At 42.0% G+C, this 114463-nt stretch carries 118 protein-coding genes, 1 riboswitch and 1 other annotated feature (2 of these 120 only partly in view); of the genes, 77 read left to right on the top strand and 41 right to left on the bottom strand.

From position 1 onward, the window contains the following. Both LCM11_RS06070 and LCM11_RS06065 read right to left on the bottom strand, forming a co-directional pair. Nucleotides 1–947: the 5' portion of an HAAS signaling domain-containing protein gene (locus LCM11_RS06070; RefSeq protein WP_224893349.1), read on the bottom strand. The gene continues 79 nt to the left of window position 1, outside the view; 947 of the gene's 1026 nt are visible here — the first part of the coding sequence; it begins with the start codon at nucleotides 945–947; its stop codon lies off the left edge, out of view. Then, nucleotides 934–1281 (bottom strand): PadR family transcriptional regulator, encoded by a 348-nt coding sequence (locus LCM11_RS06065; protein ID WP_224893348.1) that lies wholly within the window; start codon nucleotides 1279–1281, stop codon nucleotides 934–936. Before LCM11_RS06065 ends, LCM11_RS06070 begins: the two co-directional genes overlap by 14 nt. A 191-nt stretch (nucleotides 1282–1472) precedes the next feature. Between LCM11_RS06065 and LCM11_RS06060 the strand changes: the two genes are divergently transcribed. Then, a complete protein-coding gene (locus LCM11_RS06060) occupies nucleotides 1473–2954 on the top strand; it encodes a Na+/H+ antiporter NhaC family protein (RefSeq protein WP_224893347.1) in 1482 nt (493 codons plus the stop codon). 43 nt (nucleotides 2955–2997) lie between these two features. On the opposite strand, the gene LCM11_RS06055 is transcribed toward LCM11_RS06060, so the two are convergent. After that, nucleotides 2998–3483 (bottom strand): DinB family protein, encoded by a 486-nt coding sequence (locus LCM11_RS06055; protein ID WP_224893346.1) that lies wholly within the window; start codon nucleotides 3481–3483, stop codon nucleotides 2998–3000. 176 nt (nucleotides 3484–3659) lie between these two features. Here LCM11_RS06055 and LCM11_RS06050 point away from each other — a divergent pair, with 176 nt between their 5' ends. The 7 genes from LCM11_RS06050 (at nucleotide 3660) to LCM11_RS06020 (ending at nucleotide 10861) form a co-directional block, all read left to right on the top strand. Beyond that, nucleotides 3660–5273: a gamma-glutamyltransferase family protein gene (locus LCM11_RS06050; protein WP_224893345.1), complete on the top strand. Its 1614-nt coding sequence runs from the start codon at nucleotides 3660–3662 to the stop codon at nucleotides 5271–5273. Between the two features lie 38 nt (nucleotides 5274–5311). Continuing rightward, on the top strand, nucleotides 5312–5887 hold the full coding sequence (locus LCM11_RS06045) for a chromate transporter (RefSeq protein ID WP_224893344.1): 576 nt from the start codon (nucleotides 5312–5314) through the stop codon (nucleotides 5885–5887). After that, nucleotides 5884–6414, top strand: a complete 531-nt coding sequence (locus LCM11_RS06040; protein ID WP_224893343.1) for a chromate transporter — start codon at nucleotides 5884–5886, stop codon at nucleotides 6412–6414. The genes LCM11_RS06045 and LCM11_RS06040 overlap by 4 nt, the downstream gene beginning before the upstream one ends. A gap of 905 nt (nucleotides 6415–7319) precedes the next feature. Then, entirely contained in the window at nucleotides 7320–8018 is a 699-nt protein-coding gene (locus tag LCM11_RS06035) for an AIM24 family protein (protein WP_224893342.1), read from the top strand. 177 nt (nucleotides 8019–8195) lie between these two features. Continuing rightward, nucleotides 8196–8315, top strand: a riboswitch (SAM riboswitch). Nucleotides 8316–8434: 119 nt separating this feature from the next. After that, nucleotides 8435–8908: a peptide-methionine (S)-S-oxide reductase MsrA gene (msrA, locus tag LCM11_RS06030; RefSeq protein ID WP_224893341.1), complete on the top strand. Its 474-nt coding sequence runs from the start codon at nucleotides 8435–8437 to the stop codon at nucleotides 8906–8908. A gap of 147 nt (nucleotides 8909–9055) precedes the next feature. Then, the gene (eutH, locus tag LCM11_RS06025; protein ID WP_224893340.1) at nucleotides 9056–10156 is read left to right on the top strand and encodes an ethanolamine utilization protein EutH; all 1101 of its coding nucleotides are present in this window, start codon (nucleotides 9056–9058) and stop codon (nucleotides 10154–10156) included. A gap of 51 nt (nucleotides 10157–10207) precedes the next feature. After that, the gene (locus tag LCM11_RS06020; RefSeq protein WP_224893339.1) at nucleotides 10208–10861 is read left to right on the top strand and encodes a peroxiredoxin-like family protein; all 654 of its coding nucleotides are present in this window, start codon (nucleotides 10208–10210) and stop codon (nucleotides 10859–10861) included. A gap of 40 nt (nucleotides 10862–10901) precedes the next feature. Here LCM11_RS06020 and LCM11_RS06015 read toward each other — a convergent pair whose 3' ends face one another. The 6 genes from LCM11_RS06015 to argS form a co-directional block, all read right to left on the bottom strand. After that, nucleotides 10902–11426, bottom strand: coding sequence for a ribonuclease H-like YkuK family protein (locus tag LCM11_RS06015; RefSeq protein WP_224893338.1), 525 nt, complete (start codon nucleotides 11424–11426; stop codon nucleotides 10902–10904). Nucleotides 11427–11649: 223 nt separating this feature from the next. Next, a complete protein-coding gene (locus LCM11_RS06010) occupies nucleotides 11650–12357 on the bottom strand; it encodes a hypothetical protein (RefSeq protein WP_224893337.1) in 708 nt (235 codons plus the stop codon). Between the two features lie 139 nt (nucleotides 12358–12496). Then, nucleotides 12497–13255, bottom strand: coding sequence for a poly-gamma-glutamate hydrolase family protein (locus tag LCM11_RS06005; protein WP_224893336.1), 759 nt, complete (start codon nucleotides 13253–13255; stop codon nucleotides 12497–12499). A gap of 121 nt (nucleotides 13256–13376) precedes the next feature. Further along, nucleotides 13377–13604, bottom strand: a complete 228-nt coding sequence (locus LCM11_RS06000) for a hypothetical protein (protein ID WP_224893335.1) — start codon at nucleotides 13602–13604, stop codon at nucleotides 13377–13379. Nucleotides 13605–13892: 288 nt separating this feature from the next. Then, nucleotides 13893–15317: an MDR family MFS transporter gene (locus LCM11_RS05995; protein ID WP_263622368.1), complete on the bottom strand. Its 1425-nt coding sequence runs from the start codon at nucleotides 15315–15317 to the stop codon at nucleotides 13893–13895. A gap of 144 nt (nucleotides 15318–15461) precedes the next feature. Beyond that, nucleotides 15462–17144 (bottom strand): arginine--tRNA ligase, encoded by a 1683-nt coding sequence (gene argS, locus LCM11_RS05990; protein ID WP_224893333.1) that lies wholly within the window; start codon nucleotides 17142–17144, stop codon nucleotides 15462–15464. 38 nt (nucleotides 17145–17182) lie between these two features. Further along, nucleotides 17183–17389, bottom strand: a binding site (T-box leader). 103 nt (nucleotides 17390–17492) lie between these two features. Between argS and LCM11_RS05985 the strand changes: the two genes are divergently transcribed. The 5 genes from LCM11_RS05985 (at nucleotide 17493) to LCM11_RS05965 (ending at nucleotide 22521) form a co-directional block, all read left to right on the top strand. Continuing rightward, nucleotides 17493–18104, top strand: coding sequence for a DUF421 domain-containing protein (locus LCM11_RS05985; protein ID WP_224893332.1), 612 nt, complete (start codon nucleotides 17493–17495; stop codon nucleotides 18102–18104). An 87-nt stretch (nucleotides 18105–18191) separates the two neighbouring features. After that, entirely contained in the window at nucleotides 18192–18521 is a 330-nt protein-coding gene (locus LCM11_RS05980; protein WP_224893331.1) for a thioredoxin family protein, read from the top strand. A 710-nt stretch (nucleotides 18522–19231) separates the two neighbouring features. Then, nucleotides 19232–20074, top strand: a complete 843-nt coding sequence (gene proC / locus LCM11_RS05975; protein WP_224893330.1) for a pyrroline-5-carboxylate reductase — start codon at nucleotides 19232–19234, stop codon at nucleotides 20072–20074. Between the two features lie 36 nt (nucleotides 20075–20110). Next, nucleotides 20111–21238, top strand: coding sequence for a glutamate 5-kinase (gene proB / locus LCM11_RS05970; RefSeq protein ID WP_224893329.1), 1128 nt, complete (start codon nucleotides 20111–20113; stop codon nucleotides 21236–21238). A gap of 20 nt (nucleotides 21239–21258) precedes the next feature. Beyond that, a complete protein-coding gene (locus LCM11_RS05965; protein WP_224893328.1) occupies nucleotides 21259–22521 on the top strand; it encodes a glutamate-5-semialdehyde dehydrogenase in 1263 nt (420 codons plus the stop codon). Nucleotides 22522–22666: 145 nt separating this feature from the next. Here the strand turns inward: LCM11_RS05965 and LCM11_RS05960 are convergent, their stop codons facing one another. Continuing rightward, nucleotides 22667–23527, bottom strand: a complete 861-nt coding sequence (locus tag LCM11_RS05960; protein ID WP_224893327.1) for an STAS domain-containing protein — start codon at nucleotides 23525–23527, stop codon at nucleotides 22667–22669. Nucleotides 23528–23730: 203 nt separating this feature from the next. Here LCM11_RS05960 and LCM11_RS05955 point away from each other — a divergent pair, with 203 nt between their 5' ends. Further along, nucleotides 23731–24195 (top strand): DinB family protein, encoded by a 465-nt coding sequence (locus LCM11_RS05955; RefSeq protein ID WP_224893326.1) that lies wholly within the window; start codon nucleotides 23731–23733, stop codon nucleotides 24193–24195. A gap of 104 nt (nucleotides 24196–24299) precedes the next feature. Here the strand turns inward: LCM11_RS05955 and LCM11_RS05950 are convergent, their stop codons facing one another. Further along, nucleotides 24300–24824 (bottom strand): CotY/CotZ family spore coat protein, encoded by a 525-nt coding sequence (locus tag LCM11_RS05950; RefSeq protein ID WP_224893325.1) that lies wholly within the window; start codon nucleotides 24822–24824, stop codon nucleotides 24300–24302. 404 nt (nucleotides 24825–25228) lie between these two features. Beyond that, nucleotides 25229–25534 carry a hypothetical protein gene (locus LCM11_RS05945; protein ID WP_224893324.1) on the bottom strand — a complete coding sequence of 102 codons (306 nt, stop codon included), beginning with the start codon at nucleotides 25532–25534 and terminating at the stop codon, nucleotides 25229–25231. 172 nt (nucleotides 25535–25706) lie between these two features. On the opposite strand from LCM11_RS05945, the gene LCM11_RS05940 reads away from it, so the two are divergent. From LCM11_RS05940 to LCM11_RS05875, 14 genes are all read left to right on the top strand, one after another. Next, on the top strand, nucleotides 25707–26918 hold the full coding sequence (locus tag LCM11_RS05940; RefSeq protein WP_224893323.1) for an acyl-CoA dehydrogenase: 1212 nt from the start codon (nucleotides 25707–25709) through the stop codon (nucleotides 26916–26918). A gap of 4 nt (nucleotides 26919–26922) precedes the next feature. Further along, nucleotides 26923–27702 carry an SDR family oxidoreductase gene (locus LCM11_RS05935; RefSeq protein WP_224893322.1) on the top strand — a complete coding sequence of 260 codons (780 nt, stop codon included), beginning with the start codon at nucleotides 26923–26925 and terminating at the stop codon, nucleotides 27700–27702. A gap of 37 nt (nucleotides 27703–27739) precedes the next feature. Continuing rightward, nucleotides 27740–28612: a 3-hydroxyacyl-CoA dehydrogenase family protein gene (locus tag LCM11_RS05930; RefSeq protein WP_224893321.1), complete on the top strand. Its 873-nt coding sequence runs from the start codon at nucleotides 27740–27742 to the stop codon at nucleotides 28610–28612. Between the two features lie 13 nt (nucleotides 28613–28625). Continuing rightward, the gene (locus tag LCM11_RS05925) at nucleotides 28626–29024 is read left to right on the top strand and encodes an acyl-CoA thioesterase (RefSeq protein WP_224893320.1); all 399 of its coding nucleotides are present in this window, start codon (nucleotides 28626–28628) and stop codon (nucleotides 29022–29024) included. Nucleotides 29025–29038: 14 nt separating this feature from the next. Next, nucleotides 29039–30097 (top strand): phosphotransferase family protein, encoded by a 1059-nt coding sequence (locus LCM11_RS05920; RefSeq protein WP_224893319.1) that lies wholly within the window; start codon nucleotides 29039–29041, stop codon nucleotides 30095–30097. 2 nt (nucleotides 30098–30099) lie between these two features. Then, nucleotides 30100–30846 carry a 2-phosphosulfolactate phosphatase gene (locus LCM11_RS05915; RefSeq protein WP_224893318.1) on the top strand — a complete coding sequence of 249 codons (747 nt, stop codon included), beginning with the start codon at nucleotides 30100–30102 and terminating at the stop codon, nucleotides 30844–30846. Next, nucleotides 30827–32599 carry an acyl-CoA dehydrogenase family protein gene (locus LCM11_RS05910; RefSeq protein WP_224893317.1) on the top strand — a complete coding sequence of 591 codons (1773 nt, stop codon included), beginning with the start codon at nucleotides 30827–30829 and terminating at the stop codon, nucleotides 32597–32599. Before LCM11_RS05915 ends, LCM11_RS05910 begins: the two co-directional genes overlap by 20 nt. A gap of 15 nt (nucleotides 32600–32614) precedes the next feature. Continuing rightward, on the top strand, nucleotides 32615–33400 hold the full coding sequence (locus tag LCM11_RS05905; RefSeq protein WP_224893316.1) for an enoyl-CoA hydratase/isomerase family protein: 786 nt from the start codon (nucleotides 32615–32617) through the stop codon (nucleotides 33398–33400). 12 nt (nucleotides 33401–33412) lie between these two features. After that, complete coding sequence (locus LCM11_RS05900) at nucleotides 33413–34384, top strand: quinone oxidoreductase family protein (protein ID WP_224893315.1); 972 nt, start codon at nucleotides 33413–33415, stop codon at nucleotides 34382–34384. A 214-nt stretch (nucleotides 34385–34598) separates the two neighbouring features. Next, on the top strand, nucleotides 34599–35150 hold the full coding sequence (locus LCM11_RS05895) for a GNAT family N-acetyltransferase (protein WP_224893314.1): 552 nt from the start codon (nucleotides 34599–34601) through the stop codon (nucleotides 35148–35150). 26 nt (nucleotides 35151–35176) lie between these two features. Then, a complete protein-coding gene (locus tag LCM11_RS05890; RefSeq protein ID WP_224893313.1) occupies nucleotides 35177–35557 on the top strand; it encodes a hypothetical protein in 381 nt (126 codons plus the stop codon). A gap of 2 nt (nucleotides 35558–35559) precedes the next feature. Beyond that, entirely contained in the window at nucleotides 35560–36012 is a 453-nt protein-coding gene (locus LCM11_RS05885; RefSeq protein ID WP_224893312.1) for a hypothetical protein, read from the top strand. Between the two features lie 48 nt (nucleotides 36013–36060). After that, nucleotides 36061–36870 carry an alpha/beta fold hydrolase gene (locus LCM11_RS05880; protein WP_224893311.1) on the top strand — a complete coding sequence of 270 codons (810 nt, stop codon included), beginning with the start codon at nucleotides 36061–36063 and terminating at the stop codon, nucleotides 36868–36870. A gap of 75 nt (nucleotides 36871–36945) precedes the next feature. After that, nucleotides 36946–37851 (top strand): branched-chain amino acid transaminase, encoded by a 906-nt coding sequence (locus tag LCM11_RS05875; RefSeq protein WP_224893310.1) that lies wholly within the window; start codon nucleotides 36946–36948, stop codon nucleotides 37849–37851. Between the two features lie 56 nt (nucleotides 37852–37907). On the opposite strand, the gene LCM11_RS05870 is transcribed toward LCM11_RS05875, so the two are convergent. From LCM11_RS05870 to pxpB, 4 genes are all read right to left on the bottom strand, one after another. Next, complete coding sequence (locus LCM11_RS05870; RefSeq protein WP_224893309.1) at nucleotides 37908–38576, bottom strand: O-methyltransferase; 669 nt, start codon at nucleotides 38574–38576, stop codon at nucleotides 37908–37910. A 900-nt stretch (nucleotides 38577–39476) separates the two neighbouring features. Continuing rightward, a complete protein-coding gene (locus LCM11_RS05865) occupies nucleotides 39477–40244 on the bottom strand; it encodes a LamB/YcsF family protein (RefSeq protein WP_224893308.1) in 768 nt (255 codons plus the stop codon). Between the two features lie 11 nt (nucleotides 40245–40255). Beyond that, nucleotides 40256–41257, bottom strand: coding sequence for a biotin-dependent carboxyltransferase family protein (locus LCM11_RS05860; protein WP_318246140.1), 1002 nt, complete (start codon nucleotides 41255–41257; stop codon nucleotides 40256–40258). Further along, entirely contained in the window at nucleotides 41257–41970 is a 714-nt protein-coding gene (gene pxpB, locus LCM11_RS05855) for a 5-oxoprolinase subunit PxpB (protein ID WP_224893307.1), read from the bottom strand. The genes LCM11_RS05860 and pxpB overlap by 1 nt, the downstream gene beginning before the upstream one ends. A 168-nt stretch (nucleotides 41971–42138) precedes the next feature. On the opposite strand from pxpB, the gene LCM11_RS05850 reads away from it, so the two are divergent. The 3 genes from LCM11_RS05850 to LCM11_RS05840 all read left to right on the top strand — a co-directional run bounded on the left by LCM11_RS05850 (nucleotide 42139) and on the right by LCM11_RS05840 (nucleotide 43163). Further along, a complete protein-coding gene (locus tag LCM11_RS05850; RefSeq protein ID WP_224893306.1) occupies nucleotides 42139–42594 on the top strand; it encodes a DUF2188 domain-containing protein in 456 nt (151 codons plus the stop codon). A 66-nt stretch (nucleotides 42595–42660) separates the two neighbouring features. Then, a complete protein-coding gene (locus LCM11_RS05845) occupies nucleotides 42661–42873 on the top strand; it encodes a DUF2188 domain-containing protein (protein WP_089754506.1) in 213 nt (70 codons plus the stop codon). A gap of 95 nt (nucleotides 42874–42968) precedes the next feature. Next, a complete protein-coding gene (locus LCM11_RS05840) occupies nucleotides 42969–43163 on the top strand; it encodes a YwbE family protein (protein ID WP_014642086.1) in 195 nt (64 codons plus the stop codon). A gap of 58 nt (nucleotides 43164–43221) precedes the next feature. Here the strand turns inward: LCM11_RS05840 and LCM11_RS05835 are convergent, their stop codons facing one another. The 5 genes from LCM11_RS05835 to LCM11_RS05815 all read right to left on the bottom strand — a co-directional run bounded on the left by LCM11_RS05835 (nucleotide 43222) and on the right by LCM11_RS05815 (nucleotide 48334). Continuing rightward, on the bottom strand, nucleotides 43222–43617 hold the full coding sequence (locus LCM11_RS05835) for a hypothetical protein (RefSeq protein WP_224893305.1): 396 nt from the start codon (nucleotides 43615–43617) through the stop codon (nucleotides 43222–43224). A gap of 429 nt (nucleotides 43618–44046) precedes the next feature. Next, complete coding sequence (locus LCM11_RS05830) at nucleotides 44047–45048, bottom strand: NADPH:quinone oxidoreductase family protein (protein ID WP_224893304.1); 1002 nt, start codon at nucleotides 45046–45048, stop codon at nucleotides 44047–44049. Between the two features lie 13 nt (nucleotides 45049–45061). After that, nucleotides 45062–45265: a hypothetical protein gene (locus LCM11_RS05825; protein ID WP_224893303.1), complete on the bottom strand. Its 204-nt coding sequence runs from the start codon at nucleotides 45263–45265 to the stop codon at nucleotides 45062–45064. A 141-nt stretch (nucleotides 45266–45406) separates the two neighbouring features. Further along, nucleotides 45407–46045, bottom strand: coding sequence for a hypothetical protein (locus tag LCM11_RS05820; RefSeq protein WP_224893302.1), 639 nt, complete (start codon nucleotides 46043–46045; stop codon nucleotides 45407–45409). Between the two features lie 273 nt (nucleotides 46046–46318). Next, the gene (locus LCM11_RS05815) at nucleotides 46319–48334 is read right to left on the bottom strand and encodes a sigma-54 interaction domain-containing protein (protein WP_224893301.1); all 2016 of its coding nucleotides are present in this window, start codon (nucleotides 48332–48334) and stop codon (nucleotides 46319–46321) included. A gap of 162 nt (nucleotides 48335–48496) precedes the next feature. Between LCM11_RS05815 and yfcC the strand changes: the two genes are divergently transcribed. From yfcC to LCM11_RS05800, 3 genes are all read left to right on the top strand, one after another. Further along, on the top strand, nucleotides 48497–49987 hold the full coding sequence (gene yfcC / locus LCM11_RS05810; protein WP_224893300.1) for a putative basic amino acid antiporter YfcC: 1491 nt from the start codon (nucleotides 48497–48499) through the stop codon (nucleotides 49985–49987). A gap of 29 nt (nucleotides 49988–50016) precedes the next feature. Beyond that, a complete protein-coding gene (iadA, locus tag LCM11_RS05805) occupies nucleotides 50017–51189 on the top strand; it encodes a beta-aspartyl-peptidase (protein WP_224893299.1) in 1173 nt (390 codons plus the stop codon). 103 nt (nucleotides 51190–51292) lie between these two features. Then, nucleotides 51293–51868 carry a M15 family metallopeptidase gene (locus LCM11_RS05800; RefSeq protein ID WP_318246139.1) on the top strand — a complete coding sequence of 192 codons (576 nt, stop codon included), beginning with the start codon at nucleotides 51293–51295 and terminating at the stop codon, nucleotides 51866–51868. Between the two features lie 720 nt (nucleotides 51869–52588). Here the strand turns inward: LCM11_RS05800 and LCM11_RS05795 are convergent. The 4 genes from LCM11_RS05795 to mreBH all read right to left on the bottom strand — a co-directional run bounded on the left by LCM11_RS05795 (nucleotide 52589) and on the right by mreBH (nucleotide 55622). After that, complete coding sequence (locus tag LCM11_RS05795; RefSeq protein ID WP_224893298.1) at nucleotides 52589–53509, bottom strand: ketopantoate reductase family protein; 921 nt, start codon at nucleotides 53507–53509, stop codon at nucleotides 52589–52591. Nucleotides 53510–53606: 97 nt separating this feature from the next. Beyond that, nucleotides 53607–53966 (bottom strand): DUF1428 family protein, encoded by a 360-nt coding sequence (locus LCM11_RS05790; protein WP_224893297.1) that lies wholly within the window; start codon nucleotides 53964–53966, stop codon nucleotides 53607–53609. Nucleotides 53967–54032: 66 nt separating this feature from the next. Then, nucleotides 54033–54350, bottom strand: coding sequence for a hypothetical protein (locus LCM11_RS05785; protein WP_224893296.1), 318 nt, complete (start codon nucleotides 54348–54350; stop codon nucleotides 54033–54035). 261 nt (nucleotides 54351–54611) lie between these two features. After that, complete coding sequence (gene mreBH, locus LCM11_RS05780; RefSeq protein ID WP_224893295.1) at nucleotides 54612–55622, bottom strand: rod-share determining protein MreBH; 1011 nt, start codon at nucleotides 55620–55622, stop codon at nucleotides 54612–54614. Nucleotides 55623–55784: 162 nt separating this feature from the next. Here mreBH and LCM11_RS05775 point away from each other — a divergent pair, with 162 nt between their 5' ends. From LCM11_RS05775 to LCM11_RS05740, 8 genes are all read left to right on the top strand, one after another. Then, nucleotides 55785–56531, top strand: coding sequence for a YkgJ family cysteine cluster protein (locus LCM11_RS05775; RefSeq protein ID WP_224893294.1), 747 nt, complete (start codon nucleotides 55785–55787; stop codon nucleotides 56529–56531). Then, nucleotides 56521–57177, top strand: a complete 657-nt coding sequence (locus LCM11_RS05770; protein ID WP_224893293.1) for an MOSC domain-containing protein — start codon at nucleotides 56521–56523, stop codon at nucleotides 57175–57177. Before LCM11_RS05775 ends, LCM11_RS05770 begins: the two co-directional genes overlap by 11 nt. Nucleotides 57178–57179: 2 nt before the next feature. Continuing rightward, complete coding sequence (locus LCM11_RS05765; RefSeq protein WP_224893292.1) at nucleotides 57180–57644, top strand: nucleoside deaminase; 465 nt, start codon at nucleotides 57180–57182, stop codon at nucleotides 57642–57644. A 14-nt stretch (nucleotides 57645–57658) separates the two neighbouring features. Next, nucleotides 57659–58030, top strand: coding sequence for a DUF1992 domain-containing protein (locus LCM11_RS05760; protein WP_224893291.1), 372 nt, complete (start codon nucleotides 57659–57661; stop codon nucleotides 58028–58030). A 126-nt stretch (nucleotides 58031–58156) separates the two neighbouring features. After that, the gene (locus LCM11_RS05755; RefSeq protein ID WP_224893290.1) at nucleotides 58157–58879 is read left to right on the top strand and encodes an ABC transporter ATP-binding protein; all 723 of its coding nucleotides are present in this window, start codon (nucleotides 58157–58159) and stop codon (nucleotides 58877–58879) included. Next, the gene (locus tag LCM11_RS05750; RefSeq protein ID WP_224893289.1) at nucleotides 58876–59889 is read left to right on the top strand and encodes an ABC transporter permease; all 1014 of its coding nucleotides are present in this window, start codon (nucleotides 58876–58878) and stop codon (nucleotides 59887–59889) included. The genes LCM11_RS05755 and LCM11_RS05750 overlap by 4 nt, the downstream gene beginning before the upstream one ends. Before the next feature lie 54 nt (nucleotides 59890–59943). Beyond that, complete coding sequence (locus LCM11_RS05745; protein WP_224893489.1) at nucleotides 59944–60582, top strand: TetR/AcrR family transcriptional regulator; 639 nt, start codon at nucleotides 59944–59946, stop codon at nucleotides 60580–60582. A gap of 123 nt (nucleotides 60583–60705) precedes the next feature. Beyond that, nucleotides 60706–61371, top strand: coding sequence for an SOS response-associated peptidase (locus LCM11_RS05740; RefSeq protein ID WP_224893288.1), 666 nt, complete (start codon nucleotides 60706–60708; stop codon nucleotides 61369–61371). 377 nt (nucleotides 61372–61748) lie between these two features. Here LCM11_RS05740 and LCM11_RS05735 read toward each other — a convergent pair whose 3' ends face one another. After that, nucleotides 61749–63137, bottom strand: a complete 1389-nt coding sequence (locus LCM11_RS05735) for an alanine/glycine:cation symporter family protein (RefSeq protein ID WP_224893287.1) — start codon at nucleotides 63135–63137, stop codon at nucleotides 61749–61751. Between the two features lie 221 nt (nucleotides 63138–63358). Here LCM11_RS05735 and LCM11_RS05730 point away from each other — a divergent pair, with 221 nt between their 5' ends. From LCM11_RS05730 to LCM11_RS05720, 3 genes are read left to right on the top strand one after another with little or no spacing between them, the layout of a single operon-like run. Beyond that, nucleotides 63359–63823 (top strand): low molecular weight protein-tyrosine-phosphatase, encoded by a 465-nt coding sequence (locus LCM11_RS05730; RefSeq protein WP_224893286.1) that lies wholly within the window; start codon nucleotides 63359–63361, stop codon nucleotides 63821–63823. Between the two features lie 12 nt (nucleotides 63824–63835). Continuing rightward, nucleotides 63836–64165: a YtxH domain-containing protein gene (locus tag LCM11_RS05725; RefSeq protein WP_224893285.1), complete on the top strand. Its 330-nt coding sequence runs from the start codon at nucleotides 63836–63838 to the stop codon at nucleotides 64163–64165. Nucleotides 64166–64184: 19 nt separating this feature from the next. Further along, nucleotides 64185–65021 carry a YihY/virulence factor BrkB family protein gene (locus tag LCM11_RS05720; RefSeq protein WP_224893284.1) on the top strand — a complete coding sequence of 279 codons (837 nt, stop codon included), beginning with the start codon at nucleotides 64185–64187 and terminating at the stop codon, nucleotides 65019–65021. 48 nt (nucleotides 65022–65069) lie between these two features. Here the strand turns inward: LCM11_RS05720 and LCM11_RS05715 are convergent, their stop codons facing one another. Then, nucleotides 65070–66983 (bottom strand): heavy metal translocating P-type ATPase, encoded by a 1914-nt coding sequence (locus tag LCM11_RS05715; RefSeq protein ID WP_224893283.1) that lies wholly within the window; start codon nucleotides 66981–66983, stop codon nucleotides 65070–65072. A gap of 275 nt (nucleotides 66984–67258) precedes the next feature. Between LCM11_RS05715 and LCM11_RS05710 the strand changes: the two genes are divergently transcribed. The 6 genes from LCM11_RS05710 (at nucleotide 67259) to LCM11_RS05685 (ending at nucleotide 72469) form a co-directional block, all read left to right on the top strand. Beyond that, the gene (locus tag LCM11_RS05710) at nucleotides 67259–68146 is read left to right on the top strand and encodes a transporter substrate-binding domain-containing protein (protein ID WP_224893282.1); all 888 of its coding nucleotides are present in this window, start codon (nucleotides 67259–67261) and stop codon (nucleotides 68144–68146) included. A 9-nt stretch (nucleotides 68147–68155) separates the two neighbouring features. Next, on the top strand, nucleotides 68156–68848 hold the full coding sequence (locus LCM11_RS05705; RefSeq protein WP_224893281.1) for an amino acid ABC transporter permease: 693 nt from the start codon (nucleotides 68156–68158) through the stop codon (nucleotides 68846–68848). A gap of 415 nt (nucleotides 68849–69263) precedes the next feature. Next, the gene (locus tag LCM11_RS05700) at nucleotides 69264–70046 is read left to right on the top strand and encodes a metal ABC transporter ATP-binding protein (RefSeq protein WP_224893280.1); all 783 of its coding nucleotides are present in this window, start codon (nucleotides 69264–69266) and stop codon (nucleotides 70044–70046) included. Continuing rightward, the gene (locus LCM11_RS05695; protein ID WP_014642119.1) at nucleotides 70043–70897 is read left to right on the top strand and encodes a metal ABC transporter permease; all 855 of its coding nucleotides are present in this window, start codon (nucleotides 70043–70045) and stop codon (nucleotides 70895–70897) included. Before LCM11_RS05700 ends, LCM11_RS05695 begins: the two co-directional genes overlap by 4 nt. Continuing rightward, nucleotides 70897–71307, top strand: coding sequence for a Fur family transcriptional regulator (locus LCM11_RS05690; RefSeq protein WP_224893279.1), 411 nt, complete (start codon nucleotides 70897–70899; stop codon nucleotides 71305–71307). The genes LCM11_RS05695 and LCM11_RS05690 overlap by 1 nt, the downstream gene beginning before the upstream one ends. A gap of 118 nt (nucleotides 71308–71425) precedes the next feature. After that, nucleotides 71426–72469: a metal ABC transporter solute-binding protein, Zn/Mn family gene (locus LCM11_RS05685; protein WP_263622344.1), complete on the top strand. Its 1044-nt coding sequence runs from the start codon at nucleotides 71426–71428 to the stop codon at nucleotides 72467–72469. Nucleotides 72470–72483: 14 nt separating this feature from the next. Here the strand turns inward: LCM11_RS05685 and LCM11_RS05680 are convergent, their stop codons facing one another. Next, the gene (locus tag LCM11_RS05680) at nucleotides 72484–73656 is read right to left on the bottom strand and encodes an MFS transporter (RefSeq protein WP_224893277.1); all 1173 of its coding nucleotides are present in this window, start codon (nucleotides 73654–73656) and stop codon (nucleotides 72484–72486) included. 152 nt (nucleotides 73657–73808) lie between these two features. Here LCM11_RS05680 and LCM11_RS05675 point away from each other — a divergent pair, with 152 nt between their 5' ends. The 3 genes from LCM11_RS05675 to LCM11_RS05665 all read left to right on the top strand — a co-directional run bounded on the left by LCM11_RS05675 (nucleotide 73809) and on the right by LCM11_RS05665 (nucleotide 75940). Further along, nucleotides 73809–74198 carry an OsmC family protein gene (locus LCM11_RS05675; protein ID WP_224893276.1) on the top strand — a complete coding sequence of 130 codons (390 nt, stop codon included), beginning with the start codon at nucleotides 73809–73811 and terminating at the stop codon, nucleotides 74196–74198. Nucleotides 74199–74395: 197 nt separating this feature from the next. Then, nucleotides 74396–75079, top strand: a complete 684-nt coding sequence (locus LCM11_RS05670) for a YczE/YyaS/YitT family protein (RefSeq protein ID WP_224893275.1) — start codon at nucleotides 74396–74398, stop codon at nucleotides 75077–75079. Between the two features lie 63 nt (nucleotides 75080–75142). After that, entirely contained in the window at nucleotides 75143–75940 is a 798-nt protein-coding gene (locus LCM11_RS05665) for a YfkD famly protein (RefSeq protein ID WP_224893274.1), read from the top strand. A 5-nt stretch (nucleotides 75941–75945) separates the two neighbouring features. Here the strand turns inward: LCM11_RS05665 and LCM11_RS05660 are convergent, their stop codons facing one another. Beyond that, on the bottom strand, nucleotides 75946–76809 hold the full coding sequence (locus LCM11_RS05660) for a mechanosensitive ion channel family protein (protein ID WP_224893273.1): 864 nt from the start codon (nucleotides 76807–76809) through the stop codon (nucleotides 75946–75948). 382 nt (nucleotides 76810–77191) lie between these two features. On the opposite strand from LCM11_RS05660, the gene LCM11_RS05655 reads away from it, so the two are divergent. The 9 genes from LCM11_RS05655 (at nucleotide 77192) to LCM11_RS05615 (ending at nucleotide 86701) form a co-directional block, all read left to right on the top strand. Then, nucleotides 77192–77344 (top strand): SE1561 family protein, encoded by a 153-nt coding sequence (locus tag LCM11_RS05655; protein WP_224893272.1) that lies wholly within the window; start codon nucleotides 77192–77194, stop codon nucleotides 77342–77344. Nucleotides 77345–77366: 22 nt separating this feature from the next. Beyond that, nucleotides 77367–77543 (top strand): hypothetical protein, encoded by a 177-nt coding sequence (locus tag LCM11_RS05650; RefSeq protein ID WP_224893271.1) that lies wholly within the window; start codon nucleotides 77367–77369, stop codon nucleotides 77541–77543. 97 nt (nucleotides 77544–77640) lie between these two features. Next, complete coding sequence (locus LCM11_RS05645) at nucleotides 77641–78945, top strand: Na+/H+ antiporter family protein (protein ID WP_224893270.1); 1305 nt, start codon at nucleotides 77641–77643, stop codon at nucleotides 78943–78945. A gap of 87 nt (nucleotides 78946–79032) precedes the next feature. Beyond that, nucleotides 79033–79812, top strand: a complete 780-nt coding sequence (gene pdaA / locus LCM11_RS05640) for a delta-lactam-biosynthetic de-N-acetylase (protein WP_224893269.1) — start codon at nucleotides 79033–79035, stop codon at nucleotides 79810–79812. Between the two features lie 240 nt (nucleotides 79813–80052). Further along, nucleotides 80053–80919 carry a DNA-3-methyladenine glycosylase family protein gene (locus LCM11_RS05635; protein WP_224893268.1) on the top strand — a complete coding sequence of 289 codons (867 nt, stop codon included), beginning with the start codon at nucleotides 80053–80055 and terminating at the stop codon, nucleotides 80917–80919. Between the two features lie 177 nt (nucleotides 80920–81096). Next, on the top strand, nucleotides 81097–82968 hold the full coding sequence (locus tag LCM11_RS05630) for an ATP-binding protein (protein ID WP_224893488.1): 1872 nt from the start codon (nucleotides 81097–81099) through the stop codon (nucleotides 82966–82968). Nucleotides 82969–83294: 326 nt separating this feature from the next. Then, nucleotides 83295–84143 (top strand): YitT family protein, encoded by an 849-nt coding sequence (locus tag LCM11_RS05625; protein ID WP_224893267.1) that lies wholly within the window; start codon nucleotides 83295–83297, stop codon nucleotides 84141–84143. Nucleotides 84144–84589: 446 nt separating this feature from the next. Continuing rightward, on the top strand, nucleotides 84590–86164 hold the full coding sequence (mbcS, locus tag LCM11_RS05620) for an acyl-CoA synthetase MbcS (RefSeq protein WP_224893266.1): 1575 nt from the start codon (nucleotides 84590–84592) through the stop codon (nucleotides 86162–86164). 111 nt (nucleotides 86165–86275) lie between these two features. After that, complete coding sequence (locus tag LCM11_RS05615) at nucleotides 86276–86701, top strand: GNAT family N-acetyltransferase (RefSeq protein WP_224893265.1); 426 nt, start codon at nucleotides 86276–86278, stop codon at nucleotides 86699–86701. A 51-nt stretch (nucleotides 86702–86752) separates the two neighbouring features. Here the strand turns inward: LCM11_RS05615 and LCM11_RS05610 are convergent, their stop codons facing one another. Next, on the bottom strand, nucleotides 86753–87256 hold the full coding sequence (locus LCM11_RS05610; protein WP_224893264.1) for a cupin domain-containing protein: 504 nt from the start codon (nucleotides 87254–87256) through the stop codon (nucleotides 86753–86755). Between the two features lie 236 nt (nucleotides 87257–87492). On the opposite strand from LCM11_RS05610, the gene LCM11_RS05605 reads away from it, so the two are divergent. Together LCM11_RS05605 and LCM11_RS05600 are read left to right on the top strand one after the other, a co-directional pair. Further along, nucleotides 87493–87915, top strand: coding sequence for a hypothetical protein (locus LCM11_RS05605; RefSeq protein ID WP_224893263.1), 423 nt, complete (start codon nucleotides 87493–87495; stop codon nucleotides 87913–87915). A gap of 322 nt (nucleotides 87916–88237) precedes the next feature. After that, a complete protein-coding gene (locus LCM11_RS05600) occupies nucleotides 88238–88492 on the top strand; it encodes a hypothetical protein (protein ID WP_224893262.1) in 255 nt (84 codons plus the stop codon). Between the two features lie 7 nt (nucleotides 88493–88499). On the opposite strand, the gene LCM11_RS05595 is transcribed toward LCM11_RS05600, so the two are convergent. After that, the gene (locus LCM11_RS05595) at nucleotides 88500–88772 is read right to left on the bottom strand and encodes a hypothetical protein (RefSeq protein ID WP_224893261.1); all 273 of its coding nucleotides are present in this window, start codon (nucleotides 88770–88772) and stop codon (nucleotides 88500–88502) included. Nucleotides 88773–89253: 481 nt separating this feature from the next. Beyond that, nucleotides 89254–90000 carry a hypothetical protein gene (locus LCM11_RS05590; RefSeq protein ID WP_224893260.1) on the bottom strand — a complete coding sequence of 249 codons (747 nt, stop codon included), beginning with the start codon at nucleotides 89998–90000 and terminating at the stop codon, nucleotides 89254–89256. A gap of 896 nt (nucleotides 90001–90896) precedes the next feature. On the opposite strand from LCM11_RS05590, the gene LCM11_RS05585 reads away from it, so the two are divergent. Together LCM11_RS05585 and LCM11_RS05580 are read left to right on the top strand one after the other, a co-directional pair. Then, nucleotides 90897–92531, top strand: a complete 1635-nt coding sequence (locus LCM11_RS05585; RefSeq protein ID WP_224893259.1) for a BCCT family transporter — start codon at nucleotides 90897–90899, stop codon at nucleotides 92529–92531. 67 nt (nucleotides 92532–92598) lie between these two features. Next, nucleotides 92599–92820, top strand: coding sequence for a DUF3951 domain-containing protein (locus tag LCM11_RS05580; RefSeq protein WP_224893258.1), 222 nt, complete (start codon nucleotides 92599–92601; stop codon nucleotides 92818–92820). A 67-nt stretch (nucleotides 92821–92887) separates the two neighbouring features. On the opposite strand, the gene LCM11_RS05575 is transcribed toward LCM11_RS05580, so the two are convergent. Both LCM11_RS05575 and LCM11_RS05570 read right to left on the bottom strand, forming a co-directional pair. Then, nucleotides 92888–93589: a DUF5694 domain-containing protein gene (locus LCM11_RS05575; protein WP_224893257.1), complete on the bottom strand. Its 702-nt coding sequence runs from the start codon at nucleotides 93587–93589 to the stop codon at nucleotides 92888–92890. Between the two features lie 86 nt (nucleotides 93590–93675). Further along, nucleotides 93676–94602: a TIGR03571 family LLM class oxidoreductase gene (locus LCM11_RS05570; protein WP_224893487.1), complete on the bottom strand. Its 927-nt coding sequence runs from the start codon at nucleotides 94600–94602 to the stop codon at nucleotides 93676–93678. A 358-nt stretch (nucleotides 94603–94960) separates the two neighbouring features. Here LCM11_RS05570 and LCM11_RS05565 point away from each other — a divergent pair, with 358 nt between their 5' ends. The 4 genes from LCM11_RS05565 (at nucleotide 94961) to LCM11_RS05550 (ending at nucleotide 100539) form a co-directional block, all read left to right on the top strand. Then, nucleotides 94961–96760, top strand: a complete 1800-nt coding sequence (locus LCM11_RS05565) for a PTS mannitol-specific transporter subunit IIBC (RefSeq protein WP_224893256.1) — start codon at nucleotides 94961–94963, stop codon at nucleotides 96758–96760. Nucleotides 96761–96850: 90 nt separating this feature from the next. Continuing rightward, nucleotides 96851–98944, top strand: a complete 2094-nt coding sequence (locus LCM11_RS05560) for a BglG family transcription antiterminator (protein ID WP_224893255.1) — start codon at nucleotides 96851–96853, stop codon at nucleotides 98942–98944. An 18-nt stretch (nucleotides 98945–98962) separates the two neighbouring features. Beyond that, a complete protein-coding gene (locus LCM11_RS05555; RefSeq protein WP_014642153.1) occupies nucleotides 98963–99400 on the top strand; it encodes a PTS sugar transporter subunit IIA in 438 nt (145 codons plus the stop codon). 2 nt (nucleotides 99401–99402) lie between these two features. Next, nucleotides 99403–100539: a mannitol-1-phosphate 5-dehydrogenase gene (locus LCM11_RS05550; protein ID WP_224893254.1), complete on the top strand. Its 1137-nt coding sequence runs from the start codon at nucleotides 99403–99405 to the stop codon at nucleotides 100537–100539. 25 nt (nucleotides 100540–100564) lie between these two features. On the opposite strand, the gene LCM11_RS05545 is transcribed toward LCM11_RS05550, so the two are convergent. Next, entirely contained in the window at nucleotides 100565–100936 is a 372-nt protein-coding gene (locus tag LCM11_RS05545; protein ID WP_224893253.1) for a PilZ domain-containing protein, read from the bottom strand. Nucleotides 100937–101097: 161 nt separating this feature from the next. Here LCM11_RS05545 and LCM11_RS05540 point away from each other — a divergent pair, with 161 nt between their 5' ends. The 3 genes from LCM11_RS05540 (at nucleotide 101098) to LCM11_RS05530 (ending at nucleotide 104529) form a co-directional block, all read left to right on the top strand. Next, on the top strand, nucleotides 101098–102876 hold the full coding sequence (locus tag LCM11_RS05540; RefSeq protein ID WP_224893252.1) for a M3 family oligoendopeptidase: 1779 nt from the start codon (nucleotides 101098–101100) through the stop codon (nucleotides 102874–102876). Nucleotides 102877–102904: 28 nt separating this feature from the next. Next, nucleotides 102905–103204, top strand: coding sequence for a 4a-hydroxytetrahydrobiopterin dehydratase (locus LCM11_RS05535; protein ID WP_224893251.1), 300 nt, complete (start codon nucleotides 102905–102907; stop codon nucleotides 103202–103204). A gap of 845 nt (nucleotides 103205–104049) precedes the next feature. Then, on the top strand, nucleotides 104050–104529 hold the full coding sequence (locus LCM11_RS05530; protein ID WP_224893250.1) for an SRPBCC family protein: 480 nt from the start codon (nucleotides 104050–104052) through the stop codon (nucleotides 104527–104529). 223 nt (nucleotides 104530–104752) lie between these two features. On the opposite strand, the gene LCM11_RS05525 is transcribed toward LCM11_RS05530, so the two are convergent. Next, the gene (locus LCM11_RS05525; protein ID WP_224893249.1) at nucleotides 104753–105682 is read right to left on the bottom strand and encodes an RluA family pseudouridine synthase; all 930 of its coding nucleotides are present in this window, start codon (nucleotides 105680–105682) and stop codon (nucleotides 104753–104755) included. Nucleotides 105683–105920: 238 nt separating this feature from the next. On the opposite strand from LCM11_RS05525, the gene typA reads away from it, so the two are divergent. Continuing rightward, nucleotides 105921–107762: a translational GTPase TypA gene (gene typA, locus LCM11_RS05520; protein WP_224893248.1), complete on the top strand. Its 1842-nt coding sequence runs from the start codon at nucleotides 105921–105923 to the stop codon at nucleotides 107760–107762. A 43-nt stretch (nucleotides 107763–107805) separates the two neighbouring features. Here the strand turns inward: typA and LCM11_RS05515 are convergent, their stop codons facing one another. From LCM11_RS05515 to LCM11_RS05500, 4 genes are all read right to left on the bottom strand, one after another. Next, nucleotides 107806–108600, bottom strand: coding sequence for a FixH family protein (locus tag LCM11_RS05515; RefSeq protein ID WP_224893247.1), 795 nt, complete (start codon nucleotides 108598–108600; stop codon nucleotides 107806–107808). A gap of 167 nt (nucleotides 108601–108767) precedes the next feature. Beyond that, nucleotides 108768–109457 (bottom strand): bacillithiol biosynthesis deacetylase BshB2, encoded by a 690-nt coding sequence (gene bshB2, locus LCM11_RS05510; RefSeq protein WP_224893246.1) that lies wholly within the window; start codon nucleotides 109455–109457, stop codon nucleotides 108768–108770. A gap of 127 nt (nucleotides 109458–109584) precedes the next feature. Then, nucleotides 109585–110358 (bottom strand): N-acetylmuramoyl-L-alanine amidase, encoded by a 774-nt coding sequence (locus tag LCM11_RS05505; protein ID WP_224893245.1) that lies wholly within the window; start codon nucleotides 110356–110358, stop codon nucleotides 109585–109587. Between the two features lie 244 nt (nucleotides 110359–110602). Next, nucleotides 110603–111241 (bottom strand): YczE/YyaS/YitT family protein, encoded by a 639-nt coding sequence (locus tag LCM11_RS05500; RefSeq protein WP_224893244.1) that lies wholly within the window; start codon nucleotides 111239–111241, stop codon nucleotides 110603–110605. Between the two features lie 284 nt (nucleotides 111242–111525). Between LCM11_RS05500 and LCM11_RS05495 the strand changes: the two genes are divergently transcribed. After that, a complete protein-coding gene (locus LCM11_RS05495) occupies nucleotides 111526–112734 on the top strand; it encodes a Bcr/CflA family efflux MFS transporter (RefSeq protein WP_224893243.1) in 1209 nt (402 codons plus the stop codon). Nucleotides 112735–112876: 142 nt separating this feature from the next. Next, nucleotides 112877–113338 (top strand): lipocalin-like domain-containing protein, encoded by a 462-nt coding sequence (locus tag LCM11_RS05490; protein WP_224893242.1) that lies wholly within the window; start codon nucleotides 112877–112879, stop codon nucleotides 113336–113338. Between the two features lie 309 nt (nucleotides 113339–113647). Here the strand turns inward: LCM11_RS05490 and LCM11_RS05485 are convergent, their stop codons facing one another. Then, nucleotides 113648–114463: the 3' portion of an acyl-CoA dehydrogenase family protein gene (locus tag LCM11_RS05485; RefSeq protein ID WP_224893241.1), read on the bottom strand. It continues 378 nt past the right edge of the window; the window shows 816 of its 1194 coding nt (coding positions 379–1194); the start codon falls outside the window, past its right edge; its stop codon occupies nucleotides 113648–113650.

The raw sequence follows: 114463 nt of genomic DNA, 5'->3' as shown, positions 1-114463 counted from the left end.
CCAGAAAAAACGACAGCGGTTATTATAGCCGTTAGCCTGACCCACTGAGTTAAATTCGATAAATCGGACTGGAGAGCTCCTTCAAGCTCTGTGACGGCGGCTGGATTAAACAAATCAGGATGGCTGATCATAATGCTTAAAAGAATAACCCAAAGCACGTTATACAGCGTATTCATTACAGCCAGTTTTATTGTCCATTGCTTTAAGATCCATTTATAAATAATTAAAGTAAGAGAGCTTCCTGCTAGTAGGGCAATGTAAGGCCAGAAGGAAGCCAGAATTTCTAAGTTAAATATTGTGGCGGCCTTATTTAAACCTTCACCATTTTCCTGCTCGTATATAGCAAACAGACTGGAAGCATTCAGATAAAGCGTTACGCCAACGGCAGTCCAGAGAAGTCCTCCTGCCAGTTCCCAGTTCGATATCAATCGTTTCTTTGGGATGGCTGGTTTATTCTTCAACTGATCTGGTGTCCAGGCTTTTCCGAAAGGTTCCTCCTCTGATTTCGTGGACCGTTCAACAATAACAAAAATAACTGTAATCCAGAACACAGATTGAATTCCGGCAGAGGCTGCAGCAAACGTAGCTTGAATGAAGATAGATAGAATAATGGAAAGCAGGCTTGTTTCACCAGTAAAAGAAAGAATTTTTTCAGCCACTACGGAAATGACAACTATGATCATAATAATAGGAAGAACGAGCTTTAAAACATTCAAATATTGATCATATAAGGCAGGACCAATTAAATAGGAAGGACGATCACTATAGCGTCTGGCAAGTACAGCTGGGTCTCCCAGTTTTGTTAACACTGCTCTTACATCTTTTTCTGATGGATGCTCAGGAAGCATATCCTCGATAGTGGATTGGAGTTCAAGAGCAACATCATCCTGCATCTTATCCGGGAGTCTTCGAGTGACCTCGTAAACATACGGTTTAATTAAGTCCATCCTTTTCCTCTCCTTGTAATAAATTATGAAGTTGTAAAGAAGTCCTTTCCCATTCTGCTTTCAGCTCATTAAAAATTTCCTTACCATAATCACTCAGCACGTAATATTTTCTAGGCCGGCTTTCCGATGTATCCCAGGTGCTGGTTACTAATTCCTGCTTTTCCAGTCGTCTGAGCAAAGGGTAAAGAGTACTTTGATCAATAACAATACCTGAAGATTCCAAACGCTGGACGAGTGAGTATCCATACTGAGGAGATTTTAACTGACTGAGCACAGCAAGTGTCAAAGAGCCTCTTCTCATCTCAGTAATTAAGGAAGTTAACAATTTACTCAATGAGCCACCTCGCTCTCTCTTTATAGTGTATATCATACACCATTGTATGACATATAACAATAAAATATTTACAGCGTCCTGACAGGTAAAACCCTTTCGCTTTAAAGTGGCAAAATTTTTTAGTTTCTAACAAGAGCTATTCAATGATAAAGTAGATAAGAAGTTTCAGATTGAAGTAAGGAGGGAGTCTAGTGGCTGACCAGGAAAGTAACGAAGTCATAGATGAAGCATTAGGAGAGAAAGACATTCGACGGTTAGAATTTCGTGGTGGAGTATTTGCTGCAACGATTCCTTTGGTGTTTTTCATTATTTGGGCAATTGCTTTAAGTGTAACGGAATTGGTAACCGAGCAATCGCTTGTACTTGGGATGGTTATCGGAATAGCCATTGGTTTGTTTTTCTGTAAATCCCAGTGGGCAGATTATGCTCAAAGTTTATTCTCAGGTATGGCTCAGCCCGTAGGTGTGATTGCCGTTATCGCCTGGTTTTGGGCAGGTATGTTTGCGAAGTTACTATCGGCCGGAGGACTCGTAGATGGCCTGATCTGGTTTGGATTTCAGACAGGATTGGAAGGCGGCGCTTTTGTAGCTATTACTTTCTTACTGTCGGCGCTGTTCGCCACGGCCGTAGGTACAGGTTATGGAACAGTTGCTACGTTCGGCGTGCTGATGTATCCTGCTGGTGTTATTTTAGGGGCGGATCCCGTAATATTACTTGCTGCTATCTTAAGTGGGGCGGTGTTTGGAGACAATCTGGCACCCGTATCTGATACCACTATCGTATCTGCAACTACGCAAGAAGCAGATGTGCCTGGAGTGGTACGCTCAAGGTTCAAATATTCTATTACAGCTGCTATTCCGGCTCTTATTCTATTTATTATCTTTGGCGGCGGCGGAGAACAGGGAAGTACAGAAGTTATCAACCAGCTGCAGACGCAAGTGGCTCCTAACGGGTTGATTATGCTCCTGCCATTCATTCTCGTTCTCTATCTGGCACTGAGCGGGCATCACTTGCTTACCTCATTGACGTGGGGAATCGTCACTTCCATCGGACTGATTGCTGTCTCAGGTGTGTCCTTAACAAAAGTTCTCCACATTTATAAAAATGATTCCGGAGATGCTGTTGTAGAGGGAGCCTTGATGAATGGGATTGGTGGTTATTTCAATATGGCCATTCTGATTCTATTAATTTTGGCTGCCGCCCATTTACTTGAGGTCGCAGGCACAATGGAAGTTATTAAAAATTTCTTCCTTGGAATCATTAATAACGTGGTGCGCCGAGCGGAACTTTCGATATTCGGAATTGTAGCTTTTTTAAACGTATTTATTACAATTAACACGGCTGCAGAAATTGCTGCTGCACCATTTGTCAGAAAACTTGGCATAGAGATGAATATCCATCCATATCGCAGGGCCAACTTCCTCGATACGGTGACTTCATCATTAGGCTACATTTTTCCTTGGAGTGGCGGAGTGCTTCTTGCATGGGCTACGGTTCAGGGAGCTGCGGAAGAGTATGACTTCCTTCCAGTTGTTGGCCCGACAGAAGTCTTCCCATATGTGTTCCAGGGCTGGGGGCTGCTCATCGTTATGTTTGTTGCAGCAATGACCGGCTGGGGACTACGTTATAGTGGAAAAAATGGGGAAGAAGTTAAACCGGCAAAACATTCGTAAAACAAGAATCCTCCCTGAGCGGTTAGCCGCAGGGAGGATTTTTTTATTGAATATGAGCTTTTGCTTCTTTCATCTGATCCAAATGACGAAGTTCGTGCCAGCCAATAAATTCGACCCACTGTTCAAGATTCAGGTCACCGAAAGAGGGATGAGGAAAAGCGCGATTTTGAAGCGTTTCCTTATCCTTATTATGAACTAGAAAATAAGTGGCCTCACGCGTATGTTCCAAACCTTTTTTCGCCTCTTCCACCGTATTGAATTCTCCTTTTGGTTTCAGAGTTTCCGGTGCTTCCACTTTATAGTCACGGTTGGTAGTCTTATGCAAAGGCTTTTCACTTACCTGCTGGTCATCACCCTGTTTGATAGCCTGATTCATCTGATGGACAATCATTTGCTCCATTAAGTATAAGTGTTCTAAGACTTCTAAAATCGACCAGGAATTTTCATCTGGTTTCGTGCGCGCTTCTTCGTCAGATACCTCTTCAACAAAAGCTAGTAATTCGTTTCTTTTTTCTTCTATTCCGTACATCTAGTAACCATCCTTTCCAAGTATAGGATATTTCGAGTCTACCATATGTAGCCGCTTATTTTCCTCTATTAAATATGTAAACGGTTTTTCTTTTAATAGAAGACATAGTAAAATGATGGGAAGATTGAAAAAAATTACTTTTCTACTTTTCTTACAAGTGAAAGGAGCACGATTAAATGCAGCACTTAGATTACCTCTATCATCCTTATGAAACCGCAAGAAATACTACCATTGCAAAAAACGGAATGGTTGCAACCTCTCAGCCGCTTGCGTCTCAAGCCGGGCTGTCCATACTGCAAAAAGGAGGAAATGCGATAGACGCAGCCATAGCAACCGCCGCCGCTCTAACGGTTGTTGAACCTACTTCCAACGGAATTGGTTCAGACGCCTTTGCTCTCGTATGGACAGAAAATAAACTTTATGGACTGAATGGAAGCGGCCATTCACCTTCTTCTATTTCTTCTGAAGAAATTAGAAAGCGAGGGTACGAAGAGATTCCGAAGTTTGGCTTTGAGCCTGTTACTGTTCCTGGAGCACCCGGGGCATGGGCAGAACTATCTCACCGTTTTGGTAAGCTTCCATTTAAAGAATTGTTCGCTCCCGCTATTCAGTATGCAAAAGAGGGATACCCAATTTCTCCGGTGTTGGGAAAATTTTGGGGGATGGCTGCGAAGAAGTTTCGCGAAACGTTAAAAGGAGAGGAGTTCACTCACTGGTTCGATACCTTTGCCCCTAATGGGATAGCTCCTGGAATTGGTGAAGTTTGGAAATCGGAAGGTCATGCCCATACATTGAGAAAGATAGCAGAAACCCATGCGGATGACTTTTATAATGGAGAAACAGCCGATCGAATCGATGCTTTTTCTAAACAGTACGGCGGTTTTATTTCTAAAGAAGATTTAGCCAGCTATCAACCGGAATGGGTTGATCCAATTTCCGTGAATTACCGTGGTTATAATGTCTGGGAAATCCCTCCGAACGGCCAGGGTCTTGTGGCTCTTTCCGCTTTGAACATGCTGAAAGGGTTTGACATACTTGAAAAAGAAAGTGATTCTACATATCATAAGCAAATAGAAGCTATGAAACTCGCTTTTGCAGACGGAGAAAAATACATTGCCGATGCCTCCTCTATGAAAGTAGGCATCGATGATTTATTAAATGATGATTATTCAGCTGAACGTAGATCTTCTATTACAGAAGAAGCTGGCGAACCGGAAGCGGGCGTACCTCCGAAAGGCGGAACCGTATATTTGGCTGCCGCGGACGGCGATGGGAACATGGTATCGTTTATTCAAAGCAATTACATGGGATTCGGTTCTGGCTTAGTAGTGCCTGGAACTGGCGTTGCTCTTCAGAACCGTGGTCACAACTTCACCATGGAACAAGGGCACGCAAACTCTCTGGAAGGGAATAAGAGATCATATCATACCATTATCCCTGGCTTTTTAACGAAAGGGGATCAGCCAGTTGGACCATTTGGGGTCATGGGCGGATTTATGCAGCCACAGGGTCACGTCCAGGTCGTTATGAACACGGTTGACTTTCTTTTAAATCCTCAGTCCGCGCTGGATGCCCCACGCTGGCAGTGGATGAAAGATAAAACGGTATGGGTAGAGCCGAATTTCCCTAAGCATGTCGCGGAAGCTCTCGCACGACGCGGCCACGAAATCAGCGTTCAGCTGGAAACAGGTGCTTTCGGTAGAGGCCAGATTATATGGCGTGATCCGGAAACAGGGGTTTTATATGGCGGCACGGAATCGAGAACAGATGGTACGATCTCCGCTTACTGAATGAAGAGGAGATCCGGATTGGAAGGAGAGGAGAAGGAATGCAGCAATGGAATCTCTTTATAGCCTTTTTTCGTGTGGGAATGCTAGGTTATGGAGGAGGACCTTCTTCCATTCCACTGGTCCACAAGGAAGTGGTGGAAAAGTACGAATGGCTTACGGATGATGAATTTGGCGATGTCCTGGCTTTAGGAAACTCCCTGCCAGGCCCTATTGCTACAAAAATGGCGGGATACATAGGTTATCGGGTTTCAGGGATGATAGGCATGCTTAACGCTGTATTAGCAACTATTCTACCCACAATTGTCATCATGATTGTGCTGATTACCTCCTTAAACAGTTTTCGTGATCAGTCCTGGGTCAATGGCATGACACAAGCGGTGGTTCCGGTGGTAGGTGTTATGCTTGCCAAGCTGACTTATGATTTTCTAAAAAAAGCTCAAGGGAATCTGGGTTGGATGGTCTCGCTATCTCTTGCGGTGGTCTCTCTCTTACTGATTGAGTGGATCGGCTTACACCCTGGTCTCCTTATCTTTGCGCTGTTACTATATGCCTTACTTAAACCTGTAAAAGCTAAAGATAAACCAACTCATAAAAGTCAGGAGCAGTCATCATGATTTTTTGGAAACTATTTGTTGCCTTTTTTATACCTGGAATTATCGGTTATGGTGGCGGTCCTGCTTCAATCCCTTTAGTAGAAAATGAGGTCGTGGGCCGATTTGGATGGATGAGTGTGACGGAATTCAGTGAAATGCTTGCTATGGCAAACGCACTGCCCGGACCGATTGCTACAAAAATGGCCGGATTTATCGGTTATCAGCAGGCTGGGGTCCTGGGAGCGGTCGTCGGTGTGTTTGCAACCGTAGCTCCATCGCTTATTTTAATGATTGTCCTGCTTAGTGTTCTATATAAATTCAAGGATTCGCCAAGGGTCAGACGGATGACGAATTTAATCCGTCCGGCGATTGCTGTGCTTCTTGGAATTATGGCGTACCAGTTTTTCTGGAACTCATATGAAGACACTGGGTTCCTGCAAACAGCAATTCTCATCGCTGCCAGTTTCTTGTTACTTGAAAAAGTAAAACTGCACCCCGCCTTTGTAATCCTAGGATCGCTCATCTACGGAGCCTTATTCTTAGGTTGAGCAAAGCAGTATATTAAACAAACGGGCCAGTTACTGTAAGACTCGATTTCGAGATAAATAGGGTCCGTTACGATATTTGGAGGAGGGCTGGCGGGGAAATAGCTCGTCTTGTTCTATCACCCAGACACTCGAGACATAAGCCGTTCATCAACGGACGGCAAGACCACCGTCCTTTTGATGCTCGGCTTATGCTGGTCGTGTCTTTCGGGGTGATGCCACATTTGAACACTTTCCTATGGGGGAACGGTGAGCTTCCTCGCTCGTTTCACTCGCTGCGGGATCTCACCTAGTCCCTTCTCCCATGGGAGTCTCTCCATTTCCCCACCAGCCCAATTTTATAAAAAAAACGGACCCTTCGGAAAGAGAGGATACTTCCCTTCTTAAACGGCCTGAAATGCTTATATAACAGGGTATCCTACATATCTCAGCCTGTGAAAATGTCCATAAGCCCATGTTTTTTATCTCCTCAAGCGTGTAAGAGATAAAGTTGTTTCGAGTCTCAGATCTAGCCAGGTCCGGAGGGGGACGATGTAGACTCCCTGCGGGATGAACATGATCGGTAAGATCCCGGAAGGCGGAGCCTGAGGAAGCTTACCACATATAGGAAGTTCGACGAAGACCGCCACGTCCTGTGGCAACGTCGAACGACCCTGCGTCGTGCAGGGCCGGAAAGCGAAATCATCCTCCGCAGACCTTCCGCTCAACAAATGTCTCGAAACTGAGTCTTCAAGTAACGGGAGCTTATCTTTAATGAAGAGATTTAGGGTAGTACAAGAGCTGGGTAGTTATTAGTATTTCTTACCTTATCAGTCTAGTAAATTTCCCTGTGTGAAGAAGGAGTACCATAGGAATAGAGCGAATATCCTAGTTAGGAACCAACTTTGCGATAAAAAGGGGAGAGAAGAATGAGCAAATATTCTATTGAACAATTTATTAGAGAAACAAAGCAGGACGACGCAGAAAATGAATACTTCGAGTTGGAAACCCCAAGGATCCTGGAAGTGAACTTGACCGATCAAGTGTGGGCTAAAGCAGGATCCATGATCTCGTACAACGGGCAGATTAAATTTGAAAGAGAGGGATTCCTCGAGCACGGCGTAGGTCGTTTCGTGAAAAAAGCCATGAGCGGAGAAGGAAGCTCTCTAATGAAAGCTACCGGACGCGGCAGCCTTTACTTAGCCGATCAAGGTAAAAAAATTACGATTCTGGAACTGAATAACGAAGAAATTACAGTGAACGGCAATGATCTTCTCGCCTTCGAACCAGGTGTAGATTGGGATATTCAACTGATGAAAAAAGTTGCCGGAATGATGTCTGGCGGTCTGTTCAACGTCAAACTGCAGGGAAGAGGAAAAGTGGCGATCACGTCTCATTATGAACCGCTTACCATTATGGTGCGTCCGGGTCAGCCAGTAATTACCGATCCAAATGCTACGGTCGCCTGGTCGGGTCATTTGCAGCCTGAATTTCGTACAGATATCAGCTTTAAAACTCTCATAGGACGGGGAAGTGGAGAATCGATCCAAATGGAATTCAATGGCGACGGCTTTGTCATCGTCCAGCCATTTGAAGAGATTAATACTTCAGGCGAGCGCGGCAAATAAAGATTTGTCGAATGATGGAGAATTCAATATAGACTGGCATTTTCTCATGGCAATCTGAATAAAGTAAAAGACCGAGAGCTGAATATGTTTTTTTCAAAAAAAATTCAAGCTTCATCCTTTACTTCACTGCTAAAACGTTGTAAGATATGAGATAACTTAAAAATAAATAACGGAAACTTCTTATCCAGAGAGGCGGAGGGACTGGCCCTTTGATGCCCGGCAACCATCGAATCAATCCAAGGATTGACGAGAACGGTGCCAATTCCTGTAGGATGGTGACATCCTAAGAGATGAGAGGATCGTACGGACTATAATACGACCCCTTTTCTTGGATAAGAAAAGGGGTCTTTTCGTTGTCATATACCCGTGAAGGCTCTCGATAGAAGTTGCGTTAAAAAGGAAAGGAAAGATGAGACATGGCGAAGGCAATTTTTGGAGCAGGGTGTTTCTGGGGAGTAGAAGCATTCTTTGAAAAATTTGAAGGCATTACATCTACACGAGTCGGATATATTGGCGGTAATCTGGAAAACCCTTCTTATGAACAGGTGAAAACAGGTGAAACAGGTCACGCAGAAGCTGTGAAAGTAGAGTATGACCCGACTGTTATTACTTATTCTGAACTTGTAAATATCTTTTTTGAAACGCATGATCCAACATCAAAAAATCGTCAAGGTGCTGATATTGGCCACCAATACCGCTCAGCGATTTTTTACAATGATGCCAGTCAAAAATATATTGCTGAAGAGAAAATTAAAGAATGGGATGAGAAAGGCACTTTCAAGCGCCCGATTGTAACAGAAGTTGTTAAGACCACCACTTTCTATGAAGCGGAAGAGCATCATCAGAAGTATTTGCAGAAGAACGGATCAGTAGCATGTGGAATCGGCTAACACTGCTAATCCTTGAAAGGCACTCCGAGTATTTACTCGGAGTGCTTTTTTTAGGTCTGCGAAGTTACGCACCAAACCAGGAAGGGAAAACCTTTGACCAGAGCGAAATGAGTGAGAGACAGATTTCGTGAAAAGGGGGGAGCGGAATTGTTATGGATCAATGAATCAATATTAATTATCATGTGTTTGTTTATGGTGGCAGGGGCACTGGATTACTATGTTCTTAATCAACGTTTATCTTTAGGAAAGCATTTCTATGATGCTTTTATGATGATGGGTCCGCTCGCCTTATCCATGGTAGGAATTATCTCACTTGCTCCCGTCTTGTCAGAGATCGCTGCGCCGGTTATTGGTCCTGTCTTTAAAGGAGTGGGTGCCGATCCCTCTATGTTTGCTTCTATGATTTTAGCGATTGATATGGGAGCATATTCCCTGGCCGAAGCTTTAGCCTTAACGGATGAAGCAGCTGTATTTTCATGGGCATTTTTAGGGACAATGATGGGCCCAACGCTCGTCTTTACTATACCGGTCGCCCTTACTGTTATTCAAAAAGAAGATCGTCCTTATTTCGCCAAAGGGATCCTCATCGGAATAGTGACAATTCCGATTGGCTGTCTGGCAGGCGGAGCAATCGCAGGATATGAATGGTTATGGATGATGCAGAACTTATTGCCAGCGCTTCTTCTTTCTGTTCTCATCGGTATGGGCTTATGGTTGTTTACGAATGGGGCTATACGGGTGTTTGCCTGGTTTGGAAAAGGAGTCGAAATCCTTATTATTACTGGACTTGCAGCCATTACGATTGAAACGCTCACGGATTTTACCATCATTTCAGGCATGGCCCCGCTTTCTGAAGGGGTCTCTATTGTAGGCAGGATTACTGTTACCCTTGCAGGAGCTTATCCTTTAATCGCTTTTTTGAATCAAAAAGGGGAAAAGATATGGAATCGCTTGAGCCAGAAGATTGGTTTAAATGCTTCTGCTATGACCGGCCTCCTCGCTTCACTTGCCCATCATTTACCCATGCTTGCCATGATGAAGCACATGGATAGCAGGGGGAAAATCGTGAATTCGGCTTTTGCGGTAAGTGGAGCTTTTGTACTGGGCAGTCACTTTGCTTTTGTAGCAGGGATTGAGAAAGATATGATTGTTCCTGTTATGGTGGGCAAGCTGATCGCTGGAGGACTCGCTGTAGGTATTGCCTTGCTTTTAACAAGAAGGTATGAGCAGATGACTTTAACCAAGTAATTAACTAGGCTATAATCAACGTGAATCTAACCAAAAAGGAGTTTTTTTACTGTGAAGACAGAAATGAAAGAGCGCTACAGCGAATATATTGAAAAATTCAAAGCGACGGCTCCTGGTGATGTGCAAGAGAAAATGAAGCAGGCCATTCAAGAACTGGAGCAATCTTCTGATGGAAAAGGTCTATCCGAAGGTGAAAAAGCTCCCAATTTCAACCTTCCTGATGCGAAGGGGAATACAATAGAATTATACAAACAGCTGGAAGAAGGACCTGTCATATTGACGTTTTATCGTGGAGGCTGGTGTCCTTATTGTAATATGGAACTCCGGGCTTACCAGGAAATTCTCGATGACATTCACGATAGTGGGGGCGAACTTATTGCGATCAGTCCAGAACAGCCTGATCACTCTCTATCCACTGCTGAGAAAAATGATCTGCAGTTTCATGTGGTAAGTGATGTTGGAAATGAAACGGCCAACCAGTATAATCTCATTTATCAGCTGCCAGATTATCTGATTGAGGTGTACAAAGAAAAAGGGCTGCGAGTAGACGAGCATAATGGCGATGAAGCGTGGACCCTTCCGGTTTCCGCAACTTATGTAATTGACCAGGATGGAACCATCGTTTATGAATATACCAAAGAGGATTACAAAGATCGTGCAGAGCCTTCAGAAGTACTGGAGCAATTAAAAAAAGTACGAGTATAAAAAAGGAAGCACAACTCCATTTATACTGGGGTTGTGCTTTTTATTTCGTGTATTTGTTAGCATAGCTGCTTGCGGCAATCGAATCTGGCTTAATTTTCGGCTCGATCCCAAGCGATTCAATTCGGGCTACCATTTCATTTACATACAGTCTTGTCCGGTTCCGCTCTCCTGAACCAATGTCAATATGCCCCTCCATTGTAAAAGTAGCACCTTTGTAAATATGAGGCAGAATGATATCGATCATTTCATTTTTCTTTTCTTCGGTGAATAAAGAAGCAATATGTTCGGTCAGTGATGTCTCATAAGAGATGCGTTCATGAAGTGTAGTCATTTTTCTTGAGATAAGTTTCTTGCAGAAACAGGCCCACGCGCCTTTTCCAACACGCTGGATAACGATTCCTGTAATAAAAATGGTGTGAGAAGGGTGGATTTGAGAATCAGTGCCAAGCATTAAACGGTAATTTCCGAGCGGGTCCTTCTTCATAAAGGTCAGGATATGGTCGAATACTTGATCAAAGTCCATCTTTTTGTGGGTTATGTTTTGGAACTTGAGGTCCTTTTCCATCTCAGTCACCCCTTTGTTTGTTAAGAAAGGACATTATATGCTGCCTTCCTTACTATAGGATATTCATTAAGTCCTACTGGAATGCGGATTCAGATGAGGTGCAGGAGTAATTTAACTTTATCATGTATATAACGGGAGTATCCCTCCTTTATTATAAAATTATGTAAGAATTTAATGAAGAATTAGTAATTGGGGGACAAAGAAAGTTAAATAGTCATCTACTTTAAGAAACACGATTCTTCTGGAACCAGTTGAAGAAAATAATAAATAAGAGAATGACGACAAAAGCACCTGTAATAAATGTGATTAGTGTGTTTTCCTGATAAGCAAAGATAGCTCCGTATCCCCATATGAAAACGAGAGGAAACCACGTATCTTTCTGAATAAAATAAAAGGCAAGAGCAATAAGACCTCCCGCTACAAGAATAAAAGCGGACCATCCCAGTTCTCCAATGGCAAATAGTTCTTGTACTCCATTTGCTTTCAAAACGACAAAGGTATCCACGATAGTAGCTATAGAGGTCCAGGCGAGGTAAATGGAAAAGGGGGTTCTGTATTTATGCGTAGAGAGGTGAAGTCTTTGAATGCTCGTGTACACCACAGAGAGAGTAAGCAACGATAAAGTAATGAATAGTAGCGAAGGAGTGGTTCCAACGATAACGGTAGTCCCGGATAGGAACATACTTAAAGGAAACCACAGCCCGATATGCTCAACGACACGATTAAGCTCTTCATTTGCAAAGAAAGATTTCATTAGAAAGACGAGAAGAAGGAAGTAAATAACAAACCAAATCGAAAAGGCAAAAGGGGCCGGCATAACATATACATTAGCGGTAGATGGATTCATGAAATCTTGTGATAAGAAGAAGGAAGCGGTGAGCAGATACATAAAGCTGGCTAAATTAATTAACTTCAGACCAAGTAGTTTCATGTGATGATCTCCTTTACTCTGTGATGTTAATTTCACTGCTGTTCCATCGTCCAGGGGCGGGACAGCCTGGAGCTAGTACAGTTTATGTGCCAATTTGGATTAAATGACAGGAAGATGTAATCGCCGCAACATTGCGAAATTAAAGATTTCGCTCTTCATACTCTATTAATGCCGCACGGATGGCGGCTGTGTATTGCTTGAAAACTTCCGTTTGGTTAGAAGCATCATTTCTTGAGCTGTAGTTAATCGTTCCATTTTCAAAAAAAGCTTTTCTTTGCGCTCGGGTTAATTCTAGTTGAACGCCCTGTCCGGTTTTGGTTTGATTCACAATATTATTGGGATGGTCGCCGTCTAAATGCTTGGGGGCTTCCTTAACACGGAAGCCGTTTGCTTCTAAATGATCAGAAATTAAGCCTCTTAAATCCTCATTTAATCCACCTAGTAGCGTTTTTTTCTTGTCCCCCTCAGCCCCATGGATAGAAATATGGATTGAAGCTTCTTTCGCCATTGAAAGAGCCTGAGGTTCATCAAAATTAACAGAATTTATATGTAAGTTATTAAAATTCCCTCTACTAAGCTTTCCCTTAAAGGTGTATAAGCTGTATTTTTTGCCGGCGATAGCGTCTGCCACCTGTGAAGTTACCTGCTCAATTCCTCCTCCGTGAATGGCACTTACGAGTACACGGTTATTTGACGATTCACGTTTTTGGATTTCCCAATCCTCACTTTCTTCGAAGACCTCACTTAACTCTGCAAAAGTGCAGAATCGATCCCCCTCTGCTGGACACTCCACGGAAGAAACGCTTCTGCTAAAGCTGTTATTCTGAAGCGTCAGGGTGATGACAGCCGCAGAAGCTGCCAGCGTAAACGCTCCAATAATTAATTTAGTCTTAAACATAGGAATCACTCTCTCTAAAATGTTCAATTTGTTAACAATGGTTGAATCGTTCCTCCAAAGTTAAATAACTTCCATAAAAACAGGAACCTTCCTGAGGGGGAAGAGTTCCTTATCTTTTGTGCTATAAGATAAAAATCCAAATGAGAATAATAGAGATGACAAAAGTAATGGAATAAATAACCGTAAGCATAGGAATGCTCGAGTTTTTAGTTTCATTTTTCAGACTATCGGTTTCATTTTTAGAGGAGCTTTTCTTCTCCTGTTTTGTCATTTCTTTAGCAAACATGATGGTACTGACAAGGGCTATGATGGAAACGATGATCACCACTGCATAATAAATCGGGTACATAGATATCCGCTCCTATCACTCATACTTACTACTATTATAAATTATGCTGAGGTTTGCTGCGAAACATACACGCTCTCCAGTATGCTTTCATAATGCATCCTTACAAGAAGGAGGGGGTATCTTCATCTTTCAGGATGCTAGAATCATTCCCGTGAACCTCTCCGTTAAATCTAAAGGGGAAGTTTTGCGCTAGTACGTATTCTGAATAGAATGGTCTTCCGATAGGTTCAACCCGTTTATATAACGAACCCCATCCGTCTTTACGGATGGGGGAGATCGTTTAAGTCCTTAATGTTCTACAGCTGCCCCCTGTTCTTCGGACGTTTCGTGTTCTGTCTGTTTCGCTCGTTTAACGAAAAGGGAAACGATAAATCCAATGGCAGCTAAAGTAAAGGCAATAAAGTAAACCAATTCAACACCGGCGACAAGCGCTTGACTCATGACCGTTTCAGATTCAGGATTTTGTGCATTGTTTAAATAGCTTTCCTCTCTCGTAGTCATCAAACTAATGAACACAGCGACCCCTACAGCACCGGATACCGGTTGTAAAGTATTCATAATTGCCGTGCCGTGGGGATAGAGTCGTTTAGGGAGCTGATTCAAACCGTTCGTCTGAGCCGGCATCATAACTGCTGATATCGAGAGCATAAGCAATAGATAGCTGAGTACAATCCGCCAAATCGGTGTATCCATACTTACCTGGCTTAAGGAGAACAAGGTTCCCATCAGAATAGCTGTCGCTGGAATGATCAGCAGCCGCGGACCAAACTTATCAAAGAGTTTTCCCATCACTGGAGACATGAGCCCATTCAATAAAGCCCCGGGAAGCAGAATCAGCCCAGCTGTTGCAGCAGGTATGGCGAGTGGTCCCTGCATGTACATGGGTAAAATGATTTCGGATGAAAACATTGAAACCATTACTATAATAAATAACACAAGACCGATGGTAAACATCGGATATTGGAATACGCGTATGTCGAGAAGCGGTTCTTCAAGCCTTAGCTGGCGAATTGAAAAGAAGATGAGGGACACCGCCCCTGCAATGATCATGGCAAGTACCTGGAAATCAAGAAAACTTGCTTCACCTTCTCCTGCCGAACTAAACCCAAGTACTATTCCGCCAAATCCTACAGTGGATAGTACAATAGAAAGAATATCAACTTTTGGTTTCGTTACTTCTCCTACGTTTTTCAAAAACTTATAGGCGAACGCAATTGAAAATAAAGCAAATGGAACAACGGTAATAAACAAATATCTCCATCCTAAATACTCAACGATAATCCCTGATAACGTGGGACCAATCGCCGGTGCAAACATGATGACAAGTCCAATCATGCCCATAATGGCCCCTCGGCGTTCGGGTGGAAATAAAAGTAGGAATGTATTAAAGATTATCGGAATTAATAATCCTGTTCCAACCGCCTGCAGTAGTCTTCCCACAAGCAGAACACCAAACGAAGGAGCAGCCGCACAGATGATTGTTCCCATCGTAAATATGGTCATCGTGCCAAGGAACATTTGTCTTGTTGTAAATGTTTGAAGCAGCAAAGCGGAAACAGGAATCAGGATTCCCATCACCAGCATAAATCCTGTAACCATCCATTGCACTACAGGAGCTGTAATATTAAATTGTTCCATTAATGTAGTCAAAGCAATATTTAAAAGCGTTTCATTTAAAATGGCAAAGAACGCTCCAATAATCAGTGAAATCATAACAGGTTTTACATTAAAGTCAGGATCGTCGGCTAAAAATTCATATTTGGTTTTATCGTCCACAAGTAAGCCTCCTTATTTAGCAGTCACAACCTAATATTATAAAGGAAGAAAAGAGGAAGCGATAGTAAAAAACCTTTATCCTTACATATGTTCAGGAGTCTCAATTCCAAGCAAACTCAGACCGTCTTTCAATACAATGGTAAAGACGTAAATAAGGGTTAAGCGCGCATTCTGTTGCTCACCTTGTAGAATTTTCGTTTCCGCATAATACTTATTAAAAGCCTTGGTTAGCTCGAGTAAGTATTTAGCGACGTGTGAAGGATCATGGTCCGTTTTAGCTTTTAAAATCGTTTCTGGATATTGACGGATCCATTTCACAAGTTGCCAGGAAGATTCTTCGATAAGTGAAGCGTCTGCTTCTTCTATATGAAATGCTCCTTTTTCAAGTAGGGAGCGTCCTCTGACGTAAGCATACTGTAAGTACGGAGCGGTGTTCCCTTCAAAAGTCAGCATATCTTCAAGTGAGAACTCTACATCACTGCGGCGATCATGCTTTAGGTCGTGGAAGATCACGGCTCCAACACCCACTTGTTTCGCAATTTCCTCTTTGTTTTGTAATCCGGGGTTTTTCGCTTCAATATTGGAGACTGCTTGTTGTATAGATTCGTCCAGTACCTCCTCAAGCAGGATCGTTTTCCCCTGGCGTGTGGACATTTTCTTTCCATTTGTAAGCATCATACCAAAAGAAATATGCTTGAGCTGATCAGCCCAGTCAAAATCAAGTTTGCGTAACACATGCTTCACCTGTTCAAAATGTAACGATTGTTCATGTCCCACAACATAAAGAGCTTCTTCAGTTTCATAAGTCTGATAACGGTCAATAGCAGCTGTTAAGTCTCTTGTTGCATAAATAGATGTTCCATTGCTTTTCTGGATGAGGCAGGGAGGCAGCCCTTCATTATCAAGACGAACCACTTGGGCACCTTCCGATTCTTCAAGCAGCTGGTTTTCCTTCAGCAGCTTCACTGTTTTGTCCATTTTGTCATTGTAGTAAGCTTCTCCTCGAGTGAGATCGAACTCAATACCGAGCAGTTTATAAACCTTATCGAATTCTTCCAGGGATACATCTTTAAACCATTTCCAGAGCTTCAGCGCTTCTTCGTCCTGCTGCTCTAGTTTCTTAAACCATTCCCGTCCCTCTTCAATTAAGGAGGGATCGTCTTTTGAGGCTTGATGAAACTGGACATATATTTTCGTAAGTTCCTTTAAGGGATTTTCTCGTACCTTCTCCTCATTGCCCCAGTGCTGGTAAGCAGCAAGAAGCTTTCCGAACTGTGTGCCATAATCTCCTATGTAGTTAATCTTCACAGTAGTATAGCCACATTTTCCCGCCAAATTCGAAAGAGCATTTCCAATAACGGTGGAGCGGAGGTGCCCCATAGAAAAAGGTTTTGCGATATTTGGTGCAGACATATCCAGTACGACCGTTTTACCTTTGCCGAAATCGTGATTCCCATAATGAGATGGATCCGTAAGCACTTGCTTAATGGTTTGCTCCGTTACAAAAGCTTGATTTAGAAAAATGTTAATATATCCTCCTGCTGTCTGTACTTCATTGAAGATATCATGTTTGAGTTGGGATGAAAGCTCAGAAGCGATCTCTTTGGGATTTCTTTTGAAGAAAGAAGCCAATGAAAAACAGGGAAAAGCTAAATCACCTAAATGCGGCTGCTTGGGAATTTCAATTTTGTCTAGTACCCATTCTCTTGAAAACTGTTCACCTAAAATATGGGATAGCTGTAGAGCCAGAATGTGCTTTTCCATTTATAATTCCTCCTTCAAATAAAAAAACCTCGTCTCTTGAAAGAGACGAGGTTAAACTCGCGGTACCACTCTTATAGCTGTATAGCCACTCGGTATTGTTAACGGGGGTGGCCCCGGCCAATCCCTACTTGTTTCAGGCAGGCTTCTCAAAAGTCCGGTTCACTTACGGGTATTGGTTCAGGCTCTCACCGTCCCTGAATCGCTTGGCCTCACACATAAGTTACTCTCTTTTTCATGGAATTTAATTAATTTTAGAAAAGTATAGCGGATGGAGGCCGGATTTGCAACATGATTATGGAATAACAATGGATAGGCTGGGAAAAATATCAGGGAAATGAGGTGAGAGTTATGGACTGGATATGGAAAGCGATACTGATAATCATCGTGGGCACGATCATCCTTAGAATTGCAGGACGTAAATCGATATCTCAAATGACGCTTTCTCAGACCGTCATTATGATTGCGATCGGCTCCCTTTTAATTCAGCCGGTGGCCGGGAAAAATGTCTGGGTTACCTTTGGTGTAGGCGGAGTGCTTGTTTTAACCTTAATTGCAATGGAATTCATGCAAGTGAAATTTGATTTTATGGAAAACTTTTTAACTGGGAAATCTAAGCCAGTGATCGTAAATGGTCAATTAAATGATCAGAACTTAAAGAAAATGAGGCTGACCGTTGACCAGTTGGAAATGAAATTGAGACAGCAGAGCGTTACCTCCATTCAGGACGTAAAGTCTGCGACCCTCGAACCGAATGGTCAGATTGGTGTAGAACTTAAGGAAAATTATAAACCAGCTACTAAACAGGATGTAGAAGAAGTACGAAAAGAATTAATTGCTTTAAAGAACCTGTTAGGGTCGAATACCGCTTACCAGGCGCCACCGACACCACAATCGGTAAACATTTTTCAAGAAGTGGAAACGAAAAAAAACCAGCAGGATATTCCAGACCGCCTTCAATAATGGTGTTTTTTTACACATAGGCAGAATGAAAGAAACCCTGGTTAAATCTTGGTACAATAGAAACAAGATTAATTAGAGGTGAGTTATTTGAATTCATTACAATCATTAGAATCTATTCAATCGTTTATTAACCGTGAACGGTTGTCACTTGTTTATATATCACAACCGAATTGCTCCGTCTGCCACTCGTTAAAACCTCAGGTTGAGGAGCTGCTTGAAGATTACCCTGGCATATCCTCTATCCATGTGGACGCAAGCGAAGTACCTGAAGCAGCCGGGCAGTTCTCTGTATTTTCTGTTCCCGCGGTCCTTGTTTTCTCAGAAGGTAAGGAACTGTTCAGAAAGGCGCGCTTCGTACCTCTAGGAGAACTGAATCAGCAGCTGGTGAAGTATAATCATTTTATTAACGAATCTTAAGCGGAAACTTACGGGCCCCACAAGCCCGTAAGTTTTTTTGTGCGATCTTATTGATTCCACTAAAGCGCCGGTTACTGTAAGACTCAGGTTCGAGATATCTTAGTCCGTTGCTGATATAGAGATGGGCTGACTACGGAAACAACTCGTCTTGTTCCATCACCCAGACACTCGAGACATAAGCCGCTCATCAACGGATTGAAAAACTGCAATCCTTTTGAAGGTCGGCTTATGCTGGTCGTGTCTTTCAGGGTGATTCCACATTTGAACACTTTCCTGCGGCCCTGCGTCGTGCAGGGCCGGAAAGCGAAATCATCCCCCGAAGGACTGTCCTCTCAACCTAAATATCTTGAAACATAGTGTTAAAGAAAAGGGAACTTCTCTTTAACACTATGTTGTAGGTATCCCAGAGGTTTTGAAATGCTATAACCCTTGCTGTGATAAGTTTTTTGAATATTTACTGAATTCATATTATTGGGTTTTATATGGAAATTCGTAAAAAATCAGTCCGCAAATACAGCCATGAGAAGCCATTAATTGCGATGAGAAGCGATGAGATGAAAATATCTCGCTGTGAAACCGTTTACACTAACTAATTGGCTTTTATAGACATCATTTGGTAAATACCCCTTGATTCAATTTTTGCCAGTGTTATGATGAAAAACGTCATAAAGAAAGCGAACAAAAAATACGAACGGGAGAGATTAACTCAAATGATCAAACAAACGATTGCTTTTCTAGGTGCAGGCTCTATGGCTGAAGCTATGATTTCAGGTATGGTTGAATCCGGGAACATTTCAGCAGATCAGATCATTGTAACCAATCGAAGTAATCAAGATCGATTAAATGAGATTAATGATAAATATGGTGTACGTACGGTATTAAAAGATGATTTAGACTTTTCACAAGTGGATCAACTTATTCTGGCTATGAAGCCAAAAGATATTGATGCTGTACTTGAAGACTTACGTTATAAATTAACTCCGAATCAAGTACTTGTCTCCGTCCTTGCTGGAATTTCTACTTCATATATGGAAGATCGTCTGAATGATGGTCAAGAAGTCATTCGAGTGATGCCGAACACATCCAGCGCGCTTCGTGAATCAGCAACCGCGATGTGTCCAGGGCATTATACAGATATGGAAAATGTTCTAGTAGCTAAAGCTCTTCTACAGTCTATTGGAGAAGTTTTCATTATTCCAGAGGATAAAATGGATGTCTTTACCGGAATTGCCGGAAGCGGTCCTGCTTATTTTTACTATCTAATGGAGCATATTGAGGAAACTGGCCGTGCCGAGGGTATGGATTCCAAAACTCTTAGAGAAATTGGAGCACAAACTTTACTCGGTGCAGCCAAAATGATGCTTGAGGGCGAAGAAAGCCCAGCAGAACTTCGTAAAAAAGTTACCTCTCCAAACGGAACGACAGCGGCTGGCCTTGATGCACTGGAAGAAAGCGGCGGTGGAGACGCGATCTCAGCAGCTGTTAAAGGTGCTGCCGGACGCTCAAAAGAGCTCAGTAAAGAAATAGAAGGCCTGTTAGTAGGAAGTAAATAATAAACTCGACGCAATACGTTAAATAGGAGTGATATGTTGACTCAAGATAAAAAAAGAGTAGTTATAAAAATAGGAAGCAGTTCTTTAACCAGTTTGCACGGCGAGATTAGCCGTCGGAAACTCGAAAAACTAGTAGATGAAGTCGTCCGATTAAAGGACGATGGCCACGAAGTATTACTCGTATCTTCGGGTGCAGTAGCGGCTGGCTATCGTAAGCTCGGATGCCTGGAGCGTCCAAGCACTTTACCTGAAAAACAAGCCGCCGCCTCAATTGGTCAGGGATTACTAATGGAATCGTATTCTGATCTATTCCTGTCTAATGGTTATATTGGATCCCAGATATTAATCACGCGCAGTGATTTTTCTGATGAAGATCGTTATAACAACGCTCGTAATACTATTAACGTATTGCTTGAACGCGGAATTATCCCCATTGTAAATGAAAATGACACCATTACCATCGACCGGTTGAAATTCGGTGACAACGATACATTGTCCGCTAAAGTAGCTGGCCTTGTCGATGCAGACCAATTAGTGATCTTATCCGATATTGATGGTTTATATAATGCAGATCCTAGAAAAAATGAGGATGCTGAACTTCTCAATAAAGTCCACGAAATCACCCCAGAGATTGAAGCAGCAGCTGGCGACCCAGGAAGCGCCGTCGGTACAGGAGGCATGAAATCCAAAATAGACGCCTTCAAGATCTCTATGGCGTCTGGTATATCTTCTTTCTTAGGAAAAGCAGGTACCGACAACATTGTTTATGATGCTGTCTACCACAACGCAAGAGGAACCTATTTCGAAACCGCACCGGAAACGGAGAATCTCGATCAGAAGAAACAATGGATCGCTTTTAACTCCGGACCTGAAGGCGAAGTTATTATTGACCATCGCGCTAAAGAATCTATTGTAGAAATGAAGAGAAGTTTGCTTCCTACGAATGTGCACCATGTAAAAGGACGTTTCAAAGAAGGTGCCGTTGTGCGTATTCATGATTTAGAAGGCGAAGAAATCGGCCTTGGAGTCGTAAATTATTCTTCAGAGCAAATGAAGGAAATGATTACTCTTACAGAACCTGAACTTGAATCTTATGAAAAAGCGGCGATTGAACGAAAAGATTTTGTCTGTCATTTAGATGTAGCTCTACCCGTAGGCGTTTAAAAATATCAAGGAGGTCTTTGATGACACTAACAAAAGATAATGTGAATGTTGAAGCACAAGCGATTGAAGCAAAGAAAGCTTCTAAGAGCTTAATGATTCTTTCAGATAAGGAAAAAAATGATGCTCTTCACCATATCGCGGATGTTCTGGAACGCGATTTCGAAACAATTCTTGCTGCAAATGAGAAGGATTTACGAAATGGAAGAGAACAAGGCTTTACAGAAGCATTTATGGATCGTCTTTCTTTGTCACAAGAGCGAATTCGTGACTTTGCACAAGGACTACGTGACGTTGCCGAACTTGAAGATCCTACTGGCAAAAAGCTCTCAGACTGGACACTTGAAAACGGACTTCAAGTTGAAAAAGTTACCGTGCCTCTTGGCGTAATTGGTATGATCTATGAAGCTCGTCCAAACGTAACGGTAGATGCAACAGGCCTGGCACTTAAATCCGGCAACGCAATCGTGCTAAAAGGCGGATCTTCAGCTATTAATTCTAACCAGGCTATCGTAGAAGTTATCCACAAAGCACTTGCGGAAACAAAAATACCTCAAGAAGCCGTGCAGTTTATTGCGTCCACAGACCGTGCCGCAACGAACCAGCTTTTCACTATGAAAGAACACGTCGATGTACTCATTCCACGCGGTGGAGGAAAACTGATTCAGGCAGTAGTGGAAAACGCAACTGTCCCTGTGCTTGAAACAGGGGTAGGAAACTGCCACATCTATATTGATAAAGATGCCGATGTGGAAAAAGCCATCAGCATACTTGTAAATGCTAAGACAGACCGTCCTGCTGTCTGTAATGCAGCAGAAACACTAATTGTTCACAAAGAATGGCTTGCGCAATACAGTGATGAGTTAATTGCTGCCTTGAAAAAGGAAAATATCAATGTCCATGGAGATGAGTATATCGTTGATCTTATTCCAGACGCTGTGCCAGCCGGTGAAGATGACTGGAAAAACGAATATCTAAGCACAGACATCGCTGTAAAAGCGGTCGATGATGTAGTAGATGCTATCTCGCACATTGAAACTTACGGTACGAAGCACTCCGAAGCGATCGTTACAGAAAATCAGGAGGCAGCTGATAAATTCTTAGCTATTGTAGACGCAGCAGCGATCTATCACAATGCATCGACTCGTTTTACGGATGGAGGCGCTCTCGGTTTCGGCGCAGAAATCGGTATTTCCACACAAAAATTACATGCCCGTGGTCCAATGGGGCTTCCCGCACTTACGACTGTGAAGTTCCTTATGAAAGGTTCGGGTCAAATCAGGTAAAATAAAGTATGACATGAAAAGGGACTCCTAATGAGGAGTTCCTTTTTATATTTAGACTGGGATGGAGCTACTATTCACAATCGCTTTATGTACTTCGGTAAATTGTATTTTCATATATACATATGCGGTTTATTAAAAAAACCCTCTATTTCGTAGAGGGTTTAGAAGTATATATAGGATCACGATCAATAGCCTGAGCAAGAGTAGGGGTTATTGATATTTGACCAAAGTCGATGCCCAGCTGGACAGCAGTATGAGCAATTTCCGGGCGAATACCTGAAAGGGTTGTAGAAACTCCGATCAGCTGCAGGCCGCTGATCAATTGAAAAATTTGGTGAGCTACCATTGTATCGACTAAGTACACACCTGACAGATCAATAAAAAGCTGGTCAATGCCTTTATCAGTGCACCCTTTTAAGGTGTTATCCATAATTGCACTGGCCCGTGAAGAGTCAATATCTCCAACAAGGGGGAGCAAAGCTCGTCCATTTGAAAGGTCAATAAGAGGGGAGCTAAGTTGATTAATTGTTTTTTGCTGTTTGTCTATCCGTGTGTCAAGCTGGTTGGATTTTTCTTCAACAACTCGCATCGTTACGATATCAAATGCTTTGATAAGTACTTCTTTCCATCGATCGATCTGTTCTTGAGTATAATCATTATCGGACACAGCAATAAACTCTTTGATAAAATACAAATATTGATCACGCACTCGCAAGAATTCTCTCATAATAAGATAGGTAGGCGTACTCAGATGTTCCGGATCACTGGCTATTTTCATAACCCAATCGTCAAACTCTTCAAGAAACTGATCCATTGGTTGAATAAAGACCTTACATAAGTGCTGATGAAATTCAAAGTTTTGTCCTTTTAACGTTTCAATGACTTTAGGATCTTTGGAAGCGTAAACCCCTCTAGGATCACTTTTATCCAAGGATTCGTACCATTGCTCAGTTAAATCTTCTGCTTTGTGGAGCAAAAAGTCATGCAGTTCTCTATTTCTTTGCATTCTATATCACCTCTCCTGTCGCTAAGCTGTTATCATTTCTCGTGTGTGGAAAAACAAGGAAACCTTATGGAGTAATTATAATACATTTAAAAAGTGAATGCAGAACAATCGGTAAATTTAATAGCAATTCATGAAAAAACTAAAAGGATTTATAAAAGATCTGTCGAATATAATATTAATTTAATATTTGGAGGCGAAATAGCATGACAATAAGAGACGTTTTATTAGAACAACTAGCCGCCATTTATGACGAAAACAACTGGTTTGTCTGTTATGAAATATCTATTCAGGATTTAGAAGATTATCAGGTTCATGAAAGACCAGATGACCATCAAACCCACTCTATTGCAGAACTCCTCAATCATCTCTACTTCTACAACTATCGCTATTTATGTCGCTTCAGGGGGGAAGAAGTAGATGAACTTCCCAGATACTACGACACGTTCCACAGTCATGGCAGCCTGTCATGGAGACAGGTAGCTGTGAATAACAGTGTTGTCTTTGCCGAATTTCGTAAAGAAATTAAACGGTGCAGTGACGAAAAGCTTGAGAAATGGGCTGCTACTCTGTCACACCTTTTTATTCATAATGCCTATCATATTGGACAGGTCGTTCATATCCGCAAACAATTCGGCACATGGAGTCTTTCTCCTGTGGTTAGGGGTTAAAAAATTTGCAATATAAGTCTGTTGTTCTTTTAGCGACCGTGCATAAACAGGTTGTCCATTTAAAATACAAAAATAATCCAGGGCTTTAGCCTGGATTATTTTTATTAACCTTCGTGAACATGCCCATGAGTAAAGTCTGCTTCTGATACAGGGACAGGTGTAGTGGTATCAAGACATGTGATTCCGCAGATACAGTCAAGGTCGAACGTCATACAGATTCCTGTAGATTTAAATTCAGTTATACCGTTTACTAAGTCGCATACGTCTTTTTTACTGCAGTGCTTACTCCAGGAAGCGTGGTTATTGTCTGGTTTAAGCAGCTCAAGTTTGATGCAGTTTCTCTTGTCATCTGTAAATTTAATAGCCTTGAAGATTGGTGTCTCTACGCAGTAGAAGGTTCCGTTAATCTTTTTAATACCACTAGCAAAGAAAGGTTTACAATCTTCACAGTAAAGAATGAAAGGAATGGTTGTATCCCCGTTTCCTCCTGTAGCAGGACCTACTAGATCACGAATAGACCGCTCACAGCTGACATCACATTCGTCAGCCAAAGCCACTTCTTCTTGAGCAGCTAGAATTTTTTCTAGAATATCACGAACACAGTTTCCTTTTCTTGAATGACATGACATTAAATATCTCTCCTTTTATTATTGATCATTCCTTATCATTCTATGTAGGATAAAGGTATGCGCCTGTACATCTGTCTATTTTCTATAAGATCAATAAGGTTTAAAAGTTTCTATATTATATAGGGCATCCACCAATACAAAAGGGAAAAGACAACATATAATAGGGTATCTATAATTAAAAGTTATAGATGCATGGTTTACCACACCGTGACATTTTCCCTACGTTTGGACGCAAGTCGTACACTTGCGTCTTTTTTTGTGTTCCTGGAAAGATACATAAGCATTGCATGGAAACTTAATAGTTTATTAAACAATAGGGCGGAATTGTGTAAGACTCAGTTTCGAGATTTTCTGGGTAAAGTAAAAGAGCTGTCAGTCTAACTGACAGCTCTTTTTGTATGGTCCTATTTTTTTCGGTTCACGGTTTTATCTTTTATAGTCTTCCAGGCTTTAGAAGAGGTATCGGAAGTTTTATCAATAGCTTCATTGCCTTTATCAGCTACTTTTTTAATAATATTTCCGGATGAATCAATCGTTTTACCGAGAAGGCCTCCTTCACCTGTGATCGATTTTATTATTTTACCTGAAGTATCCACTGTGTTGTGAACAACCTGATTGGCTTCTTTACTCACGTTCTTAATCAAGCTTTCTTTCTGCTCATTTGAGGACTTTCTATCATTCGCGGAGTTTTCATTCTGATGGTTACGCATGTTTGCATCCCTCCTGTAAAGTGTCCTACATCTCATACATATGGGTAAAGCAGAATAATATGACAGATAAAAATGAATACTCACTCATTTCTGTTGAATTTTCAGAATTATCGGTATAAAATGGATATTATATACTAACCGGACAGTATGCTTCCGGGGAAGGGGCAAATCGTTGAATTTTGATTACTCGGAGAATGTAAAAAGATATCAGCAGCAGATCCGAAGCTTTATGGAAGATGAAGTATATCCAAATGAGCGCTTGTATGAAGAGCAGTTAAACCAGCAGGAAACACGCTGGTCTTCTGTACCGCCCATAATGGAGGAATTAAAATCCAAAGCAAAAGAAGCGGGACTGTGGAATTTATTTTTACCGGATTCTACATATGGAGCAGGACTTTCAAACCTGGAGTACGCTCCTCTTTGTGAAATGATGGGACGTTCTCTTATAGGTCCGGAGGTATTTAACTGTAACGCACCGGATACAGGTAACATGGAAGTGCTTGCTCGTTACGGAAGTGAAGAACAAAAGAAAGAATGGCTGGAGCCTCTATTAAATGGAGAGATAAGGTCTTGTTTTTCTATGACAGAACCGGATGTGGCGTCTTCAGATGCTGCGAACATTGAAGCGCGGATTGAGCGTGAGGGGGACGAATACGTCATAAACGGTAGAAAGTGGTGGTCTTCCGGAGCCGGTGATCCTCGTTGTGAGATTGCTATATTTATGGGGAAAACCGATCCAGATGCTCCAAAATATGATCAACAATCTATGATTCTAGTTCCTTTGGAGTCAGAAGGGGTCAAAATTGAGCGTATGCTTCCCGTATTTGGTTATGATCATGCACCTCATGGACATGCCGAAATCACTTTTGAAAATGTGCGTGTCCCGGCTAGCAATATGATCTGGGGAGAAGGAAAAGGTTTCGCAATTGCGCAGGGACGCCTGGGGCCGGGGAGAATTCACCACTGTATGAGACTGATTGGTGCCGCTGAGCGCGCGCTTGAAGAATTATGTAAGCGTGTTCAGAATAGAACAGCCTTTCATAGACCGCTTGCAGAGCAGGGAGTGGTACGAGAGTGGATTGCAGATTCCAGAATTGAGCTGGAACAGGCTCGGCTTCTTACATTAAAAGCTGCTCATATGATGGATACCGTTGGGAACAAACAAGCCAAAACGGAAATTGCCATGATTAAAGTTGTGGCCCCGAACATGGCGCTTCGAGTCATTGACAGAGCTATCCAGGCTCACGGAGCGGCGGGGGTAAGTGAGGACTTTACACTGGCTGCCCAGTGGGCAGGAGCCCGAACCCTGAGGCTTGCTGACGGACCAGATGAAGTGCACCGCAGACAAATCGCTAAGCTGGAATTATCCAAATACGAGGAGTGAGAAAATGCATGTAAATGAATTGTTTAATTTGACCGGTAAAACGGCCATCGTAACAGGAGGCGGAAGAGGTTTAGGCGCACAAATTGCGGAAGGATTAGCCGAAGCAGGAGCTAACATTGTTTTATGCTCAAGAAAAGTAGAAGCCTGCGAGCAGATGGCTTCCAAATTGGAAAGTGAACTTGGCGTAGACACACTGGCTTTAGAATGTGATGTTACTAATCCTTCTCATATTGAGAATGTTGTCGGTCAGACGCTGGAGCGCTTTGGCCAAATTGATATCCTCGTAAACAATAGCGGAGCTACGTGGGGGGCCCCGACTTTGGAAATGCCGCTTGAGGCTTTTCAGAAGGTTATGAATGTGAATGTTACCGGCACTTTTTTAATGGCGCAAAAAGTGGGAGAGGTCATGGTTAAGCAGCAGTCCGGAAAAATTATTAACATTGCATCAGTTGCTGGACTTGGCGGAGCAGACCCCCGGTTTATGGACACTGTCGGTTATAACGCAAGTAAAGGAGCCGTTATTACCTTTACAAAAGATTTGGCCGTAAAATGGGGAAGCCATAATATTCAGGTTAACGCTCTTGCTCCAGGGTTTTTCCCTACCAAAATGTCTCAAGGCTTACTCGATCAGGGAGGCGATCTTATCCTCGACCGTACCCCTATGGGAAGGTTTGGAACAGATGAAGATTTAAAAGGGGCTGCCCTATTTCTAGCCTCCAAAGCATCTAACTATGTCACCGGGGACGTTCTAGTGGTGGACGGCGGGATGCATGCGTCTTGCTAAATGGACATCACGAAACAATTAATAAGGAGGAATCAATATGCAGGTGGAACAGATAGCTGTTATTGGAGCAGGATCCATGGGTCATCAAATCGCTATGCTGGGAGCATTAGCAGGGTTTCGTACAAGTTTACAGGACATTAGTAACGATTCGTTAACCCAGGCAAAAGATAAACTGGCTGACATTATGGACAAATGGGTGGCGAAAGAAAAAATTACAGAAGCTGATCGAAATGAAGCGTTCAGCCGTCTTACTTTTACGACTGACTTAAGAGATGCTGCGAGCGAGGCGGATCTTGTGATTGAAGCAGTAGTGGAGAAACTGGCAGTAAAACGGGAAGTCTTCAGCAAACTGGATGAGATTGTGCCATCTCATGCGATCCTGGCAACAAATTCTTCAACTATCGTAAGTTCGCTGATAGCAGACGCAACATCACGACCAGGAAACGTGTGCAATATGCATTTTTTCTTTCCACCTCTGGTTATGGATTGTGTGGAAGTCGTGAAGGGCGAGCATACAACTGAAGAAACAGCAGCTGTCGCTATGGAGGTTTGTGAACGGATGAACCGTACGGCTGTGCTGCTGCAGAAGGAAATTTCAGGTTTTATCGCAAACCGGATTCTCTTTGCTATTCAGAAAGAAGCGATGAGTCTGTATGAAGGTGGGTACGCAGACTTTAAGGATATCGATAAGATCACTAAAAAAGCGCTTCACCATCCCATCGGTCCTTTTGAACTGATGGATCTATCTGGCATTGATGTCGGTTATTACGTTATGCAGCAGCAGTATGAAGAAACCAAAGATCCGAACGATAAGCCATCTAAAACCTTGACCGAAAAAGTAGAAGCAGGGGAGCTTGGCAGAAAGACCGGAAAAGGATTTTACACGTACGACAACAAAGTCAGGAACTAGAGGGGGAAAGAATATGCATGAGCATGAAATCACCGTACGGTTTTGTGAAACAGATTTGTTAGGGCATGTAAACAACAATAATTTCTTTGTATATATGGAAGATTCACGTATCCGGTTTTTCGAGGATCTGGGGCTTGTGGGAGATGATTGGAATTTCATTCTTGCTTCGATCAAATGCGATTTCTTGAAGCAGGTCTATTTTAATCAAACGCTCACGATAAAAACGAGCGTTACGAAAATAGGAAATTCGAGTTTTCACTTAGAGCAGGATCTATATGAGAAGGAAAGTGGTGAAGTGACAGCCAGAGGTTACTCGGTAATTGTTCAATTTGATTTCAAAAACCATAAGAGCTCTCCATTGACTGAGGAGATGAAAGCTAAGCTTTCCTCATATCAGTTAACAGCAAAATAGAAAGGAGCCTCAGCATGCAGGAAACGAATGATACAAGAACCGTTCGCGCGGGAGAAGAGATCGATGTTTATGCAATTGAGCAATTCTTGCGGAATAATCTCTCTATTCCAGATGGCGAGTTACAGGTTCGTCAGTTTGGCGCCGGCCATTCTAATTTAACTTATGAACTTGCCGTAAATAATTGGCGCGCCGTACTTCGCAGGCCGCCGCTTGGCCCTGTCGCTCCTAAAGCTCATGATATGGAACGTGAATATAAAATTTTAGAAGCTTTGCACCCAGTATTTCCATTGGCACCGAAGCCATATTTGTTTGATTCCGGAGATGTATTAGGAGCCCCTTTTTTCATCATGGAACGGAGAGACGGACTGGTGTTCGATAAAGAATTTCCAGAGGGGATAGAACCAAGTCGGGATCTGGGAAGAAGGATCTCTGAATCCATGGTAGACCGTCTCGTGGAACTTCATTCCATTGATTATAAGGAGACTGCGCTTAAGGAGATGGTAAAGCCGGAGGGATTTATGGAGCGGCAGATCCATGGGTGGATCAAGCGATATGAAAAAGCTGAAACGGATGACGTGGTCAGCGGAGAGCGATTGAAAAAGTGGCTTATAGCGCATGTCCCATATTCTGAGGAAGCCGCCGTCATTCACTACGACTATAAGTTAAACAATGCTATGTTTGATCCGGATGATCCGGCGAAAATGGTAGGACTTTTTGATTGGGAGATGACCACAGTTGGAGATCCCTTGGCCGATGTGGGGGCTGCTCTCAGTTACTGGATTGAAGCAGACGATCCTGAACTATTGAAAACAGGGTTGGGTAAACCGCCAGTCACCGTTACGGAAGGTTTTTATACAAGGAAAGAATTTATTGAAAGATACGCTGAAAAAAGTGGTCGAAGTGTAGAGGATATTCACGTGTATCTCACGTTTGCCTACTTTAAGCTGGCTGGAATTATTCAGCAGATTTATTACAGGTACAAACAGGGGCAGACGAATGATCCTAGATTTGCGAACATGAATGTTTTTGTAAACAACCTGATTAAACATGCTGAAGAGACGGCCGGTATTTAAGCATGGGAGATATTCACGTTATTTTCAAAAAAGAAGATATTAAAGAGGAACTGATGGTGGGGAAAGTAGCGGTTGTGTTTGATGTTTTATTCGCTACTACGACGATAACAGCAGCCCTTGCGGATGGCGCCTCATCCGTCATCCCGGTCTATGATGCAGCTCACGCTGAAGAAAGAGCTAAAAATTTCTCGGAACCTTACATTTTAGCTGGAGAAGATCAGGGACAGGTCATCGAAGGGTTCCATCATCCTTTACGTACTCACTTACAGCCGGTAGTCAAAGGAAAACACGTTATATTAAGCACTACTAATGGAACGGTCGCGTTACAGCGTTCCAGTCAGGCGGATCGTTTGTACGCATCCTCCTTACTTAACAATCCGGCTATGGCTGCTTTTCTATCTGAGCGACACGAGAACGATACGATTATGCTCGTATGTTCAGGTTCAAGCGGCCATTATACACTAGAAGATTTCTATGGAGCTGGAAGTCTCATTCATTACTTACAGGAAGAGGGGAATTGGAATTTATCAGATGCAGCTTTAACCGCATGGCTGTTTTATAAAGGAAACCATCTGTCCGAAGCTGATCTGTTATGTGAATCCAGAATCGGCCGCATTCTCCTTAAAGCAGGACTGAATCGTAAAGAAATTGAGTTTGCTGCAAGCGAAGGATTATTTCATACCATACCAACCTATGACCCGATATCAGGGCAACTAAAGGAGGGGGATTATGAATCCCGTAAAACATGATGTCCGTGGTGGGGAATTTTTAATTACGGAGAGCAGTCCAGAAACCGTATTCACCCCTGAGGACCGCAGTGAGGAACATAAAATGATAGCTTCCACGGCTCGACAATTTATTTCCCGGGAAATACATCCGAACAGAAATGAGCTGGAAGCAGAGAATTATGAATTCGTTTCAGAGAAGATGAAGATTGCAGGGGATTTGGGGCTCCTGAGTCACAGTATTCCAGAAAAATATGGAGGACTAGGACTCGATAAAATCAGTAAAGGGATCGTAGGAGAGGCTCTGGGAAGCGGGGGTGGATATAGTGTAGCTCACTCCAATCATACGTGTATCGCGACGCTGCCCATAACCTATTTTGGCACAGAAGAACAGAAGAATAAGTATTTGCCCAAACTGGCCTCTGGCGAGTATATAGGAGCTTATTGTCTCACGGAGCCTGACGCTGGCTCGGACGCTCTTTCAGCCAAGACAACTGCTGTTATGAATGAAGAAGGCACCCACTACTTGTTGAATGGAACCAAGATCTATATCACGAATGCATCTTTTTCACATACCTTTATTGTTTATGCAAAAGTAGACGGGAAGGATTTTACAGCTTTTATTGTAGAGAAAGACTTTGAAGGGCTGTCGATCGGACCTGAAGAAAATAAGATGGGGATCAAAGGTTCTTCCACGTGTTCCGTCATTATGGAAGATTGCAAGGTTCCGGTAGAGAACAGACTTGGAGATGTAGGCAAGGGGCATTTAATTGCATTGAATGTATTAAATCTAGGCCGCTTCAATCTGGGTTTTGCCACGAATGGAGCAGCTAAACATTGTTTCAAGTTGGCCTTGGAACATACAACAGAAAGAAAACAGTTTGGCCGTTCCATTGCTGATTTCAGTGCTACTAAAGAAAAAGTAGCTCGTATGGCTGCGCGTATTTATGAAACGGAATCCCTCCTTTACAGAACGGCGGGTCATATAGAATCAGTTCTTGGTAATTATTACGATAGTGATAATCCAAAAGCAGTTGCCAAGGCGATGAATGAGCATGCATTGGAATCTGCTATATGTAAGATTAAAGGTTCAGAGACATTAGACGAAATCGCAGATGAATCTCTGCAGCTTCACGGCGGAGCCGGTTTCATTAAAGAATACGCAATTGAACAAGCTTACCGGGATTCACGTATCAATCGTATCTTCGAAGGGACCAATGAAATTAATCGCTTGCTGATTCCGGGCGTCTTTTTCAAAAAGCTGGGCAAAGGAGAATTTGATGCCCGTACAGTTTTGGAAAAGGCCGAGCATTCTCTGAAAAACAATTTGTTCAAACAAGTGGAAGGTCCTTTAGATAAACTTCAGGAAGCTGTAGCTTTGTTTCGAAATTTATACATTGTAGCAGCAGGCACAGCACTTAAAGTCCACGGTGAGACCATTCAGCACGAACAGGAAATTATGATGAAGCTTGCTAATATAGCGATCGCGTTATATTCAAGCGAATCAGCTGTGCTGAGAACGCTTAAAGCAATTCAAAGCTCCGATCAGGAAGCGGAACTTAAAACGAAACTCGCTTACACCGTGGTAGAGCAATCAGCTCAAGAAATACAACGGGCTTCTTCCTTTCTATTCTCTAACTTGATGACAGGAGAAGAACGAATAAGGATTATGAGAAATGTGTCCGTTCTTTTAAGTAACTATCAATGGGAAGATTCGATAGAACGCAACCGTACGATTGCTGAAGTGATGATGGAAGAAAAACAATATATTTCTTAGAAGGAGATGGATCGTATGAAACTAGGTAATGATCATTTGAGTGTGGAGCTTAACGGACCGGTACTTTCATGTGTATTAAATCGTCCTGATGCATTAAATGCATTTTCAGACGATATGATATCCGGATTAAAGGGAGCGATTAAAGAAGCTGAACAGAATGATGACATTAAAGTTGTTGTATTATCAGGAGCGGGGAGAGCTTTCTCAGCGGGCGGTGATGTGAAAGGTATGGGGTCTGGTTCTTCCCAGGAAGTTTACGACCATATCGGCAAGCTCAACGAGTTGATTCTTATGATAAAAGACCTTGCTAAGCCAGTGATTGCCGTTGTACACGGTTACGCAGCAGGGGCCGGTTTCAATTTAGTTCTTGCTTGCGACCAAATTTTAGCTGGAGAAGAAAGCAAATTCGTTCTTAGTTTCGCCCAGGTCGGTTTAGTCTCAGATGGAGGGGGGCACTACTTCTTAGCGAAAATCTTAGGACCATATCGTACGAAGGAGCTGTTATTCCGTGCAGAACCAATTCCTGTGGAAACAGCTGCAGAATGGGGACTTGTCAATCGCGTTTATCCTTTATCAGAATTAGAGGAGTCGGCAATGGAGTATGCTCTTCGTCTTGCTAAAGGCCCGGGACGTGCTATGGGTATGATGAAGAAAATGGTGGATCAGGCTGAGAATCAGGATCTGGCTGCTGTTCTTGAACAGGAACGCATTACACAGACGATGATGGTGACAACCGAGGATCATAAAGAAGGAGTACAGGCATTTAAAGATAAACGCAAGCCAGCCTTTACTGGCCGATAGGAGGAAACAGTGATGAAAGCTATTCAGTTTAAAGAGTACGGCGGACCAGAAGTATTAGAATCTGTCCAAGTGGATGACCCTGCATTAGGGGAAGGCGAAGTGAAAATAAAAGTCACGGCTATTGGCGTTAATTATGCAGATACAGCTCGACGAGAAGGGGCTTATGTAGTTCCAACGCCTTTACCTTTTATTCCCGGGGCTGAAGTAGCCGGGGTGGTGGAACAAACCGGCAAAGGTGCGGACCAATTCAAAAAAGGAGACCGTGTCGTCACTTTAGTTGGTTCAGGGGGATACGCGGAATATGTAGTAACGAAAGAGAGCAATCTTATCCCCGTGCCGGAAGAACTCGATGATGAGAATGCGGTAGCGATCCCTCTTCAGGGGCTGACGGCTTATCATCTGCTGACAACAATGGGGCGTTTGGAAAAAGGGGAAACCGTTCTTGTTCACGCTGCAGCCGGAGGAGTCGGCTCGCTCGCCGTACAGCTGGCGAAGCACTATGGGGCTGAGGTCATTGCAACAGCCAGTTCAGAAGAAAAGCTGAACCTCGCTAAAGAATTAGGAGCCGACCATACTGTGAATTATACCAATCCGAATTGGCGGGATGAAGTCATGGAAGCAACAGATGGAAGGGGAGTTGATATCGCTCTCGAGATGGCTGGCGGAGACATATTTCATGAAACCGTTAAGTGCATGAGATCGTTCGGGCGCTTAGTAGTCTATGGCGTAGCCAGTGGAAATCCGCCACAAATGTATCCATCTGGATTAATGAACAGAAATCTTTCTGTTATTGGTTTCTTTCTTCCTCAGATTATGAAGAAGCCTGTTTTATTTGAAAAAAGCCTGAAAGATTTATTAAAGCTTGTGAACACAGGGGAATTGAAGCTCACGGTTGGAGGAGTTTACAACCTTGATGAAGCCGCTCATGTCCACGAAATTCTCCAGGCTAGAAAAACGAAAGGAAAACTCGTTTTAAAACCTTAAGTTTATAATGGATTGGAATCCCGCAGGAGTACACCTCTTGCGGGATTTTATAATCTCTGGCGATTCTTATGCAATTCGACCCGCTGCTCAAGTGAATTTTAAGACAGTAGAAGATTATGAAGGATATTTGTAGGTAAAGATCGAAATGAAAACATCAGTCCAATTAGGAACCTTACTTGTTTAATGATATGACGATCGTTTAGGAGATGTTTGAATGTTTACATATAAAATTGATGAAGAAGTCTCATTAAAATTAATAGAACACAAAGATGCCGATGAGCTTTTTACGTTATCAAATCTTTCCAGAGAGCATCTTCGGGTGTGGCTGCCCTGGATTGACTTTACGCATTCAGCCGAAGATACAAAAAAGTTCATCCAGGCAAGTCTTGAAAGGCATGCTCGTAATGACGGGTTAACAGTATGTATTCTCTCAAAAGGGAATATCGCTGGAGTGGTAGATTTTCATGAAATACATTGGAATCATAAAAGAACCAGTATCGGTTACTGGGTGGGGGCGGAATACACGGGCCGCGGATTGCTGACCAGGGCCTGCCGCCACTTGTTCACGTATGCATTTGAAGATCTCGGACTGAACCGGATTGAAATAAGAGCAGCTGAGGAAAATTTGAAAAGCCGTGCAATACCTGAACGATTAGGGTTTGTTCAGGAAGGAACCATCAGGGATGCCGCAAATATGTACGGCAGCTATGTGAATCACGTGGTTTATGGAATGCTTGCCAAAGACTGGCTGTCTGACAAAAGCTAATAAATCCCTTAGTTGAGGTGAAATAAATGGGAGAGCGTAAGCTGAAAGTAGAGACGGTAAATGACACAAGCCCTGACAAAAAAGAGAGTGAAGATGCTTGGGTTATCAACCATGAGGCAGGTATTTACGGAGTCCTGGACGGAGCAACTCCTTTAGATGATTTTCAAGATGAGCAAGGTCACAATGGGGCTTTTTTAGCAGCTCGAATTTTCAAAGAACATTTTGAAAGTCTTGCTTCTAATGTAGATCTTACCCAAGAAGTTAGAGAGGCTAATTCAAAGTTGTATCACCAAATGCTTGCGTATGGGATCGATCTTTCTGAAGGCTACAAACGCTGGTCGACATGTGTGGCCCTTGTCCAGGTAGAAGAAACGCACGTCAATTACGCGCACTTGGTGATTCCATGATTGTGGCTGGGTACACACACAAGTCAGCCAAGCTGCTCACTAAGGATACCGTTAAAGGAATTAGTTCAAGAGCAAAATTAAAACGTGCATCCGACCGTACTAATGGAATCGATGTATACAACGAAAATTATTATGAAAATAAATTGAATCAATTACGTTATAATCGTTCGTTGGCCAATCAGCCAGATGGATACACAGTGGCAAACGGAATGAAAGATGCAAATCGATATCTTCAAACGGGCAGGATCTCCACTGAAGATCTAACTGATATACTGCTTGTTACAGATGGTTTATTCCACCCTGACTATGACCTTATGGATTCTTTTCAGCAGATAAAAACTATAGGTTTAACCCCTTATATTAACGAACTGACCAAAACTCTTGAGAAGCGCGTCCTGCCGATCGACGACAGGACGGCAGTTCGTATTACTTTTAACTCGTTTTATTCTGAATGATACTTTGCCACATAAACTGAAATAGAAAAATAGATGGGAGGAGAATAAATGCCTTTTTTGCAGCTTAAAGACGGAACCGAGTTGTATTATCAAGATCAGGGGTCTGGCAAGCCATTACTAATGATTCATGGGGTTTGGATGAGCAGCCGCTTCTTTAAAGAACAGGTTTCTTTTTTTCAACAAAAATACAGAGTGATAAATCTGGATCTTCGAGGCCATGGGAAATCGTCGAAAACGGAAGCTGGTCATACGGTAGCCCAATATGCGAGAGACGTAGCTGAGGTAATTGACATGCTTAAGCTTGAGGATGTTACTTTACTAGGCTGGTCGATGGGAGCCTTCGTTATTTGGGAATATATCCATCAATTTGGTGAGGAAAAGGTGAAAGCTACCGTTATTGTCGATGAGCTCGCTTCTGATTTTAAATGGGAAGATTTTGAGATCGGAGCTTTTGACCTTCCTGCTTTGACAGGAATGATGCGTGAGATCCAAACGGACCAAGTAGGTCTCCTGAGAGGATTTCTCCCATTAATGTTCAAGGAAGAAGTTGGGGAGGAAGACTTAGACTGGATGATAGAAGAGACAACCAAAGTTCCAGCTTCAATAGCCAGTGCTATTCTATTTGATCAATCCATTATTGACTGCCGTCCTTATCTTTCTTCGATAACTGTTCCAACTTTATTGTGCTTTGGCCGAGAGGAAAAATTGATTCCATTAGCTGCAGGAGAACATTTAAAAAACGAAATCCCCAATTCAAAGCTGGAGGTATTTGAATCGAGCTGCCACTGTCCATTTCTAGAAGAATCAGAACGGTTTAACAAGGTTGTCGATTCGTTCATTGCCTCGTCTCATAAATAATGAACGTTAGGGAGGGCGCTCCCTCCCTAAAGATGCTAAGTAGGTTTTATTTGTAAACGTGAAAGGTGGGGCATGATGAGGTATCTGTTTGACGTGAACCGATTTGTAGATGAGCGTGTGTTGACGGTAAGTATAAAAAATAAAGGACTTAATTACGGTTTGGGCTGCTTTGAAGGAATCAGAGGGTTTTGGAATGAAGAACAGCAGCAGTTATTTGTTTTCCGTTTGGAAGATCACTTAAAAAGATTCCATCAATCAGGAAAAAGTTTATTTATTCCGATCCCTTATTCAGTCCCCGATTTAAAACAAATCATTCTCAGACTCCTAGTATTGAATCAAGAAATGGCTGATGTCTATATACGCCCCGTGTGCTTTAAAGGTTCAGATACTCTTCGCCCTAATTTGAGTGATCCATATAATCATCTGGGCATTTTCACTACAGACTTAGACTATAAACCTAAGGAAGCTTTAAAAACATGCATATCCTCTTGGACGAGAATAGGGAGTAATATGATTCCTCCTCAAGTAAAACCAACGGGTGGATACTTGAACTCTGCTCTCGCGATCAACGAAGCCGAGCTAAATGGGTTTGATGAAGCCATTTTTTTAACGAAGGAAGGAAATATTAGCGAAGGCGCTACAGAAAACATTTTTATCGTACGTGATAAACAAGTGCTTACGCCACCTGTTTCTGATGATATCCTTCCGGGCATCACGAGGGACACGGTATGTACAATTCTAAAGAATGAATTTGGGATTATTGTTCAAGAGAAAAGCTTCACAAGGGTAGAAGTGTATGAAGCCGACGAAGTGTTTTTTACAGGGACAGCAATAGGCATAAAACCGGTAATTGAGGTGGATCGGCGGATGATTAGGAATGGCCGTGTGGGATCACTCACGAAACAGCTTCAGGCTATTTATGATCAAATAGTAAGAGGAAAGGTGAAAGGTTATCTGGATTACAATTTCCCAGTTTACTAATGTATAGGACATTAAGGAATAGACCTTTACCGGCTATAAGTCTATTCCTGATTGAGTTACTTTACGATCGCCAACAGAAATCCATCATATCCTTTGCTTCCTACTGTCTGAATCGCTGTTGAATCAATACGTGGTTCATTTGATAGAATATCAATCATGTCGCGAATACCCTCTATATCTGGATCTTGACTATCCTTTACCACTACTTCTCCATGGCGGACCACATTATCTACCACAATACAGGCCCCTTGAGCTGATAACTCTATCGCCCACTTGATATAAGAAGGGTTGTTTCTTTTATCAGCATCAATGAAGACAAAGTCAAAAGGATCCGTTTCTTTGTCTGCGAGTGAGGGAAAGGATTCATTTGCTGGACCGACCAGGATCTCCACTTTCTCCTTAAGTCCAGCATTTTCTATATTCCTTCTAGCTGCTTGAGCGTGTTTTTCACTTGCTTCCAATGTAATAAGCCGGCCTTCTTTTGGAAGAGCACTTGCCAGCCATATGCTGCTGTATCCACCCAGAGTCCCAACCTCGAGAATCCGCTTAGCTCCTTTGATCTTAGCCAGCACGTGAAGCATTTTACCTTGGGCCGCTGAGACATCAATGGAAGGGAGACCTGCTTCTGAATTAGATTTTAATACTTCGTTCATTGCGTCCTTCTCAGGAACGAGCTGGCTATTAAAATAGTCATCCACCTCGGTCCAGGTTTTCTGTGTACTCATTAAAAGACCTCCTTATTTTATGGATTAGGTAGAGCTAAATCTCTGCATTGCTTATTAAAGAAAAACTCCCATTACTTGAATACTCAGTTTCGAGATAAATGGGTCCGTTACGTAAGATGGACAAGGGCTGTTGGGGAAATAACTCGTCTTGTTCCATCACCCAGACACTCGAGACATAAGCCATTCATCAACGGACGGAAAGACCACCGCCCTTTTGATACTTGGCTTATGCTGGTCGTGTCTTTCGGGGTGATGCCACATTTGAACACTTTCCTATGGCCCTACACGACGTAGGGTCGATCGACGTTGCCACAGGAGGTGGCGACTTTAGTCGATCCTCCTTTTGGCCAAGAGCTTCCTCGCTCGTTTCACTCCCTGCGGGATCTCACCTAGTCCCTTCTCCCATGGGAGTCTCGCCATTTCCCCACCAACCCAACGATAGGAAGAAAAACGGACCTTTTGAAAAAGAGGAATTGTTCATAACTCATTTGCAGTAAACGCCTTTATATCAACGTTTTCCACTGTAATGAAGGAGAAAGTAGGAAATAGTTCCCTGATATCATGATAACGAAACAGGTAAGATTCAGAGTGATTTCGAGTTTCTGATCTGGCAAGGTCCGGAGGGGGACGATGAAGACTCCTGTGGGATGAACATGATCGGTAAGATCCCGGAAGGCGAAGCCTGAGGAAGCTTACCACATATAAGAAATTCGACTAAGACCGCCACGTCCTGTGGCAACGTCGAACGACCCTGCGTCGTGCAGGGCCGGAAAGCGGAATCGTCCCCCGCAGGACCTTCACTCTAACCTAATATCTCGAAATCGAGTCTTACAGTAACCGGCCCTATTGTGAAATAACGTGCTTACGAAAAATCAAGTAATTTTTAAAAGTGACCCTTCATTAGAGAAAGCTGCTGATTTTAGATAGTTCAATGTCGGCTTCTTTCAATGCTTCGTTAATATACGCTGCAAATTCTACAGCAATTTCTCCATCTCCATGAATACATATCGTTTGCGGTTCGATATCAATATCTACATTCTGCAAGGAAGTAACTTTATTTTCTTTGATCATACGGATAACCTGTTTTACCGCTGAGCGATGATCGGTAATTAAAGCGTTGGAGTCGCTTCTTGAGGTAAGGCTGCCATCCTGTTGATAGGTACGGTCTGCAAAGACTTCACTTGCTGTTCGCAGTCCGGCCTGGCGACCGGCTTGAACGAGCTCACTTCCTGCCAGGCCAAACAAAATAAGTTCAGGATCTACATCATAAACGGCTTGGGCAATAGCGTCAGCCAGCTTTCTATCTTGAGCAGCCATATTGAACAAGGCGCCATGAGGTTTAACATGTTGCAGATACTGCCCTTCTGCTTTTACAAATCCGTTTAATGCTCCTACTTGATAGACCACAAGATCATAAGCTTCCTCAGGACTAACATCCATTTTTCTGCGTCCAAACCCGGCTAAATCGGGAAAACCGGGATGAGCCCCAATCCCTGTATTATTTTCCGCAGCAAGCTGGACCGTTTTCTTCATGACGGATGGATCCCCAGCGTGGAAGCCACAAGCAATATTAGCAGATGTTACATATTTCAAAATTTCCTCATCTCTGCCTTTTGTATAGGTACCAAAGCTTTCTCCCATGTCACAATTAATATCTACAATAGGCATATACGTTCCTCCTAACGGTTTTTAAATCTGATCCCTTGTGCCAGCTGTTGAATTTGTTTTTCGCGTTCGAGTAATAAATACTGAGCTTGCTTATGACTAATTTGTTCGAAGCTCACTTGCTCTCCGGGTTTTAACTGGGCGATACGAGGGAGGTCTACGGTGGCTACTTGACCAATCTTAGGATACCCTCCTGTAGTTTGGCGATCAGCCAGCAGAATAATCGGATTGCCTTCTGCTGGCACTTGTATGGTACCAAATGTTACGGCCTCTGAAATCATATCCTTTTGCTTAGTAAGTTCTAATTTACTACCTTGAAGGCGGTAGCCCATTCGGTCTGATTGAGAGTCAATTTGGAATTGTTCTTCAAAGAATGAAGATTGGCTATCATCGGTAAATAGATGGAACTCTCGGCCTTCCATTACTTTAAGTTTGGGCTCATCTTGTATAGGGGCGCTGAATTCAGTAGCCACGAACCAGTCCATCGTCTGATAAGGCTTACTTCCTGCCATATCTTTGAGTTCGTCAAAGGCTTTTTGAGAAGAATTTGATAATTCGCCAAAGTTAATAGTATCTCCTTTATCCAAAGCCCGGCCTTTATAACCCCCTATTTCTGCTCTTAGGTAAGTAGAGGCACTTCCCATTACGGAGGTTACTTCAAAACCTCCTGCGATAGACAGATAAGCTCTGAACCCTTTTTTAGGATTTCCAAATCGAAGTTCACTTCCTTTTTTGATATATATCGGACGCCATAGCCCAACAGTCTCTCCATCAATCATAGGAGAGAGATTTCCACCGCAGACGGCTATCAGTGCATCTTCCTGGAATTCAAGGACAGGGCCTTTAAGGGTTATTTCCATTGTAGGAGTACGCTGGTCGTTTCCTACAAGCAGATTAGCAATTCGATGGGCTTCTGGATCCATCGCTCCACTCGTAATGACTCCATATTTCTGATATCCATAACGTCCCAGGTCCTGAATGGTAGTCAATAGACCTGATTTTAGAACTTTCAGCATCATTTATCCTCCTTAATTGCGAGGTACTCTTTTTCTGAAATGGACGTAAATTTAATTTTATCCCCTGGTTGCAAAAGAGAAGGAGGGTCTTCTTCAGGCTGAAATAACGGCAGAGGAGTCTGCCCAATTAATTGCCACCCTCCCGGTGTAGTAATCGGATAAACTCCTGTTTGACTTCCAGCAATTCCTACGGATCCGGCAGGAATTTCAAGCCTTGGATCATCCCTTCTAGGAGTGGAAATGGTCTCGTCCATTCCACCAATGTAAGGAAAGCCTGGAGCAAATCCGATCATGTACACAATATAATCTCCGTTCATGTGTTTTTTGATCACTTCATCTTCTTTAAGGCCCGTGTACTTGGACACATTGGCTAAATCAGGACCGTAATCCCCTCCATAACAGACAGGTATTTCAATCGTACGAGGTTCAGGTACTTTTTCGCGCTTGTTCTGTGTGAGCATTTGTCTTAATTGGGCACACACCCAGTCGTAGGGGAGGGTCTCCGTTTGCTTTATCTGCTGATAGACTAAAAAAGGACTGTATAGAATGGTTATATTAGTAAATGCTGGTATGTACTCGATGATCCACTCTGGTTGATGTTCGTCTAATAAATTCGAAATCGACTGTACTTCTTCATGAATTGCTTGTGAAATCTCATTTCCTAGATCAATGACAACTGCCTGATCTCCAAGAGGTTGAAATTCGTAGTTCATCAGTAAGCCTCCTTAATTAAACTATTCCTTCACCTATCCTATTAAACTATTCCCTTTGAATAGACATTTATTCTTCAAAATTTTAGGGGGTTAAGAAGTTATTTTCGTTTACAGAAAAGCGGAATGCGGTAAATATAATTATATCATTGGTTAAAAGGAGGGCGCACGATGCCTTGGAATATGAATGATTATCCTAGCTCTTTGAAAAATTTGGATACGCCAGTAAAAAAGAAAGCAATTGATATCGCAAATGCTATGCTCGATGAAGGATATGATGAAGGAAGGGCCATTCCGATTGCAACTGAACAGGCTAAGGAATGGTATGAGAATGCAACAAAAGATGAAATCAATGAAGCGAAGCAGATGGGTGATGATGAATTACAAAGCAGAGACCAGGACGATCAGCAGTATGAAAGCCGCCCTGAGCTATTAGATAAAGGGGAGCACGTGGTGCCTCATGAAGATGGGTGGGCTGTTCAGGCAGAAGATGCAAAGAAACCATCCAATGTTTATGAGAAAAAAGAAGAAGCTGTTTCCCGTGCTAAAGAGGTAGCGGAAAACAAAGGAACTCAAGTGATTATCCATAAGAAGGATGGAAGTATCCAAGAAAGAAAGGATTATTAAAAAGAGGTTTAAGGCAAAGAGTTCAGTGATATATACCAATTAATACAATAATTAGGAGGTATTGCAATGGCAGATAGTAAAAATCAATCCGAACATGTAGTAGCTCACGAAGATGGTTGGGCTGTGAAGGCAGAAGGTGCCGATCAACCAACGAAGGTTTATGAAAATAAACAGGATGCGATTAACAGAGCAAAAGAGATTGCTCAGAATAAAGGTACAAGTGCAATTATCCATAAGCAGGATGGCACGATCCAGAATCAATATTCTTATTCTGAATAAATTAGAGAGTCTTACTAGAGTACCCTTTCCCGGGGTGCTCTTTTTGTATGGAAATATGGTATGATAGGTAGACGATGATAGAGGGAGGATGAACCATGAACGGACAGAAGCGAAGTGATATTAAGCCGGGTTTAGAGGTAGATATCGTACTAAAAAAAGATCAGAGAAGTGGGAATGTGACCAGAGGGATTGTGAAAGATTTATTGACGAAGTCGCCTTCCCATCCTCATGGAATTAAAGTCCGACTGGAAGATGGACAGGTCGGCCGTGTAAAGAATATTCATACGTAAACGATACTAAAAACCAGCTCGAAAAAGCAACAGGCTTTCTCAAGCTGGTTTTTTGATACTAGGATCTGGTTTCTTCTATATAGCTGCGGAAAGGCATTTCTATTGTGAAGAAATTCCCGTCTGCATCACTAGTAGCTTCCAGGACAGTATAGGAAGTTCCGAAAATTCGTTCCATAGCGTGATCTCCATTATCGAAGGGTTCCCGGTCAATGGATAATCCAGATGAGAGAATCTTATGACGATCTTCTTCTGTAAGACTGCTGATTTCTTGCAGTTTAACCATAGGACGGGTAGTGGTCGTACCGCCTGGTTCTTCAATTTCATCATAATCTATCTCCACGTTAACTAGATCGTTAGCCTCACCCAATATTTCAGTAACAAAATCCTTCAGCTCAGAGAAATCCATTAAGAAGCGGACTTCTTCTGGTTCTAACCGATTTGTGAATTCAGCCATGTTCGTACCTCCTTCTATTTCTATACGAGTTATATTACCATTAGCTATATAAGATAAACCTTTTTAAATTGGAAAAAGCGGATCAGACCGTCGTCTGACCCGCTTTTGTGTTACATCGGAAAAAATAAAGTTTTCTTAAACTTGTTTTTTTAAATTACAAGCGTTGGTTGTTGAATCCCAACCTTTGCCGCGGTTGATTAGTTCTACATGGTAGTTTTATCAACTTAAACGACGCAATCCCTACCTCTATTGCATCCTTACAGCTCCGAAGCTGATCCAGTGTGATTAAGTCGTATCAAAACGTAGCAGAATGCCAGTCTCATACATATCACTCTTTCATTTTCCGAGTTGCCTTTTCTAAGGCACTAATTAATTATTATAGTATTCAAGGATACGTTTGTCAATCCGGTGCGTTTTGAATGCAACTACCTATTCGTCATCTTGCAACTTAATTATCGTACGGCCTCTTGTTTCACCTTTAAGAATCTGATGTAATTTCTCCTCGACTTCATCCAAAGAAATAACTACTTTCATGCGATTAAATACTTCTTTGGTTTTTAAGTCGTTCGCCATTCGATGCCATACCTTTTTCCGAGTTTCCATTGGACAATATACGGAATCAATGCCTAGGAGACTAATTCCCCGAAGTATGAAAGGATAAACTTGTGTAGGCACATTAACGCCCGCAGTTAAACCGCTCACTGCAGCTGCTCCATTGTACTGGAGTTTGCTAAGAACTGAAGCTAGCGGTTCGCCGCCGACGGGATCGACGGCAGCAGCCCATTCCTGCTTTGCTAGTGCTTTGATTTTGCCATTATAAACATCTTCTCTGGAAAGTACTTTATCAGCACCCAGATCTTTTAAGTATTCGGTGTGTTCTTCACTTCCTGTACTTGCATGCACGGCATATCCGCGCTTAGCAAGCATGGCTACGGCCATACTTCCTACACCGCCGGTCGCACCTGTAACGAGTACCGGGCCCTGATCAGGAGTAAGACCATTTTGCTCAAGGCGATAGACCGACAGTGCTGCAGTGAAACCTGCCGTTCCATAAATCATGGACTCTTCAAGTGTCAGACCGTCGGGAAGAGGAACAATCCAGTCAGCAGGAATGCTGGCATACTGGCTGAAGCCACCATCATGCGATACTCCAATTTCATAACTTGTGGCAATGACTTGATCGCCTTCTTTGAACCGTTCATCACGTGAGCGGACCACTTCACCGGCCAGGTCAATTCCGGGGATAATAGGGTAATCCTTCACAAGGGCGTTATCAGGCTGAGAAACCATGCCGTCTTTGAAATTCACGCTGGAGTAGTGAACCTTGATTAACACATCACTGGATGGAAGATCTTTGGCTGAAAGATTTTCCATCCTTCCTTTTATTGTGTCTCCATCTTTATCGATCTTATAGGCTTGAAAGGTTGTCATCTTTACACCTCATTTAATCTTTTTTGTCTTTATTTCGAAGATCTTCATTATATTGTTCTTCTGTAAGCGAATCATTTTTAGACTTTTCGCCTTTTTCCTGTTCTCGTTCTTCTTTTTTTATTTCTTCTGTGGGCATGCCATCAATTAATTTTTCTTTTTCTAATTTCTCTTCAAAACTCTGATCTCTTTCTTGTTTGCGCTTATCTTGTTCAGCCATAATGGCACCTCCGTTAAATAGGATACATACGTCATATTCCTTTTTTACCCATTTCTTAAACTACCGGAGATCGGTTATGGCACACAGATTCTATTCCTCTGGAAACCAAAAAATAAACTCCTCCTTTAAATCAGGAAGAGTCTATTTGTGATTGACTAATTTATTTTTTATGGATTTAAAAAGAGAAGAGTGAACGATGTAATCAAAAGCTGTGCTGATCACAAGTCCGTGGATAATAACCCCAAGAATCGTAAAGATGACGATAATCGTATAGCCCCCGGCCGTTTCAGGTTCAAACCCGGATCTTCCGAAGAATGTAAGAGAAAGGATAGCTGTGAACCAGGCGTCACTATAAGAATCCAATCCGTTTTCTATCAAATTTAAAGGAATGATTAATAGAAAAATGAGCACAAACGTGAACCCGGTAACTAAAAGCAGGTGCTGTTTTTTTAAAAAACGGATAAAAGGCAGAGTATAATACTTCGTAATCGATTTGAGTCGAAGTAAGTGAAGAATACGCGCTACCCTGGCGAACTGAAAAATAGCATCGAGCGGTATGGCTGCAATTACGATAAATGGATGTTTCTTAACGAAGCCCCATTTACTTTCACTTTTATAAAGCCTGTAGAGAAAGTCTACGAAAAAAATCCCCCACGTACTCCAGACAATAATACTATTGTAACCTGTTTCCTGCCATATAGTGGCCACCGAAAGTCCAGCAAGGAGGACCATGAAAATTTCATAAAATGTTTTAGATGGTTTTCGCTTTAGAAACTTCACCTTCTCAGGTCCTCCTTTGAAACTTGTCGAATAATATCCTTAGTATATCATTTGTTAGGGAGAAGGAACACGGCGCACGAACCCCTCCATAATTGGGCCAAATTGTGTAAGACTCAGTTCCGAGATATCTTGGGTCCGTTACTTAATATAGGGGAGGGGTGCCCCGGAAAGCGAAAATCCCTCGCAGGACCTTCTGATCAACAAACATCACGAAATCAAGTCTTCAACAAACGGGATCTTATCTGTAAGATTCACTCCAAAGATTTAATAGAGTTAAGAATTTAATAAGAAGGCAAGTCCTTCAGGGGTGATTTGAGTGCCGGAGCGTCCGCGTTTAAGCGTTACATATCCACGAGATTTCAAGTTCTCGAGCACTCTTCTAATTTGCTGTTCTGATAATGAAAGGGTGCTGTGATCGAGTTTCTCGTAGATTTTTCTCCGGCTGGCATTGGTGAATGAGTCATTCAAATCCTTCACTACCCTCAAAATGGCGTGGTTTAGTCTCTCATCCATCACACTCTCTGAAGAAGCAGAGGAGTCTGCCTTCGGTTTCTGGAAGAACTCTTTACCTGGTAAGTCTGCCATGGTGATCACGGGCTGATCGGATACGGTGATCAGATAGGAGATAGTATTCTTTAATTCTCGAATATTTCCGTACCAGTTATAACGGATTAGTTCATTCATTAAAGCTGGATCAAACTGCTGATCTTGTAATTGATTCTCCTGTAAAAATTGTCTTACAAGCGCAGGTATATCGGCTTTGCGTTCCCTTAAAGGAGGCACTGTTAAAAAAAGCACTTTCAGCCGGTGAAATAAATCTTCTCTGAATTCTCCTTTTTCTATTAAGTCCAATAAATTTTTATTCGTTGCAGCAATAATTCTCACGTTAATAGGGATTGTTTTAGTGCCGCCAATTTTCCTGATTTCCATCTCCTGAATAACTCTCAGTAGTCTTGCCTGCAGTTTTAAGCTGATGTCTCCAATCTCATCCAGGAAGATCGTGCCTCCATCCGCCTGTTCAAATAATCCTTTCTTTCCGCCTTTTTTAGCTCCAGTAAAGGATCCTTCTTCATATCCAAATAATTCACTTTCAAGTAAATCTTCAGGCAGAGCACTGAAGTTTACGGCAAGAAAAGGTTCATAGACTCGATCTGAATGGTGGTGAAGAGCGTGAGCAAATAATTCTTTGCCCGTGCCGCTTTCTCCTTGAATCAATACGGGCAGTTCAGTGCTGGCTAATTGCCTGGCTATTTTTTTGGCTTGCTGGATAGCGGGGCTGTTCCCCAGAATATGATCGAAGGAATGTTTAGCGATATATCCTGTCTTCAGGAGCTGTTTACGGGCAGCCTTCTCCATGTTGATGGTTTCATCCGTATTCTTAAAAATGAAGATCACGTTATCGCTTTCTTCCCATTGCACTCGGTAGATCATCAGATTATACCCATTGATCGTAAAATACTTGCCTTCTTCTTGCGGATTCGTTAGAAATTGAAGCAGTTTCGTATCTTTGAATAACTGGGGCAGTGTTCTACCTATGGCGTGAGTACTTGATAACCCGCTGTATTCTTGAATAAACGGATTAAAGACCGTTACCTTCCCGTGGCGATCAATAGCCATAACGCCGTCATTTACTCCATCCACAACCTGTTGAAGGTGATGGTTCAATAACTCGGTCTGTCGATTCATCTCAGCTAGCTTTTTACTAAGTTCGATAATTTTACCTGTGTACCGGCTGGAAATTGTGCCACCCAGCTGCTGCTTTAGTTCAAAATGGTCCAGAACCTCGATTAAAGTAGTGATATCAATTAATCGAACCCCTATATCCATGACCGTTTTTACGGAGGCAGGTGCGAAAGTAATCTCTCCCGGGGTAATAGCCGTTTCAATGTTTCTTTCAATCTTTTTACCAGGATAGTAGGGAGAGTAGGACAGGTGATTCATCCCGATTTTCTTAAGAGTATCGATTGTTTCTTCCGCCATTTGCCGTGTATCGTTTACGCAGAGGACGGAAGTTCCTTTCTCAAGTTCAAATAAACGGTCAATGTGCTGATAATTCATCGTCCTGCGTGCCGTCATACAGGGAGATGAAGGTGAAACCTTAGGAGAGGCTTCTTCTTCAACCAAGTAGGAGGAAAAAATGATAAGGTTGTCATTCAATTGCTCCGGTACATACTCATCGACGGCATAGCTTGAAATTTGAATAAATTCCCCTAATATATCTTCAAGTTGTTCATGCAGGGTCAATTTAGTTTCTGGTGTTCCTGTTATCAGCGTTAGATGATTTTTCATGGAAACATTCCTTTTGGTTTTTGTTGTTTATTATTATAACACCCAATTACAACCAAATAAGCAATATTTACATAATGAAATACTTAAATATTCAGAATTCAGAGTTGGCATGGTTTTTGCATGTAAATAGGAGAGAGGAAAAAAATAGAGGAGGAATATTTAATGGATAAGAAGAAAAAAGGATTCGAAATGCCGCATACGTATGTAATTATCTTCTTCGTCGTATTACTGGCTGCGGTCCTTACGTATCTCATACCCGCAGGAATGTTTGAAACAAAGGAAGTTACGTATGAGCATTCTGGTGCTGAAGAAACGCAGACGGTATTAATCCCTGGGAGCTTTAATGTAGAAGAAGGATCAAGTCAAGGTACTAGCCTATTTGAGCCAGGGGGAGGGGCTGGTTTATTAAACTATGTCTTTGAAGGGCTGGTTTCTGGAGACAAGTGGGGCTCTGCAGTAGGAGTCGTTGCTTTTATACTCATTATCGGCGGTGCTTTTGGAATTATTATGAGAACTCGTGCGGTTGAAGAAGGGATTCTATCCGTTATTGATCGGACGAAAGGGAAAGAAGTTCTAATTATTCCGGTTATGTTCTTTTTATTTTCTTTAGGCGGAGCGGTTTTTGGAATGGGAGAAGAAGCTATAGCTTTTGCTATGATTCTTGTGCCTCTGGTTGTCGCTTTAGGGTATGACGCGATTACCGGAATCATGATTACGTACGTAGCCACACAGATCGGCTTTGGGACATCCTGGATGAACCCATTTGGAGTGGCTATTGCTCAAGGTGTTTCAGATGTACCTGTGTTATCGGGTACCCCGTTTCGATTTGTTATGTGGCTGGTATTTACGGCAGTAGGGACATTTTATACGTGGAAATATGCAAGCAAAATCCGCAAACATCCGACTCAATCTTTATCCTACGATTCCGATCAATATTTCCGTGATGATTTTGATCACCAGGATATGACCGTGAAATTCAGAACAGGACATGTCCTAGTACTGCTGACTGTTGCAGCAGGTATTGGATGGATTATCTGGGGAGTTATTCAGCACGCATATTATATTCCTGAGATAGCCAGTCAGTTTTTTACAATTGGTCTTGTGGCAGGGATCATTGGAGTCATTTTTAAATTAAATGATATGAAAGTCAATGATATTGCCGAAGGATTTGCCCAAGGAGCAAAAGACTTGCTTCCAGCAGCTCTGGTCGTTGGAATGGCCAAAGGTATTATCATCATTTTGGGCGGAGATGATCCAACCACGGCTTCTGTACTTAATACAATCCTCCACTCTGCGGGGCAGTTGTTTGAAGGGGTGCCGGAAGTCATTTCTGCTTGGCTTATGTTCCTTTTCCAATCCATTTTCAATTTCTTTGTCGTATCTGGTTCAGGGCAGGCAGCCCTAACGATGCCTCTAATGGCACCACTTGCCGACATTGCTGGAGTGAGCCGTCAAGTCGCTGTACTTGCTTTCCAACTGGGAGACGGGTTAACGAACATAATTGTGCCAACATCTGCTGCTTTAATGGGAACACTTGGTGCTGCACGCCTGGACTGGGGAAAATGGTTTACGTTTATCATTAAGTTTCAGTTAATCATGTTCGGTCTGGCAAGTGCTTTCATTATCACGGCTGTACTAATTAACTTCACTTAAAGACAAATAGTAAACAGGAGGTAGTTATGATGATTACACTAATTAAAAATGCAGTCCTATATACTCCTGAATTTTCAGGAAAGAAAGATGTCCTTATTGCAGATCAGCGTATCGCAGCAGTGGAGGATTTTATCGATCTATCCAGCAAAACTGATTCCGTGCGGGTTATTGAAGCTGAAGGTAAAATAGTAACACCTGGCTTTATAGATGGTCATGTGCATATTACAGGAGGGGGCGGAGAAGGAAGTTTCCGCTCCCGCACTCCTGAGTTGAAACTGACGGATGCTACGAAGAATGGAGTTACCACAGTGGTTGGTGTAATTGGCACAGATGGAACCACCAGGACCATGACTAATCTAGTAGCGAAAGCGCGGGCTCTGCAGGAGGAAGGACTATCTTGCTATGTTCATACCGGATCCTATCAGGTTCCTGTGAAGACCCTAACGGGTAAAATAGAGGATGACATTATTTTGATAGATCTTATTATTGGCGCGGGTGAAATAGCCATCGCCGATCATCGATCTTCCCAGCCGACGGTAGAGGAAATGGCTAAAATAGCTTCCCAGGCAAGAATTGGTGGAATGCTGGCTGGAAAAAAAGGGGTAGTCAACGTACACGTTGGAGACAGCAAAGATGGCTTGTCTTTAATTGAAGAGGTCGTTTCCACTACGGATATGCCGATCACTCAATTTTATCCTACCCATATTAACCGGACGCCGAGGTTATTTGAAGAGGGGATTAACTATGCCCTTAAAGGTGGGTTTGTGGACTTTACTACCAGTACCATTCCTAAGTTTATTGAAGATGGTGAAGTAAAAAGCAGTGAGGCGCTTCAGAGGATGCTCGACTGTGGTGTTCCTGTGGAGCAGATCACATTTACATCCGACGCGCAGGGAAGTCTCCCGGACTTTGATGAGAAAGGTAATCTCACTGGCATGAAAGTGGGCAGAATCCAATCTCTTTATGAAGCATTTAAAGATGCGGTGAAGCAGAACGGGGTCCCGTTAGAGGATGCTCTAAAAGTAATTACCGCGAATCCTTCCCGAATTCTGGGGCTTCCTAATAAAGGAATGGTTGAAGCTGGAAAAGATGCTGATCTTGTCTTAATGGATCCGGAGAGTCTTAAAGTTCATACAGTATTTTCTAAAGGGCAGGAAATGATAGCGGACGGGGAAATTATGGTGTACGGTACGTTTGAGTAAATTATCGTACGCCTTATCGTCTGTTATCAAAAAAAGTGCTTCATGTTCTTTTCATATGGTATTCTTAAATTACTAGATACTTGATGAAAGGATTGCCAACTAAGTGAAAATCCTATCGAAGCTAATAAGTTTTACCGTTTTCATAGTAACTCTCGGGCTGGTAGTCTATATCCTGATTCCAGAGCTTGAAAAGCAATGGCCGGGTTCTCCTTTTGCGAAAAAAGAGGTACCTGTGCCTGAGGAGCTTCATCCCAGAGTAGAAGAATATAAAGACAAGCTTGTAACTCAGGCTGCGGAACGTGGGATAGAAATTGCTATTACGGAAGGACATCGCTCGGTTGAAAGCCAAAATGAGCTTTACGAACGCGGCCGCTCCAAGGAAGGACAGGTCGTTACTCATGCCCGCGGAGGAGAATCTTATCACAATTATGGATTGGCCATCGATTTTGCATTAAAGACGGATCATGGTGTGGTTTGGGATATGGAAAGAGACGGCAACGGAAACGGAAAATCAGACTGGATGGAAGTCGTGGCGATTGCGAAGGATCTTGGTTTTGAATGGGGAGGGGACTGGTCGAACTTTAAAGATTATCCGCACCTTCAAATGGACTTTGGTTTAACGATCCGTGATTTAAAATATGGGGAACGCCCGAACGTAGCTGAGTATGCAGATAAATAAACTTTTATTGAAGCTTAAATTTATATACTAAGGCCCCTCTAAATTTGCATTATCATTTTTAAAGATAAGCTCCCGTTTGTGTAAGACTCAGTTTCGAGGTAAATGGGTCCATTACGTTAGATGGATAAGGGTTGGTGGGGAAATAACTCGCTTTCCTGTGGGGGAACTGGTGAGCCTCCTCAGTCGTTTCACTCCTTGTGGGGTCTCACCTAGATCCTTCTCCCACGGGAGTCTCGCCATTTCCCCACCAACCCAACTTTAATACTGCGAACGGACCCTTCTATAAGAGAATGATGCTCCTGCTTAATCCGGATTAAATGCTTTTATGACAGACTTTGTGGGTTTTTACATCCTGAAACACGGAGGTAATGTATAAAGTGGTTTCGAACTTCTGACTGGGCAAGGTCCGGAGGGGGATAATGAAGACTCCTGCGGGATCAACATGATCGGTGAGACCCCGGAAAGCTTTAGCTTGAGGAGGCTCAGCACATATAAGAAGTTCGACTAAGATCGCCACGTCCTGTGGCAACATCGAACGACCCTGCGTCGTGCAGGGCCGGAAAGCGAATTATCCCCCGCAGGACCTTTCCTCTCATAAAATATCTCGAAACTGAGTCTTCAACTAATCGGCTCTATTGTTTAATAAGCTTTATATAAAATTCAGCAATAATTGAGCGATAATAAAAAGCAGTGTTCCTCATGGGAGACACTGCTTTTTGTTTATTGCTGGTAGGTTTCGTATGGTTTTATCATGGCGTGAATGGTTTCCGTATAAGGCATGGACAAACCGACTTCACTTCCAAGTCTTAAAGCTCCTCCATGAAGGTGTTCTACCTCAAGAGGCAGACCTTTTCTCCGGTCCTGATGCATGGAAGAAGTCATGTCATGGTCAAGTTTGCGCAGATTTTCAAACGCCTTAGCAGCCTGCTCATCTGTTAAGTTCACCTGGTGAGCATTAGCAAGTTCCTTCATTTCATATAGTACATGTTCCGCAATACGTAAAGTCTGAGGATAGGAGCGGATTTCACCGATTGGTTGATTAACAGCCGTCGTAATACCTGAAAAAGCAGAAATGAACATATACTTTTTCCACATATCCTCTAGAATGTTAGGACTTATACTTCCGTTAAGGTTGGCCTGATTACAAGCGAAAGCAAGTTCTTCGCATATGGATTGCTGGGAAGGGTGCAATGGTCCGAACACAAGGTCGTGAAATTCGCTGGAATGTACAACGTGTCCTTTTTCATCGAGCGTTGCGATAATATAGGAAAGCCCGCCGATTACGGCTTCTTCCCCCAGTTCTTTCTGGAGAATACTGATATGCTCCATACCGTTTAGTACAGGAAAAACCTTGGCACCCTTTTGAACCAGCTGCTTAAGCCAATCAAGAGTGCCATGAAGATGATAACCTTTGACGGCAAGGAAGACTAAGTCAGCATCTTCAATTTCTTCGGGATCTCTCGCAATGACCGGATCGGGAATGGTATAGTCTCCCATCTTACTATGTAATTGTAATCCGTGTTCTTCCAGTTGTTCTGCTCTTCCTTCTCTTACAAGATTTACGACTTCATGTCCAGCTTCTTGCCAGCGAGCACCAAAGTAAGCCCCTAAAGCACCTGCTCCTAATACAACGATCTTCATTTCCTCCACCTCCAATAAATTGTAATTCTATGATAGCACGTATGCTTGCTGACTACACTTAATATGGAAAGCTATGTAATTAAAAAACCCTCAAACTTTATTGAGGGTTTTTGGTGGTGAAAGAAGAAGTGACTACACGAGTCATCTCTACTAAATCCTTAATATATTCATCGAGGTAATGGATCATATCATTCGATTTTACACTTTGCATCACTTCATAATAATGATCCTCGCTGTTGAAAACAGATTGCGCCATAAGCAACTCTTCATCGTCATCGACATCCATTAGGTTAAGTACTCCCATAGAACCTTGTCTGCCGGTAAGCATGTTGGAAAAGTAAACATGATGGGAAATGGTGCCGTGAGATTCCAAGATGTCGCCGCTTTTTCTAGTCATCTTTACGAATTGTTCTAAGTTCTTTTTCTTGACTCTAAAGAAACAAAGTACTGTATACATAGACGCATCCTCCTCTGTTATAGAAAGATTGATAAATACATTTACTAGTGTGAATAGGTGCTGCTATTATTTAGCCAGCTTTGCTCTTTTATCCGTGCCAGAAGATATTCCAGCATCTATTAAGAGTACGATAGCTGTCGTCGTATGCATAATCCAGCCAATGAACGGGATGACTCCTATGGCACTTGTAACAAGGCCAAGGATACTTCCTACGAAGAAGCGATTCTCCCTAATAGAGACGATTAAGGTAATTAAGTGAAAAATAAACATGAATAGAAGGGGAGCCCAGCCATTCCCTAATACAAAAGCACCACCGGCAATCGGGATGGCCAAAAATGCTTCACAGGCTCCTGTTATCCATTTTAATAGTGTGGATGTTTTCATAATGAGATCCTGCTCCTTATCAAATTATCTGTCCTAATCGGTTTCGTGCAGCAGCATCTTAAGCTGAAGTCCTAGTTTTATTCTATCAAATCAGACGCGTTTGTCCATAAAAGTAAGTTATAGCAAGAAGAAAAAGATTTCACATATAAAGAAGCCTTGCGACTATGACATCGCAAGGCACACTTTTATTCCACGTATCTGGCTGCTGTAAAGAGATCAAATGGAAATTAATGCAGAATGCTTCTGATGAATGGTAACGGACTAATTTGTAGACGCTTTTTGCAATTTCTGGATCATTTTAAGCGATTTTCCTGTTCCAATAGCAACGGATTCGAGAGGACTTGGAGCCATATGAACAGGTACCGAGATTTCATTGGATAACCACTCTTGCATACCATTCAATAACGCTCCTCCTCCTGTCAGGATAACGCCATGATCAACAATATCGCCGCTTAGTTCCGGCGGGCAGTCCTCAAGTGTAGCTCGAATGGTTTCCAATAACTGTTCGAGGGACTCTTTAATGGCGGATTGAACTTCAGTCGATTTTAACTCGATCGTTTTCGGAAGACCGGTAACCATGTCGCGCCCGCGAACGTCCATGGTTACTTCAGGATGGTCAATTAAAGCATAGCCGATTTCCATTTTTATTTCTTCTGCTGTCCGTTCACCTATTAATACATTGTACTCTTTTCTTACATAATGGATAATTTCTTCATCCATTACATCTCCGCCGGTTCTTATCGATTTACAGGATACAACGCCGCCAAACGAAATAATGGCAACTTCGCTTGTCCCTCCGCCGATATCAACAATGACATTCGCAATTGGTTCATCAACAGGCAGATCGGCCCCAATAGCAGCAGCTATAGGTTCCTCAATGAGATGAACATTTCTTGCTCCATAACTCTTAACGGCGTTATGGATAGCGCGTCGTTCTACAGAAGTTGAACCAGAAGGAGTACAGATGACCACTGTAGGTTTCCGCATGGACATGCCAGATTTTTTGGATACCTTTTTCAACAGCTCTTTTAACATTTGAGCGGTTAAATCATAATCAGCGATAACTCCATCACGCAGAGGACGCACAGGGATAATATGTTTTGGGGTTTTACCTACCATTTCTTTAGCTTCTTTACCAACGGCTACGACAGTCTGAGTCTCTGTGTTATAAGCTACCACAGAAGGCTCATTTAAAAGCATACCTTTAGATTTAGAATAGATAAGTATATTGGCTGTACCAAGATCAATTCCAATTTCAGCATTTGAAAACATTATGGCGTACCTCCAAAGATGGCATTTTCTAGTTTATTTTATAAACTAATAGTAACGTTTTTTTCACAGAAGGTCGATACAAAAATCAATCTTTCTGACAATGTAGTTTTATAGGCCTACTTCCATGTATAATATAGTCAACGAAAAATAAGGAGTTTTATAATGGACCGTTTTTTAAAACATCACGAAATTCTGGAAAAATGTGAACGGCTCAATCAATCCTACGAAATTGACCCGGCGTTTTTTGATAACATCATAGATGAATTACTAGATAGTGAGGCTGAGACTGAAACGGTAATTCTGCAAGGCTTTCAAAATCTTCTTAAAGAGGTTGATCATGAAATTAACCGAATGGAATCATTCAGTGGAATGGAGGCGAATTGTTTTAAGGGCTGTGCATTCTGCTGCTACTTTCCAATCGTTCTCAGCCGTATGGAAGCGAAAATGATGTTCCGTTCTATTGAACAATTTTCAGATCAAAGAAAGAATGCGATCTTTGAGCACTGGGAACGCTATTATAACCAGCAGGCGGGGAAACTTGAAACCGCGCTTGCTATGGATCCGGATGATCCAACTACGAAACTTGAATACAAAAAGCTCAACCTTCCCTGCCCGATGCTTGATCCGGAAACGCAGTTGTGTATGGCTTATGAAGTACGGCCTATTCCTTGCCGTACCTATTTAAATTACAGCGATCCTAATGTCTGTGCCGAGAACCACATGCCTAAAGAACCTTTCAGCTACGAATTTTTATACACTTATTATTTTGGAGCGATCAATGAATTAATTCAGGCTTTGTATGAAAATGGTGAAGATGTATTTGTTGATTACCCAAGTGATGCGTGGAGCTATGATTATCTCCCGGCGTGGGTGAAAAGCTATAGAGAGGGGACATTGAATGAAATATAAACTCTTATCTTTGAACGTAGGACGCCCTGAAGTATATGAGACAGATAAGGGAGAACTGGAAAGTGCCTACCGGAAGACCCCTGTTCAGGAAGCAGCTTATTTAACGTATTATAATTTTCAAGGTGATGAGCAGGCTGATAAGCAGAATCATGGTGGAAGAGACAAGGCTGTTTGTCTTTATCCAGCTCAGCATTATAAACACTGGGACGAGCACTATGGGCAGTCCTTTTCTTTTCCAGCCTTTGGTGAAAACTTGACGGTTGAGGGAATTGATGAGCGTGAGGTTCATATTGGAGATCAATTCCAACTGGGAGACGCACTTTTACAGATTTCAGAACCTAGAAAGCCCTGTTATATTATTGCGCGTACTCACGGTATTAAAGATTTTCCGGCAAAAGTCATGGAAACGGGTTATACCGGCTTTTATCTGCGTGTATTGAAAGAAGGAAAAGTTACACCAGGAGACGATATGACTCTTGTGGAACGGCACCCATCAGCAGTTACCGTAGCTGACGTGAATGAGGTGCGTTATCATGATACAAATAATCCCGATAAGCTTAAGCGAGTGATTGAAGTTGATGTCTTGGCCAAAGGTTTACGTGATTCCTTGAACGAACACCTGCATAAGATAAAGGAGGAGCTTTAGCTGTGAATGAATGGTTGGAAGAAGCATTAAAGCTTGCCGTAAAGAACGTAGAATCGGGCGGTCATCCTTTTGGATCAGTACTCGTTAAAGGTGGAGAAGCGGTAGCCGAAGGGGTTAATGAACTGCATATAAAGACGGATGTAAGCGCACATGCTGAATTAGTAGCCATACGAAAAGCTCAGGATCATCTTCAGACGACAGACTTAAGCGACTGTACGCTCTATGCAAGTGGTGAACCGTGCCCCATGTGTCTGACCGCTGCTTACTTCGCTGGTATTAAAGAGATCCATTATGCACAAACCGTGGAAGAAGCTTCGCAAGCAGGGTTATCATTATCGGGGAAGGTGTATGAAGAGTTAACAAAACCTAAAGAAGCAAGAGAAATAAACTTTGTCCACGATCCAGTAAAAAATGCTGATTTGGATGCGATGAAATTGTATTCCAGGAAGAAGTCTGAATCCGAATAAGGGGAGGCGAAGCGGTGGATTTTGGTCATATTATCGAAGAAAAAATTAAACAGTCTATGGAACGCGGAGATTTTGAAGACCTGCCTGGCAAGGGGAAGCCTTTACCGAAAGATGATCTTGCTTACGTTCCCGCCGAACTTAGGAATGGATACCGTATATTAAAAAATGCTAATATGCTTCCTGAAGAAATGCAGTTAAAAAAAGAAATCGTGCAATTGGAAGAACTTCTTGCTGAAATCAAGGATCCAGAACGGGCAGAGCGTTATAAAAAAGAGTTGTCCGAGAAGAGAATCCGATTTGATTTAATGATGGAGAAGAGGAAGTTTAATCAATCAGGAGCCTATCGTCAATATAGTCATAAAATTCATAGGAACTTTGGATTCTAAAAACTACAGTTTATAAAGACTGTGGTTTTTTAGTGAAGAATTAGTGAGTGATTACTCACTTTACTTTTTCGTAATAGTAGTGTTTAATAAAAGTGAGTAATCACTCGCAAAAAAGGAGGCGGGCGTATGAGTAGTGTTGTACAAATGAACAATATTTCACATAAGTTCGGAAAGACCACCATTCTTCAGGACATTAATCTTTCCATTAATAAAGGAGAGATTTTTGGGTTGCTAGGTCCTTCAGGTTCCGGAAAAACAACGATTGTGAAAATGATGACAGGGATTCTGTCACCTGGAGAAGGCGAAGTGTTTTTAAATGAAGAGTTGATGCCTTCACTTAAACAAATGAAGAGATACGGGTTCATGGCTCAATCGGATGCTTTGTATCAGGAGTTAACAGCGAGAGAGAACTTGGACTTTTTTGGTTCACTTTATAAATTATCTAAATCAAAAAGGAAACATCGTATTCAGGAGGTTATGGATATGGTGGATTTAATGAAACATCTTGATCAGCCAGTCGAAACTTATTCGGGCGGGATGAAAAGGAGGCTTTCTCTGGCAGCCGCACTTATTCATGAACCAGAAATCATCATTCTGGATGAACCAACGGTGGGAATTGATCCTGTGTTAAGACAATCCATATGGCAGGAATTATACCGTTTAAAAGATAATGGTGTAACCATCATTGTCACCACTCATGTTATGGATGAAGCAGAAAAGTGTGATCGCCTGGCAATGCTGCGTGATGGAAAGGTTATTGCCGTAGATTCCCCTGACCATTTAAAAGAGGGGATTGGCGCTTCAACTATCGAAGAAGTATTTCTGCATTACGGGGGTGCTGCACAATGAATACGTGGACGTTAATGAAGCGAATACTAAAGCAGTTTCGCCGTGATAAAAGAAGCATGGCGTTAATGATTGCAGCTCCAATCTTTGTACTTACGCTGATGTGGCTTGTACTCGATGGGGATAGTAAAACGCTAAATGTGGGACTTGTTGATGTGCCGGCTCCTTTCCAGGAAACGCTTGAGAAAACAGAACTAGAGTTAACTTCCATGAGTTTGGAAAAGGCGCAGAAAGAAATAGACGACGGGGAAATTGATGCATTCCTTCAGTGGAAAGAACAAAAACCTTATTTGACATTAGAAGGAAGTGATCCTAATACTGCGGGAGCCATTAGAAATGAGTTTCAGGCAGCTGCGCCAAATGATCCAACTAAAGAAATGAATGTAAGTTTCTGGCATGGTTCGGAAGATATGGAGCTGTTTGATTACATCGGTCCCGTACTAATTGGTTTCTTCGTTTTCTTTTTTGTGTTTATTGTCGGTGGGGTATCTTTCCTTAGAGAGCGGACTCAAGGTACGCTGGAACGTTTGTTAGCTTCGCCGATTAAACGAAGTGAGGTCGTTTTTGGTTATCTGGGAGGCTTCGGTTTATTCACGATTCTCCAATCCATTTTAATTGCCGTTTTTTCCATATATGTTTTAAAAGTGTATATGACTGGTTCGCTGGTCTACGTATTGATCATTACCTTTTTATTAGCTCTTACTGCCCTTAGTCTGGGAACGCTCCTGTCTGCATTCGCTAAAAATGAGTTTCAAATGATTCAATTCATTCCTCTTGTAATTGTCCCTCAGGTCTTCTTTTCTGGTCTCTTTCCAATTGAAGGGCTGGCAGTCTGGCTGCAAGCTATAGGCCGGATTATGCCGCTTACGTATGGAGCGGAGGCACTAAGGGGGATCATGCTGCGTGACGAAGGTATCGCAGAATTTCAGCTTTCTATGTATATATTAATCGGTTTCGTGGTTCTCTTTACCCTTCTCAATATATTCGCGTTAAAGCGGCATAGACGTCTATAATGGTACTGGAGAGTTTGAGAAGCGAGGAGGACTCACGTGAGTGAATTTAAAGAAATCTATAATGCCATACATGAAGCCCAGGATGGAAAGGAATTAACCCCTAAACAGGAGCAAATCTTAAAAGCGGCCGTGGAAATTTTCGCTGAAAAAGGATATGCATCTTCATCTACAAGCGAGATAGCAGCGAGAGCGGGAGTGGCTGAAGGGACAATTTTCCGTCATTATAAAACAAAAAAGGATTTATTATTTTCCATTGTGACTCCTTTTATGACCCAATTTACTGTTCCATTATTAGCGAGTCACTTTACAAAAGAAGTTTTTGACGAACCTCCGGAAGGTTTCGAACCATTCCTTAAGAAAATTATTAAGAATAGGTTTGAATTTGCAAAGGAGAATGCTCCCTTACTAAAGATTGTGTTACAGGAAATCGCTTTTCAGCCTGAACTCCAAGCCCGTTACGAATCTGTATTTCTTGAGGAAGTTTTTCCTAAATTTGAGCGTGCATTAAATGAATTGAAAGAGCAGGGGAGCGTGATCGATTTCCCTAATCGTTCGATTATCCGGATGATTATTTCTACGGTTGTCGGTTTCCTGGTGACCCGCTTTCTTCTTGCTCCTGAAAGTTATTGGGAGGACGAAGAAGAATTAGATCGGACCATTCATTTTATTATGTATGGATTAGGAGGAAAATAATATTTAACGCGAAAGGTTCAGCTAATAATCTGCTGAACCTTTTATTTAGTGCGGCAGCTTTCTCGGTTAAACAAGAATCAGCTCTGGGTATAATAAGTAGAAACGGTACTGGAGGGATTAGAAATGTGCGGGAGATACACTTTATTTTCACAAGAAGACCAGATAACAGAGGAATTTGGAATTGCTCATTCTATTGAGAATTACCAGCCAAGATACAATATTGCACCTGGTCAGAAGGTACTCGCTGTTATCCATAATGGTAAGGAAAAGAAAGCGGGCTTTATGTATTGGGGCCTGGTACCATCGTGGGCGAAAGATCCTAAGATTGGTTATAAAATGATTAATGCTCGGAGTGAAACGGCTCACGAAAAACCAAGTTTCAAGCATTTAATGGCCAAGAAAAGGTGTCTGATTATTGCGGACAGCTTTTATGAATGGAAAAAAACCGAGAATGGAAAGCAGCCACTCCGCATTTATCCGGAAAACCGTAAACTGTTTGCTTTTGCGGGACTTTGGGATCAATGGAAAACGGATGAAGAGGAACGGTTTACATGTACCATACTAACTCAGGAAGCGGACCATTTTATGGCAGATATCCATCACAGAATGCCGGTGATCCTGCCGAAGCACGCTCAGGACAAATGGATTGAACCCTTTAAATGGACACCTGAAGAAGCTCACGATTTTGTGGATGAAGTGGAATCAGAAGAATTGGAAGCATACGAAGTGAGTGATTACGTGAACGCTGCCCAGCATGAGGGGGAGGAATGCATCAAGCCTTTAGTATGATGATGTGGTGTGATTTTCTTTTTATATCCTGTAGATATAAAATGTGGTGAATAAAAATGCCCGTATTGATTTAGAGAGAATCACCCATATTTGTGATCAGCTGGCCTCAAGGGCAGGAGACCCTGCTTCCTTCAGTCTTTTGGAAGAAGTAAACTTCAGCAAACCACTGCCTCCTCACGAGATGGAAAGGCTGCTTATCAAAAAGCACACCTGCTCCTAGAGGAATTCCTTAAAAATTTTCCTTTATTTTAAACGGACCCCAATTTATCTCAAAACTAAGTGTTCAACTATCCGGCCTGATCGTAGGACAAATCAACAGCGAAGTTTTACATATTAAACAAAAAAGCAGGCCGGCAAAATACCGGACCTGCTTTTGTTTAATTAGTATATTGTGCTTGTTTTTCCTGCTCGCGTTCTTTCTTCGCCACTTTAAGGAATTTGGTCGTTTCAGCCCCTACTACACCCGATAGAAGCAGTAAACCAATTAAGTTTGGAAAAGCCATCAGTCCGTTCATCACGTCTGCAAACTTCCAAACTGTATCCAGCTGGGCCACGGCTCCTATAAATACGAATAATACAAATACAATCTTGTATAATCCTAATCCTCTTTGACCGGTTAGGTAGCCGAAACATTTTTCTCCATAATAGGACCAGCCTACAATGGTGGAGAAAGCAAAGAAAATCAAACCGATTGTAACGATGTATGACCCGATATCACCAAGGAAAACTCCGAATGAAGCGGTGGTTAGATCAGCTCCATCCAGCTGACCTTTATACTGGCCGGCCATAACAATCGTCAACCCGGTCATCGTACATACAATGATGGTATCAATAAATACCTGGGTCATAGAAACAAGTGCCTGACGTCCAGCGTAATCCGTCCGTGCTGCTGCGGCCGCAATAGGAGCTGACCCTAAACCGGCTTCGTTGGAGAAAACTCCGCGGGCAACCCCGAAACGAATGGCTGTTCCAAGAAGCCCTCCGCCAACCGCACTGCCGGTGAAAGCATCATTGAAAATTGTTCCGAAAGCTGGCAAGACTAAATTTAAGTTCATCAGGATAATAATAAGAGCACCGACAACATAAAAAATGGCCATGATTGGCACAAAGAATGCTGTTACTCTCCCGATACTGCGGATTCCGCCTAATAGAACAAGCCCTGCAAAGAATAATAATATGAGTCCAGTTACCCAATGGGGAACGCTGAAACTTGTTTCCATCACATCAGAAACCGAGTTCGATTGAACCATGTTGCCGATTCCAAAGGCAGCCACGGCTCCAAATATAGCGAAAAGAACTCCAAGAGGTTTCCCGAGCCATTTTGTTTTTAAGCCTCTGGATAAATAATACATGGGCCCGCCGGCCATATTTCCGTTGTGGTCGGTAATCCGGTACTTAACGGCCAGCACGGCTTCCGCATATTTAGTGGCCATCCCGAACACGGCGGTAATCCACATCCAAAACACAGCTCCAGGGCCACCAAGAAAAACGGCTGTTGCTACCCCTGCTATGTTACCCGTTCCAATTGTCGCGGCAAGTGCCGTAGTTAATGCCTGGTAATGAGAGATGTCACCTTTTTCATTTTTCTTTTCCTTAGCTGGTTTAAAAGCCAGCCTTAAAGCGTAAGGAAGAGTCTTAAATTGCAGAAACCCAAGCCGTAAAGTTAAGTATACGCCAGTACCAACTAAAAGAATTAATAAAACTGGTCCCCAGACAATCGCGCTTGCTGCATCAAAAAAATTGTACAATGCCCCTTGTTCCTCCATAAATATCCCCCTTCAATTTTTAGCAAATTATGTCTATATATAAAATATTCCGAAAATTATGTTTAAAAGTCAAGGAATTTTCAAATTTAGGGTAAATAAATCTTGGTTTACAATCACAACCTGAGGGAAAATATGCACTGTAGTTGTCGATTTAATGCAGGAATTAGACAGGATTCATAGAAATTATTAAACATGAAATACTATACTTGGGGGCTTTGGAAATGATCCGTGTACTTTTTGTTTGTTTAGGCAATATATGCCGTTCTCCTATGGCTGAAGCCATATTTAAGGATCTGGTGAAAAAGGAAGGACTGGAAAAAGAGATTTCAGTCGACTCCGCTGGCATAGGGCACTGGCATGAAGGCTCCATTCCTCATGAAGGGACAAGAGCTATTTTAGAAGAGCATTCAATCTCCTATGAAGGAATAAGAGCTCGACAAGTTGCAGAAGCGGACTGGGACGATTATGATTATCTTATTGCTATGGACAGTAAAAACATTCAGGATCTCCATTCTATCCGCGAGAAAAACGGAGTGACCGTAGCTAAATTGTTGGATTATACATCTCACGAAGAAGCAGATGTGCCGGATCCTTATTTCACCGGTAATTTCCAATACGTGTATGAACTGGTGAGTGAAGGATGCTCCCGTTTACTTGAACAAATTAAAAAAGATAACCAAATATAAGGAGGAGTCGTTATGGGACAGCAGAAGTTATGGAAAGGTGTTTTGGTCGGAGCTTTGGTGGGCGGAGCTCTTGTACTAATTGACAAGGATACAAGGCAGTACGTAGGTGTGAGATCACGAGAAGCAGGGAGTAAGTATAAAGGTTATGTGACCAATCCATCAGATGCTATCCATTCGGTAAGGGTAAATTATGAACAGTTTTCTAAACGGGTAAGCAAAGGATTAGAAGATTTAATTGAAATATTGAATAAAGCAGAGGACATACTGAATAGAGTAGGAGAGATCAATCAAGAAGTTGAACAGCAATTGAGAGCAGTAGATGATCCAAAAGAAGCTTCTTAAGTTAGGGTGATGGAAAATCATGAATAGCGTTTTAACATTTGGAAAAGAGCTGCTGACCCGTTTTAGAGATGATGATGTTGCGGGGCTGGCAGCTCAACTTGCTTACTTTTTCCTGTTGTCTTTATTTCCATTTATGATTTTCCTGCTTACTTTACTTGGTTACTTGAATATTGATGAAGAACGTGTTCTCGCTATCATTAGTACTTACGCTCCTCCTGAAACCTACGATCTTATCACAGAAAATGTGACTTCTCTGTTGAAAAGCGGTAGCGGAAGTCTCTTATCTATAGGTATCCTTGGTACTTTGTGGGCAGCTTCTGTAGGCGTGAGTGCGATTATGCGTGCTTTCAATCGTGCTCATAACGTCGAAGAAAACCGTCCTTTTCTTGTATCAAGGTTTATAGCGATCATTCTGACTATTGCAATGGTTCTCGTTATTTGTATTGCTTTTTTACTGCCGGTTCTTGGGCATACGGCAGGAGTTTTCATCTTCTCTTCTTTTGGCTTGTCGGATAGCTTTATTGAGGCCTGGGGAACGCTTAGATGGGCCATTTCGTCTATCATCTTTTTCATGGTATTATCCTTTTTATATGTAACCGCCCCAAGCCTCCGTTTGAAATACAGGGACGCAGTTGCTGGTGCTGTTTTCGCTACTGTCGGGTGGCAGCTGGTGTCCTTGCTTTTTTCCTTTTATGTAAGCAGCCTGGGGAACTTTTCAGCTGCTTATGGGAGTTTAGGCGGCGTCATTGTCTTAATGATCTGGTTTTACCTGTCCGGTATTGTCATTATTTTAGGCGGGGAAATTAATGCGATGTTCCGCCGGCGTCGAAGAGATAAGAAATATTCCGGAACCTAAATGAAAAACAGACATTCCCGGATCCAACGTTGAACCGGGAATGTCTGTTTATTTTAATAAACGAAGACCGTTTAAAATAACTAAAATGGTACTCCCTTCGTGTCCAACTACACCAAGGGGAAGGTCAATAACCTGAAGGAAATTGCTAATAATCAGCAGCATGATGATGGCTATGGAGAAGACCACATTCTGCTTAACAATACGGTTCATACGAGAAGACAACCTTCTTGCCTGTGAAATCCGTGAAAGATCATTCTTTATTAATACAACATCTGACGTTTCAAGAGCTACATCCGTGCCTCCACCCATTGCTACCCCCACATTAGCCGTAGCAAGGGCTGGAGCATCATTAATTCCGTCGCCTACCATGGCTACCTGCGTGAAGTGAGCTTTTAGCTTTTTAATTTCATCTACTTTTTTCTCTGGGAGCAGCTCGGCAATATAGTGGTCAACCCCGGCTTCTGATGCGATAGCTTCAGCGGTGGCTGAGTTATCGCCTGTCAGCATAATGGTATAAACGCCTTGTTTCTTTAACTCTTCAATTGCCTCTTTAGTATCTTCTCTGACCGTATCCTTCATAGCAAAAACAGCAGCAATTTCGTTATTCTTTTTTACAAAAATAACAGTTTTACCTTGTTTCGCTAATGTTTCAGCAATCCCATTCTGAAATAGATAGGCTTCTTCTTTTCCTACAAATTCAGGTTTTCCTACTTTCCATTCATTTCCTTCATGAAAAGCTTTTACACCATTTCCGCTTATATCCTGCATGTGTTCAACTGAGTTCAAAGGTACTCCTTGATGTGAAGCATACCGGACAATAGCCTGTGCTATAGGGTGGTTCGACTCCTGTTCGATGGATGCTGCAATAGAAAGGACTGCCTCTTTATTGTCTTCTTCTTTATATAAAGCATCGGTTACCTCAGGCGTTCCATTTGTCAGCGTCCCCGTTTTATCAAACGCAATCGCATTCAGATGAGCCAGGTTCTCCAGGTGTACGCCTCCTTTAAAAAGCAGCCCATGGCGTGCGCCGTTTGAAATGGCGGACAACGTTGCCGGCATAATGGAAGCTACAAGAGCACATGGAGAGGCAACTACAAGAAGAATCATGGCTCTATAAATCGTATCCATCCAACTCCAGCCAAATAAAAAATGGGGAAGGAATAACATCACCGCAACTACTCCAAGTACAATTTTTACATAAGTACTTTCAAAACGCTCGATGAAAAGCTGAGAAGGAGATTTCTCGCTTTGTGCGGATTGAACCATGAGTATAATTTTCTGGAATAGCGTGTCTTTTGATTTTTTGGTTACTTCAACCGTAAGACTTCCATTCAAATTTACGGTACCCGCAAACACTTCTTTTCCAATTGATTTTGAAGCGGGAATCGACTCTCCCGTGATGGTACTTTCATTTATGGCGCTTGACCCTTTAATGATCGTTCCATCAGCCGGGATACGTTCCCCTGGTTTTATTAAAATATGGTCATAAACGGAGAGATCGGTAACGGATACCTCTTCGTACCCATCTTCCGTTAACTTAAGTGCTACCTCGGGCTGCAGGTCCATTAAGGAAGAGATCTCCTTCTGGCTTTTATTCAATGTGTACGTTTCCAGGGCTCCACTTAACGCAAAGATGAAAATGAGAATGGCTCCTTCTGTCCAATAGCCAATAGCAGCAGAACCAATGGCAGCTAAAATCATAAGCAGTTCAACGTTCAGTTCTTTTTCATGGATGGTGTCTTCGATTCCTTCTTTGGCTTTAGCAAAACCGCCGATCACGAAAGCAGCTAGGTGTAGAAAAACAAAAACACTTTCAGAAATGGAACTGGATAACAGCCAGGCGGTTAAGACAAGGACTCCGCTTAGTAATGCGGCCAACAGCTCTCCATGTGTCTTCATAAAATCCAAAGATGGGCGAACGAAATGGCTCTGCATAGGAAAAGAGCGTGATTCAGAGGACATAATTCTCAACTCCTTAATTTAATTGATAATGATTATCAAAAAAACCTTTTGTAAGACAGGATTTTATAGAATAATAAGTGTCTCAAATTAAAATAATTATAATATAATACATATTATTAATATATCACTAAATCGTGCGTAGTCAAGTGCAAAACAAGCACTATTTTTTAACAATGGAGGAAATCAATAACCGAGCAAGCTGGTTGATATTGAGGTGCTTGTATTGCTATATTGGATAGGTGCGTAAACAATTTTAGAAAGGTGGATATCCACAAATGCGTAAAGGACTTTTAACTATACTTATGCTTACGCTTTCTGTGCTACTTGCCGCTTGCGGTTCAAGTGGAGAGGAAAACACTGAAAGCAGTGAAGATAACAACTCCAGCCAGGAAGCCTCTGGAGAAAAATGGAACGAGATTAAGGAAGAAGGAAAAATTGTAGTCGGTACAGCTGGGACATTATTTCCGGCCTCTTATTACCCGGAAGGTTCCGATGAATTGACGGGCTATGATATTGAAATTATGCGAGAGGTAGCCAAAAGGCTGGATCTTGAGCTTTCATTTAAAGAATACGGGGTAGATGCGCTATTATCCTCTATTAACAGTGGACGAGTGGATATGGTTATTAACGACTTCCAGCCGACGAAGGATCGTAAAGAGAAATTCGCATTTAGTGAACCTTACAAGTATTCATATTCTACAATGGTCGTCCGTGAATCTGATCTTTCTGGAATTGAAACGCTGGAAGATCTGGAAGGTAAGGTTCACGGAGGAGGAGCTACGACGGTATACTCTCAGATTGCCGAGCACTTTGGTGCAGAAACCAAGAGTTACGGAAATGTAGCGAATGATGTGTACCTGCGTGATGTAGCGAATGGCCGTACGGATTTCATCATTAATGATTATTACTTGCAGACGCTGGCTTTAAAAGCTCTTCCTGAGATTGAAGTACAGCTGCATCCGGATCTTCAGTTCCATCCAACCACTTCAGCGATCGTGATGCCTAAAGACGCTCAGACGCTGAAAGAGAAAGTGGATGCTACACTCCAGGAAATGAGAGAAGACGGTACGCTTACGGAGATCTCGAAAGAATTCTTCGGAGGGAAGGATGCTTCCAAGAAACCTGAAAAAGATGTTCGTGAGCTTGAAGGCATCGACTTGTAAGGGTTTATTATGCTAGGTATTCAAATTGATGAGATTAAATTAGACCAGCTTTTTGATACGGAAACCGCCTGGAACAACCTTCCTTTCATATTGGAAGGGGTTCCGCTCACACTGCTTATTTCAGTGATAGGCATGGCCATTGGACTGGTAATTGGCTTTTTCCTCGCTCTTGCCAGAGGGGCGGATCAAATCTGGTTCAGATGGCCCGCCCGCTTATATATCTCATTCATGCGTGGAACACCAATTCTCGTCTATTTATTTGTGTTGTATTATGGATTTCCGTTAATTGGTATAGAGTTTTCTGCGATTATGGCCGCTATTATAGGCTTTGGTACAAATAGTGCCGCTTATATTGCAGAAATCAATCGTTCTTCCTTAAATAGTGTTTCTTATGGGCAATGGGAATCTGCAAGGGCTCTAGGTTTCTCTTATTGGAAGACCATCCGGCGGATTATCATGCCTCAGGCTACCAGGATTGCCATCCCGCCGCTTGGCAATGTATTTCTGGATCTATTAAAAGCTACGTCGCTTGCAGCTATGATTTCCGTACCGGAAATCTTAAATAAAGCTCAAATTGCGGCAGGACGTACGATTGATTCGTTAACGATGTATATCACCGCAGCTTTAGTTTACTGGCCGCTGACGATGCTGTTTTCTGCTTTACAGGATTATTTGGAAAAGCGATACAACAGACACTTATAGTTCCAACAAACCGCCTGAAGAAATGTTTCTCTGGCGGTTTTATTTTTTGTCTCTGTTAAATCCTGTTTATTTTTCATAAGAAGACTTATTACGCAGTAGGGCCGGAAAGCGAAATCGTCCCCCGAAGGACTGTCCTCTCAACTTAATATCTCGAAATCAAGTCTTCAAGTAAAGGGAGCTTAACCTTAAGATCAGCATGGAAGTCTAACGGACCATTTTTTTAGTAATAGTAAAGTTTCTCTAATGGATAAGTGTTGCGTGAATAGCTATGTTGTTTTATGATGAAGATTGCGTTTTAAATCGTAACCATTATGAATTAGGTGAATAGAAGTGGCACAGCTCTCTCATTTACTTAAAGCTCCATGTCTTATATAATTTAAATCGTAATCATTATTATTTTTTGAGAGGGATTAATATGAGTAATCATCCAATTGTGAAGATGGAGCAGGTCTCCTTTAAATATGAAAAGGAATGGGTTGTTAAAGATGTGAACCTGGTCATTAGGCAGGGGCAGTTTCTGGGTCTGGTAGGTCCTAATGGTTCAGGGAAGTCGACATTAATCAAGCTCATGCTTGGACTTGCTAAACCGGATAGGGGTTCCATTACTCTTTATGATCGTCCAATTAAAAGTTTCAGCAACTGGCAGGAAATTGGTTTCGTGTCTCAAAAGGCCAACAGTTTTAATTCTGGTTTTCCGGCCACAGTACTGGAAGTTGTAAAAGCAGGATTGGTTTCAAGAATTGGAACATTTAAATTTTTTAATAAAACGCATAAAGACAAAGCTCTAAAGGCCTTGCGTACTGTTGAAATGGAAGATTATGCTCATTCCAATATTGGGGAATTATCGGGAGGACAGCAGCAGAGGGTATTTATCGCCCGCGCTCTGGTCAGCGATCCTTCTTTACTTATTTTAGATGAACCAACGGTAGGGGTTGACGCTAAGCACGTGACAGAATTTTATGATCTGCTGGGTCGTTTAAATAAAGAACAGGGGATCACCCTGCTAATGGTAACGCACGATATCGGGACTATTACAGAGCACGCAACCCATGTATTATGTATGAATAAAACCGTTCATTTCCACGGAAATACAGAAGAGTACAAAGAATTCAATGATGAAGATCTTAATCGTCTGTATGGTCATTCTGTCCAGCAGCTGACTCATAATCACGACCATGATGAGGTGAATCCATCATGATTGAAAGTTTTTTTCAGTATGAATTTCTACAGAACGCAGCCATTACCGGGATACTGATCGGGATTGTAGCCCCTCTTCTCGGTGTATTCATTGTGGTAAGACGCCTTTCGCTGATTGCGGATGCTCTATCCCACATTACGTTAACCGGAATTGCAGCCAGCCTTCTCCTCGAGAAGAAGGTAACAGGTATTAATGACTGGAATCCCGTCTATATGGGAATGGTCTTTTCGGTTGGCGGCGCTATTTTAATTGAAAGACTCCGAAAACTTTATAAGCACTATGAAGAACTTGCTATACCGATTATTCTCTCAGGTGGAATAGGGCTTGGGGTTATTCTTATATCACTCGCAGACGGGTTCAACACCGATCTGTTCAGCTATCTATTTGGAAGTGTAACGGCTGTCGATCGAACAAGCATGTGGACCGTGCTCATTATTACCATCATGGTTATTGCTATTGTTATACTATTTTATAAAGAACTGTTTGTATTATCCTTTGATGAAGAACAGGCCTCGATTTCCGGAGTGAACGGCCGTTGGATTCATCTGCTGTTTATCGTAATGGTGGCGCTCGTTATTGCTGCTTCCATGCAGGTGGTAGGTATATTGCTCGTTTCTGCCCTGATGACACTTCCAGTGGCCTCCGCTTTACGCCTGGCAAGGAGCTTCAAGCAAACAATCGGACTTTCGATTGCATTTGGTGAGACATCCGTATTGATCGGTTTATTTTCATCTTATCATTTGAGTGTGCCTCCTGGCGGAACAATTGTTATGGTTGCCGTAATTATTCTTGTGATGACGATTCTTTTCAAAAAGGTTAGAACCCAACAATGGATAAAGGGTGAAGTATAATGAATGTCGAGACGGCTTTACAGCGTTTGAAAGAAAAAGGTTATAAGCGGACGAAACAAAGAGAACGGATTGTTGAGATATTTGTTCAGCAGGATCAGTATATTGCTGCGAAGGATATCTTAAAAACCATACAGGAGGATTTCCCAGGGGTCAGCTATGATACGATTTATCGAAATTTGTACCTGCTTACGGAAGAGGAAATTCTCGAGACGACAGAGCTTGGTGGAGAGAAACACTTTCGGCTGGGGTGTGAGACCCATGGCCATCACCATCATTTTATATGTACCACATGCGGGAAAACGAAGCCTATTGAATTCTGTCCGATGAACAGTATTAATGAAAATTTAAAAGGCTATGACGTCGAAAATCATAAGTTTGAAATCTACGGAAAGTGTCCTCAATGTCATTAAGAGTCTGCGGTGCCAGGCATCGCAGACTTTTTTTTAAAATATTTCAAAAAGTAATGATTACTATTTACAAAGTGTAATCATTACGATATAATTTCGATGAAATGGAAGAGGAGGAGAAATGGTGAAGAAACTGGCAATTATATTATTTATAACAATTTTAACTGTCGTCATGACGGCATGCAGCGAAGATACTTCAAGTCAGGAAGATGATACTTCTGGAGAAAACAATGAGTCTGCATTGCAGATTAACACAACTGTATATCCTTTACAGTATTTTGCAGAACAAATAGCAGGAGAAGCGGCTGAAGTGGAAACCATTCTGCCCCCAGGAACCGATCCTCATACCTATGAGCCAACGACTAAGGAAATGGTGAATATGGCTGAGGCGGACGCTTTTATATATAATGGAGCAGGTCTGGAAGGTTATGCTCAAAAAATCTCTGATTCTTTGAAACCTGAAGATGTTAAAGTATTGGAAGCGGCTAAAGGAATGGATTTAAAAGAGCATGTGCACAACCATGGTATAGAGGCTGAGCAAAGTGATCATGCTCATAAAGACGGAGATCATGCTGACGAAGAAGTGAGCACTTCGCATGAGGGTGAAGAGCAGAGTGATCATGAAGGCCATGATCATGGAGAAAATGATCCTCACGTATGGCTGGATCCGATCCGTTCGATTCAGTTGGCTGAAAATATAAAAGACATGCTAATAGAGCTAAAGCCTGAGCAAGAGGAGCAATTTAACAAAAACTTTAAAGAACTGGAACAGAAGCTTATGGACTTAGATCATCAATTTCACAAACAGTTGGAAAACAAACCCAAAAGTGAAATTATTGTTTCTCATGCTGCCTATGGATACTGGGAGCAGGCATACGGAATTGAACAAATTGCGCTTTCCGGTTTAAGTCCATCCAATGAACCCTCACAAAAGGAACTGGAGAACATTATTGAAACAGCCGAAGCTCATGACTTGAACCACGTTCTGTTCGAACAGAACGTAACCCCTAAAGTTGCGGAGGTTGTTCAAAGTGAAATTGGTGCTGAACCTCTTCGTATTCATAACCTTTCGGTGCTGACAGAAGAAGATATTCAGAACGAGGAAAATTATATCAGTCTGATGAAGCAGAATCTGGAGAAGTTAAGTGAAGCTTTGTCTGAATAAAGAAAACTGCGGACTTAAGCGTCCGCAGTTTTTTGTGTCTGAGGATCGCTGGATAAAGCGGTGGCAGCAAACACAATGACTAAAAGTGCAACAATAATATAAAAGAAAGACAGACCTGGCATAAAATCTAAGAAGGCTCCAGACAGAAAAGGACCAAGGATACTTCCAATACTAAAGGCCATTCCACATAATATATTGCCTGCCGGCAGAAGTTCCCGTGGCAGTAAGTCGGTCATATAGGATATTCCTAACGAAAATAAAGAGCCGACAAACAATCCCCCCATCGCAAATGTAGCGAATAAGCCAAAGGTGGATTCCTCAAAAATGGCCGCAAGAATAAAGGCGGCAATCCCGCCTGATACTACGGTCAGGATAACAATCTTACGACCCACGCGATCACTAAGTGCTCCGAGTGGGATTTGGGATAATAAACTGGCTGCTGCGAAAGAAGGAATAATAAAGGACAACACGTTCACGTCATGTCCTATCCTCAATCCATATACAGGGAAAATCCCGTGAAGAGTGGCCTCCAGAAATCCATAAGCCATCGGTGGAAGAAATGCGGCCCAGCCGATTCTAATTGCCCCAAGGAACCGCTTGTAAGAACTGGTGCCGTAAGCGGTGGCCTGATCATTTGGAGGTGTCTCATTATTAACTCTCCACATCATAAGCCAGACCATCAAACTGAGACCAGAAGATACAAGAAATGGCAAGTAGATATTAAACTCAAGTAAATTGGTCATTAAAGGGCCAATGGTAAACCCTAAACTGAAAAACAGTCCATAATAAGCGATGTTTTTGCCCCGTGAATGCGAGGCAGAAGTAGCGGTAATCCACGTTTGTGTCCCGAAATGAAGCACCTGGTCACCGATTCCGATCGCAACTCTTAATATAAACCAGAACCACAAAGCCTGCCAGAATGGAAAAAGAGCAAGAGAGAGGAACACAAGGGCTCCTCCAATCATAATCACGGGCTTGTAGCCGAGCTTCTGAAGCGGTTTTTCCATAAAGGGAGAGGATATGAGAATCCCGATATAGAGCCCAGTTGCGTGGAGGCCGTTGATCGAAGAGGAAACCCCATTTTGTTCAAGAATAACAGCGAGCAGGGGTAGAAGCATTCCCTGTGAAAAGCCTGATATCGTAACCAATCCAATTAAAATCCAAAATCTTGTACGAGTGGAGACCAATGAATTCCCTCCTCTCCAAATATATGATACCTTCATTATCGTAAAGGAATCTCAATAAATAGGGCAAGTCTTTTTACTTAACACGTTATGACGAGGAATAAAACGGTTACTATATAAGTAAAGGCTTGAAAAATTCGAAAGGAGTGGGGAACATGGATTTTTATTTAAAAGAGAATGGGGTACGGACATCATTTGATTATGGGCAATTAAATATTTCAGGAGATGAAGCATTCGGTTTCAGGCCGTATCAATTAATGGTAGCATCCATTGCCGGCTGCAGCATCGGAGTTTTCCGTAAAATACTGGACAAACAGCGGATCGAGTTTGAAGACATCAAAGTTACAGCGGATGTTACGCGCAACCCGGAGAAGGCGAATCGAATTGAAAAAATCCATCTCCATTATGCTGTGAAAGGCTATCGTCTTAATCAGGATAAACTGCTGAAAAATCTTGATATATCAAGGAACAATTGCTCCATGGTACAATCCGTTCAAAACAGTATTGAAGTAGAAGAAACACTTGAGTGCATCGAACTAAGCTAGTAATATAAAAGAGCCTTATTCTTATGAAGGATAAGTGCTCTTTTTTTTATGGATAAAGTTTTTATAAACGGCTTTAGAACTTGTTCCACTCAACCTCTAAGATTGTTTTAGAATCAGTTTCGATACAGATGGGGCTGATTTTGAAAGTAGACTAGTGTTAGTGGGGAAAGCGAGGCATACCCCGCAGGAACTTCACGGTGAACCAATATCTCAACAAGAAAAGAAATAACAATGTTATACATTACTTATGGAAAAAAGGGGAGCAGCACATGAAAAGCATGCTTTTAAAAGCCATATTCTATTTAGTTGGAATTGTGATCATTGCCTTTGGTATATCCCTAACGATTAAAGCTGATTTAGGAGCAGGAGCGTGGGATGCGTTGAACGTTGGTTTAACAGAATCTTTTGGACTTACAGTTGGAAACTGGGTTATTATCATCGGCGCATTATTAATTGTCAGCAACGCTCTCATCGCAAAAGAGCGCCCTGATGTACTTGCGGTTATCACTATATTAATTCTCGGGAAAGTCATCGATTTTTGGCTCTTAGGAGCATTGAATACGGTTACGTTCTCTATGTTCTGGGACCAATTGATTATCCTTCTGAGTGGGATTGTCGCTATTGCCATTGGAGTCGCTTTGTATTTGCAATCGAAGTTTTCTTTAAATCCGGTGGATGGGTTTATGGTAGCGCTGCAAAAACGATTTGGCTTCAGTCTGACACTTTCCAAGACACTGACCGAAGCATTTGCATTGGTAGGAGCTCTTATACTCGGAGGGCCGATTGGCTTTGGAACACTCGTTATATTAATAGGAATTGGCCCGGCTATTCAGTTTTTCGATACAAAAGCTCAATGGGCGATGAATAAGCTGCTTTCCTGAGGTTTCCAGCATAGGAGAACTCTATCTTCCACACACTAAGAAAAACGAAAGGCGGTCAGGAAGATGGAGGTAAAAAAGGTCCTTTTAACTGCTGCAGTGGTCTGGATGATGGCAGCTTATTTATCAGGAATCGCAGTTGAAGCGAAACAGGAAGATAGAAACGATACCAAAGTGCCAGGACATGTGATTAACATTTCTGAAAATAATACCTACACGAATAAGAACAGCGAAGATAGGAAGCTGAAAAAAGAAAGCAGAACTCCCGAGCTTCTCAAAGATACAAAAGTGAAAATTACGAACTCGAAGCTAATCGAGATGTTCAATGAAACGTCGATCACTCCTTCCCCCTTTGCGATCGGTTATAGAGGGGAGATCTTCCTTGGTCGCTGGCCGCTTGCTTATAACTCTAAAGAGACAACGGTGAACTGGAAATATCAAAAAATTAATGAGAATGAACTTAACAATGTAAATGGCGTGAAGACTAAAAAAATAGGTTATGAGCAAATCGGAGAGAAGCAGGTTCAGGGCGGTTTAACTACTCAAACCAGTCATAGTGATCAATTGAGGGAAATGATTTTGCTTGAAGCTCAAAAGAATACAGACCTTCCACTTGCTTATCAAACCGTAATCGGGAGGGGAACGTCTCATAGTAAGGCTTACGACGTAGCTGTAGATTATAAAGGTGTTTTGGAGGCATATGCTCCTGCTCTCAAGGAAACAGGAGAAGCCGTTTTTGGGGATGTTTATATTCAGCTAAAGGGAAGCGATAAAAAAGTTATGGTAAAAAACATAACCAAGCAGGAAATCGGAGCCTGGATCCCCGTAGAGAATCACATAAGCTTTCGATTGATTGCTGAGTAGAAGACTTATTCTCCCGTTTCGGAAGAATAAGTCCTCATTTCAATACGCTGCTCAGCCATAGCGATTTCATGTTTATGCATGGTTTCAGCAAGAATCCGACGTGTCTCTTTGGCAGCTGTCCAGTAAACCAGGTCATAGACTAGTCCAGTTACTGTATATTCATAACCTCGATAGTGATCATTCAGGGAAGTCATACCATAGATTTGGAAAGGTTCAATCGGTTTGTCTGCTAAATCCTTTTTCAAATAGACAGCCAATTCCTCATTCATTCGCACACAGGCTTCCTCTAAAACTTCGAACATGCGTTTTGGATCTTCTTTGAAGTTCGTCGTGATTTTCTCAATCACACGCATATGTTCAAAGTTATAATTCTCAATTGTCGTTATCTGTCCGTTGCTTATGGTAAGCAGACGACCGCTCCATTGCCTGATTTTTAAAAAACGCAGTCCGATTTCCTCTACCGTTCCATGAAAAGTGTTATTTAAGGTAATAAAGTCACCTTTATGAAGCTGTTTCTCATATAGGAGAAACAAACCCGCGAAGAAATCTTTAATCAGATTCTGGGCACCAAAACCAACAATAATACCGATGACTCCAGCCCCGGCCAGCAGCCTGCCGATAGGAATGAATTGATCGAGAACAATAAAAATAAACCCAATCACAGCAGCATAGCTTATGATGGAGTTGAACATGGATTCTAATGTCTGCTCTTTTCGCTCCTCGATAAAGGAAGTTCTTTTGAAGAATGATTGAATTATCTTTCGGATAATAATAACAGATAAGAAAAGCAGGATGGCGCTGCTTATAATGACAACCGCGGGACCAGGATCTTCCGCCCATTTACTTAAATCTATATGATCTAAACCCATAGAATCTGACCTCCTCTTAGGCAAGTATTATAGCATGTTTATCTACCAGTATGTCCACGATGGACGTAGTGCTATGCTTATCTTAATCTTCATATTCGATAGGATCCCTTCTATTTTTAATGATATAAATACCCTCAAACAGAAGTGATGGCTTACCTCATCATCCAATGTAATAAAAAGATCACCTATATTGTGACCTCAGGTCATCCATAATATGGATGACCTGAGGTGGAAGTTTATGCCAATAGCTCGAAAGGTTAATTTTAGGTTATAAACTATAGGGATTAAAGGGTTTATCTTCCAGTAAGTCCATGATAGACATAAGTCTATGCTTGTACTATGATAAGCATGGCTGAAAAAGTATAAAAAGGAGTTCGTTACTATGACCCAGCAAGAGAAAATCGATGATCTAAAAACACGATTATCTGAATTCATGATACGAATTGAAGAATTAGAGCCTGAGGAAACTTCTGTAGAAGATATTGACCATTTGATTTCAATGCTTGAAGAACTAGAGAATAAAATGAACAAATAATAAAAAAAAGGAGGGGAATGAATTGGATCTGGTGATTTTTTATATTTCCCCTGTGCTCGGCTTTTTGTTTATGCTGACCCTTATTATGGCTTTGTATCGTAAAGCGTCAGGACGTTCTATTCAACATACACAAAAGAAGATTCTTATGGGCTCAAGTATGGCTATAACAGCTATTGTTATATATGTGAATTTTTTCTAGGTTAACTCTCGGATAAGAGGGTTGATTTTTTTAATATTGTACTTTATTATGGTAAATCGCTAATAAATAAAAGATAGAATAGAGAGGGGAATGGATTATGGCCTGGGCAGTCATTGTATCTGTCCTCGTAATGACGATTTTAAGTCTATTACGAATTAATGTTATTATCGCAATTATTGCTGCCGGACTAACTGCCGGCTTAATGAACGGTGAATCGCTTAAGTCTTCTGTGGAAATACTAGTAAATGGAATGGGGGGACAGGCAAGTGTCGCTTTAAGTTATGTATTGTTAGGCGCATTTGCGGTTGCTATAAGTTATTCTGGTATTACAGCATTATTAGTAAATTACTTGCTTCGTGCACTGAAGAGCAGACGTACGATGATTGTGTTTGTAATTGCCTTCGTAGCGAGTTTATCCCAAAACGTTATACCAGTTCATATTGCCTTTATACCTATATTAATACCGCCGTTATTAAAGCTTTTCGATGAAATGAAACTGGATCGTCGCGCGGTTGCTGCCGCTTTAACGTTTGGCTTGAAAGCTCCTTACGTTATGATTCCTGTAGGTTTCGGTTTTCTCTTTCATGAGACGATTCAGGAAGCTATGGATGCAAATGGAATAAGTCTTGGAATCGGAACAATTGCCCAGTCCCTGATCATTCCAGGATCGGGGATGATTGTCGGGTTGTTCATAGCCGTGTTGATCACATATAGGAAAAAGCGGGAAGCCCCGGCTTTGGCAGAAGCTGAATCTGTGGTGGAAGAACCCGTTAAAAGCCAGAGCTTTCAGACTAAACATGTTTGGACAATTCTTGCTATTTTAGTTACTTTATTTATCCAGGCTTTCTGGCAGAACCTGATCCTCGCTGCTTTAGCTGGAATAATCATTATGTTCATCTTTCGTGTTGTTCCTTTCACTAAAGGTGACAAAGTGGTTAACGATGGAATAGGCATGATGGGATTCATCGCCTTCGTTATGCTTGTAGCATCAGGTTATGCCAATGTGTTAACCCAAACGGAATCTGTAAGTGCGTTAGTGGAAATTAGTTCTGATTATATCGGAGATAATCAGGCTATGATTGCCTTTATCTTATTGCTTGTGGGACTAGTGGTTACAATGGGGATTGGATCTTCCTTTGCGACGGTACCAATTCTCGCAGCTTTATTCGTTCCTATATGTGTCAGTGCCGGTTTTTCACCGATGGCTACAGCTGCTCTGATCGGAACGGCAGGTGCCCTGGGCGATGCCGGTTCGCCGGCATCCGACAGTACCCTTGGACCTACTTCAGGTTTAAATGCGGACGGCAGGCATAACCACATCTGGGATACATGTGTACCGACTTTCCTTCATTATAATATTCCATTATTCATTTTCGGATGGGCAACTGCCCTAATTCTTTAAGAAAGGCGAGTGGGTAATATTCCCACTTGTCTTTCTTTATATTTAGCTTGTGACTCACGCATACTAAGCAAAAAGTGAGTGGTAGTCATGTGGAAAGTTATTCTAGCCTTATTCGTATCCTGTGCATTTCTTCTACAGCCTTTAACGATACAGGCAGAAGGATGGGGATACAAAAAAAGCAATAATGGAGAAGCTCCGGATGTAGGCCGTTACGGGCCTATGCTGGAGAAAGAAGATGGTTTCTATGTCGATCCTTCTGGAGCTCCTGTTATTTACTTAACCTTTGATAATGGATACGAGCAGGGATATACAGGGAAAGTGTTAGATATTTTAAAGGAAAAAGAGGTGCCTGCAACTTTTTTTGTAACCGGGCATTACATTCAAAGTGCTCCTGATCTGTTAAAGCGAATGGCCAATGAAGGCCATTTAATCGGTAACCATTCGTGGAGCCACCCTGATTTTACGAAAGTTTCCAAGGAACAAATGAAACAGGAATTGGACAAAGTTAATCGAGAAGTTAAGAAATTAACAGATCAGGAAACCATGACATTTGTCCGTCCACCTCGTGGTACGTTTAATGAACAAACGTTAAAGTGGGCAAAAGAATTCGGATATACCCATGCGTTCTGGTCTCTGGCTTTTAAGGATTGGGAAACAAATAACCAAAAAGGCTGGGAGTATGCTTATCATAGTGTGCTCGATCAGATCCATCCTGGTGCTGTCATACTTTTGCATACAGTCTCGCAGGATAATGCGGAAGCTCTAGAGCAATTAATTGATGAACTAAGAAAACGCGGATACCATTTCGGCAGCCTTAACGATTTAATGGTTAAAAAACTGCTTCCTTTTCCAATTTGGAGTCTGTAACCAAAAGCCTCTGCACGCAACGCGTGCAGAGGCTTTCTTATGCTTTTTTTATAATAATAAAGATATGCTCCCGTTTATTGAAGACTTGATGTGTTTTTCAGTTGTAATCCCCATCATGTAAGACCTTATTTCAAAACGAATCTAGCGAGTATATTAAATTTTGATTAGGCTTTAATGGAGAAGGGAAAAGGTAAAGAAATACATTATAGTGGATTGATTGGAACGAAGGAGGTTACAGGGGTGTGGGAAGAAATACTTACAGCCAATAGTTATTATGATTTTGATTACACATTGAAGCGATGGTCATTTGACCCTTTAACAAAGTTAGATCAAGAGGAGCGGTGGGTAGATGTTCCTGTGAAGCTGAAGAACGGTTCCCATGTAGTCCGCGTGCAGGCCCAAGGCACTACTACTCGTCCATCCTTTCGTATTTCCAGTGAAGATGAAGACGCCAAAGAAGCTTTGATTCAGCACGTACGTGATTTATTTCAATGGGATCGTAATCTTGAAAAGGTGCAGAGACACTTTCAAAACACCAACCTGCAAGATTTATTTTCAGCTTATCCTGGTACACCTATCGTCAAAGACTTTCACTTGTACGACTGCTTAGTTAAAGTCATTATACATCAGCAGCTAAATATGAAATTTGCTCATACGTTGAGTACTCGTTTTGTCGAGCGGCTGGGTTATCAAAAGGATGGCGTCTGGTTTTATCCTGAACCTGAAACCGTTGCGGATGTTCCTTACGAAGAGTTGAGGAAGCTTCAATTCAGTCAGCGTAAGGCTGAATACGTAATCGATGCTTCCCGTAAAATAGTTGCAGGTAATTTGGACCTGGAGTGGTTAGCCCGTCAGGCAGACGAAGACGTAATGAAGCATCTTGTTAAGATTAGAGGTATTGGTCCCTGGACAGCTGAAAATTGGCTGATGTTCGGAGTGGGGAGAGAGAATTTGCTTCCTAAAGCAGATATCGGAATACAAAATGCGCTAAAATCCTATTTTAAACTGGAAGAAAAGCCCTCTAAAGAACAGATGGAATCGTTTAGTGAAAGCTGGCCCCCTTATCAAAGCTACGCTTCTCTAACTTTATGGAGAAGTATTGAATAATAAACAAAGTAGAATAAAGTCATATTATAAAATTTAATTAAATAAAATGTAAAGATAATAAAATCCTAAATTTTAAGAATAATTGTTTGAAAATATTCAAAATTTTCCTCTGATGCGTTATAATAAAACACGTATTGGAAAATCTTGAACGGTAAAGGAAAAGAGGTCTTAATATTGGTGATAAGAGAGAGGTATTCTGACCAAGTCCATAGTAATGAAATTCTGGATGTCCTTAGTATGAATGGCACACCTGCCTGCTTGCTGGATCTGCGTCTACAGAAGGTTATACTCAATCCTGAGATGCAAAGGACACTTGAGCTGGAAGATGTTGAATTATCATTCACCGAATGGCTTCAATCCTTCCCTTCATCCAGTCAAAATACTTTGCAGCGTGTTCTACACCAGTTATTAACAGAAGGACTACGTGACATATCCCTACAGGTGAACAACGGGAACACCTTTCGACCATGCGATTGTAAAATGGTTCATCTTACTAACGGTCAGATTGCGTTTTCTTTAAAGGAGAGAGTTAGAAATGAGAGTCTTCATTCCGAAGATTCTGTACAAGTGGCCAAGGAAGAGGAGCAATTGTCCGCTGGGAGATCCTTTAAAGGCAAATTAGCTGAAAAACCGAAGAAGCAGAGCATCCGTTATTCAACTTCTAAAAACGCACAGTTGAAACATCGAATGACCCATCTGGTAGATAAATTTCCTCACGGATTAGCTATTATCAGCCACAATTGGGAGATTACCTATGCCAATCAGAAGATGGAACAGATTACGGGCATTTCGTTTGAACAAAATTGCAATCGTAAATTATGGGATGTTTATCCTATCAATGAATATTATAATTTTTTTCAGTATTATTTAAGGGCAATGGAAACTCAGGAGACATGTGAATTCGAAGGTTTCATTCAAAAAACTAATACGGTCGTACTGATGACGGTTCACCCTACTGAGCTTGGAATAACGGTATTTGCCCAGGATATTACTCAATATAAAAAGCAGCTTCAAGCGTTAAAAGATTCAGAGGAACGTTTCGCTTTGCTCGCTAACAATATTAAAGATGTTTTTTGGATTTGTGATCCTCAGTTTAATGAAATCCATTATATCAGTCCTTCTTTCCAGAATTTATTTGGAATCTCCCGCCGTGAAGCTTATTCGAACCCGTCCATTATCCTGCGCGTGATTAATGAGGCAGATCATTCAAAAGTTGAAGAGTCTATGAAGCTGATGCGCACCACAAAGGATCAGGTAGAATATCGGGTGAAAAGCAGTAATGGCGAAGAGAGATGGATACGGACTAGAGGGTTTCCAGTAGAAAATGTTGGAACCGATTACGTGATAGGAATTCATGAAGACGTAACTGAGTTTAAAGAAATGGAGCAGTTGAAAGAAAAATCCCAGCAGCTTTCTACTATTACTCAAATGTCGGCTGGAATTGCTCATGAGATTAAAAATCCTTTGACGGCAATAAAAGGATTCCTGCAAATTGGAGCGGCTAATCCAGAATTAAGGGATAATTATCAAGATATCATTCTGGATGAAGTGAACCGGATTGAAGCTATTGTTCAGGATTTTATGATGCTGTCCAAACCAAAATCATCTATCCAATTAGAACAAGTAGCTCCAGCCCATATCGTATCTTACGTCATTCGTTTACTGGAGCAGGAAGCTAAGGATAAAGGTGTGAAGCTTGTATTTCAACATAAAGGCTTAGATGAAGAGATCGATACGGAACCCAAGCGTCTAAATCAGATCCTCATCAATTTAATTAAAAACGCAATCGATGCGATGGATGGCGGTGAAGTCGTAATCGATGCGGAAATGTCGAGTCACGAACTAACGATTTCCGTTAGTGACGAGGGGCCCGGTTTGACCCCTCAAGAACTGGCGAAAATCGGGGAGCCATTCTTCACTACTAAAGAAAAGGGTACAGGGTTAGGAGTTATGGTTACGAAGAAAATTGTTTCTGATCTAAACGGCACGATGTCGTATGAAAGTAAAAAAGGAGCAGGAACTAGGGTAACCGTTAGATTGCCTAAGTGAAAAAATCATTAAAATAATAGACCTCTTACTGAACCACTGCATATTTATGCGGTGGTTTATTTTTATTGAGGGTTTATTATTGTATCGGGTTGAAAACCTTCATTGTAAATAGACGGCCAGGAAATTTGACTTAGATATAAACAGCAAATAAGACAATGGAATAAGTAAAAATTGTGAATTTTTCAGCTTCAATCGCTTACATAAAATAAAATGTTTTTTTACAGTCAAAGCTGTTTACAAACGCAAAAAAGGGCTCTATAATCCCGATTGTACTATTCATTCGTTCGACAATATTTTTCAATATTTTAAATAAAGGAGGCTTACTGATGCTTAAAAAAATATGGTCCTTTCTAATGATGAATATAGGTGCTTTATGCGTAGCGATTAATGTTCACTTTTTCCTTTCCCCAAACGATCTAGCGACCGGGGGAGTCAGTGGTTTATCAATCGTATTGAATAAAGTTATCCCTGATTTATCTTTAGGAATGATAATGATCTGCTTAAATATCGTTCTGTTTATTGTTGGGTTTATATTCTTAGGTTTTCAATTTGGAGCGAAAACCATCTATGCAAGCTTTGCTCTTTCTTTCATGGTTTGGGGACTGGAAACCTATGTTCCAATGCAGGAAGCATTAAGTAATGACTTACTGATTCAACTAATTATCGGTCAAATTATTGCCGCATCTGGAATGGCCATTGTTTTTCATCAAGGAGCCTCTACAGGCGGAACTGATATCATTGCGATGATTCTTAATAAATACTTTTCTATTGAAGTAGGTAAAGGCGTGCTTTTCTCTGACATAGCAATCGCCGCATCTTCCATCTTCATATTCGGTCCAACAGTCGGTATGTATGCTTTCTTCGGTGTTATTTTGAATGGTCTAGTAATAGACTATACGCTTCAGCAATTTGATAACAATAAAGAAATTGTTATTATCAGCCGGGAAAGTGATCTGGTTCGTAATTTCATCGTTCAGCAGCTGGGACGCGGGGCAACGATTCACCACGCAAAAGGTGCATTTAATCAGGAAGATAAGGAAGTCATTACGACAATCTTAAACCGAAAAGATTATACTCGTTTGAAAAAGTTTATGTCATCTGTAGATGAACGAGCGTTTATAACGGTTCATTCTATGAACGAAATATTGGGAGAGAACTTCAAACGTCTCGCTTAAAAAATAAGAATATGAAAAAAAGCCTTCAGAAGTTACTTTAATCTGAAGGCTTTTTTATAAGGTTTTTTAATACGTGTGAAGCCTAATAAAGCAGAGACGTTTATAAAGCTCACTGCGATAAGTGAGGCTATGGTGTAGTTATAGCTGCCTGTTAGATAAGAAAAGCAGAAAAATAACAGAATAATCATCATGGAAAGACTGATAAGTAAGAGCGGTAATGAGCTTATCATGTTCCAGGTTTTTCTTTCCATTATAAGATTTCACTCCTCACGAACGAACATATTATGTTACATCATACATGACAGGATTATTTTCTGTCAATTTACTTAACTCAATAGAATTGCCCTGGGTAAAACTAAATTGATTGAATAATTAAGAATATTTGATATAATTAGTTTGCTGTAAAAAATGAACAGACGCTCATTATTGTAGAGGAGGAATATGAAGTGGATCGTGAAGAATTAATTGCCCCTGAAAGATATAACGTAGTTTCAGAGATGGAGAAGTTCGCGGAAGATCCTGACCGAAAGGCTTTATTGTGGCTGAGTGAAGCCGGAGGCCGAAAAGAAGTTACATATGAACAGCTGATGCATCAGGCAAACAAGATGGGAAATGCTTTTTTGGACCATGGTTTGCAAAAGGGAGATAAAATCCTTGTCATGATTCCTCGCTTGATTGAAGCGTATCAAGTATATATCGCTGCTTTAAAAGCTGGCTTAGTTATTATTCCAAGTTCAGAAATGCTGCGCGCAAAAGACCTGCAGTACCGGATTACTCATGGGGACGTACGTGCGGTTGTCAGTTACCATCCCTTTACTGAACATTTGGATGAAGTAAAAGAAAGTGATCAACTTCTTAAATTTTCTGTAGGAGGGTCGAAAGAAGGCTGGTTTGACTTTGACGGATTATTAGAGGATTACAGTTCTACACTTGAAACAGCTGACACAGCCAGCGATGATATGGCCTTTTTATCGTACACTTCTGGAACGACAGGCAATCCAAAGGGAGTGGTTCATACTCATGGTTGGGGATACGCTCATTTGAAGACTGCTGCTTATAAGTGGCTTGCTATTCAAGATGGCGATACAGTATGGGCAACAGCTGGGCCAGGCTGGCAAAAGTGGGTGTGGAGCCCGTTTTTATCTGTCCTGGGCACGGGTGCTAGAGGTCTCGTGTATCAAGGTAAATTCAATCCTAAAACCTATTTAAGCCTTATGGATGAACATAACGTTAATGTATTATGCTGTACTCCAACTGAATATCGTCTGATGGCTAAAGTAGATAATCTTGATGATTACCAACTTTCAGGACTTCATAGCGCTGTATCTGCAGGTGAACCATTAAACAGAGAAGTTATTGATACATTTAAGAATCATTTCAACGTAACGGTTCGGGATGGTTATGGTCAAACAGAGAACACGCTTTTAGTAGGAATTTTGAAAGACATGGAGGTACGTCCAGGTTCCATGGGACGTCCTACACCAGGGAATCAAGTTGAAATTATTGATGAACTTGCTGAACCTGTAGAAACGGGAGAAGTTGGAGATATCGCTGTGCATCTGGATACTCCTGCCTTGTTTAAAGAGTATTATAAGGATCCGGAACGCACGAAAATGTCTCATCGTGGACATTATTATGTAACAGGGGATCAGGCGCGAAAAGATGAAGATGGGTATTTCTGGTTTGAAGGCCGCAGTGATGATATTATTATCAGTTCTGGCTACACTATTGGACCTTTTGAAGTCGAAGATGCCCTTGTGAAGCACAAAGCTGTACAGGAGTGTGCTGTAGTTTCAAGCCCTGATGAGGTCCGTGGTAATGTCGTTAAAGCTTTTATTGTACTTCAGAATAACTATGAGCCAACGGACAGTTTAGTAAAAGAATTACAAGACCATGTTAAGAACACCACAGCCCCTTACAAATATCCGAGAAAAATCGAGTTCACCGAGGAGCTTCCTAAAACGACGTCTGGAAAGATCCGTCGCGTAGAGCTTCGTAAGAAAGAAAATGCTTCCAAATAGGCTTTCTGTTAAGAAGCTTTTTGTGAAACTATAACTGAAAGACAAGACCTGTTGCTGAGAAAACTCTTCAATGGGTCTTTTTTTTGGGAAATGGATAAGGAGAGTGTATCAATGATTAGAGAAGCGGTCATAGGTGATGCTAATTATCTAGCAGATCTTATGAAGACATTAGGTTATCCTTCTACAGAAGACGAGATGAGGCAGCGCTTGGAAGTGATTTTGAATCATGAGGATTTCAAAACCTTTGTATATGAATCGAGTGAAGGGGTAATTGGCATGATTGGGATGAGTTTCAGTTATGCCTATCATACCGATAGTCCTCATGTACGAGTGATTGCTTTTGTAGTAGATGGAAACCATCAAGAACAAGGAATAGGAAGATTACTGATGAATGAGGCAGAGCACTGGGCAGAGGGTAAAGGTGCCAAAACGATTCAATTAAACAGTGGAAACCGTAAAGAACGTGAAATAACTCATAAAATATATGAGGGATTTGGTTTTGTCGGAAAAGCTACTGGTTTCTATAAAAAGTTATAATTTCTAATCATTATCCGCTTTAAGAAAAATTCTTAAAGCGGATTTTATTATTTATGAACGGTTCCATAATTCCATTAACGGGCCATTTTCTCCTAAAAGAGGGTCTGCTGCAGGAGCCGGGGCATCAGGAATTTGAGCCAGCGCTTCTTCGTATTCCTTTTTATCTCCTGTTTTTAAATCGAATGATTCTCCAAATGGGTAGGCCGCAAGAACTTGGAAATCAACAGTGGCCCCTTCATTTTTATGAGCTACACCGGCAGGAAGAATGATTAAATCTCCTTTTTTAACCTCCAGAATTTGTCCATGCGGGCCACCTAGCTTCAAGCGGGCTGATCCAGCTATCACGCCTAGAATTTCATGGGTTCGGCTATGGTAATGGTGATAATCAAATATTCCGCCCACCCATGTGTTGGACCACCGGTTTTTCTTAAATAATCTTTCAGCGTCCTTTGTTGGCATATCTATCGCCTGACGATAGACTAACGCTGGCAAATAGGGGTGATTAGGATAATAGCCATCCTCTTTCAGTAAGATGCGATCTATACTTGTGTTCATGGTTCTCTCCTTTCAATATACCTTCCAGTGAAACATAACCATACATAAAAGCAGATAAACATTTTTTGAGTATAAATGAAACTATTACCAACTTATATTCGTATGTTAATTACAGAGACACAATTTATGCTAGATAGTTAAATATTATATTAACATAATTTCAATAGTTAAAAAATGTACTTGCTGAATTGGAAAGATATTACTAATATTGTTAAAATAATTAACGGGGTGAGCAAATGGCAAAGAAAATAATTATAATAACGGGTATCCTATTTACGGTAATTTTGTCTCTAGTTTACATAGATCAAAGGTATTTCTTTAATCCGGTGAAATTCAGCCAAGATGCAGTTACACCTCATGATTGGAATGAATATGAACGTCCGATGACTCTGACTTATTATAATTTAGAGGATGGAAGACAAACTGTAACGATTGATACTGAACAAGAGATTAAAACCTTATTAAGAACATTAAAAGAATCTCCACATGAAGAGGATGCGGAACTGTCAGAAGATGTCGAGGGCGCCTTAAAGCTTTCAAGTAATAAGCACACTTTATTAGAGATTTACTTTTACGCGGATCATTGGAAGATTTTGAAGGAGAAAGGTGCCATTTACAAGATTACTCAACCACTTGAGCAATTATTTAATAAGTACTAGTCAGCTTATTTTTCCGGGCTGGCTAGTTTTTGTTAGAAAAAGAATTATTGCTTAAGCATATCTTGTCTGATTGCATCACTCAGATAGCTGATTGGAAAACGCTGATGAGTTTCGAGACAATTCCCAATCTGGACACATCCAGTCGGGCAGGGTTGAAGCTGAACTTTAAAGAAGGATGGATCTTATGTAAATCAGTCGAAAATTTAAAAGCAATTATCTGATAAATACTCCATAGAACGCTTAGGATAGTCAAATAAATAAAAAGAATGTAATATACTTGAAGAGGTTAAAATGAATAAGACAACAACGAGGAGTGCATACAATGAGCAGGATATTTACTCATGTCTTTAATATACTGGTTGGAATTCTCATTCTCATTGAGGGAGGCGTCTACATCTTTGTAAACAATAAAGATGGTGACATTCATTTTCGCAGTATCATCATGACCCTTTTGTTACTTTTAGCGTGGGGAATGTCTTATCGGAAGCAATTAACGAGTCAAAATCCAAGTGCGTGGCTGATTGTCACCATTATAATTACGATTCCCATGATACTCCCTTGGCTTTTCTTTATATAATTAAGGATTAGCCAAGCCAAATGATAAGACCGCAAGCTCCAAAAATAAGCGCCGAGACAAGGTAAATATACCCGAACAATCGGTGCTTAACTTCCTCCTGGCTGGTTTCTACAGCTCCTGAAAAGATAAGAAATAAAATAGCTATGATATACATGGATAATTCTACGCTTGCGTAGGATCCTTTTTTTATTAGGAGCCATAAATCGATTGGAATGGCTGTGAAAAGAGGGAGATAAAGAGGATTAATCCAATCTCCCCATTCTTTTTTCATCTTGAACATAATACCTCTCCTTATTCTTATGGCTTTGTAAAATTTCAATATTGATTTTAAAGTAAAGCTCCCGTTTGTTGAAGACTTGGTTTCGAGATAAACGGGTCCGTTACTTTATGTGGAAAAGGGCTGGTGGGGAAATAACTCGTCTTGTTCTATCACCCAGACACTCGAGACATAAGCCGTTCATCAACGGACGGAAAGACCACCGCCCTTTTGATGCTCGGCTTATGCTGGTCGTGTCTTTCGGGGTGATGCCACATTTGAACACTTTCCTATGGCCCTACACGACGTGGGGTCGATCGACGTTGCCACAGGACGTGGCGACTTTAGTCGATCCTCCTTATTACCAGGAGCTTCCTCGCTCGTTTCACTCCCTGTGGGATCTCACCTAGTCCCTTCTCCCATGGGAGTCTCGCCATTTCCCCACCAACCCAACGATAGGAAGAAAAACGGAGCCGCTAGGTGCTGGAGCTGGATAGCACTATTATTAGAGAAGAAGCCAGCCGAGCAGACTTCCTGCTGTTCCAAACCATATAGCAAAACCAATGTTCCATTTTGTGATGCGGTAAGGATTCCTGCCTGTTAACTGGCTCATGATCGTGACGGTCGTATTAAATGTACCAGCAGCGTCACTTGCCAGGGTGGAGGTTAACAGTACAATAGCGAGACTTAGAGGATTTAATTCAGTAAGCAAAGGCTGGATTAATGTTCCCATAAGGCTAATGGTTACTAAGGGATGGATGCCTATTAATGAGAAGAGTAAGGAAACCAGCTGAATAGCTATGAATAGCAGTAAAGGCAAGGTAGATAGATGCAATAAGGGCGTTTGAATCATATGAATCATTTTCGTCTGTTCAAACATTTCACTGAAGAAACCAAGTGAAATAAACAAAAGCATTAAATTCTGTAAGCCGTTGACCTGGGGGACCCAGTATTTTTTGTTATAGCTCATAAATTCTTTTAGTTGTTTTATCGTAAGTGCCCATATCAGAGTGAAAGGCAGAATGAATAGGATGACAGCATTAAAATATGTGATATTCAAAAGCTTCTGTACACCAAAAGCGAGCAAAATAAATAGAAACAGCATGCCGAGTAAGTAGCTGACTTTCACCACTAATTGTCTGCCGGAAATATCTGAAGAAGTTTCTGGTGCTTCATAGACTTCTTTTCTGTAGGTGAACCACCCGATGCACCAGTCGATGAGCAATAATGAAATAGAAAAAATAGAGCCCACGGCAGCAACTCAAAGTATGCTACTCCTGTAATGGTAACCGTCAGGACTATAAAAATTTCTATAGGACTCCACACGTTGGCCAGGGCAAAGGAGCGAAGGATGGATTGGCTGGAAAATGGATCTAGACGTGCTTCACTGATTTTATGTGCTGAATTTTTAACTACTCCCTGCACAATAGTAATCGCTGAAAAAAATACAAATAGACAGAGTATGTAAGCAATTAATGAACTTCGGTAATATAGTTGACCTAGATGTTTTGATCTTAGCTGCAGCAGATTCTGCAGTTCTTTGTCATATTTCCCCACCACCATCAGGTTATTAATGAATGGCAGAAAATATAAAAGACTGAGAAGCAATGCCGTAGAAGTAAAATGTAAGGGGAGGGTCAGCCAGTTTTCGCCGGAGAGACTAAAGATCAGGAATCCGGCAAAAACAAATATAGCAGAAATGATTTGAAACGTACGGCTCGCTCCTTTAAAGGAAACTGGAAAAATAACCAGCGCGTTGCAGCCTAATAAATAATTTATGTAACTATTATCCAAAAAAAGGGATAATAGGTAAAAAAGGATGAAACTAGTGTATAAACAGGCTTTTGAAATTGGCTTATATGTGTACTCCATGAACAAACTCCCCTGATTTTAAGCATCTCGTTATTATCGTCCAAGAATAGAAGTAAAAAGTCAACTTACATAGGTTAAATCTGCCAGAGCGTGTGTTTTTATTGAATTTAGACATAAGTCTCGTTTTGTGGATTTGGCATATGTGTATCTACTTGTTAAGCTTAAGCTTGTCTATAACTCCCCCCCTCTAAATCCCCTCTTTTTTCCATACGGATTGGATTGCTTACTTAGGAACAAACTAACAACTAGCAGATAAGTCAGAAAGGATGTTTTGGAATGAAGACGAGATTGATTGATTGGCCTACTTTTATAGGCGCATTAATTTTGCTGGTAGCGGTTACGCTTCCACTAATTTTGTTTCCAGATGCCGGAAAGGCTTTTGTAGCAGACGCCAATAGTTTTATGACAGGTAATTTCGGTGTGCTGTACATGATCATGGGTTTTGTGGTTTTTGCTTTTCTATTATTTGTAGCGTTCAGTAAAAACGGGTCGATTAAACTAGGAGATGAAGGAGAAAAGCCTGAATTTAATACGTTCTCCTGGGCGGCCATGTTATTTGCTGCAGGGATTGGTTCGAGTATTCTATATTGGGCGGTTATTGAATGGGCTTATTATTATCAGGGGCCTCCATTCGGGGTAACTCCTGAATCTCAAGAAGCCATTCAGTGGGCCTCTGCTTACGGGATTTTTCACTGGGGTCCTATTGCGTGGGCAATTTATACGCTTCCTGCTTTACCAATCGCCTATTTCTATTATGTAAGGAAGAAGCCGGTACTTAAAGTAAGTGAGGCGGTGCGTCCTGTATTAGGAAATTCAGTGGACGGGCCTCTTGGAACTGTTATTGATGTTCTGTTTATGTTTGGACTGCTGGGCGGTGCGGGGACAACCCTTGCGCTTGGTACGCCTATGATTGCTGAAGGTGTTAATAGCTTAACGGGCATCCCGGCGAATCTTGGCTTGAAAGCTTTCATCATGCTGTTGTGTACATTGATTTTTGCGATTAGTTCGTATTCCGGACTTAAAAGAGGTATTAAAGTCTTAAGTGATATTAACCTTTGGTTAGCCTTGTTTATTCTTGCATTTGTTTTCATTTTTGGTCCTACACGTTTTATTAGCGAAACGACAGTTAATGGACTTGGAATACTTGCAGATAATTTCTTTAAAATGGCTACATGGATGGAGCCTTTTGCCGGAATAGGTCCGTTTGGTGAGACTAATTTCCCTGAATCCTGGACCATTTTCTATTGGGCCTGGTGGCTTGTTTATGCTCCATTCGTTGGACTTTTCGTGGCCAGGATTTCAAGAGGGAGAACCATTCGTCAAATGGTTCTTGGAACTATGATCTATGGAACCATCGGCTGTATCCTTTTCTTTGGAATCATGGGTAACTTCGGTTTATACATGCAGCTGACGGGATCGTTTGATGTAGTTGGTTTTATGGATCAAAATGGAGCTCCCGCAACCATTATTGCTATTATTAATCAACTGCCGCTTGCTAAATTTATGGTACTGGCCTTTACGGTCCTTGCGATCATATTTCTGGCGACGACTTTCGATTCTTCCTCCTACATCCTAGCTTCTGTTGTTCAGAAGAGTGTAGAGGGTGAGCCGATGCGCTGGAATCGACTATTTTGGGCCTTCGCTCTATGTCTAATGCCGCTTGCGCTCATGTTCCTGGGTGGTTTAGGCACACTCCAGACCGCAAGTATTGTGGGAGGATTTCCGCTGATTTTCATTATGGTTTTATTAGCCTGGTCCTTTATGAGAGCCTCGAACGAAGATATACGGGCTTCTGATGATTATCAATCTTCTACGATTCATATCGAACGCTGGAAGAAGAAAGGCAAGAAGCGCAGAAGATCAGCCCTCGAAGTACTTGAAGAAAAAAATAAAGATGAAGATGACAAATAAGTAAGAGAAGCCTCCGTGCATGACGCGGAGGTTTTTCGTGTTAGAATAGATCAAAAGGAGAGGTCCTATGATATTAAATGTTTTTGGAATATTAATTGTTGGGGCAGCTTTATGTATATTGATGATCCTTGTAGCTTATAAGTTGTTTATTAAGAAAGAGTCAATAGACACTTCCCATTCTTACACTCCTTTTGACTATATAACCGGACAAACCAGTCAGGAGTTCCATGAAGAAGAAGACTTCCTCCAGGAAGAAGAAAAAGATCCAAATGAAAAACCACAAACATAATGCCATTACTTCCCACCTCAGGTCATCCAAATATTGGATGACCTGAGGTGGGATATTTTGTATGACTCTATTTTGGCAGGTAGGAAAGAGGTGATTGAATGTTAAAGTCTCCGCTGTCACTTAAGAACTGATTCAGCAAGTGAAGGTGATCACCTCCAATTAATACCAAAATTCGATCAAGGGGCCCGGTTAGCCGGGCAATATTTGCGTAGATGGCTAGATCGCGATGGTGCCATTGTTTCAACCATTGAACCCCGACTTGATGCTGCCGGTCTCCCACTCTTGCAAGCTTCATGTACACCCTTTGCAGCTCCTGAATATATTCAGGCCGATTGATATAAGACAGAGAATGAAGCAGATCTTCGTCACTTTCCATTTTCTTCATTTCCGACTGAACTTCAAGAATCTCCTGAAATAATTCAGGCTGATGTTCTTTCGCCCATTCGAATACTTGATTTAAAGAAGGTGTATTCATATCTACTACTTCATCTACGGGATATACCCGAGGATGCTCCAGTTGATGAGCCAATCGGAAAGCAATTTGTTCGACCTCATCGTAGGTGGGGTTCAATTTACCGGATAGAAATTCGTGATATTTACGGTCTAATTCCTCTTCAATGAGAAAGGACTTTTCCACAGCAATCTTAGTCGGCTTATATTTCTTCATAGCTTCGACGAGCGCGTGGATATGATCCTGCTGCTCATTAACGGTTTGGGGTTCCATTGCCATATGAAATGTACCGAGAAGCATAACTTCAGGTTTATTCATTTATCATTCTCCTAACATTCTCCCAATTTTACCCACCTCAGGTCATCCATATTATGGATGACCTGAGGTGGGGGGGTTTACCATGACTATTCTGTTGATGTGTTGAAGTGAGGGAGTACATATTCTCCCAACTCCTGCAGGATTTCAGGAACGGGGCGTTTATTTTTGGAAAGACCAAACATGATATGGTTCACACCTGCTTTTCTATATTCCTCAAGCAGTTCGACAGCACGTTTTCTCCCTGTTCGGTAGCCCGCAGGTATTTTCTCAAGCGGGTAATCGGGATCATCCATTAATTCCAGGGGAAGTGGCATGAAAAAGGGACGAAAAACACCGGGACCATGGTATTCTTTAACTTTTTCCCTGTAAGCTGTAATGGTCTCTTTCTGCTTCTCGGGACGCTGGGGATAGAACATCCAGCCATCTCCATGCTCAGCAACCCAGTCCAGGGTTTGCTGACAATAGCCTGTCATAAAAACAGGGATTTTGCGAGTGGGCTTTGGAACCAGATTAGACTTGTGAATCTTTCCGAACTCTGAGTCCAGCTTAGGAAATTCCTCAGCCATAACTTCATTGAAATAATGAAAACTCTTTCGAAACAACTCGCCTCGTTTCATAATATCAATCCCAAGACCTTCAAAGTCTTTCCTTCGATCACCAGAAGAAATTCCGAGCATTAAGCGTTCAGGAAAGAGTCGCTCAATACTGGCAGCTTCTTTGGCTGTGCGAAGCGGATGACGCAGGGAGGTGACCAGAGCCGCTGTTCCAAAATTGATGGCCGAGGTTTGGGAGGCCAGATAAGTAAGATAAATTAAGCTGTCGAAAATTTGTCCGGTAGCCGGATCTTCAAAAGTAGGGTCTTCAAGTAGTACATCCTGAAACCATAAGCATTGAAAACCCATTCTTTCAGCAAGCTGAGCTCTTTCAACTTGATGAAGCATTTGAGGGGGTTCTTTATCGTAATTTTCAAGCGGTACATTCACGCCAAATGAAATTTCATCTTTGTTAAGCATCTTCTGGAAGCCTTTATGATATTCGAACAAGAGAGAGGTCCTCCTCTACAGTAATTGTGATGATTTCTATTATAAAGAGGAAAGAGAATAAGTGCGAACAACAAACATTCAAGGCAGGTTATCAGACTCCAGCCAGGGTTATGAGTAGAACATAAATTAAAAATCTGGCGGCATAACTATATCTATGTAAGGTGATTGGCCAGATGAAAAATGACTGAAACATAGTCTTTGTTTAATAATGTCAACAATGAATCTGACAAACATGCGTTTAGATTATATTGTTTTCAGCCTTGTAACCGCTTTAAAATAAAATTACAGACAAAGAGAAAAAGCGTTGAGAGACGAAGGAGGAAACAAAATGAGTGAACAACAAGAGAAAGTGGGAGTGAGGGCAAGAGTACAGAAGTTCGGCAGCTTTTTAAGTAGTATGATTATGCCGAATATTGCCGCCTTCATTGCCTGGGGACTTATTACAGCCTTATTTATTCCAGACGGATGGTTCCCGAACGAAGATCTAGCCGCTATGGTTGAGCCAATGATTTATTATCTATTGCCATTATTAATTGCTTTCACAGGTGGACGCTTGATTCATGGGTTGCGTGGAGGAGTTGTCGCCGCAACGGCTGCCATGGGTGTAATTGTAGGCTCACCAGACACGCCAATGTTCCTTGGGGCCATGGTTGCTGGTCCAATTGCTGGTTATTGCATGAAAAAAGTGGACGAATTCTTTGAAGGAAAAGTTCGTCAAGGTTTTGAAATGCTCGTTAATAACTTCTCAGCCGGAATTCTGGGTGCAGGACTGGCTATTCTTGCTTACTTTACGTTAAGTCCTCTCTTCTCAGGTATCACAGATCTTCTGGGTGTAGGCGTGGATGTCTTAATTTCAGCTGGTTTATTGCCTTTAGCCAACTTATTCATTGAACCTGCCAAAGTGGTATTCCTGAACAACGCCATTAACCATGGTATTTTAACGCCGCTTGGCACAGAACAATCTGTAGAAACAGGAAAATCGATTCTATTCTTACTTGAAGCAAACCCTGGTCCTGGTCTCGGCGTATTACTCGCCTTTATGTTCTTTGGAAAAGGAGTCTCTAAACAAACAGCACCAGGTGCAGCGATTATTCAATTCATTGGTGGGATTCACGAGATTTACTTCCCATATATTTTATCCAAGCCACTTGTCATATTAGGCGCGATTGCTGGTGGTATCTCAGGTACAGCTACTTTTGCTTTCTTCAATGCTGGACTGACCGCCGCTGCTTCACCTGGAAGTATCATAGCTATTATGGGGATGACCCCAAGAGGTAACTATCTTGGAGTTGCTGCTGGTGTAGCTGTAGCTGCTACTGTTTCATTTATTGTATCCTCGATTATTTTGAAAGCGAGCAAAGATGAAGATGAGGGAGATATAGAAGAAGCAACAGCTAAGATGGAAGGCATGAAAGGGAAGAAAAGCAGTGTTTCTGGCCAACTATCTGGTAAACAGTCTGCAGAAACTTCAACGGAAAACCGTAATACAAATGAGGTTCCTAAGCTTGATTACTCCAAAGTCGATAAAATCATATTCGCCTGCGATGCCGGTATGGGATCCAGTGCCATGGGGTCCTCCTTATTAAAAAATAAGTTCAAAAAAGCGGATCTTGATATTGAAGTAACCAATATGGCCATTAACGATCTGCCGCAGGATGTAGATGTGGTCATTACTCATAAAGACTTAACAGAACGTGCGAAGCAGAAAGTTCCGAATGCTCATCACATTTCTGTAGATAACTTCCTGAACAGTCCGAAATACGATGAGCTCGCAGAAGAATTACAAAACAAAACCGCTTCCGAGGAAGTAAAAACTGACGGCACCGCAGAAGTACCAGAAGTGGATGCTGCTAAAGTCGACAAAATCATATTTGCCTGTGACGCCGGAATGGGCTCCAGCGCTATGGGTGCATCCCTGTTGAAAAACAAATTCAAGAAAGCGGGAATTGATATTAACGTGACGAACATGGCGATTAATGACCTGCCGCAGGACGTTGATATTGTTATTACTCATAAAGACTTAACGGAGCGAGCGAAGCAGAAAGTTCCAAGTGCTTATCATGTGTCCGTCGATAATTTCTTAAACAGTCCGAAGTACGATGAATTAGTAGCAGAGTTGCAGAAATAATGAAAAGGAGAAAAGAGTCTGCTTGACCAGACTCTTTTCTGTCCAATTATTATTCCAATGGCTCACGGACAGAGAGGAGTGGAAGGATGTATGTATGTCTCAGCACGAGAAAGAAGACTTATTGAGATGCTGCTTGAGACTTCTCAAGATCTAACCATTAAAGACATGGCGGAATCTTTAGATGTAAGTGCTAGAACGATTCACAGAGATTTAAAAGGCGTAGAAGATGTACTGGAAAGCCACGGTTTGTCCTTAGAGAAAAAAACCGGTAAAGGAATAGCTATTTTTGGAGAAGAAGAAAGACGCCGGGATTTAAAAATGTCGATTAATGAACAAAACTCTGTTGATTATACACCTGAAGAACGTCATGTGCTTATTCTTTCCTGGCTGCTTGAATCCCAGGATCCAGTTAAACTCATGACTTTATCAAACGAACTTGGTGTCACGGTGGCCACAATTAGTCATGACCTGGATAAGATTGAAGAGATTCTTGTTAAGTTTCAACTCCAGCTAATCCGTAAGCGTGGATACGGAGTGGAAGTTCAGGGAGAAGAAGGCAACATCCGTGAAGCTATCCAATATATCATTATGCAGCATATGAATGAGCATGATTTTCTTAAAATGCTGAGGGAGAACATCCAATCTCCTGCGGCACCATCGCTGGATGCCGTCTCCGATCATTTGCTTGGTCTCGTTGACCGTCAAAACATTAGTACGATTGAACAGACGGTGAATTCTATTCGGGCGGAGCTTCCTTATCATTTGGCTGACAGTGCTTATATTGGATTGGTTATTCACTTGGCCTTAGCGATAGAACGTCTACAGCAAGGTGAATTTATTCAAATGGAAGATGAGTATTTGGCTCGTCTTCAGTCAACAAAAGAGTTTGATATTGCCGGAAAATTAATAAGTAAGCTAGAAGAAATCTTTGAGTTATCGATTCCTAAAGCGGAAACCGGCTATATTACGATGCATCTGATGGGGGCGAAAGTCCGGTACAATCAGGATTATATTCTGGAAGACAGCAGTTTGAGTGTTGCCTTTAAAGCGAAGCAGCTGATTGAATTTGTTTCGAATACCTTACAGCAGAATCTTCATCAATCTGATCAGTTATTGAATGACCTGGTGGTTCACTTAAAGCCAAGTTTATACCGGATCCATCAGGGAATGGATATTAAAAATCCACTAAGAGAACAAATTGAACAAGACTATCCAGAATTATTTCTAACACTTGAACGAGCCACGGAATTTGTTTTCCCAAAAATTAGTTTTCCTAAAGAAGAAACGGCATTTCTTGTCATGCACTTTGCGAGTGCGTTATTAAATATGGAGGGTTCACGCGGTTTTAAAGCGTTAGTGGTCTGTTCAAGCGGTATAGGAACCGCGAAAATCTTAGCCGCTAAGCTTAAGAAACAATTTCTGGAGATTGAAGAAGTGGATCACCAGTCTCTATTCGACTTAGATGAGATTGCTAAAGAGGATTATGACCTGGTCGTATCTACAATTCCGCTCGATAATATCGAGGATTATGTACTAGTGAATCCGATGCTTCCGAATTCAGATACTCAGCGGCTGGAACACCGAATCCGTAAACTTAAGATTATGGATAGTATGAAGCCTTTTAAAGAAAATGTGCCAGAAGAAGATGAAACACTGCAGACCATACAGGATTCTGTAGGCGGAATTCAACGTTACGCTGCAACCGTTGGACAGTTATTAAACGGATTAGGTGTATTTAGTTATTCAGGTTTATCAAAAAAAGAAATTCTCTATGATGCATGCCTCACGTTACAGAATAAAAACATGCTGACAGAAGCGGAATCCATAACGGAAGCCTTAGTGAACAGAGAAACGGTGGGAGGACTCGGGATTCCTGGAACCACTCTTACTTTGTATCACACCAGGAAGCCAGCGATTTATGAGCCATCTTTCACTATCATCAAGCTGAGCGAAGCCGTCCAGGTTGTCGGGATGGATGGTGAAATGATGTCTTCGTCCGTTCTTATCCTTATGCTTGCCCCTCAGGACATGAGTAAGGAAGGATTGGAAGTTATCAGTTTCTTAAGTTCCCTGCTTATTGAGGAGCCTGAAATTATAAGAGTGTTTGAAAAAGAGGAAGAAGAAGAGATCAAGAATTATGTATCTAACCAGCTTCACCAATTCTTTAAGAAGAAAATATCTTAATTACAGAGGAGAATGAAAATGTCTGATAATATTTTAACGTCCAACACGATCGAATTGAATGCACAGTTCAGCTCTAAAGAAGAAGCGATCCGCTATGTAGGAGGTTTGCTACATGATGGTGGGTATGTAGAAGAAGCATATATTGATAAAATGATGGAAAGAGAAGAAGTGACTTCTACCTTTATGGGAAACTACGTAGCCATCCCTCATGGTACGGAAGATGCAAAGAAATCAGTGAAAGAAACAGGACTTGCTGTCGTTACCGTTCCAGATGGTGTTGATTTTGGTGATGGTAATATCGTGAAATTGCTTATTGGAATTGCTGGAAAAGGAGACGAGCATCTGCAGATTCTTTCCCAAATTGCTATTGTGTGTTCAGAAGAAGAGAACATCGATACCATTCTCAATGCCCAATCGAAAGAAGAAATTATCAGCATCTTTAATGAGGTGAATTAATCATGAAAGCTGTTCACTTTGGAGCGGGAAATATCGGCAGAGGTTTTATTGGAGCACTGTTATCTCAAGCGGGGTATGAAACCATTTTTGTAGATGTAAATGGTGAGTTAATCGATGAACTAAACCAGAAAAGAACCTATCAAGTGGACCTTGCCGGCACGGATCGTTCGATCGAAGTCACGAATGTATCAGGGCTAAACAGCATTAACGATGAGCAGGCAGTCATGAAAGCAATCGAAGAAGCTGAGGTTATTACGACAGCTGTCGGGCCCAATATTCTGCCTGCGATTGCGCCTGTCTTAGCCCAGGGTCTTCTACAGAAAAAAGATAAAGCCAACGTGATTGCCTGCGAGAATATGGTAGGCGGCAGTGACATTCTGAAAGAACATGTTCTTGAAAACAGAGGTGCTGACCAAAAAGAGTGGATCAGAGAGAATATCGGCTTTCCGAATTCAGCTGTGGATCGGATTGTGCCGGACCAGCACCAGGATGATCTATTAACGGTAAAAGTAGAGCCTTATTTTGAATGGGTAGTAGAAACGACTGGTATTCAAGGAAATCGGCCGGAAATCAAGGGAATTACGTATGTGGATGATTTGACTCCTTACATCGAGCGCAAGCTTTTCACGGTAAACACGGGACATGCTGTGGCTGCTTATTTAGGGAAATTCCATGGCTACCAGACGATTAAGCAGGTTATGGACGATCCGGCTATTAAAGAGAAAATACGAGGGGCCCTTCAGGAATCAGGAGCGGTTCTGATCGAAAAATATAAATTCGATGAGGAAGTTCACCACGAATATATTGAAACAATTCTCAGCCGTTTCGAAAACCCGGACTTATCAGATGAAGTTACTCGTGTGGGACGAGCGCCAATACGAAAACTCGGGCCAAATGACCGTCTGGTACAGCCGGCCGTTTCTTATCTGGAATACGTACAAAAAGACCCGATACATCTTGCAGAGGTTATAGCTGCTGCTTTATTCTACGAGAACGAGCAGGATCAGGAAGCTGTTGAGTTGCAGAAACGTATCGATGAAGAAGGAAGAATTAAAGTCTTTCAGGAAATTGCTGATTTGGATAAAGACCATAGACTCGTTAAAGCTGTTGAAGCGCAGGTCCATCATTTAGCCAAATAATTACTAAAAAACCTCCAGAGGAAATTTAATCCTTCGGAGGTTTTTTATCTTTTATTTGATTGTGTTTCTTTAAAGCCTGAATCACTTCTTCCTGATGATCACCGATAAAATCTAGGCCGTAATGATATTGTCCGCGAGCCGGTTTCATCCATATGACTTCCGCTGTAAAAGAAAGATCGTGACCGCCTAGCGAGGTGGCGACAAACAAGTGGACGTTTTTGTTAGTGGGGATATGTACATCTGAAGCTAGTCTCATACCTCCAGGACTAATGTCTATGACACTGCCTGCTCCCATGGAGGAATTGACAGGTTTCTTGTCTACCTTAATTAGTTTAAAGCCAGCGGAGAGAGGCTCCTCAAAGGTATATCGCAATGTTTCATTTCTTCGGTATCGCATTAAATCGACCTTTCTGGCTAAGACATCGTTTCATTGAAAATACCAAAATATTCTTGAAAAAGCAATCTATCGTTTTATGAACCGCTTATTTTAACTTGTGTGTGAAAATTCTGATACAATAAGATAGGTGAAAATGTTTACATAAAAGAAAGGGGAACGTTATGAATACTCTCCAAAAAACCTGGAATTTAGAAACGATTTTTGAAGGAGGCAGTGAATCTGAAGAGTTTCGCAATTATGTGCTGAAAACAGAAGAGGAAATCAGCAAGCTTGAGAGTCTTGTACACTCATTCACTTCGCCCAAAAATACCGACCAGACAAAGGAACTCTCCGAAGTTGTGGAGCAAATTCAGCTGGTAACAAAACGGCTGGGAGAAATCGGGGCATTCATCAGCTGTCTGAATGCTCAAGATGTACATGATAAAAAAGCAGGAGCTTGGCAATCCAAACAGAATGAACTTAGCGCTGCGTTTGAAAATCTACTCACCGAATTTGATCAGAGATTAGTACAAACAGACGAGGATGTATGGAAATCGTTGTTGAAAAATGCTCCATTTCGTCAGTTGGACTTTATCCTTGATGAACGAAGAAGAGCTGCCAAGGATAAATTAGAACTCCGTCAAGAATCCCTAATTAACGATCTGGGTATTGATGGATATCATGCCTGGGGGCAAATGTATGATGCCATTGTGGGGAAATTAGATATAAATCATAAAGGAAAGACACTTTCCGTTGGCCAAGCCTCAAATTTGCTCGACTCGCCCGACCGCGCCGTTCGTAAGGAAGTTTTTGATAAGCTGCAGAACACTTGGAAAGCACAGACGGATTTATTCAGTGAAACATTGAATCATCTGTCAGGCTTCAGACTACAAACCTATAAATATCGAGGCTGGGAGCGGGTACTGAAAGAACCGCTTGAGTACAATCGAATGAGTGAAAAAACCTTGAACGCGATGTGGGAGACGATCACCAAATACAAAAAGCATTACCTTCCTTATTTAAAAAGAAAGGCACATATGCTTGGTATAGAGCGTTTAAGTTTTTACGACGTAGAAGCCCCTGTAGGTTCAACCGAACAGACGATGAGTTTTCAACAGGGGGCTGAGTTTATTACTCAGCAATTCCGTTCGTTCAGCCCGAAAATGGCAGACTTTGCAGAAATGGCTTTTGAAAGACAGTGGATTGAAGCAGAAGATCGTTCGGGCAAAAGACCTGGAGGCTTTTGTACCAGCTTTCCCGACAGTGAACAGACAAGGATCTTTATGACTTATTCCGGAACACCATCTAATGTGGCTACTCTGGCTCATGAGCTGGGACACGCTTATCATCAGCACGTCATGGATGATCTCCCTGTCCTGAATCAGGGATATGCCATGAACGTGGCTGAGACGGCTTCAACATTTGCAGAGATGATTGTTTCTGATGCAGCTGTGAAGCATGCGGCCAACGACACCGAAAAAATGACGCTGCTTGAAGATAAAGTTCAGAGAAGTATTGCTTTCTTTATGAACATCCACGCTCGTTTCTTGTTTGAAACCAGATTTTATGAAGAACGTAAAGAAGGAGTGGTTTCTGCTGAACGTCTAAACGAACTTATGGTTGAGGCACAGAAGGAAGCTTATGAAGAGGCGCTGGACGAGTACGACCCAACTTTCTGGGCATCCAAACTTCATTTCCACATTACAGATGTACCATTCTATAATTTCCCTTATACGTTTGGTTACTTGTTCAGTATGGGTATTTACGCAAAAGCTCTAAACTCGGACAGTAATTTTGAAAATGACTACATTGCCCTGTTGCAGGATACGGGTCGTATGACGACAGAAGATCTAGCCGCTAAGCACCTGGGTGTGGACTTAGAGAAACCTGAATTTTGGGAGCAGGCTCTGGATCTTTGTATGAAAGACCTAAATGATTTTATGGAGCTTAGCGCAAAATAACAGGTACGATTAACCAGGAGGGATTCAAATGGAAGAGAAGCTTATTCCTGAAGCTGAAAAGCAGCAGCGAGTAGAAGAACTAGAAGGCTGGAAATTGACGGATAACAAGTTTATTGTTAAACGCTACCGCTTTGAGGACTTTCTTTCCGGCATCCGTTTTGTTAATCTCGTCGCCGAATATTCAGAAGACATTCAGCACCATCCTTTTATCAGTATCGATTACAAAGTGGTTACCATGAAGCTCACTTCATGGAATGCCAAAGGGCTCACGGAGCTTGATCTGGCATGCGCAGAAAAATATGATATTCTATACAGCCATATAAAGTAAGGATTTGAAAGACCAGTGGAATGTGATAATCGCACTGGTCTTTCTTTGATAGAGGAATCCACACTAACAGTTCGTAAGTTCATGAAGCAGAATGTTCAATAAACCCCACAGCCTCATAAAGAAAAGCTCCCATTACTTGAAGACTCGATTTCGAGACTTTTGTGAGAATTTGGTCCTGCGGGGGACGATTTCGCTTTTCGCGGGCATGTGCTGAGCTTCCTCGGGCTTAACAGCCCTGCGGGATCTCACCGATCATGTTCATCCCGCAGAAGTCTACATCGTCCCCCTCCGGACCTGGCCGAATGAGAGGCTCGAAATTACTCAAAAACGTATCAGCATTACGAGGTGCGGTGATAAGCCTTTAAAAGCAGATAATTGGGCTTAATCGCCTGGTATATAAGCATTCCACTCAGTTGATGGAAGCCAAGAACTTCTCTTCCCGAGGGGGCCGTTTCCCTTATTACGTGGGGCTGGTGGGGAAATAGCGAGACTCCCATGGGAGAAGGAACTAGGTGAGATCCCGCAGTGAGTGAAACGAACGAGGAAGCTCACCGTTCCCCCATAGGAAAGTGTTCAAATGTGGCATCACCCCGCAAGACACGACCAGCATAAGCCGAGCATCAAAAGGACGGTGGTCTTTCCGTCCGTTGATGAACGGCTTATGTCTCGAGTGTCTGGGTGATAGAACAAGACGAGTTATTTCCCCACCACCCCCCTGACCTTATAACGTAACGGACCTTGGATACCTCGAAACTGAGTCTTCAACTAATCGGCCCTATTGTGGATGAACTAGCTTATAAAAATTAACAACAACGTTGAACATATATGGTAAAGGAGGGAGTAGAATGACGGTGGTGAAAATTGCGATATGGATCGACGTGCCGATCGAGTTTTGTTTTGATATCGCTAGAAATATCAGCCTTCATCCTCAGTCCGTTCCCCATACAAAAGAGAAGGCAGTGGCTGGCGTAACGGAAGGATTAATACATGAAGGAGAAACGGTGACGTGGGAAGCCGTTCATTTAGGGATACGGCAGACCTTGACGGCTCGTATCATTTCCATGAATCCGCCTTTTGAATTCGTAGACCGCATGGAAGAAGGTGCTTTTCAATCCCTTATCCATGTCCATCTCTTTAAAGAGCAGAACGGAGGCACGCTCATGACGGACATTCTACAATTCGAATCTCCATTTGGTCCTATTGGAAAAGCTTTTAATCGGTTGTTTCTAAAAAAGTATATGACGGACTTTCTTGCCCGCCGGTCAGAAAATCTGAAACGTATAGCAGAAGAGGAATATTTGAGGTTACGCTTGACTGAAAGGTAGTTAATCAGAAGAAGCTGAGATATGCGAGGGAAATCCTCAACAAACCAGGAAAGCCGCTCTTAATTAAGAGCGGCTTTCTGCAGTGATGTTAAGTTAACCCTTCGTCCCGACGTCGAATCATTCTATATCTATTAGTTCATTTTCTCTTTTAATGAAAAGGTTAACAAGCCAAGAGTAGCACACCTTGTTCTCGAAATCTATGACAAAAAGCAGACAATTAATACTAAGTTTCCAAAGCTTCTACGTGTTCATTTGTAAAGAATGGAGAATCATCCGCAGGCATCGCCAGACAACGAATTTCTTTCTGTGTAAAAGGGTGGATAAATGTAAGACGCGCGGCATGAAGTGCCTGAGAAAGTCCGTTCTTTTCATCTCCTCCGTATAGTTCGTCGCCAAGAAGAGGGTGGCCTAAATAACTCAGATGCACACGAATTTGATGGGTACGCCCCGATTGGAGATTAAGTGTAACCAGCGAAGCCTTTCTTGATTTATCATATTCAAGCACTTCATAAGTCGTAACAGCCGGCTGGCCATTTGGAGAAACGCGACGTCTTACCGGGTGGTGCCGGTCTTTGCCGATAGGTTGATCAATTGTAGCCTTTTTCGGCTTTAACCGGCCATGAGCCCACGCTATATATGTCCTTTTAATCTTCCGATCCTGCAGTTCTTTCCCAAGCATAGCGATGGCCAGGTCGTGTTTGGCAAAAAGGACTGCACCCGAGGTGTCCTTGTCCAGACGGTGAACATACTTCGGCGTGGCTTCGATCCCGCTCATCTGAAAGTAAAAAGCAACTCCATTAACGAGCGTATGATGGTCGTCCGGTGTGTTAGGGTGGGTGAATAATCCAGCCGGTTTATTAACAACCAGAAGGTGATCATCTTCATAGACGACGTCGATGTCCATATACGCAGGAGTGACTTCAAGCTGGCGAGGCTTGAATACTCGAATTCTTAACAGGTCATTTGTCTGTACTTTTGTGTCTTTCCAATTCGCGGTTTCATTATTTAAAGTCAATTCTTTGTTGGAGCGGAATTCGTGGACCAGCTTTCTCGGAACAAACCATTCTTTTTTCATCACCCGTTCAATGGTATATCCGTTCCATTTTTCTGGAATAGTAACCTCCAGCCATTCTCCAATTCTTTTTGTTTTCATATACACACCTAACTTCATTAATTGATATCATTTGGTATTCTCGTTATTGTACCCATGATGGTCTTCTTCACGCAATGGCTATTTTACCCAATGCATTCATTTTTGTTAAGTTTATAAGAGAAGTAAAATGGTTATTATGATGATTATGTAAAGAATTGTGGACTGGTATCGACATCTGCATAACTATGTTATAATAGATGGGTTGAATAATTAGTGAAACGAAAGAGGTGTGTGCTTCATGCAACACAGAAATGATATTCGCAATATAGCGATCATCGCTCACGTTGACCACGGGAAAACCACATTGGTTGACCAGATGCTTCATTACTCCGGAACATTCCGTGATAATGAGCACGTTGACGAGCGTGCAATGGACTCAAACGATTTAGAGAAAGAACGCGGAATTACAATTCTAGCGAAAAATACCGCGATCAACTATAATGATGCACGGATCAACATTCTTGATACACCAGGTCACGCCGATTTTGGTGGAGAAGTTGAACGTATTCTGAAAATGGTTGATGGCGTACTTCTAGTGGTTGATGCTTATGAAGGCTGTATGCCACAGACACGTTTCGTGCTTAAAAAAGCACTGGAACAAAAGTTAACACCCGTAGTTGTATTGAACAAAATTGACCGTCCGAATGCCCGTCCCGGTGAAGTAATTGATGAAGTCCTTGATCTGTTCATTGAGCTTGGTGCGGATGACGAACAGCTTGAATTCCCTGTTGTATATGCATCTGCTCTTAACGGTACTTCAGGTGATGAGCCGGAAGAACAGAACGATACAATGGATCCGATTTTCAAATTGATCATGAACAACATCCCGGCTCCTTTAGATACGAAAGAAGAGCCATTACAGTTCCAGGTAACGCTTTTGGATTACAACGATTATCTTGGACGTATTGGTGTCGGACGCGTGTTCAGAGGCAGTATCAAAGTGGGACAGCAGGTTTCCCTTATGAAGAAGGATGGATCAGTTAAAAACTTCAGAGTGTCTAAACTCTTTGGTTTCATTGGTCTTAAGCGTATAGAAATCGAAGAAGCTAAAGCGGGAGATATTATTGCTCTTGCAGGACTTGAGGACATTAACGTAGGGGAAACCGTCTGCCCTCCTGATAACCAGGAAGCGATGGAAATCCCTCGTATTGATGAGCCGACGCTGCAAATGACGTTCCTTGTCAATAACAGCCCATTTGCTGGACGTGAAGGTAAATATGTAACTTCCCGTCAGATTGAAGAGCGTCTATTGACTCAATTGGAGACGGACGTCAGTCTTCGTGTTGAGCCTACGGATTCTCCAGATGCCTTTACGGTATCCGGCCGTGGTGAGCTTCACCTGTCCATTCTGGTAGAGAACATGCGCCGTGAAGGCTTTGAACTTCAATTATCTAAGCCGAAAGTTATCTTGAAAGAGATCGATGGTCAGGTTTGTGAGCCGGTTGAACGCGTTCAAATTGACACACCTGAAGAATATCAGGGCGGTGTCATGGAATCCATTGGTTACCGTAAAGGTGAAATGCAGGATATGGTCAACGACGGTAATGGTCAAGTTCGTCTTGAATTCCTTGTACCATCTCGCGGCTTGATCGGATATTCTACTGAATTTATGACTCAGACGCGCGGATACGGAATTTTGAACCATACGTTTGATGGCTATGCTCCATTAACAAAAGGTCAAGTAGGCGGACGTCGTGAAGGTGTGCTTGTTTCCCTTGATAAAGGAAAAGCTTCCACTTACGGCATCATGAATCTTGAGGACCGCGGAACGATTTTCGTAGAGCCGGGTACTGAAGTTTATGAAGGAATGATTGTGGGAGAGCACAACCGTGAAAACGACCTTACAGTTAATATTACTAAAGAAAAACATTTAACTAACGTGCGTTCTGCTAACAAAGATACGACAAATACCATCAAGAAAACTCGTAAAATGACGCTTGAAGAAGCGATTGAGTATCTGGATGACGATGAGTATTGCGAAGTAACGCCTGAAAACGTACGACTTCGTAAGAAATACTTGAACAAAAACGAACGTGAAAAAATGGCGAAGCAGAAGAAACTGCAAAACGCTGATATTTAATACAAAAAAGCCTGAACCTCTTTAAAGAGGCTCAGGCCTTTTTTTACTCTATCACTTCAATGGTCTCTTCCTGGTGGCCGTGAATATCCTGGTCCGGTTTTTCGTAATGGATGGTAATCGTATAGGCACCAGCAGCCGGGAAAGTATGGGCGGCTGTGTATTCTCCAGGTTCCTGCTCTTTGGCATCCACGTAAAGATGTTTATCCATTTGTTCGGAACTGATCTCAAAGCGCACCAGACCATCTTCAAATGGCTGTTCCATCTGATTGATGTGGGTGGTTAGCAGTGTTTCTTCTCCAGCTTTAAAGCCTTCTTCCTTCATAAAATGAACCATGAATTTCTCATTCATATCGTCATGAGCATGCGAGTCATCGTCACTGTGTGAACTGCTGTCCTCAGAATCAGCAGACTGTTCTTCTCCAACTTTTACTTCAACCTGAGGCATAGTGTGCAGATCATCTACTTGTGTATGCGCGATAACTTGATAGGTACCTGAAGAATCGAAAGTATATTCAATCGTATAAATTCCGTCACTTGTATGCTCTGCCTCAATGGTCTTGGAACTTTCCTGACCTTTTGAATCGTTCCAAATTTCAAAATCTACATAATCAGCGTCTTCTACAGGTTCACTTCCCTGTGTGACAGCAGCTTTAATGGTTGTATTCTCTTTTACGGGAAGTGGCTGCTCTCCAAACTTTACCTCTACTTCTGGAATTTCAGCTACTTGACCCTCCGAAGAGCTTGTTTCGCTATTCTGCTGGCTTTGTTCATTCGTTCCGCAAGCAGCTAATAGTAAAATAAATATAAATACGAGTAAACTCCATCGTAATCGATTCATGATCAGACTCCTTTCCGTAGTTTCTGTCTTCCATCATAACATTTCTATCTTAAACCAAAATGTGCGTTTTTAGACATTCCTGTGACAGAAGGGACTACCTGCGCATCTTATAGCCAGACAACAAGAAAAGAAGGCTGCACTCTTATAGAGCCAACCTTCCTTCTCTTTTATCTCCCAGGGTCTATGGACCAATCTTTATACGTATAAAAACGTTCATTAGTGACCCACTTCATAGCTTCAGGATCTTTCGTTTTAATGCCTTCTTCCAGCATCTCAAGCATCCGCGCAGTTTGAGAGATATGGGCACGCATTGCGTTCAGTTTTTCTGTTTGGACCGATTGTATATCGTTCACTACGTCCGGCTCTCCTAGTTTTTCTTCTGTGTCGTTAGCGAAAGCAATTGCATGAAATTTTGGACGTTCGTCCGGTTCCATCTCACGAAGTGCTCGGACTACTGCTCGCGCCGTGGCTTCATGATCGGGATGCACGGCAAAGCCAGGATAGAAACTGATGACTAAAGAAGGCTCCAGTTCATCAATTAGATCTCTTACCATTTGCTTCATCTCTGTATCATCTTCGAACTCCAGAGTTTTGTCCCGAAGCCCCATCATACGGAGATCTTCAATTCCCATAGCTTCTGCTGCTTTTTTTAACTCCTTGCGTCGAATATCCGGAAGAGTTTCTCTAGTTGCAAATGGAGGTTTGCCTAGATTTCTTCCCATCTCACCAAGTGTAAGACACGCATAAGTTAAGGGAGTTCCTTGTTTTATATAGGACGCAATCGTTCCTGACACTCCAAACGCTTCATCGTCAGGGTGAGGAAAAATAACGAGGACGTGCCGTTCTTGTTCAATCATCTAATTCACTCCTTTTGCAGGATTCCTATTTTAACATTATTACGTAATTTGCTTTAATTTTAAAGCTATTTGTTTGTGCAGAGAAGGGAAGGTGTCAAATATATATCCTGCTAAAAAGCTGTTAGATTTACTTCAATAGATCATACAGTTTCACGAGAGCAATAGCAAAGTCTCCGCGTTTTAGGAAATCATTGGGGCCGAAGTTCCCGTTGGGGTACCCTTCCAATAGACCCAGGGCTTTAGCTCGTTTAATAGCAGAAGCCGAATATAGATCATTAGGTACATCCTTAAATCCAGTGTCTCCTGGAACTGATGCAGGTACATAGGCTACATTGAAGTATTCACAGATTCCTTTTGCGTGTTCGACAGCAACTTCGGTTTGAAAGTTTCTATCAATCATTAGAAGAGCTTCATTCTTATTATCCATAAACCCATTCTCTGTCAAGATAGCAATCATATTCGTTTCTCGTAAAACGTGGAAATTAGCTTCTTTCACTCCTCGAAACCGTTGAGGTGTACCCTGTCGCAAGTACTTGGCTACAGAATTGGCTAGTTTGCCAGATTCTTTATTCAGCTGTCCATTATACACGTAGATTTCCATTCCGCCTGGGTTTGCCCCGCTGAATGTTCCGTCAAAAGCGTTGTAATGGATAGAAATAAAAGCATCAGCTTTGTTTCTATTGGCTGTATCTGTTCTTTGTTTTAAGGGGGTATCCTCGTCTGTAGGAGACACTAATAACGTCTTAAAACCACATCTCTCAAGCTCTACTTTCAACAGGTTGACTACGGCCCTATTAAATTCATTTTCACGGATGGCTCTTCCGATTTCAGGTATAAAGGGTGTTTGTTTACCTGCTGTATTCATTCCATGACCGTCATCCAAAGCTATCAACTTAGGCATGTTATCACTCCTTCTAATTTGGTTCTATCAAGAACCTACTATAGTAGATGAAGAAAGCGTCTGAATGGTATGGGTATATTTACAGTGAGATGAAAATATCATTAGGCAATATATGGAATTAAGATAGACTTTTGGATAAATATTCCTTATTAATACTCATTCAAAGACTAGTAACAAAGTTATATATGTAAAAAATTTGAAACTATAAAGCTCAAGCCCTCTGCCAAAACAGAGGGCTTGAGCTTTATAGCACGGGAGTAAACCGCTCGCGGTAGTGGGGGTGGTATAGATAATATAAAGGATAACCAAACGTGTAAAAGTACTGGATCATTATACCGGCAAAAGCCACACCAGCTGCGGTTCCTAGTCCGACAGGTCCGCCGACGAATAAAGCGGCGGTGGAAGTTGTAAGGGCTATAGTCGTCTGGCTCACTCGTAAGCTGAGATTGAATCTCTTTGCGACCACCAAAAATAATTGATCCACAGGTGCCCGTGGCAGCTGAGGTAAAATATAAATCGAGACACCCAGCGCACTGAAAGTGACACCTATAAGCAGTACAGCTAGCTGAGCGAGAAATGGAGCAGATGCCATCGTCATATTTTTAAATACAATTTCTACCCAAAAGTCCAGTATAAGACTTTCCAAAACGAGCGGGAGCAGGGCTCTCACTTCCGGCTTTTGCTTCATGAGCCAGCCATTAACAAAAATAAATACCAACTGAAAAATGGCATACCAGATTCCGACAGTAAAACCCAGCCGATCAGATAATCCTACAAATAATGCGGTCCAGAATCCTGCACCTAATGTGGCTTTTATCAAAAGGGCTACACCAAAAAAGTTAACAAACATGCCAAGAATATAAATAGACATACGGTATAGCATTGTGAATCCTCATCTTTCTCTTAAATTGAAACGTAAAGCCTTGGCTTTTTTCCTCCGGCTATTCTATTAGCGGTGATGCCAGCCGTCAATAGAGGGAGTTATATGGATTATTTTTACTAGTCTGCTGTGTAGTTCAGGGGATACAGGCAGGACTCTAAGCTTTTCAAACATAAAAGTGGATTTATCGTGTAAAGAAAGATAAAATCATAGTTTAATAGTTTCTTACAGTGGGGGATATACAGCAGGGAGAAATAAACGAATGTAAAGAAAGGTGTATGAGATAAATGCTACATAATCCAACAGGAAAAGAACGTCTGGGACTGGCTTTCCTTCTAGGCATGCTTGGAATTCTAGGTCCGCTCAATATAGATATGTATCTGCCAAGTTTCCCGGGGATTGCCTCGGATTTAAACGCAACCGCTTCGCTTGTCCAGTTGAGTTTAACGGCGTGCTTAATAGGACTTGCGATCGGCCAGATTGTGGTGGGGCCGATCAGCGATGCCCAGGGCAGGAGGAAGCCTTTACTTCTGTTCATTTTCTTATTCGCGGTTGCTTCCCTGCTTTGCGCGCTCGCTCCTAATATTTACATATTAATAGTAGCGCGTTTTATCCAAGGCTTCACTGCTTCTGCAGGTATTGTCCTCTCACGCGCGGTTGTGCGTGATGTTTTCGATGGAAGGGAGCTTACAAAGTTCTTTGCTCTATTAATGGTCATTAATGCTACAGCTCCGATGATCGCACCCATGACAGGGGGAGCCATATTGTTATTACCATTTGCAACGTGGAATACGATTTTTTATTTTCTCTGCCTGCTAGGTTTGATCATTGTATCGACAATAGCCCTGAAGTTGCCAGAAACCCTGCCGCCTGAAAAGCGAATTCCCAGTTCAATTCGTGAGTCCATTAAAACGATTGGAAGACTTCTAAAAGATCGTTCCTTTATTGGTTACGCATTGACGATCGGATTTGTTCACGGCGGGAGCTTTGCGTACGTGTCGGGAACTCCATTTGTGTATCAGGGTATTTACGGTGTCTCTCCTCAGGTTTTCAGTGTACTGTTTGGGATCAATGGTCTGGCGATTATTACGGGCAGTTTTCTTATCGGCCGCCTGGGAGGTATTATTCATGAGAGAAGCCTGCTTCGCGCAGCGGTTATAACGGCGGTAAGTGCCACTTCTTTTCTTCTGATTATGACAATCATTGAAGGGCCGCTGGCTTCGCTTGTTATCCCGATTTTTATATATATGACGGCTATGGGGATGGTTTTGACCAGTACCTTTACGCTTGCCATGGAACATCAGGGGCATCGAGCAGGCAGCGCCAGTGCTGTTTTAGGAATGCTTCCACTATTGTTTGGATCGATGGTTTCTCCGCTTGTCGGTCTGGATGAGAGTACGGCCGTACCAATGGGGGCCACGTTATTTATTACCGCTTCTATTGGTTCGATAGCTTTCTTTACGTTAACGAGCAAAAACCAAGCTGCACAAGGATAAATGAAAGATCCAGACGCTTTGCACGTGTCTGGGTCTTTTTAATTTAAGACAAGGCGTATTTTAAAATTTTTCCTACTATTTTTGTTAAAATGAAACAATGGGCTAAATAATAAACAAACCATACTATAAGGAGAGTTTGACGATGAACGAAGAGGCGCGGACACTTAAAGAGAAATTGACTGGCGTTTGGAAACTCGTTAATTATCAGGTGACAGATTCAAGGGGCGTATCCAATCATCCAATGGGTGAAGATGCCTCTGGAATCGCTATTTACCACGAAGATGGATATATGTCTGTTCAAATTATGAGTGCAGGCCGGCTTGCTTATGCAGCAGGCGGCATCCATACGGGTCCTACCAAGGCAGTCGCAGCAGCGGCCAAGGGATATCTTGCCTACTCTGGGACCTACGAAATAGATTCTGAGAAAAGCATGGTGGAGCACTATATGACGGTAAGCTTGAATCCGAACTGGGAAGGCGATACGCAGCCTCGATACGTTCAATTTGAAGGGGACCGATTGATTATTAACAGCCAGCCCGTTTTTATCCAGGGCCAGGAAAAGAATACACAATTAATCTGGGAAAAAGCAGAGTCCTTCTCATAAAAATAACAAGTATGATGTTTCAGAAAAGCTCCCGTTACTTGAAGACTTGATTTCGAGATATTGGGTTATGAGGAAGGCCCTCCGGGGGACGATTCCGCTTTCCGGCCCTACGTCTTGTAGGGCCGCAGGAAAGCGAGTTGTTTCCGTAGCCATCCTTCTCTCTTTCTTAGCAACGGACCAAATATATTTCGAAGTCGAGTCTTACAGTAACCGGTTCTATTGTGGAAGAGGCCATTTATTAATATCTTGAAGATAACCAAAAAGAGAGGCGCTATTCTATTTAGGAATAGGCGCCTTTCTTATTTTTATTCAGGATTTAGAATTCCAGGCAGGGAGCGTTTGGCTTAGCGGCTTATCTTTCCGATAGCCAAGGACGTATTCAGCCTGCATAATGGTGTGAATTTCTCTTGTACCTTCATAGATAACCGGGGCTTTAGAGTTCCGTAAATACCTTTCGACAGGATATTCATTAGAGTAACCATAAGCTCCATGAATTTGCACAGCATCATCCGCAGCCTGATTAGCAAAATTACAGGCCTGCCATTTAGCAAGTGACGTTTCCCGCGTATTACGAATACCCTGATTCTTCATCTCCCCGGCCCGATAGACGAGAAGGCGGCTCATTTGGAGTCCAGCTTCCATATTCGCAATCATTTGCTGGACCAGCTGATGCCTTCCGATTTCCTTTCCAAACGTATGCCGCTCATGGCAGTAATCAACACTTGCCTCGAGACAAGCCATGATCTGACCGCAAGCTCCAGCCGCCACAGTAAAACGGCCATTATCCAAAGCGGCCATCGCAATCTTAAACCCGTCGCCTTCAGAGCCGAGTAAGTTTTCCTTAGGTACCCTGACTTGGTCGAAAAATAATTCTCCTGTATTTCCGGCACGTATGCCCAGTTTTCCTTTGATTGCTTTCGATGAGAATCCTTTAAAGGATCGCTCCACAATGAACGCTGAAATGCCGTGATGCTTTTTACTTTTGTCGGTATAAGCGAAAACGAGGAAATAATCTGCCGTATCACAAAGGGATATCCACGTCTTCTGTCCGGTGAGCACATAGGCGTCGCCTTCCAGCCTTGCGGTTGTCTGAAGTGCGGCGACATCCGAGCCAGCCCCGGGTTC

This window comes from Halobacillus halophilus (assembly GCF_020171985.1).
In the GTDB taxonomy this organism is placed as follows: domain Bacteria; phylum Bacillota; class Bacilli; order Bacillales; family Halobacillaceae; genus Halobacillus; species Halobacillus halophilus_A.
Note: the sequence above shows the minus strand (reverse complement) of the source record. Positions and strands in the feature narration are given on the sequence as shown.

Excerpts from the sequence above, each read along its gene's own strand:
- LCM11_RS06055 (WP_224893346.1), bottom strand. The coding sequence starts at position 3,483 with ATGTACGGAATAGAAGAAAAAAGAAACGAATTACTAGCTTTTGTTGAA.
- LCM11_RS06050 (WP_224893345.1), top strand. The coding sequence starts at position 3,660 with ATGCAGCACTTAGATTACCTCTATCATCCTTATGAAACCGCAAGAAAT.
- LCM11_RS06045 (WP_224893344.1), top strand. The coding sequence starts at position 5,312 with ATGCAGCAATGGAATCTCTTTATAGCCTTTTTTCGTGTGGGAATGCTA.
- LCM11_RS06040 (WP_224893343.1), top strand. The coding sequence starts at position 5,884 with ATGATTTTTTGGAAACTATTTGTTGCCTTTTTTATACCTGGAATTATC.
- LCM11_RS06035 (WP_224893342.1), top strand. The coding sequence starts at position 7,320 with ATGAGCAAATATTCTATTGAACAATTTATTAGAGAAACAAAGCAGGAC.
- msrA (WP_224893341.1), top strand. The coding sequence starts at position 8,435 with ATGGCGAAGGCAATTTTTGGAGCAGGGTGTTTCTGGGGAGTAGAAGCA.
- LCM11_RS06015 (WP_224893338.1), bottom strand. The coding sequence starts at position 11,426 with ATGGAAAAGGACCTCAAGTTCCAAAACATAACCCACAAAAAGATGGAC.
- LCM11_RS06010 (WP_224893337.1), bottom strand. The coding sequence starts at position 12,357 with ATGAAACTACTTGGTCTGAAGTTAATTAATTTAGCCAGCTTTATGTAT.
- LCM11_RS06005 (WP_224893336.1), bottom strand. The coding sequence starts at position 13,255 with ATGTTTAAGACTAAATTAATTATTGGAGCGTTTACGCTGGCAGCTTCT.
- LCM11_RS06000 (WP_224893335.1), bottom strand. The coding sequence starts at position 13,604 with ATGTACCCGATTTATTATGCAGTGGTGATCATCGTTTCCATCATAGCC.
- LCM11_RS05995 (WP_263622368.1), bottom strand. The coding sequence starts at position 15,317 with ATGATTTCACTGATTATTGGAGCGTTCTTTGCCATTTTAAATGAAACG.
- argS (WP_224893333.1), bottom strand. The coding sequence starts at position 17,144 with ATGGAAAAGCACATTCTGGCTCTACAGCTATCCCATATTTTAGGTGAA.
- LCM11_RS05985 (WP_224893332.1), top strand. The coding sequence starts at position 17,493 with ATGGACTGGATATGGAAAGCGATACTGATAATCATCGTGGGCACGATC.
- proC (WP_224893330.1), top strand. The coding sequence starts at position 19,232 with ATGATCAAACAAACGATTGCTTTTCTAGGTGCAGGCTCTATGGCTGAA.
- LCM11_RS05965 (WP_224893328.1), top strand. The coding sequence starts at position 21,259 with ATGACACTAACAAAAGATAATGTGAATGTTGAAGCACAAGCGATTGAA.
- LCM11_RS05960 (WP_224893327.1), bottom strand. The coding sequence starts at position 23,527 with ATGCAAAGAAATAGAGAACTGCATGACTTTTTGCTCCACAAAGCAGAA.
- LCM11_RS05955 (WP_224893326.1), top strand. The coding sequence starts at position 23,731 with ATGACAATAAGAGACGTTTTATTAGAACAACTAGCCGCCATTTATGAC.
- LCM11_RS05950 (WP_224893325.1), bottom strand. The coding sequence starts at position 24,824 with ATGTCATGTCATTCAAGAAAAGGAAACTGTGTTCGTGATATTCTAGAA.
- LCM11_RS05945 (WP_224893324.1), bottom strand. The coding sequence starts at position 25,534 with ATGCGTAACCATCAGAATGAAAACTCCGCGAATGATAGAAAGTCCTCA.
- LCM11_RS05935 (WP_224893322.1), top strand. The coding sequence starts at position 26,923 with ATGCATGTAAATGAATTGTTTAATTTGACCGGTAAAACGGCCATCGTA.
- LCM11_RS05930 (WP_224893321.1), top strand. The coding sequence starts at position 27,740 with ATGCAGGTGGAACAGATAGCTGTTATTGGAGCAGGATCCATGGGTCAT.
- LCM11_RS05925 (WP_224893320.1), top strand. The coding sequence starts at position 28,626 with ATGCATGAGCATGAAATCACCGTACGGTTTTGTGAAACAGATTTGTTA.
- LCM11_RS05920 (WP_224893319.1), top strand. The coding sequence starts at position 29,039 with ATGCAGGAAACGAATGATACAAGAACCGTTCGCGCGGGAGAAGAGATC.
- LCM11_RS05915 (WP_224893318.1), top strand. The coding sequence starts at position 30,100 with ATGGGAGATATTCACGTTATTTTCAAAAAAGAAGATATTAAAGAGGAA.
- LCM11_RS05910 (WP_224893317.1), top strand. The coding sequence starts at position 30,827 with ATGAATCCCGTAAAACATGATGTCCGTGGTGGGGAATTTTTAATTACG.
- LCM11_RS05905 (WP_224893316.1), top strand. The coding sequence starts at position 32,615 with ATGAAACTAGGTAATGATCATTTGAGTGTGGAGCTTAACGGACCGGTA.
- LCM11_RS05900 (WP_224893315.1), top strand. The coding sequence starts at position 33,413 with ATGAAAGCTATTCAGTTTAAAGAGTACGGCGGACCAGAAGTATTAGAA.
- LCM11_RS05895 (WP_224893314.1), top strand. The coding sequence starts at position 34,599 with ATGTTTACATATAAAATTGATGAAGAAGTCTCATTAAAATTAATAGAA.
- LCM11_RS05890 (WP_224893313.1), top strand. The coding sequence starts at position 35,177 with ATGGGAGAGCGTAAGCTGAAAGTAGAGACGGTAAATGACACAAGCCCT.
- LCM11_RS05880 (WP_224893311.1), top strand. The coding sequence starts at position 36,061 with ATGCCTTTTTTGCAGCTTAAAGACGGAACCGAGTTGTATTATCAAGAT.
- LCM11_RS05875 (WP_224893310.1), top strand. The coding sequence starts at position 36,946 with ATGAGGTATCTGTTTGACGTGAACCGATTTGTAGATGAGCGTGTGTTG.
- LCM11_RS05870 (WP_224893309.1), bottom strand. The coding sequence starts at position 38,576 with ATGAGTACACAGAAAACCTGGACCGAGGTGGATGACTATTTTAATAGC.
- LCM11_RS05865 (WP_224893308.1), bottom strand. The coding sequence starts at position 40,244 with ATGCCTATTGTAGATATTAATTGTGACATGGGAGAAAGCTTTGGTACC.
- LCM11_RS05860 (WP_318246140.1), bottom strand. The coding sequence starts at position 41,257 with ATGCTGAAAGTTCTAAAATCAGGTCTATTGACTACCATTCAGGACCTG.
- pxpB (WP_224893307.1), bottom strand. The coding sequence starts at position 41,970 with ATGAACTACGAATTTCAACCTCTTGGAGATCAGGCAGTTGTCATTGAT.
- LCM11_RS05850 (WP_224893306.1), top strand. The coding sequence starts at position 42,139 with ATGCCTTGGAATATGAATGATTATCCTAGCTCTTTGAAAAATTTGGAT.
- LCM11_RS05845 (WP_089754506.1), top strand. The coding sequence starts at position 42,661 with ATGGCAGATAGTAAAAATCAATCCGAACATGTAGTAGCTCACGAAGAT.
- LCM11_RS05840 (WP_014642086.1), top strand. The coding sequence starts at position 42,969 with ATGAACGGACAGAAGCGAAGTGATATTAAGCCGGGTTTAGAGGTAGAT.
- LCM11_RS05835 (WP_224893305.1), bottom strand. The coding sequence starts at position 43,617 with ATGGCTGAATTCACAAATCGGTTAGAACCAGAAGAAGTCCGCTTCTTA.
- LCM11_RS05830 (WP_224893304.1), bottom strand. The coding sequence starts at position 45,048 with ATGACAACCTTTCAAGCCTATAAGATCGATAAAGATGGAGACACAATA.
- LCM11_RS05825 (WP_224893303.1), bottom strand. The coding sequence starts at position 45,265 with ATGGCTGAACAAGATAAGCGCAAACAAGAAAGAGATCAGAGTTTTGAA.
- LCM11_RS05815 (WP_224893301.1), bottom strand. The coding sequence starts at position 48,334 with ATGAAAAATCATCTAACGCTGATAACAGGAACACCAGAAACTAAATTG.
- yfcC (WP_224893300.1), top strand. The coding sequence starts at position 48,497 with ATGGATAAGAAGAAAAAAGGATTCGAAATGCCGCATACGTATGTAATT.
- iadA (WP_224893299.1), top strand. The coding sequence starts at position 50,017 with ATGATTACACTAATTAAAAATGCAGTCCTATATACTCCTGAATTTTCA.
- LCM11_RS05795 (WP_224893298.1), bottom strand. The coding sequence starts at position 53,509 with ATGAAGATCGTTGTATTAGGAGCAGGTGCTTTAGGGGCTTACTTTGGT.
- LCM11_RS05790 (WP_224893297.1), bottom strand. The coding sequence starts at position 53,966 with ATGTATACAGTACTTTGTTTCTTTAGAGTCAAGAAAAAGAACTTAGAA.
- LCM11_RS05785 (WP_224893296.1), bottom strand. The coding sequence starts at position 54,350 with ATGAAAACATCCACACTATTAAAATGGATAACAGGAGCCTGTGAAGCA.
- mreBH (WP_224893295.1), bottom strand. The coding sequence starts at position 55,622 with ATGTTTTCAAATGCTGAAATTGGAATTGATCTTGGTACAGCCAATATA.
- LCM11_RS05775 (WP_224893294.1), top strand. The coding sequence starts at position 55,785 with ATGGACCGTTTTTTAAAACATCACGAAATTCTGGAAAAATGTGAACGG.
- LCM11_RS05770 (WP_224893293.1), top strand. The coding sequence starts at position 56,521 with ATGAAATATAAACTCTTATCTTTGAACGTAGGACGCCCTGAAGTATAT.
- LCM11_RS05755 (WP_224893290.1), top strand. The coding sequence starts at position 58,157 with ATGAGTAGTGTTGTACAAATGAACAATATTTCACATAAGTTCGGAAAG.
- LCM11_RS05750 (WP_224893289.1), top strand. The coding sequence starts at position 58,876 with ATGAATACGTGGACGTTAATGAAGCGAATACTAAAGCAGTTTCGCCGT.
- LCM11_RS05740 (WP_224893288.1), top strand. The coding sequence starts at position 60,706 with ATGTGCGGGAGATACACTTTATTTTCACAAGAAGACCAGATAACAGAG.
- LCM11_RS05735 (WP_224893287.1), bottom strand. The coding sequence starts at position 63,137 with ATGGAGGAACAAGGGGCATTGTACAATTTTTTTGATGCAGCAAGCGCG.
- LCM11_RS05730 (WP_224893286.1), top strand. The coding sequence starts at position 63,359 with ATGATCCGTGTACTTTTTGTTTGTTTAGGCAATATATGCCGTTCTCCT.
- LCM11_RS05725 (WP_224893285.1), top strand. The coding sequence starts at position 63,836 with ATGGGACAGCAGAAGTTATGGAAAGGTGTTTTGGTCGGAGCTTTGGTG.
- LCM11_RS05720 (WP_224893284.1), top strand. The coding sequence starts at position 64,185 with ATGAATAGCGTTTTAACATTTGGAAAAGAGCTGCTGACCCGTTTTAGA.
- LCM11_RS05715 (WP_224893283.1), bottom strand. The coding sequence starts at position 66,983 with ATGTCCTCTGAATCACGCTCTTTTCCTATGCAGAGCCATTTCGTTCGC.
- LCM11_RS05710 (WP_224893282.1), top strand. The coding sequence starts at position 67,259 with ATGCGTAAAGGACTTTTAACTATACTTATGCTTACGCTTTCTGTGCTA.
- LCM11_RS05705 (WP_224893281.1), top strand. The coding sequence starts at position 68,156 with ATGCTAGGTATTCAAATTGATGAGATTAAATTAGACCAGCTTTTTGAT.
- LCM11_RS05700 (WP_224893280.1), top strand. The coding sequence starts at position 69,264 with ATGAGTAATCATCCAATTGTGAAGATGGAGCAGGTCTCCTTTAAATAT.
- LCM11_RS05695 (WP_014642119.1), top strand. The coding sequence starts at position 70,043 with ATGATTGAAAGTTTTTTTCAGTATGAATTTCTACAGAACGCAGCCATT.
- LCM11_RS05690 (WP_224893279.1), top strand. The coding sequence starts at position 70,897 with ATGAATGTCGAGACGGCTTTACAGCGTTTGAAAGAAAAAGGTTATAAG.
- LCM11_RS05685 (WP_263622344.1), top strand. The coding sequence starts at position 71,426 with ATGGTGAAGAAACTGGCAATTATATTATTTATAACAATTTTAACTGTC.
- LCM11_RS05675 (WP_224893276.1), top strand. The coding sequence starts at position 73,809 with ATGGATTTTTATTTAAAAGAGAATGGGGTACGGACATCATTTGATTAT.
- LCM11_RS05665 (WP_224893274.1), top strand. The coding sequence starts at position 75,143 with ATGGAGGTAAAAAAGGTCCTTTTAACTGCTGCAGTGGTCTGGATGATG.
- LCM11_RS05660 (WP_224893273.1), bottom strand. The coding sequence starts at position 76,809 with ATGGGTTTAGATCATATAGATTTAAGTAAATGGGCGGAAGATCCTGGT.
- LCM11_RS05655 (WP_224893272.1), top strand. The coding sequence starts at position 77,192 with ATGACCCAGCAAGAGAAAATCGATGATCTAAAAACACGATTATCTGAA.
- LCM11_RS05645 (WP_224893270.1), top strand. The coding sequence starts at position 77,641 with ATGGCCTGGGCAGTCATTGTATCTGTCCTCGTAATGACGATTTTAAGT.
- pdaA (WP_224893269.1), top strand. The coding sequence starts at position 79,033 with ATGTGGAAAGTTATTCTAGCCTTATTCGTATCCTGTGCATTTCTTCTA.
- LCM11_RS05625 (WP_224893267.1), top strand. The coding sequence starts at position 83,295 with ATGCTTAAAAAAATATGGTCCTTTCTAATGATGAATATAGGTGCTTTA.
- LCM11_RS05615 (WP_224893265.1), top strand. The coding sequence starts at position 86,276 with ATGATTAGAGAAGCGGTCATAGGTGATGCTAATTATCTAGCAGATCTT.
- LCM11_RS05610 (WP_224893264.1), bottom strand. The coding sequence starts at position 87,256 with ATGAACACAAGTATAGATCGCATCTTACTGAAAGAGGATGGCTATTAT.
- LCM11_RS05605 (WP_224893263.1), top strand. The coding sequence starts at position 87,493 with ATGGCAAAGAAAATAATTATAATAACGGGTATCCTATTTACGGTAATT.
- LCM11_RS05600 (WP_224893262.1), top strand. The coding sequence starts at position 88,238 with ATGAGCAGGATATTTACTCATGTCTTTAATATACTGGTTGGAATTCTC.
- LCM11_RS05595 (WP_224893261.1), bottom strand. The coding sequence starts at position 88,772 with ATGTTCAAGATGAAAAAAGAATGGGGAGATTGGATTAATCCTCTTTAT.
- LCM11_RS05585 (WP_224893259.1), top strand. The coding sequence starts at position 90,897 with ATGAAGACGAGATTGATTGATTGGCCTACTTTTATAGGCGCATTAATT.
- LCM11_RS05580 (WP_224893258.1), top strand. The coding sequence starts at position 92,599 with ATGATATTAAATGTTTTTGGAATATTAATTGTTGGGGCAGCTTTATGT.
- LCM11_RS05575 (WP_224893257.1), bottom strand. The coding sequence starts at position 93,589 with ATGAATAAACCTGAAGTTATGCTTCTCGGTACATTTCATATGGCAATG.
- LCM11_RS05570 (WP_224893487.1), bottom strand. The coding sequence starts at position 94,602 with ATGCTTAACAAAGATGAAATTTCATTTGGCGTGAATGTACCGCTTGAA.
- LCM11_RS05565 (WP_224893256.1), top strand. The coding sequence starts at position 94,961 with ATGAGTGAACAACAAGAGAAAGTGGGAGTGAGGGCAAGAGTACAGAAG.
- LCM11_RS05560 (WP_224893255.1), top strand. The coding sequence starts at position 96,851 with ATGTATGTCTCAGCACGAGAAAGAAGACTTATTGAGATGCTGCTTGAG.
- LCM11_RS05555 (WP_014642153.1), top strand. The coding sequence starts at position 98,963 with ATGTCTGATAATATTTTAACGTCCAACACGATCGAATTGAATGCACAG.
- LCM11_RS05550 (WP_224893254.1), top strand. The coding sequence starts at position 99,403 with ATGAAAGCTGTTCACTTTGGAGCGGGAAATATCGGCAGAGGTTTTATT.
- LCM11_RS05545 (WP_224893253.1), bottom strand. The coding sequence starts at position 100,936 with ATGCGATACCGAAGAAATGAAACATTGCGATATACCTTTGAGGAGCCT.
- LCM11_RS05540 (WP_224893252.1), top strand. The coding sequence starts at position 101,098 with ATGAATACTCTCCAAAAAACCTGGAATTTAGAAACGATTTTTGAAGGA.
- LCM11_RS05535 (WP_224893251.1), top strand. The coding sequence starts at position 102,905 with ATGGAAGAGAAGCTTATTCCTGAAGCTGAAAAGCAGCAGCGAGTAGAA.
- LCM11_RS05530 (WP_224893250.1), top strand. The coding sequence starts at position 104,050 with ATGACGGTGGTGAAAATTGCGATATGGATCGACGTGCCGATCGAGTTT.
- LCM11_RS05525 (WP_224893249.1), bottom strand. The coding sequence starts at position 105,682 with ATGAAAACAAAAAGAATTGGAGAATGGCTGGAGGTTACTATTCCAGAA.
- typA (WP_224893248.1), top strand. The coding sequence starts at position 105,921 with ATGCAACACAGAAATGATATTCGCAATATAGCGATCATCGCTCACGTT.
- LCM11_RS05515 (WP_224893247.1), bottom strand. The coding sequence starts at position 108,600 with ATGAATCGATTACGATGGAGTTTACTCGTATTTATATTTATTTTACTA.
- bshB2 (WP_224893246.1), bottom strand. The coding sequence starts at position 109,457 with ATGATTGAACAAGAACGGCACGTCCTCGTTATTTTTCCTCACCCTGAC.
- LCM11_RS05505 (WP_224893245.1), bottom strand. The coding sequence starts at position 110,358 with ATGCCTAAGTTGATAGCTTTGGATGACGGTCATGGAATGAATACAGCA.
- LCM11_RS05500 (WP_224893244.1), bottom strand. The coding sequence starts at position 111,241 with ATGCTATACCGTATGTCTATTTATATTCTTGGCATGTTTGTTAACTTT.
- LCM11_RS05495 (WP_224893243.1), top strand. The coding sequence starts at position 111,526 with ATGCTACATAATCCAACAGGAAAAGAACGTCTGGGACTGGCTTTCCTT.
- LCM11_RS05490 (WP_224893242.1), top strand. The coding sequence starts at position 112,877 with ATGAACGAAGAGGCGCGGACACTTAAAGAGAAATTGACTGGCGTTTGG.